Raw genomic sequence first — 114,057 nt, 5'->3', positions numbered from 1 at the left:
CCCTGCAGGCCGGCACCGTGGACGCCGCCCTGGGCAACCAGTCCGTGCTGCTCTACTCGCTCAAGGACGACGCGCGCTTCGAGGTGGTCGAGTCGCTGCCCACGGGTGAGCAGCTCGGCATGGCGGTCGGCCCGCATAAGGCGCAGCTGGGCTCCGCCGTGAACCGCGCGCTGCAGGGGCTGCGCAACGACGGCACCGTGGCCGAGCTCCAGGAGCGCTGGTTCGGTCAGGCACAGGAGGACTACCGATGAGCACGCAGGCCCCCGTCTCGCCCGCCCCGGCCATGAAGCCCGGTCGCGCGCGCCGCCGTCGTCGGCTGTCCCTGATCATCCAGGCGGCCGTCTTCGTCCTCGCCCTCGTCGTCCTGGCCGTCCTCATCGACTGGGGCGCGCTCGCCGAGAACGTCCTGAACTTCCCCGCCGTGGCCCCGATGTTCCCCAACGTGATCCTCGTGGGCCTGGGCAACACGCTGTTCTACACGGTCACCTCGTTCGTCGTCGGCCTCCTGGGCGGCATCGTGCTCGCGCTCATGCGCCTGAGCTCGTTCGCGCCGTACCGGTGGCTGGCCACCGCCTACGTCGAGTTCTTCCGCGGCGTCCCGGCGCTGCTCGTGTTCCTCGCCTTCGGCTACGGCGTGCCCTTCGCGTTCGGGGTGTCCTGGCCGATCCCCGTCGTCGTGATGGCGGCCCTGGGCATGGTCTCGGCCGCGTACATCGCCGAGACCCTGCGTGCCGGCCTGCAGGCCGTGCCCCGCGGCCAGATGGAGGCGGCCCGGTCCCTCGGCATGCCGGCGTGGCGGGCCATGGTCACCATCGTGATCCCCCAGGCCTTCCGCATCGTGCTGCCGCCGCTCACCAACGAGGTCATCCTCCTGACCAAGGACTCCTCGTTGGTCTACGTGCTCGGCCTGGCCGCGCACGAGTACGAGCTCACCAAGTTCGGCCGCGACGGCATCTCCGCGCTCGACGCCGGCATGACGCCGATCCTCGTGGCCGGCCTGTTCTACCTCGTGATCACCGTGCCGCTGTCCCTGCTGGCCCGTCGGTTCGAGACCCGTTCGACCAAGAAGGGGCACTGACATGGCCCAGCAGAACCCCATCACCGGATCCTTGGGCGCAGTGGCCTCCGCGGACGCCGCCGGCGTGCGCGTGGCCGGCCTCAACAAGTCCTTCGGCGCCAACCACGTGTTGCGCGGGATCGACCTCGAGGTGGGCCCGGGCGAGGTGGTGTGCCTCATCGGCCCCTCGGGCTCGGGCAAGTCCACCCTGCTGCGCTGCGTCAACCTGCTCGAGACACCGGACTCGGGCACGGTGACGGTCGGCGAGTTCGACGTCACGGACCCGGACGTGGACCTGGACGTCCTGCGCCGCCATGTGGGCATGGTGTTCCAGCAGTTCAACCTCTTCCCCCACCTCTCCGTGCTGGAGAACTGCACCGTGGCCCAGGTCAAGGTCCTCAAGCGGAACAGGGCCGAGGCCGAGGCCGTGGCGCGCCGCCAGCTCGCGCGCGTGGGCCTGGCGGAGCTCGAGGCCCGCTACCCGGACCAGCTCTCCGGCGGCCAGCAGCAGCGCGTGGCGATCGCCCGGGCCCTGGCCATGGACCCGCAGCTCATGCTCTTCGACGAGCCCACCTCCGCGCTGGACCCGGAGACCGTGGGCGAGGTCCTGGCGATCATGCGCCAGCTCGCCCGCGAGGGCATGACCATGCTCGTGGTGACCCATGAGATGGGCTTCGCCCGCGAGGTCGCGGACCGGGTGGTGTTCATGGACGGCGGCGTCGTGGTGGAGTCCGGGCCCGCCTCCGCCGTGATCGCCGACCCGCAGCAGCCGCGCACCCAGGACTTCCTGCGTCGCGTGCTGCACCCCACCGAGATCGACCTCTGACGATGAGGGGCCGCTGAGGCACCGGGCACGGCGACGAGGGCCCCGGGCCCGGACCAGACGGTCCGGGCCCGGGGCCCTCGTTCTCGGCGTGCGGGAAGGATCAGGCCTTCTTGCGCAGCTTCTTCAGCTCCTCGCGGGCGTCGCGCAGCGCGGCGGTCTGCTCGTCGCGCGCGGCGAAGATGGCGGCCACCTTCTCGTCCTTGGCCTCGCGGATGGCCTGGACCTTGGCGTCACGGGCGGACTCGATGCGCGTCGCCCGCTTCTTGGCGGCCTTGCGGCGCTTGCCGGGGCGGTTGGCCACGGAGTCCGACATGATGGCGAGGCCGGAGCCCACCAGGAACACGTCCTTGGCCACGGAGGTGCCCTCCTGCGAGGGGCGGACGCCGTCGTCCTCGGTCATCTCCGGGGTGTTCAGGTACATGGACATCAGGCCGCCGGAGAAGGCGGTCAGCGCGGCGCCGGCGAGCCAGCCCGGGACGAGGGGCAGCAGCAGCGCGCCGCCCACGCCGACCTCGGAGGCCACGATGAAGTTCTTGAACTGGGCCGGGGAGAGCTGGGCCAGCGCGGGCACGCCCTTGGCGCCCATGTCACGGATGTAGGCGGCCTGCTCGTCGGAGAGCTGGCGCTTGCCGAGGCCGGAGTTGAGGATGAACGCGCCGGAGGCCAGGCGCAGCGGAATCTGGACGATGCTCATGGAGTCTTCCTTCCAGTGGGGCCCGCGGCACAGGGATGGGAATGTGGCGCGAACAGTCGAATAGAGCGGTCAGCACGCTCACCCTACCAACCCCTCCCCCCGCCGTCCGGGTCCCCTCTCCCCGCCGATGGGGGAGAATGTCTCCCATGCTCTCCTCCCTCACCCCCGCGCTCCTGGCCGTCGCCCCCGCCGAGGGGGCCGTGGACTACGGATGGCTCGGCAACGTCGTGGTCGGCATCATGGAGGCCATCGGCCCGGTCGGCGTGGGCGTGGCCGTGCTGGCGGAGAACATCTTCCCGCCCATCCCCTCCGAGGTGATCCTGCCCCTGGCCGGCTTCACCGCCGCCGGAGGCGCCTTCAGCCCGCACGCCGCCCTCCTGTGGGCCACCCTCGGCTCCGTCGTCGGCGCGCTCGCCCTCTACGGGATCGGCGCGTGGCTCGGACGACGCCGCCTGTACCGGATCGCGAACTGGATGCCCCTGGTGGACATCGAGGACGTCGAGCGCACCGAGCGCTGGTTCGGCCGGTTCGGGTACTGGTCCGTGTTCCTCGGCCGCATGATCCCCGTGTTCCGCTCGCTCATCTCCATCCCGGCGGGCATCGAGCGCATGCACCTCGGCCTCTTCACCCTCTACACGGCCCTGGGCTCGCTGCTCTGGAACGCCCTGTTCATCTACGGGGGCTACGTCCTGGGCGCCCAGTACCACGTGATCTCCGACTACGCGGACCTGTTCTCCACCGTGGTGATGGCGCTCATCGTCCTCGCCCTGGTGGTCTGGGTCCTGCTGCGCGTGCGGCGCGACCTGCGCCGCCGCCGCGATCCGAACTTCCGGGCCCCGAGCCCGGACGAGGCCGCCGCCCGCATGGACGCCGCCCTCAGCTCCACCGACCACCGGAAGTGATCTGCATGACCCACTCCACTCCCCGCCTCGCCGCCCGACGCCGGGCCGGCCTCGGCCTCGCCGCCGCGGCCCTGCTCGCCCTCACCGCATGCGGCGGGAACGACCCCTACGGGGCTCCCGCCCCCACCGCCGCGAGCGCCTCCGAGCTGCCGCCCATGGACATGGCGCCCTTCACGCTGGACATCCCGGACCTGGACCTCGCGCTCGTGCCCGGCGCCTCCATGTCCGCGATCGAGGGGCAGAGCCCCGAGTTCCACGGCGCCTGGCTCGAGGTGCCCGGCGCCCGTTCCTGGACCGACGCCATGGCCGCAGACGTGCGCGCCCAGGTCGAGGCCTATCAGCGGGACACGGACCTCTCCGCCGACCCCTCCCTCGAGGTGCAGCCGCGCCTCGCGGTGGCGGGGCAGGACATCGCCGCCGTCCGCCTGCTCTCCACCGAGAAGCGCGGGACGGAGTCCGTGTCCTCCTCCCAGGCCAGCTGGTACTCCGCCCGCGAGGACCGCGTGCTGGCCACGTCGGACCTCTTCACGGCCGAGGGCTGGACCGCGTTCCGCGCCGAGGTGCGCGACCGCATGGCGAACGACCCGGACATCGTGCAGGAGCGGCTGACCTCCGCCGTCGAGGCCCCGGACCAGGCCGAGAACCGCCGCATCTGGGACGCGGTGGTGCTCCTGCCGGACGGCAGCGCCCTCCTCGAGGTCGACCAGGCGGCGCTCGCACCCGCCGCGGCAGGCGTGCTCACCGCCCGCATCCCCTCCGAGACGGTGCGGCCCTGGCTCTCCGAGCTGGGCCGCACGGCCCAGGACGCGGCTCGGACGCCCGCCGCCGTCCGCCTCCCGCAGGCCTCGTCCTCCCCGGCGGGCTCCTCGGAGGCGCCCTCCACCACGGCCGTGCCCGTGCCCCCGCCGCTTCCCGCCACGAGCGAGGCCCCCCGGCCGCCGGCGGAGACCTCGAGCGACCCCACGGAGACCGCGCCGACCCGGCCGGACCCCACCCCCGCGGACACCGACGAGCCGACCTCGGCGGCCCCTGCCCCCGACCCGTCGTCCACAGGAACACCCGGCACCGGCGCCACGAGCACGACGCCGAGCGGCTCCTCTGCGCCGACGACGCAGCCGGGCAGCTCCCCCGCGCCGAGCAGCGACGTGCCCTCGTCGCCCTCCGGCCCCACGCGCCCGACGTCGGCGCCCACACCGGGCACCACGAGCGCACCCGGCACCCCCGAGCCCTCGACGTCGAGCTCCTCGACGCCGTCGGACGCGCCCACGGACGCGCCGACGTCGGATCCCGGCACCCCCGAGCCGTCCGACTCCACGCTGCCGCCGGAGCCCACCTCCGACGTGACGCCGCTGCCCGAGCCGAGCGCGTCCGACGCGCCCGCGGACTCCGCCGCCCCGGCGACCGCCGAGACGTCGCCCACGATCGTGTCCACATCGTGACGTGAGGGAGGCCGGAGGCATCGCCCCCGGCCTGGCAGGATGGAGAGGTCGGCCGGGAGGCCGACCTCCCCTCGCGCTGAGCCCCGTCCTCGCGCGCTGATCCTCGAAGAGTGTGAGCCCGCCCATGACCTCGACGTCCCGCCCGCGCCTCTGCGCCGCCCTCCTCGCACTGACCCTGGCCCTCGGGGCGTGCGGCGGCCCCGACGGAGGCGACGCACCCGCTCCCCAGGCCGCCGCGGACTCCGCGGCCGCCACGAGCCCTGCGACCGACACCCCGAGCCCGGAGTCCGCGTCGTCGTCCCCGTCCGCGTCAGGCGGCAGCACGTCCTCCGCGATGACCAGCAGCGCACCGTCCACGTCCGCCGCCGCCCCTCAGTCGGACGACACCGGCGCGGGCCAGGAGTCGACGTCGGCCGCGACGCATGCCGAGGAGGCCGAGGACGCACGCGGTGCCGCCGAGTCCTCCTCCGCCGGGTCGGCCGAGGGCCAGGACGAGCGCGGCTCCTCCGCCGAGGGACGGCAGGACGCCTCCGCACCCGCCTCGTCGGCGTCGCCGACGCGCCCCGGTGCGGACGCCCGCACCCAGGACCGCCCGGCACCCGTCGTCGCGCAGGACCGCGTGGTCCCCGCCGCACAGGACCTCGGCGGTCCGAAGCCCGGCGTCGCTCCCGAGGACACGCCGGTCGCCGTGGCCACCCCGAAGCCCGTGATCCCCGTCGAGCGGATCGCACCGCAGGACGTGCGCCCCGCGCCCGTGCAGCAGCCCGCCTCCCCTCGCCCGGCCGCGCCGAGCGCGTCCGCCGGCACGAGTGCGACCGCCCCCGGCTCCTCGGCGCCGAGCGCCTCGGCCCCTGCGAGCTCCACCTCGGCGGCGCCGCAGCCCTCCACGGCCCCGGCGCCCGCCGGCCCCGTGCGCCAGGCCCCGGTGGACTGCGCGGTCACCCGGTGCATCGCCCTCACCTTCGACGACGGCCCGGGCCGGCACACCGGCCGCCTCCTGGACGTCCTCTCCGCCGAGCAGGTCCCGGCCACCTTCTACGTGGTGGGGCAGAGCGCGAAGCTCAACCCCGCGATGATCGCCCGCATGGCGGCGGAGGGCCACCAGGTGGGCAACCACAGCTACACCCACCCCAACCTCACGACGCTGACGGCCGGGCAGGTGCGCCAGGAGATCGCGGCCACGGACGCCGCCGTCCGCGCGGCCGGCGTCAGCCCGAGCACCGTGCGCGCCCCCTACGGGGCGCTGAACGAGTCGGTGCTGGCCACCCTCGGCGGGCTGCCCCGCGCGGGATCGGTCACCTGGAGCGTGGACACCCGGGACTGGGAGCACCGCAGCCCCGCACAGACCCTCGCCGCCGTGAAGGCGGGGGCCCGCCCGGGCGGGATCGTGCTGATGCATGACATCCACTCCACCACCGTGGACGCCGTCCCCGCCGTCATCGCGCACCTGCGCTCGGAGGGCTACACGTTCGTGACCGTGGACCGCATCACGGGGGGCGTGGCCGCCGGTCACACGACGGGCTCCGGCCTGCACCCCTGAGCGCCGCCGTGGGAGGATCGTGCGGATGACTGAGCACACCGCCCCCGACGCCGCCCCCGCCCCGTCCGCCGACGCGGCCCACCCGCACGACCACAACACCGCGAAGGACCCCGCGCTGCACCGCACGGAGCCGGTCTCCTTCGTCCGCCGCGGCGCCCGCCTCACCTCCGGCAAGCAGGCCGTGTGGGACCGCCTCGCGGACACCGTGCTCGTGGACGTCCCCCGCCACCGGGCGGCCACCTCCGTGTCCCCGGACGCCCACCTGGACTGGGGGGCCGTGTTCGGGCGGGAGGCCCCGCTGCTCGTGGACGTCGGCTCGGGCCTGGGCGAGTCCACCGCCCAGGGCGCGGCGGACCGGCCGGACTGGAACGTGCTCTCGGTGGAGGTGTACGTGCCGGGGCTCGCGGCGCTCATGGCGCAGGTGGAGCACCGCGGGCTCACCAACGTGCGGGCCGTGGAGGCCAACGCCCCCGAGCTGCTGGACCAGCTGCTCGAGCCCGGCTCCGTGGGGGAGGTGTGGGTGTTCTTCCCGGACCCGTGGCACAAGAAGCGCCACCACAAGCGCCGCCTCGTCTCCCCCGCCTTCGCGGACCGCGTGGCCCGCGTGCTCGCCCCCGGCGGCGTGCTGCGCCTGGCCACCGACTGGTCCGGGTACGCCGTGCAGATGCGCGAGGTCCTGGAGGCCCACCCCGAGTTCGAGAACCTCTTCCCGGGCCGCGCGTCCGGGGAGGACTCCCCGCTGACCCGCGTGCGCCGCGAGGGCCGCGAGCTCGAGGTGGGCGCGCAGCCGCTGCCCGCCGGATGGGAGGACGCGGCCGCCGAGGAGCGCCCCCTGCGCGCGGGACTCGGGGAGGCCGTGGCCGCGAGCGAGGCGGAGGACCCGGTGGACCACGAGGGCGGGTGGGCTCCGCGGTTCGAGGGCCGCCCCGTCACGAGCTTCGAGGCCAAGTCCCAGCGCGCCGGCCGGCTCGTCTTCGACCTCGCCTACCGGAGGCGCTGAAGGCCGAGCGGCTGGCCCGCGGTGACGCGGGCGGCGGCCGCGAGCGTCACGGAGCCCGGATCGCGGTAGCCCCGCGGCGCGTCGTCGCCGGCCGCGGGCGTCCAGCGCGAGGTGTCGTGGCCGCGCACGGCGGCCCCGTCCATCCCCGGGACGGGGTCCACGGGCAGGGCGACGGCGCCGGGCCAGGCCTGCCGCAGCCCGCCGAGCCGGCCGAGGACGGAGAGCACGTCTCCGGGCGCGCGGGCCTCGAACACCCGGCCGGTGGCCGCGCCGAGCGCACGGGCTCCCGAGAGGAGGGCGAGCGGCAGGCCCACCGCCCCGGACACCACCAGGGTCTCGACGGGGCGCTCCGCGCTGTGGGGCGTGGGATCGGTGGCCGCGGAGTCGGCCGGAAGGAGCCCCCGCTCGTCGAGCTCTCGCAGGGCGTGCCCCGCCACGAGGGAGCCGTACGAGTGGGCGTCCACGGCCCCGTGCACCGCGGTGCCGCGGGCGCGCAGCCCCGACGCGTGCAGGTGTGCCCACCACGCGGCGAGGTCGTCGGCGAGCTGCCGGCCGGCCTCCCGCGCGGGGCGGTCGAGGACCACGCGCCACGGCGCGGGTGCGGGGTAGCGCAGCCACGCGACGACGACGGGGCGGGGCGCCCCCGCCGCGTGCTGGGCCGCGGCCAGCTGAGCGGCCTCGTGCGCCGCGCCCCACAGGGCGGTGTCCGGGCGGATGCCCATGCCGGAGACCATCCAGGTCAGATGGGTGGCGGTGGCGGGGTCTCCGGCGCACACGGCCGCGGTCGGCCCACCGCGGCCCTCGAGGTCGTGGGCCAGCAGCTCTCGCGCCGGCAGGGCACGGTCCATGGAGTCCGGGGCGAGCGCGTGGGCGAGGCCCTCCAGCGCGGCGCGGCTCCGCGGGTCGAGCCGGTCCTTCCGGCCCAGGTCCTCCCGCAGCCGTTCCCGGCGGGCGGCGCGCTGCGGGGCCGTGAACGCCAGCGGCGTCAGCACTGCGGCGGGTTCCACGCGAGGATCCGGCGGGAACGGGCGGTGCCCGCGGGCAGGGCGCGCACGGCCGCACCGCGCCGCGCGGCGCCGGACGGGGTGCCCGGCTCCGCGGCTCCGGACGCGGGGGCGACGCCGTCCGGGCGGCCGGCGCCCGAGCGGCGGTCGGCGTAGCGCGCCGAGACGTCACCGGCGGCACCCACCGTGAACACGCGGGCCAGCCGCGAGACCTGGTGCAGTCGGTCCACCTGGGAGGCGAGCTCCACCACGGTGTCCTGCAGCTGCTCCACCTCGCGCTGCAGGGCGACGATCCGGCGGATCCCCTCGAGGGAGACGCCCTCGCGGCTCAGCGCCTGGATGGTCTGGAGGCGCTCGACGTCGGCGCGGGAGTAGCGGCGCTGCCGCCCGCCCTGGCGCTGGGGCACCACGAGGCCGAGGCGGTCGTACTGGCGCAGGGTCTGCGGGTGCATGTCCGTCATCGCCGCGGCGGTGGAGATGACGAACACGGGCGCGGTCCACTCGCCGCCGCGCTCCCGCGCGCCGCGGGCGGCCCGGTCGGCAGCCTCGGAGCGCCGGGGCCCGGCGCTCACCAGTCGGCCCTCCGGGCCAGCTCCCGCCTCGGATCGTCGCCGGCGGTGGCGGCAGCGAGGGCCTCGACGGCGGCGCGCGCCTCGTCGGTGAGCTCGGTGGGCACGGCCACCTGCAGCTCGACCAGGAGGTCCCCGGCGCCCTTCGAGGTCTCGACGCCGCGGCCCTTGAGGCGCAGGGTCCTGCCCGAGGCGGAGCCCGCCGGGACCTTGACCTTCACGGTCCTCTCGAGGGTGGGCACCTCGATGGTCGCGCCGAGCGCGGCCTCGGGGAAGGTGACGGGCACGGTGATGCGGAGGGTGTCGCCGTCGCGGTGGAAGAACTCGTGCTCGCGCACCTTCACGGTGACGATCAGGTCGCCGCGGCCCGCCGCGCCCGGCGAGCCCTTGCCGCGGGCACGGACCTTCTGGCCGTCCCGGATGCCCTTGGGCACCTTGACGTCCACGACCTCCCCGTCGGCCGCCCGCAGGGAGACCGTCGTGCCCTCGATCGAGCCCCGGAAGGAGATGGTGGTGGTGGCGGTGCGGTCCGCACCCTTGGCGGGCCGCTGCTGGCCGAAGCCGCCGCCGGCCGGCCCGAAGCCCGGCTGGCCGCCGAACCCGCCGAACATGTCTCCGAAGAGGTCGTTCAGGTCCGGGCCCGCCTGAGCGCCGCGGGGTCCGGCGCCGCCGCCGAACATCCCGCCGAAGACGTCCTCGAAGCCCCCGCCGGCCCCGCCGCCGGGGGCGGTGAAGCGGGCGCCGCCGCCCATCGCGCGGACGGCGTCGTACTCCTGGCGCTCCTTGGGGTCGCTGAGCACCGCGTAGGCCTCGGAGATCTCCTTGAACTTCTTCTCCGCGGCCTCATCGCCGGGGTTCTGGTCCGGGTGATGCGTGCGGGCCAGCTTGCGGTAGGCCTTCTTGACGTCGGCCTCGGAGGCGTCCTTGGACACCCCGAGGGACGCGTAGAAGTCCTTGTCCATCCAATCCTGCGAGGCCATGGCGCCTCCCTTCGTTCGTCGTGGTGCGGTGATCGGTGCGGTTCAGCCGTGGCTCACTCGTCCCCGGCGGACACCATCACCTGGGCGGCGCGCAGCACGCGGCCGTCCCGGACGTAGCCGTTGCGGAACACCTGCACCACGTGGTCGGCGGGGATCTCGGGGTGCGGCTGGCGCATGACGGCCTCGTGGAGCGCGGGGTCGAACTCGACGCCCGCCAGCTCCTCCTGGTCGTGGCGCTGCACGCCGAGGCCCGCGAGAGCGGAGTCGAGCTTCTCGGCGATCTTGGCGAAGGGGCCCTCGGCCAGGTCGCCGGCGGACCGCGCCGCGTCGAGGTCGTCCAGCACGGGGATCAGCGCCAGAACGGCCTTCAGGACGCCCTGGTCCTTCGCGAGGTCGCGGTCGCGGTCCACGCGGCGCTTGTAGTTCACGTACTCGGCCTGCAGGCGGCGCAGGTCCGTCTCCAGCTCGGCCTCGCGGGAGGACCCGGACGGCGCCGCGCCGGCCTCGGCTCCGGCATCGTCGAGGATGCGCGCGGCCTGGGCCAAGGCGTCGCCCTCGTCCTGGGCCGGCGCGTCCTGCGGCTCGGCGTCGGGGGCGGCCTCGCCGCGCGGGCGGCCGGTCTCCGGGTCGATCCGGCGTCGATCCTGGAACGTGAAGGCCTGCTCCTCGAAGCCCTGCTCGCCCGGGGTCCGGTCGTCGTCCGGGCGGTCGGCGGTGTTCTCGCTCATGGTGGGTCCTTTCGCTGCGTCGGCGCGCCGTGCGCGCCGGAAGTCTGGGGTGAGAGGCCGGTGGGCCGGTCACGGACGTGCGATCGCCGTGACCGGCCCACCGGTGCTGTCGCGGGCCCCGTCGGGCCGGCGGGCCGCAGGGCTCGCCGGCGCCGACGACGGCGCGGGTGCGTCAGTTCTTCTTCTCGTCGTCCTCGTCGACGACCTCGGCGTCGACGATGTCCTCGTCCTCGGCCTGGGGGGCCTCGGCGCCGGCGTCGGCCTGCTGCTCGGAGCCCTGCTGGGCGTAGAGCGCCTCGCCGATCTTCACCTGGGAGGCCTGGAGCTTCTCGAACGCGGCCTTGACCTCGTCGTCGTTGTCCTGCTTCTCCAGGGCGGCCTTGAGGGCGTCGACGTCGGCCTGGACCTCGGTCTTGACGTCCTCGGGCAGCTTGTCCGTGTTGTCGGCCAGGAGCTTGTCCACGGAGTACGCGGACTGCTCGGCCTGGTTGCGGCGCTCGGCGGCCTCGCGGCGCTTCTTGTCGTCGTCCGCGTGGGCCTCGGCGTCCTTGACCATGCGGTCGATGTCCTCCTTGGACAGCGAGGAGCCGCCCGTGATGGTCATCGACTGCTCGGTGCCGGTGCCCTTGTCCTTCGCGGAGACGTGCACGATGCCGTTCGCGTCGATGTCGAAGGTGACCTCGATCTGGGGCATGCCGCGGGGGGCCGGGGCGATGCCGGTCAGCTCGAAGGTGCCCAGGGCCTTGTTGTCCCGGGTGAACTCGCGCTCGCCCTGGAAGACCTGGATGGACACGGAGGGCTGGTTGTCCTCGGCCGTGGTGAAGGTCTCCGAGCGCTTCGTGGGGATGGCCGTGTTGCGCTCGATGAGCTTGGCCATCACGCCGCCCTTGGTCTCGATGCCCAGCGAGAGGGGGGTCACGTCGATCAGGAGGACGTCCTTGCGCTCGCCGGCGAGCACGCCGGCCTGCACGGAGGCGCCGATCGCGACGACCTCGTCCGGGTTCACGCTCTTGTTCGGCTCCTTGCCGCCCGTGAGCTCCTTCACGAGCTCGGAGACGGCCGGCATGCGGGTGGAGCCGCCCACGAGGACCACGTGGTCAATGTCGGACACCTTGACGCCGGCCTCCTTGATCACGTCGTTGAAGGGCTTGCGGGTGCGCTCGAGCAGGTCCTTGGTGAGGTCCTGGAACTTGGCGCGGGAGAGGTGCTCGTCCAGGTGCACCGGGCCCTCGGGGGTCACGGAGAGGTACTGGAGCGAGATGTTGGTGGAGGTGGCCGAGGAGAGCTCCTTCTTGGCCTGCTCCGCCGCCTCCTTCAGGCGCTGCAGGGCGATCTTGTCCTTGGACAGGTCCGCGCCCTTGGACTTGGCCTGCTGGAGCAGCCAGTCCACGATCCGCTGGTCCCAGTCGTCGCCGCCGAGGCGGTTGTCGCCCGAGGTGGCGCGCACCTGGATGGTGGCGAAGTCGTCCTCGTCCTTGGCGACCTCGAGCAGGGACACGTCGAAGGTGCCGCCGCCCAGGTCGAAGACGAGGATGAGCTCGTCCTCCTTGCCCTTCTCGAGGCCGTAGGCCAGGGCCGCCGCGGTGGGCTCGTTGATGATGCGCTTGACGTTCAGGCCCGCGATCTCGCCGGCCTCCTTGGTGGCCTGGCGCTCGGCGTCGTTGAAGTACGCCGGGACGGTGATCACCGCGTCGGTGACCTTCTCGCCCAGGTACTCCTCGGCGTCGTGCTTGAGCTTCATCAGCGTGCGGGCCGAGATCTCCTGCGGGGTGTACTTCTTGCCGTCCACCTCGGTGGTCCAGTCGGTGCCCATGTGGCGCTTGACGGACGCGTAGGTGCGCTCGGGGTTGTTGACGGCCTGGCGCTTGGCGACCTCGCCGACCAGGACGTCGCCGCCCTTGGAGAACGCGACGACGGAGGGGGTGGTGCGGGCGCCCTCGGCGTTCGCGATGACGACGGGGTCGCCGCCCTCGAGGACGGCGACGACGGAGTTGGTGGTGCCCAGATCGATTCCGACTGCACGGGACATGGGGTGGTCCTTTCCTGTCTGCGAATGAGGCGGCCGCGTCGCCCTGGGCCGGACCCGGGGGTCCGAACCGGCCGACGTGAGCCTTCCTGACTCAGGTTGCCACCGTCGGCGACGGCGTGTCAAGGGACGTGAGTCATCCTCACTCATGTTTTGCGGATGTCCGGTTCAACGCGCTCCACGAAGGATTCATTCCCGGGGAGGTCGGACGGGGCTCCTCGCCCTGCCGCGGGCGATCAGGGCTGGCGCCGCCCCCGCGCGGAGTGGTTGATTCAGGCGACGATGCGGCGCCCTCCGGCGCCGCCCGATCGAGACGAAGGAGCACCATCGTGGCCAACGCCAAGAAGAACGACGACGCCGCCTACACCGTTCCCGGCCTGCGCGTGGAGGACGGCCACCGCGTGGCCGAGGTCCTGCAGGGCCGGCTGCACGCCCTCAACGACCTCCAGCTCACCCTGAAGCACGCGCACTGGAACGTGGTGGGCCCGGGCTTCATCGGCGTCCACGAGATGCTCGACCCGCAGATCGAGAAGGTCCGCGCCATGGTGGACGTCGTCGCCGAGCGCATCGCGACCCTGGGCGTCTCCCCCGCCGGCACCCCCGGCGTCCTCGTGGCGGACCGCACGTGGGACGACTACTCGCTGGGCCGCGCGAGCACCCTCGAGCACCTGGCCGCGCTCGACCTGGTGTACGACGGCGTCGTGACGGACCACCGCGCCGCGATCGACGCCACCGAGGACCTCGACCCGGTCACGCAGGACATCCTCATCGACCAGGTGGCCCAGCTCGAGCTGTTCCAGTGGTTCATGCGCTCCTTCCTGACCACGGACGACGGCCGCCTGAGCAGCGCGGGTGCGGCCACGGAGGCCGCCGCCGCGGGCCGGGTGAAGGACGACCAGGCCGCGCCCGCCCCGCAGGGCGCGCGCACGAAGAAGTCGGGTGCCAAGAAGGCCACGGCCTCGAACGCGAAGAAGTCCAAGAAGAAGTGACCGCGCGCCCCTGACGCGCCCCCGTGCCCGGAGGGCCCGACCGCACCGCCGGTCGGGCCCTCTGTCGCCGTCCGGGCTCAGGCGGCCCGCGCCGGCCACCAGACACGCGGGCCGATGTCCCGGACGAGCGCGGGGATCAGCAGGGAGCGCACGATCAGCGTATCGAGCAGCACGCCGAACGCGACGATGAATGCCAACTGCACCATGAACATCAGCGGGATCACCGCGAGCGCGGCGAAGGTGGCCGCCAGCGCTACGACGGTGGAGGTGGCCACACCGCCCGTCACGTCTCCTCTTGACATCCACCACACAGGGAACAATAGTGTTCTGTGTCACTTATTCAAGGGGCAGGCGGCCACGCTACCTGCCCCCAGTAAGGAGACCCCATGTCGACCTGGAAGACCACTTTCGTATCGACGCTCACCGGCCTGGCCGTGGTGACCACGACCCTCGCCGCACCGAGCTTGGCCTCGGCGCAGTTCCGAGATGACCAGGTGACCCACCCCCAAGGACAACCCTCGACTGACAAGGTCGACGACGCTATGCGGCTCGTTCGTCAAGCTGAGATGGAGGACCCGGCAGGCTTCGCCCGACGGGTCGCAATTCTGGAACAGCTCGGGGACACATTCCGCCTGCCCCATGAGTCGACTCTTGGCTCCACCGACATGGATCGACTGGCGTTTGCAGCAACCGTGCAGGACCCCCTTGTCCTGCAGGGGCTTGTCGAGATGGTCTCTCGCGGAGACATTGAGATCATCGAAGGTACACATGGCGCCCCAGTCTGGATAAGCCATCTCGACCCGGAAGACCTGACGGCCTCCAAGGAACCCACCACCCAGGATCTTCCCGCGTGCCCCTCCGCATGGGCAGCTGCACTGGCATGGATCGGCGCAAACGCGCTCATGTGCACACCGCTCGTTTCTGTTCCGCCGGCGGCCGTCGGCTGCGCCCTCACGTTCGGAATCGGGGGGTTCATCATCGACGTAAATCAGGGGTGCTGACCTCCGGCGAGGTTGATGACCCCTCCCGTTCTCAGGAATGAGGAGATCATGGAAGTTTGGCGAATTCTCACCGCCGTGTTCCTTGGAGCAACTCTGGCCTCCGCCGGGGCCCTTGGAACCGCCCATGGGATCTGGGTGATCCTGCCTGCCCTGTGCGTTGTCGCGTTCCTCACCCTGGACTGGCGGGATCGCGATCGCCCTCGCCTGTCCACGCCACGCATGGCAGCCCTGCTCCTGGCCATCGCTGTCGGCTTGATGGTGCTCCCGCGCGTCGATTGGAGCCCGTACCCGATCATCCTGATCGCCTTCGCGGTGGCATCGGGCACCTTCACGTGGTGGGCGTTGGAGGACGTCGGGGCCCGCAGCCTCGATGTGACGACGGCATCCCCGGGTGAAAGCCACGCGCACACCTGAGGTGCGGCGTGCAACCACGAACCCACAGCCTGCGGCCCCGACGACACGTCGTCGGGGCCGCAGGCTATGCACCATGTGCCGAAGCGGAGGACCGCCCTCAGTCGACCTTCGCCGGCCACCACACCTTCGGGCCGATGTCCCGCACGAGCGCCGGGATCAGCAGGGAGCGCACGATCAGCGTATCGAGCAGCACGCCGAACGCGACGATGAATGCCAACTGCACCATGAACATCAGCGGGATCACCGCGAGCGCGGCGAACGTGGCCGCCAGGACGACGCCGGCCGAGGTGATCACGCCTCCCGTCACGGTGAGCGCGCGCAGCACGCCCGCCCGGGTGCCGACGCGCGGCGTCTCCTCGCGGGCGCGGGTCATGAGGAAGATCGTGTAGTCGATCCCCAGCGCCACGAGGAACACGAACCCGTAGAGCGGCACCGTGGGGTCGGCGTCGCCGAAGCCCATCAGGTGCTGGAACACGAGGGTGGAGACGCCCAGCGCCGAGCCGAAGCTGAGCGTCGTGGCGAGCACCAGCAGCACGGGCGCCACCACGGATCGCAGCAGCGCCATCAGGATCACCAGCACCACAAGCAGCACGAGCGGGATGACGAGGCGGAGGTCCCGCTGGGCGGTCTCGTTGGCGTCGAGGGCCTGCGCGGCCGTCCCGCCCACGAGCACCTCGCCCTCGACGTCGGCCAGGCTCTCCCGCAGGGCGCCCACGGTGCGCTCGGCCTCGAGGGAGTCGGCCGGGTCCGCGAGCGTCGCCGAGACGAGGACGCGGCCGTCGACGACCTTCGGCTCCGCGGGGGCGTCGGGCTGTCCCGCACCGGCGGGCGGACCGGCAGGGGTGCCCGCCGGGGGTCCGGCGGACTGCTCGGCCTCCAGCTCCGCCGAGGCGGCGCCCGTGGTCCCGCGCACGATCTCCAGCACGCGGTCCCGCTGCGCCTCAGGCGCGACGATCTCCGCGGGCGAGCCGGAGCCTGCCTCGAAGTGGCGGGAGAGCAGGCCCTGCGCGTCACGCGCGTCGGACTGCCCGAGCAGCACGTCGGTCTGGGCCACGCCCGAGGCCTGCAGCTGCGTGACGCCGGCGGCGAGCGCGAGGAGGACGGCCGCCGTCGCGATCCAGACGGTGCGCGCGTTCCGGGCGACGAGCGCGGCCACCCGGGTCCACACGCCGTGGTCCTCCTCGAGGCCGGCGATCGGCGCGCCGTCGCGGTCCTCGGGCTGGACGAACCCGCGGCCGCGGGCGGCCCGCTTCTCCCGACGGCGGCGGGCGCTCTCGGGAGAGGGGACGGTGGGCCAGAACGCCGCGCGGCCCATGAGCTGCAGCAGGGCCGGGAGCAGGGTCAGCGCCGCGAGCCACGCGAAGACGATGCCGGACGCGGCGATCGGGCCGAGCGATCGGTTCGAGTTGAGGTCGGAGACCAGCAGGATGAGCAGCGCCGCGGCGACGGTGGCCGCCGAGGCGGTGATCGCCCCGAACGAGCCGCGCACGGCGGCCATCAGGGCTGGCGCGATGCCGTCCCTCCGCAGCAGCTCCTCCCGATGGCGGGCCACGAGGAGCAGGCAGTAGTCCGTCGTCGCGCCGATGACGAGGATGGACAGGATGCCCTGGGACTGCCCGTTGAGCTGGATCCAGTCCGCGCGCGCCATCCAGTACACCGCGAGGATCGCGGCGCACAGCGCACCCATCGAGGTGAGCAGCACCAGGATCGGCAGGACCACGGAGCGGTAGACGGCCACCAGGATCACGAACACCACGACGAGGGCCACGAGCAGCAGCAGCCCGTCGATCCCGGCGAACGCACCGCCGAGCTCGGAGGCGAGCCCCGCGGGGCCGCCCACGTGCAAGGTCGCGTCCGCGGCCGGCGTGCCGGCCACGGCGGGTACGCCGCCCGGGTCCGCGAGCACGGCCTCGAGGTCCTCGACGACGTCGGCGGCCTCCCGCGGCGCCTCCTGGCCCGTGCCGATCAGTGCGAGGAACTGCACGGCCTGGCCGTCCTCGCTGGGGATCGGCCCGACGACGCGCTCGACGCCCTCGACCTCGCCGAGCCGTTCCCCGAGCGCCGCGAGGGCGGGGAAGGCCACGGCCGGATCTGACGTGGAGGCCTCCCCCACGATGATCGCGGGGACCGCCGAGCCGTCCCGGAAGCCGGCGGCCGCCTCGGAGGCCAGCGTCGACTCGGCGGTGGCGGGCAGGAACGTGGACTGGTCGTTCGAGGAGACCTCGGAGATCTTCCCGAAGGTCGGGCCGCCGAGGCCCATCGCGGCGAACCACACGAGCGCCAGCGCCACCGCGAGGCCGATCCGCAGGAGCCGGGACGGACGGGCGGCCCGCTCGTCACGGGCGCCGGGGGCGGCGGCAGGGGCGTCCGCGGCGCGCGACGGCTCGGGGCCGGGAGCGTCGGGGGCCGCTGCGGCGGGGGTCCGGTAGGGAGAGAGGTCGGGGAGGCTGCTCACGCGGGACAGCCTAGCAAGATGGTTTGATCATCGAACGATTCGACCCCGCCGGTAGGATCCGGGGGGTGACCACCCCCGCGGCCGACCGCCCTGAGCAGCCCCTCGCCCTCCTGGCGAGCCTGCGCGCCTTCTCCGAGGTGGCCGACCGGGCCGCCGACCAGGCGAGCCGCGCCCTCGGCCTGCACCGCACGGACCTGCGCGCCCTCTCGATCCTCATGCGCCGCACGAGCCGCGGCCTCGCGACCACCCCCACGGACCTCGGGCACGGACTGCACCTCACCCGTGCTGCCACGACCTCCGTGATCGACCGTCTCGTCGCCTCGGGGCACGCCCGCCGGGCCCGCTCGGCCACGGACGGACGCCGGGTCATCGTGGAGCCCACGCCCGCGGCCTCGGCGGACGGCTCGGCGGCGTTCGGCCCGATGGCCCGCCGCATCGCCGCCGCGCTCGAGGGCTTCGACGACGCCGAGCTCGCCACCGCCCTGCGCGTGGTGGACGCGGCCACCCGGAGCATCGCCCCGCTCGCCGAGGACGGACCGTGACCTCCCCCGCACCACCGGCGGGCCCCGTGCTCGTCGGCGTGGACGGCCGCTCCGGCGCCGGCAAGACCACCCTCGCGGCCGCCCTCGCGGCGCATCTGTCCCCGTACGCCCGCGTGGCGGTGCTGCACGTGGAGTCCTTCTACGCGGGATGGGACGGCCTGGAGGCGGTGCTCGACCCCGCAGGGCCGTACGTGACGGCGCTGCGGGACCTCGGCGCGGGCCGTGCTGCGCGGTGGCGGGCCTGGGACTGGCACCACGCCCGCCCGGGGGCCGGCCAGCGGCTCGAGCCGGCCGACGTCGTGGTGTGCGAGGGCGTGGGCGCCACGAGCGCCGCAGCCCGGCCCCACCTCACGCTGAGCGTCTGGCTCGAGCTGGACGAGCGGAGGCGCCGCGAGCGCGCCCTGGCCCGCGACGGCGGCGCGTACGCGCCGCACTGGGAGCGCTGGGCCGCGCAGGAGGAGCGCTACCTCGCGGCGCAGGACCCGGCCGGGGCGGCCGACGTGCGGACCTCGATCGGCCCCTGAACCGTGGACCGGGCCCACCGGACCGGCCCCTCGGCGTCACGCGTGGAGCCGCTCCTGCGCCACGAGCTCCACGAGCGCGGCGATCCACTCCTCGGTGATCGGCTCGGCGAACAGCACGCGCATGATCAGCTGCGCCCCCACGGTCTCGGCCAGCATCTCCCGGTCCACGCCCTCCGCGAGCACCGCGGTGCGGAACCGCTCGTGGAGGCTGTGCCGCAGCGGGGCCACGAGCACGCCGTGGATCTGCTGGCTCTGGCTGTCGGCCGTGGCGATCGCGCCCACCAGGGCCTGGGAGAGGTGAGTGGCGCCGCCGCCGTCGATCTCCACCGCCATCGCGCGCAGCCACGTGGCGAGGTCCGCGCGCAGGTCCCCGGTGTCCGGCGGCAGGGGCAGGGGGATGTCCAGGTACCCGGCGCCGACGGCCTCCACGAGCACGTCCACCTTCGTCCTCCACCAGCGGTAGACCGTCTGCTTGCTCACCCCCGCACGGGCCGCGATGCCCTCCATGGTGAGCTTCGCCTGGCCCGCGGGCTCCATGAGCTCGGCGGCGGCGCGCAGCACCGCCTCCCGGGACGCCTGGCTGCGGGGGCGGCCACGTCGGCGCGCGGCCGGGACCGTGGGGTCGTCAGACGTCTCCTGTGCTGCCGCGGCGGTGCCCGCCACGTCGCTGCTCTCCTCCATCCGAACGAGTGTAGTGACGGGTTCACGGGAACGCGGCGTCCTGTTGCGGACGTGCGAGGTCAGGCCGCCGGAGGAGAGCAATCGCACAGTCCCTCGATCACGATGAACGGAGCACGGCGCTCCGCTTACCTGTACGCTGAGCGCAACGCGGCGGCCCTCTGCCCCGCCTCCTCACGCCCCCTCTCGCTCCCTGGAGATCCCCGCCCCATGGCAAAGCTGCTCTACCGGCTCGGCCTCGGCGCCGCTCGCCGACCCATGATCGTGATCCTCGCCTGGGCCCTCGCCCTGGCCCTCGCCGTGGGCGGCTTCCTCGCCTTCGGCGGCACCCTCTCCTCCGCCGTCACCATCCCGGGCACCCCCACGGCCCAGGTCACGGACCGCCTCAAGGAGGAGTTCCCCGACGCCTCGCGCGGCACCGGCCAGGTGGTCTTCGCCACCGAGGACGGCTCCGCGTTCACCCCGGACCAGCGCGATCGGATCGAGCAGCTCCTGAGCACGGTCCGCGACCAGCAGGCCGTGGCCGACGTCGTGGACCCCTTCGACGTGCAGAGGCAGCAGGAGGACGCCCGCACCGCTCTCGAGGACGGTCGGCAGCAGATCGCCGACGGCGAGCAGGGGCTCGCGGACGGCCGCAGCCAGGTCGACGGCGGCCGGGCACGGATCGCCGAGGCGAAGGAGCAGGCCGAGGACGGGCAGGCGAAGCTCGAGGAGTCGGCCCGGCAGCTCGAGGAGGGGCAGGCGACGCTGGACGCCGCGCGCACCGACTTCCAGGAGCGAGGCCTGGCCGCCCTGCCGGAGGACGCCACCGCGCCCCTGCGCGAGGCCGAGCAGAAGCTCGAGGACGGCCGCGCCCGGCTCGAGCAGGGCCGGGCCCAGATCGAGGAGCAGGCGCCGAAGGTGGAGGCCGGCCAGGCCGAGGTCGACGCGAACCGCGAGAAGCTCGACGCCGGCCGTCAGCAGCTGGGCGAGGGCTGGGCCCAGTACGAGGAGGGCAAGGCCGAGCTCGAGGAGCAGCGGGCGCAGCTCGAGGCCGGCCAGGCCCGGCTGGACGCCGCCCGCGAGCAGGCCCTCGCGCAGGGCGAGGCCGCCGGCGTCCCTGCCGAGCAGGTCACTGGGCAGTTCGCCGCGCAGCAGGCCGAGCTGGACGCCGGCGCGGCCCGGATCGAGCGGGCCCAGGCCGAGCTCGACGCCGCCAACGCCGAGCTGAAGGCCCGCGAGGCGGAGGTCCAGTCCGGCCTCGAGCAGCTGAGCGCGGCACAGGCGCAGGTCGACGCCGGCCGCGAGCAGCTCGCCGAGGGCCGCGCCCGGCTGCAGGCGTCCGAGAAGGAGCTCGCCGAGGGTCAGGCCCAGCTCGAGGCCGGCCGCGAGCAGGCCCGCGAGGCCGCCCGCGCCGAGTTCGAGAAGCAGCAGGCCACGATCGACGAGGGCCGCGAGAAGCTCGCGCAGGGCAGGGCCGACCTCGAGTCCGGCCGCGAGGAGATCGCGGCCAACGAGCGGAAGCTGGACCAGGCCGAGGAGGATCTCGCCACGGGCCGTCAGGACCTCGTCGACGCCCGCACCCAGGCCGAGCGCGGCCAGCGCACCGTGGACCTCATGGAGGGCTACCGCGCCGTCTCCGAGGACGGCTCGGCCGCCGTCGGGATCGTCTCCTTCGACCAGCCGTCCATGGACGTGCCCGCGGAGGACAAGAAGGCCATCACGGGCGTCCTGACCGCGGCGGACATCGACGGGGTGCGGGTCCTGCCCTCCCAGCAGCTCAGCCAGACCGTCCCGCAGATCGTGGGGCCGGGCGAGATCGTGGGCCTCGTGATCGCCGCGATCGTGCTCGTGCTCATGCTCGGCACCTTCGTGGGCGCGGGTCTGCCGCTCGTGAACGCCCTCGTGGGCGTGGGGGTGGGCGCCGCCGGCGCGCTCGCCTTCTCCGGCGTCGTGGAGATGATGTCCGTGACCCCCGTGCTGGGGCTCATGCTCGGCCTGGCGGTCGGGATCGACTACGCGCTGTTCATCGTCAACCGCCACCGGCAGGAGCTGCGCCGCGGCACCCCGCTGCGCGAGTCCATCGCCCTGGCCAACGGCACGTCCGGCAACGCCGTGGTGTTCGCCGGCCTCACCGTGATCATCGCGCTCGTGGCGCTCAACGTCACCGGCATCCCGTTCCTCGGCCTGATGGGCACCGTCGGCGCCGCGTGCGTGCTCGTGGCCGTGCTCGTGGCCGTCACCCTGACGCCCGCGCTGCTCTCGCTGGCCGGCACGCGCGTGCTCTCCCGCAAGGAGCGCACCCGCCTGGAGGCCCTCACCCCGTCGGGCGAGGGCTCCCACACGGCCCCCCTCACCGGTGCTGACCCCGCCGAGGCCGCCCATGCCGTGCGAGGCGCGCACCGCTCGCCGCGGATGTCCACCCCCGCCGCGGTGGCCACGACCCTGGGCGCGATCGCCCTGCTCGTGGCGGTCTCCATCCCCTTCTTCTCGATGCGCCTGGGCCTGCCGGACGGCGCGTCCGAGCCGGTCGGCTCCGACGCCCAGGTCTCCTACGAGATCATGGCCGACAAGTTCGGCGAGGGCTACAACGGCCCCCTCGTGGTGACCACGGACCTGCCCGAGGGGCTCTCGGAGGAGCAGGCGACGGACGCCCAGCTCGCCGTCGGCGAGCAGCTCTCGGCACTGGACCACGTCGGCGCGGTGGTGCCGGCGGGCTTCAACGAGGACCGCACCCTGGGCATGCTGCAGCTGCTGCCCGAGGAGGGGCCCAACGCGGTCTCCACCGAGGAGCTGGTGCACGAGCTGCGCACGGTGGAGCCCGCGGGCGAGGCCTCGAACCTGGCGGTGGCGGGCATGACCTCCGGGGCGATCGACGTCTCGGAGAAGCTCGCCTCGGCCCTGCCGCTCTACCTCGGCGTGGTGGTGGGGCTGTCCCTGCTCATCATGATCCTGGTGTTCCGCTCCATCCTGGTCCCGCTGATCGCCACCGGCGGCTTCGTCCTCTCGGTGTTCGCGGCCATGGGCGGCGTGGTGGCCATCTACCAGTGGGGCTGGCTGGGCTCGGTGTTCAACGTGCACCATGCGGGCCCGGTCCTGAGCTTCCTGCCGACGATCATGATCGGCGTGCTGTTCGGCCTGGCCATGGACTACCAGCTGTTCATCGCGTCCGGCATGCGTGAGGCCTACGCCCACGGCCAGCCGGCCCGCAGCGCCGTGATGAGCGGCCTGCGCGCCGGCCGGTCCGTGGTGATCGCCGCCGCGATCATCATGATCTCCGTCTTCGGCGGCTTCGTGTTCTCCCACGACGCGATGATCCGGCCCATCGGCTTCGGCCTCGCCTTCGGCGTGCTGCTGGACGCCTTCGTGGTGCGCCTGCTGCTGATGCCCGCGCTGATGCACCTGCTGGGCGAGTCCGCCTGGTGGCTGCCGAGGTGGCTCGAGCGCATCATGCCGGACGTGGACGTGGAGGGTGCCCAGCTCGAGCGCCACGGCAGCTCCCACAGTCCCGCCGACGCCGCCGCGGAGGGCCTCCCTGCTGCGACCGGGGCCGGATCCGAGTCGGGCGGCCCGCACCGCGCCTGAGCCTGCGGGACCGGCACTATCCTGGGGCCATGCCCGCCGACTCGCCCTTCGTCCCTGCCGCCCACGAGCCCGTGCTCGTCCTGCTCGAGCAGGATGCGCACGGGCTCGTCCGTCCCCGGGTCGCGGACCCGGACGTGCCGCACCTGCGCGTCACGGACCAGGGCGTCACGCGGGGCGACGGCCTGTTCGAGACCGCGCTCGCCGTCGCGGACGAGGCCGGGACACTGCGGATGCGCAAGCTGCGCGCCCACCTCGGCCGGCTCGCCTCCTCTGCCACGGCGCTGCGCCTGCCCGCGCCGGACGCCGCCGCGTGGGAGGCCGCCGTCGACGCCGGCCTGCGCGCCGTCGAGGCGGCGAGCCGCCCCGCGCCCGGCGCGCGGCTCTCCGTCCGGCTCACCGCGACGCGCGGCCCCGAGGCGACGCCGGGCACGGCGCCGCACCCGACCGCGTGGGTGCTCCTGACCCCGGTGCCCGCCCCCGACGAGGCCGAGCGCCGCGCGGGCGTCCGCGTCCTCCTGCTGGACCGCGGCATCGACTCCACCGCCCCCGAGCACGCCCCCTGGCTGCTCACGGGCGCGAAGACCCTCAGCTACGCCGTGAACATGGCCGCCCTGCGCCACGCGCGCGCCCACGGGGCGGACGACGTGATCTTCACGAGCTCGGACGGCTTCCTCCTCGAAGGTCCCACCTCCACCGTGCTGATCGCGCGGCACGATCCGGACGGCCGGCGCCGCCTCCTCACCCCCCTGCGGCAGAAGGGCATCCTGGCGGGCACCTCCCAGGCGGTGGTCTTCGCGGCCGCGCACGCCGCGGGCTGGCGCCTCGGCTACGGCCCCCTCGTCCCGGCGGACCTCGAGGACGTGGACGGGATCTGGCTCGCCTCCTCCGTGCGGGGCGTGCTCCCCGTGCGCGCGGTGGACGGGCGCGAGACGCCCGTGGACCCCACCCTGACGGCCCGGCTCCAGGCCTGGCTGGACGCCGACGGCGATCCGGGACACCACGTCAGCGGGGACCCGGTCACCTCGGACGCCTGATCCCCCCGCGCTAGGCTGACTCCCGGACCGGTCCCACCCCACGGAAGGCGCACCATGAACACCATCGCCCAGAAGATCCTCTCCACCGGCATCACCCTGGCCGGCGGAGTCATCGGCTCCCGCCTCGTGGCCGGGGGCTGGAAGCTCGCCACCGGGCACGACGCACCGGACGACGCCGCGGACGAGACGCTGCCCCTCGTGGAGGCGCTCTCCTTCGCCTTCATCTCCGCCGGCGTGGCCGCGCTCATCAAGGTGGCCGGACAGCGCGGCGCGGGCACCGCGATCCGCAAGGCCTCCGAGAAGACCGCCCGCCGCGGCGCCAACGAGGTCTGAGACCCCGCGCGACGGGCTCAGCCCGTCGGGCTCCCACCGCGGTCCGGGCCGTGCGGCGCGTCCTCGCCGCGCTGCGCCGCGGACGGGCGGCGGGGGCGACGCCGCGGGGCGCCGCCGTCGGCGGCCTCCACGCGGCGGGCCGCCGCGGCCAGGTCGTCGCGGTGCAGCAGCCCGTGCTGGGCGTGCTTGGTGCGGTAGCCCGTGCGCCCCACCAGGTGGGAGGCCACGGGGGCCGTCACCATCTGGGCGACCCACGCCAGCAGCAGGATGGGCGCCCACGCCCACGAGCGCCAGAGCACCGCGAGCCCCAGGAGCATGAGCAGCAGGCCCAGCACCTGGGGTTTGGCGGCCGCGTGCATGCGGGAGAGCAGGTCGGGCAGCACGAACAGGCCCACGCCGGCCACCAGGGAGAAGAAGGCGCCGGCCACGATCAGCAGGGCGGCCAGCCAGTCCAGCAGCAGCAGCGGGTCCGTCATCGGTCTCCCCCCTCGGCGGGCGCGTCTTCCGAGCCCGGGGTGTCGGTGGTGCCGGGCACGAGGGAGATCTCCTCCCGCATGTGCTCCGGGCGGCGGTCCTCCACGAAGCGGGCCACGGTCACCGAGCCCACGAAGCCCACCGTGGCGGCCAGCACCACGAGGACGATGTCATGGGTGTGGCGGTGCACGGCCATCTCCAGGACCAGGGCCGAGGAGAGCACCACGAGCAGCACGTCGATGGCGATCGCCCGGTCCAGCAGGGACGGGCCCCGCACGATCCGGTGCAGCGCGGCCACGGCGCCCACGAAGAGCATCGCGCCGCCCCCGTAGGCGGCCACGGTCATCGGGTCGATCATGCGCGCTCCTCCTCCGCCGCGGGCCCGTAGGCGGGATGCCGCCGGTTGCCCGCGATCTCGGCCCGCGGGGGCGCCGAGTCGGGGAAGCGGCGCAGCAGCTCCAGGTCCGTGCGCGAGCCGACCGCCTGGATGATCCCGGCCTCCACGCGCAGGGCCTTGGCGCGGACCGCGGCGATCTCCTCGTCCGTCGTCACGTTCAGGCAGTGCAGGTACAGGGTGGCGTCGGCGCGGTCCACGTCCAGCACGATCGAGCCGGGCACCAGGGCCAGGGCGTGGCTGACGAGGGTGATCAGGAGGTCGTCGTGGCTGCGCAGCCGAACGCCCACGATCGAGCTGTGCACCCGCCTGCCCCGCGTGAGCACGACGGCGGACACCGAGAGCGAGGAGCGCACCACGTCCGCGAGGAAGCGGCCGGTGAACACGAGCGCGTGCCAGGGGCTGAACCGGCGGCTGAACGGGATCGCGGGCATGGGGAACACCACGATCACCAGCGCGGCGAAGAGGAGTCCCGGCAGCAGCACGTGCAGGCCGAAGTCCTGCCACAGTGCTCCCCACACCAGGGTGAGGACGAGGGCGAGGGGCCACTGGCCCAGCACGGCACGGAGACTGCCGGGCCGGGGCGCCGCGCGGGCGGAGCCCAGGCCCGCGGGAACGGCCGGGTCCGCGGGGACGGCCGGGTCCGCGGTCTCCTCCCGGTCCCGCGACGGCGCCGTGCGCGGTGCCGGCGGGCGAGGGTCAGCGGTGGGCATCGTGCACCTCCGTCGGGTCGTTGCGCAGGCTCTCCGCGGCGCGCTCCGCGGCGTCCTCGCCCAGCACGGCGCCGATGTAGGGCGTGCGCTCCAGCATATCCGTGGCGGCGCGGTCCGCGAGGCCGTAGAGGGGTCCCGCGAGCACGGTGAACGCGACGCTGAGGGCCACGATCGCCGCGGTGGGGACGACGAGGCCGGCGCTGAGGCGCTTGGGCCGCTCCCCCCGCTCGAGGACGCGCTGGTACGCGGCCACGAGCTGGGCCGGCGGATGCTCCACGTCCTCCACCCTGCGCCAGAACGCGCGGGTCCACACGCGCACCATGACCAGCAGCGTGAGGAGCGAGGCGAGGACGGAGACGATCACGAGCGTGTACGCGAGCGGTGCGCCCTGCTCCACGCCGCCGCGCAGCAGGCCCACCTTGCCGAGGAACCCGGAGAACGGCGGGATGCCGCCCAGGTTGAGGGCGGGGATGAGGAAGAGCAGGCCCACGAGCGGGGAGACGCGGGCGAGGGAGCCGAGGCGGTCGATGTTGGCCGTGCCGGCCCGGTTCTCAATGAGCCCGGTGACGAGGAACAGCGCGCTCTGCACCGTGATGTGGTGCGCCACGTAGAACACGGTCGCCGCCAGGCCCAGCTGGGTGGCCAGCCCGAGGCCGAAGATCATGTAGCCGATGTGGGAGACCAGGATGAAGGAGAGGATGCGCTTGATGTCTGTCTGCGCGAGGGCCCCGAGGATGCCCACGATCATGGTGAGCCCCGCGACCACCAGCAGGAGATCGTTCACGTGCTCCCCGGGGAACAGGAGGGTCTCCGTGCGGATCATGGCGTACACGCCGACCTTGGTGAGCAGTCCCGCGAACACGGCGGTGACCGGTGCCGGAGCCGTGGGGTAGGAGTCCGGCAGCCAGAAGGAGAGGGGGAACACGGCGGCCTTGATCGCGAAGCCCACGAGGAGCATCACGTGGAGCACCATCTGCATGTCGCTCGGCAGCTCGCCGAGCTTCACCGCCAGGTCCGCCATGTTCACCGTCCCCGTGGCCGCGTAGATCATGGCGATCGCGATGAGGAACAGCACGGAGGAGACGACGGAGACCACCACGTAGGTGACGCCCGCGCGCATCCGCTGCGCCGTGCCGCCGAGCGTGAGCAGCACGTAGGACGCGGTCAGGAGGATCTCGAAGCCCACGTAGAGGTTGAAGAGGTCGCCGGCGAGGAACGCGTTGGACACGCCGGCCACGAGGATCAGGTACGTGGGGTGGAAGATCGAGACGGGCCCGCCCTCGTCGCGGCTGATGAGGCCCTGCGCCGAGGCGTACAGGAGCACCGCGAGGGTGATGATCGTGGAGACGAGGAGCATCAGCGCGGAGAGCCGGTCCACCACGAGCACGACGCCGAGCGGTGCGGGCCACCCGGCCAGCTCCACCACCGCCACGCCCGCCTCCCACACCGCGGCGAGCAGGGCCGCGTTCAGCACGAGCGTGAGGAAGAGCGCGAGGACGGTGACGCTCACCTGGGCCCGGGGCCGGCCCACGAGGGTGAACGTGACGGCGGCCCCGAGCACCGGCAGCATGACGGCCAGCGGGGCGAGGTCGGTGAGGGGCACGGAGCCGATCGTCATGGGCGCTCGCCCTCCTGGTCCTGGGGCCGGCCGCGACGCTTCCGTGCCGACGGGGCGGTGCGTGCCGCCGCGGCCGGGCGGACGGACCGCCGCTCCGGTGCGCGGGGCGCGTCCGGGGTCGCGTGCTCGTAGTGCGCGTTCGGGTCCGCGGCGTCGTCGATGAACTCGGAGGACTCCTCCACGAGCACCGAGTCGTCCTCGACGTCCCACGCGGGCTGGCTGGCGATCTTGACGTCCTCCGCGTCCACCTGGATCAGGTCCTCGCGGCTGATGAGCCAGGAGCGGTAGATCATGGCGGTGAGGAAGGCGCTCGTGGCGAAGCCGATGACGATCGCGGTGAGGATGAGGGCCTGCGGGAGGGTGTCCGCGTAGGCCCGGGGGTCCGTGCCCTCGATCCGCAGGGGCGCCTGCCCCACTCCGCCCGCGCTCGCGAAGAGCAGGAGGATCGCGGCGTTGTTGATGAGCATGATGCCCAGCAGGATGCGGGTGAGGTTGCGCTCCAGCACGAGGTAGATCCCGCACGTGAACATCACGCCCATCGCGGCCAGCAGGGCCAGGTCCACGGTCGTCATCGGGCGGCCTCCTGGCCGGTCGGAGTGGACGGAGTGGGCAGGCGGGGGTGCCGGCGGCGCTCCGCGGCGCGGCGGCGGGCCCGGCGGGCCGCCTCTCCGCGCCGGTCCACCTCGCCGCCGAGGGAGCGCAGCACGTCCATGACCAGGCCCACCACCACGAGGTAGACGCCCACGTCGAACGCGGTGGCCGAGACGAACTTGAGGTGGTCCCCGAACAGGGGCAGGCCGTGGAGCTCGAGGGCGTAGGACTGCAGGATCTGGCCGCCGAAGAAGACGGGGGCGATGCCGACGAGCGTGGCCAGGCCCAGGCCGAGGCCGAGCATCGCGCCGGCGGGGATCAGCGAGGCCTCCTGGAGCTCGAACCGCCCCCCCGCGAGGTACCGCAGGGTCAGCGCCAGCCCGGCCAGGAGGGCGCCGGCGAAGCCGCCGCCCGGGGTGTTGTGCCCCGCCAGGAGGAGGTAGAGGGACATGAGCATCATGATCGGGAACATGAAGCGCGTGACCACCTCGAGGATGATCGAGCGCCGCTCGGGCGCCATGGTGCGCCCCGCCACGAGCCACTGGTTGTTCGTGTCGTCCACCGCGAAGGCGCGGACCACGGTGAGCTCCCGGACGCCGAGAGCGGAGTCGGCGCCGAAGTCGCCCACGCTCCCGGAGCGGACGTCGGCGATGTCCTTGCCGGGGCCGTCGCGGTGCTGCAGGAAGACGAGGGAGGCCACGCCCGTGGCGGCCGCGGCGAGCACGGTGATCTCCCCCCACGTGTCCCACGCGCGGATGTCCACCAGCGTCACGTTGACGGCGTTGGTGCCGTAGCCGAACTCGTAGGCGAGGTCCGGCATGGGCACGGAGATCCGCTCCGCGGTGCGGGCGGCCAGGGACGTGGCCGCGACCCACACCATGACCGCGGAGAAGGACAGGGCCAGCAGCAGGCGGGTCAGCCTGCGGTTGCCCTCGCGTCGGGCGAGCCACTCCGGCGGGAGGACGCGCAGGCCGAAGATGAGGGTGACGAGGACGACCGACTCCACGAGCACCTGCGTGATGGCCAGGTCCGGGGCGCCGCGCATGGCGAAGAGGGCGGCCGCCCCGTAGCCCGTGACGGACACGAGCATGACCGCCATGAAGCGGCGGTGGGCGCGGACGGTCGCCACGGCCGCCACGCACAGCAGGACCGCCACGCCCAGCTGGGCCGGCGACTCCGCGAGGACGATCCGGGCGTCGAGGAACGAGGTGGCCAGGACGCGATCGGAGTCCCCCACCGGCAGGAGCAGGAACCCCAGGGGCAGGACGGACGCGCACGCGAACATGATGGCCAGGTAGCGGCGCAGCGAGCCGGTCTGGGTGCGGCCGGTGACCCACACGGCGACCTCGTCGAGGACGCCGATGAGCCGGCCGTAGGTCCGGGCGGCGTCCACGGGGGACTGCAGGCGGGCCTGGAGGGCCTGGACGGGGCGGCGGGTCCACGCCAGCAGGGCGCCCAGAGCCCAGATGCCCGCCGAGACCGCCAGGATCGGGGTGAAGCCGTGCCACAGTGCGAGGTGCGCGGGCTTCTCACCGGGCGACGCCGGCGCCAGTCCGTGCGTGGCCGCCTCCACGAGCGGCGCCACGCTGCCCGGCACGAGCCCGAGGACCAGGCACGCCACCGCGAGCACGGCGGCGGGTCCGAGCTGCAGCGCCGTGACGGGCGAGTGGAACTCGGTGACGGGGCGGGGCCCGCCGACGCCGGGCTCCTTCGCGTCCCGTGGGTCGCGCCGCCCGAACGCGCCCCACACGAACCGCCACGTGTACGCGAACGTGAGCACGGAGCCGACCGCCATGAGCACGAACGGGGCCCAGGCCCAGGCCCCGGCCCCGTGCTCCCCGTGGGCGGCCAGGGTCTCCAGCACGGACTCCTTGGCCACGAAGCCGAACAGCGGCGGCAGGCCGGCCATGGAGGCCGCCGCCAGCACGGCGACGCCGGCCAGCACGGGGTGGCGGCGGCCGATGCCGGAGAGCTCGCGCAGGTCGCGGGTGCCGGCTTCGTGGTCGATCACGCCCACCACCATGAACAGCGGGGCCTTGAAGATCGCGTGGGCCAGGAGCATCGCCAGGCCCGCCATCGCGGCGTCGCGGGTGCCCAGGCCGTTGGCCACCATGAGGAAGCCGAGCTGCGAGACGGTGCCGTAGGCCAGGATGAGCTTGATGTCGTCCTGGCGCATCGCCCGCCAGCCGCCCAGGAGGAGGGTGGCCAGGCCCACGCCGAGCACGAGCGTCTGCCAGGAGACGAGGGTGGCGAAGGCGGGTGCCAGGCGGGCCACGAGGAAGACGCCGGCCTTCACCATGGCGGCCGCGTGCAGGTACGCGGACACGGGGGTCGGGGCGGCCATGGCGGCCGGCAGCCAGAAGTGGAACGGCGCCTGGGCCGACTTGGTGAGGGCACCGAGCAGCACGAGCGCGACGGCGGCCTCCAGCATCCCGCGCACCGCGGCGTCCGCCACGAGGGCCGGCGCCGCGGCCAGCACGCCGGAGACCCGCCACGAGCCGGAGAGGTGGGCGAGCATGACGAGGCCCACCAGCATGGCCAGGCCGCCGAAGGTGGTGACGATCAGGGCCTGGATGGCGGAGCGGCGGGCGAAGATCCGGTGGCCCGAGTAGCCGATCAGCAGGAAGGACAGGACGGAGGTGATCTCCCAGAAGGTGTAGAGCACCATGAGGTCGTCCGTGGTGACGAGGCCGAACATCGCGCCCGCGAACGCGAGCAGCTGCCCGCCGAAGACGCCGCTGCGCCGCTCGTCGGGAGCGAAGTAGCGGGCGCAGTACGCGAGCACGAGGGCGCCCACGCCCAGCACGATGAGCGACATGAAGGCGGCGAGCGCGTCCAGGCGGAAGGCCAGGTCGATGTCCAGGTAGGGCACCCACGGCACCGTGCGCTCCAGGTGCGCCGCCTCGGCGGGCGCGGGGGCGCCGGCGTCGAGGGCCTCCTGCAGGGCGAGCACGTGCGGCAGCTGCGCGAGGACCCAGAGGAATCCCGCGGCCGGGACCGCGGCGAGGAGGTAGAAGCCCTGCCGGCCCGTCCACCGGAAGATCGCGGGAGCACAGAGCGCAACGGCGAACAGGGCGATGAGGGTCAGCAGCATGGGATCCCCGGGGCAGACGGGCGGTGGAGGGCTGTGGCCACTTTACGGGATCGGGCCGCGTCGGGCGGGACGGGCTCAGTCGGCGGCGGGGGCCGCGGCGCCCGACTCGGCCGCGCCCGGCTCTGCGACCCCGGCGAACAGGGCGGCGCCCGCCACGAGCACGATCCCGATCACGGGGATCACGGCGCGGTTGTCCGGCTGGACGGCGAGGGCCACGGAGACGAGCGCCGGGGTGATGAACCCGACGGCGCGGCCCGTCGTCGCGTAGAGGCCGAACACCTCCCCCGCCGTGCGCGGGGTGGTCACGCGGCCGAGGAACGCGCGCGAGGCGGACTGGACCGGGCCGACGAAGAGGCACAGCACGAGGCCGCCGATCCAGAACGCCGTGGTCCCCGAGGCGAGGAACAGCGCCGCCGCCGTGAGGACCATGGCGAGGAGGGAGCCCAGGATCACGCGGCGCGGGCCGATGCGGTCGTCGAGCCGCCCGCCCGCGAAGGCGCCGAGCGCGGCCACCACGTTCGCCACGATCGCGAACACGATGACGTCCGCGGGGTCGAGCCCGTACACCGTGGTGCCCAGGATCGCGCCGTACACGAACACGGCGCCCACGCCGTCGCGGAACACCGCGGAGGCCACGAGGAACCGCAGCGTGTTGCGGTCCTCGCGCCACATGCGGGCCAGGGTGCGGCCCAGCCCGGCGTACGAGCCGAGGATCGTCTCCCGGCGCGGACGTCCGTCCGCGGCACGGGCCGGCGGCGGGTCCGGGACGACGACGAGCACCGGGACCGCGAAGACGAGGAACCACGCCGCGGCGACGAGCGCGACCACGCGGATGTTGAGCGCCTCGTCCTCGCCCACGCCGAACCAGTGGGCGTCCCCGGAGACGAAGCCGAGGTAGACGATCAGCAGCAGCACGATCCCGCCGAGGTAGCCCGCGCCCCAGCCGATGCCGGAGACCCGTCCGATCGTGGCGGGCGTGGAGATCTGCACGAGGATCGCGTTGATCTGCACCTCGGCGAACTCGAAGAACACGGTGCCCAGCGCGATCAGGGTGACGCCCAGCAGCAGGGAGGACTCGTGCGGGGTGACGAAGAAGCAGGCCGCGGTGCACGCGATCACCGCGGCGGTGGTGAGCCCCAGCCACAGGCGACGGCGGCCGGCGCCGTCCGCCTGCCGGCCCAGCACGGGCGCGGTGAGGGCGATCAGCACGCCCGCGAGCGCCATCGCGGCGGAGAGCCACGCCGTGCCCCGCTCGTCCGCCCCGAACGCGTCCGAGGCCAGGTACGTGCCGAACACGAAGGTGACCATGACGGCGTTGAAGGAGGCCGAGCCCCAGTCCCACGCCGCCCACGCGAGGACCTGGCCGCGCCGGGCGACGGGGGCGGGGGCCGGCGTCGTGGCCATCTCAGCGCTCGATGCGGGTGATGTGGAAGTTCTGGAAGGAGCGGGAGGCCGTGGGGCCGCGCTGTCCCTGGTACCGGTTCTGGTAGGCGCCCGCACCGTACGGCGTCTGCGCCGGGGAGCTCATGCGGAAGAAGCACAGCTGGCCGATCTTCATGCCCGGCCACAGCGTGATGGGCAGGGTGGCCACGTTGGAGAGCTCGAGCGTGACGTGGCCCGTGAAGCCGGGGTCGATGAACCCGGCGGTCGAATGGGTCAGCAGGCCCAGCCGCCCGAGCGAGGACTTGCCCTCGAGGCGCGCGGCGACGTCGTCGGGGAGCGTGACCTGCTCATAGGTGGCACCGAGCACGAACTCGCCCGGGTGCAGGATGAAGGGCTCGTCCGGGGCCGTCTCCACGAGGCGGGTCAGCTCGTCCTGCTCCTGCGCGGGGTCGATGTGCGCGTAGCGGTGGTTGTCGAAGAGGCGGAAGAAGCGGTCCAGGCGGACGTCCACGGACGCAGGCTGGACCATCGAGGGGTCCAGCGGGTCCAGGCCGACCCGGCCGGCCTCGAGCTCGGCGCGGATGTCGCGGTCGGAGAGCAGCACGGCGCCAGTGTATCCGGCGCTACAGTGTGCGCCATGAGCATGCACGAGACCGCCCTGCCGGGCATCGGCGTCCGCCGCGAGCTCGACCTCGCGGACGGCCGGCGGATCGGCGTCGTGATCCACCGCGACGGCACCACCGACCTCTTCCTCGCCGACGCGGACGACCCGGACGCGTGCGCCGCGGCCGTCGCCCTCTCCTCGAGCGAGGCAGCGAGCCTCGGCGGGCTCCTGGCCGGGCCGCAGCTCGTCTCCCAGTTGGAGGGCGAGCACGCGGACCTGCCCGGCATCACCACGCGCCAGCTCATCCTCCCGGCTGACTCCCCCTACGCGGACGCCGAGCTCGGCGCCACGAAGATGCGCACCCGCACGGGCGTGTCCATCGTCGCCGTCGTGCGGGCCGGGCAGACCCACCCCTCCCCCGGCCCCGACTTCCTGCTCGAGGGCGGGGACCTGCTGATCGTCGTGGGGACGAGCGAGGGCACCCGGACGGCCGAACGCCTGCTCGACGCCTGACCCGCCCCGCCGGACGAGCCCCCGAACGGGGCCCGCCCCGCGCACGCCGACCCCGGAGAGGAGCGCCCATGGACACCACCGTCCTCGCGCTCATCGAGCTCGGCGCGGTCCTGCTGCTGCTGGGCATGCTCGGGCGCCTGGCCGGGCGGATCGGCATGTCCCCCGTGCCGCTCTACCTGCTCGGCGGGCTGCTCATCGGCGTCGCCGGGCTGCTGTTCCCCACCGCGGACGAGGCCGGGGTGGTGCACGGCCCCATGGAGCCGATCGCCGAGTTCAGCCACCTGGCCAGCGAGATCGGCGTGGTGCTCCTCCTGCTCATGCTGGGCCTGGAGTACTCCGCCCGCGAGCTCGTGGGGGGGCTGCGCGGCTCCTGGAAGGCCGGCCTGCTCGACGTGGTCCTCAACGTCACCCCCGGCGCGCTCGCCGGCCTCCTGCTCGGCTGGGGTGCCGTGGGCGCGGTGGTGCTGGGCGGCATCACGTTCATCTCCTCCTCCGGCATCATCGCGAAGGTGCTCGGCGACCTGGGGCGTGTGGGCAACCGCGAGACCCCCGTGATGCTCTCCATCCTCGTGTTCGAGGACCTCGCCATGGCCGTCTACCTGCCGCTCATGACGGCCCTCGTGGCCGGCAGCCCCCTCATGGCCGGGCTCACGGCGGTGGGCGTCGCCCTGGTGGTGGTCACCGTGGTCCTGCTCGCCGCCCTGCGGTTCGGCCCGCAGATCTCCCGGCTCGTCCAGTCCCCGGACCAGGAGACGTTCCTGCTCAAGCTCCTCGGTCTCGCCCTGCTCGTGGCCGGCCTCGCGGGGGCGCTCCAGGTGTCCGCCGGCGTGGGCGCGTTCCTGTTGGGCATCGCGATCTCCGGGGCCGCGGCCAAGCAGGCCCGCTCCGTGCTCGAGCCGCTGCGGGACCTCTTCGCCGCCCTCTTCTTCGTGCTCTTCGGGATGAACACGGACCCGCGCGCCCTGCCGCCCGTGCTGCTGGGCGCGCTCGCCCTCGCCGTCGTCACGGCCGCCACGAAGGTGGCCACGGGCTACCTCGCGGCGCGCGCGGCGGGCATCGGCGTCGCCGGCCGCTGGCGGGCGGGCGCCACGCTGACCATCCGCGGCGAGTTCTCCATCGTCATCGCGGGCCTGGCCGTGGCCTCCGGGTCCATGGCGCCCGAGGTCTCGGCGTTCGCCACGGCCTACGTGCTCCTCCTCGCCGTGGCAGGGCCCGTGCTGGCCCGCTACGCGGACGGCTTCGGCCGCTCCCGCGCGAAGCGGGCGAGGGAGCGGGCCGCCGCTGCCGGCCGGGGGCACGCGACGGCCTGAGGGCGGGCGCTGGTGTAGGGTGGTGTCCGCGCCGCAGGCGAGAGCCGAGCGGTTGCGCGGGCGTAGCTCAATGGTAGAGCGCTTGCTTCCCAAGCAAGATACGCGGGTTCGATTCCCGTCGCCCGCTCCACCGAAGGGGCCGGATCCACCAGGATCCGGCCCCTTCCTCGTGCGCACGGCCCCTCACAACGCCGGCACCCGTCTCGAGCGCCCCGCCCGGGGTACCCTGTGCGGGCCGTGTGCGCGCGGCCCGCCGCGAGGCCCCGGCAGCCCCGGCGCGAGCCCTGGTCTCATGACACCGTCCCCCGCGACTCCCCGGAAGGAGGCCCGACGTGCAGCAGGTCCTCTCCGGCTTCGCCGTGGTGTGGGTGATCATCGCCGTCGGCTTCCTCGTGGGGCGCACGGGCGTGCTCGGCGAGGACGCCCGCACGGTGCTCTCGCGCACCGCGTTCTTCGTGGGCAACCCCGCCCTGCTCTTCGTCACCCTCTCCCGCGCGGACGTCGCCGCCGTGCTGGGCCCCCAGCTGTGGGTGGCCGCGATCTCCGCGCTCGCCGCCGCGGGCGTGTACCTGGCCGTCACGGTGCCCCTGCTCCAGGGCCGGCCGCCCTCGGAGCGCGTCATGGCCGCCCTGAGCTCGTCCCTCGTCAACTCGGCCAATCTGGGCATCCCGATCGCCACGTACGTGCTCGGCGACGCGGCCCTCGCCGCGCCGGCGCTCATCTTCCAGCTGGCGGTCTACACGCCGCTGTACGTGGCCGCCATGGACGCCACGACGGCACGGGAGGCCGAGGAGCGGGCCACCGGCCGGCGGGCGGTGCGCCGCTCCCCCGGACGGGCGGCGCTCGCCCAGCTCGGCCAGACCGCCCGCAACCCCATGGTCGTGGGCGCGATGCTCGGCCTGCTCTTCTCCGTCACCGGCTGGGCGCTTCCGGGGCCGCTCATGCAGTCCGTCGAGCTGATCGGCGGGCTGTCCATCCCGGCCATGCTCCTCGCGTTCGGCATGTCGCTCGTGGGCTCGCGTCCGCTCGCACGGGCCGGCGGCCGTCGGGCGGACGTGCTGATCGCCTCGGCCGTGAAGCTGCTCGTCCACCCGCTGCTGGCCTGGGTGCTGGCCCAGTTCGTGTTCGGGCTCGACGCCCGGCACGTGTTCGTCGCCGTCGTGCTGGCCTCCCTGCCCACGGCGCAGAACGTGTACGTCTCCGCCGTGCGCTACGACGCCGGCCTGCGCGTCTCGAAGGACACCATCCTGGTGACCACGGTCGTCGCGATCCCGGCGATGATCGGTGTGGCGCTCGTGCTGGCCTGACCGTGCCGAGCCCGCCCGCCGGCGGCGCACGTGCCACGGCCGGGGTGCGCCCTAGGATGAGCCGCATGAGCGAGAACACCGCGGGCGACGGCCTGCTCGAGTCCATCCGCCAGGGCTACACCTTCGAGGACCCCACACTCACGCTGGGGGCCGCCGTCGTGGACGGCGAGGTGCACCCCGAGGTGCCCGTGCGCCTGCCGCTGCGCATGATGAACCGCCACGGCCTCGTGGCCGGCGCCACCGGCACGGGCAAGACGAAGACGCTGCAGATGATGGCCGAGCAGCTCTCGAAGGCCGGCGTCCCCGTGTTCCTCGCGGACGTGAAGGGCGACCTCTCCGGCCTGGCCACCGCGGGGACGGCCTCGGACAAGCTCTCCGAGCGCACCGCCGCCACCGGCATGCCGTGGGAGCCGCGCGCCTACCCGGTCGAGTTCCTCGCCCTGGGCGGCGACGGCGTCGGGGTGCCGGTGCGCGCCACCGTGGACGCCTTCGGCCCTCTGCTGCTCTCCCGCGTGATGGACCTCAACGAGACCCAGGAGTCCTGCCTGCAGCTCATGGTCCACTGGGCGAACGAGCGTGACCTGCCGCTGGACGACCTCACGGACCTCAAGGCCGTAGTCACCCACCTGACCAGCGACGAGGGCAAGGACGACCTCAAGGGCCTGGGCGGCGTCGCGAAGGCCACCGCCAACGTGATCCTGCGCGAGGTCACGGGCCTGGAGGCCGCGGGCATGGACCGCTTCTTCGGCGTGCCCGAGTTCGAGACCGCCGAGCTGCTGCGCGTGGCCCCGGACGGCCGCGGCGTGATCTCGGCCCTCGAGCTGCCCACCCTGGCCACCAAGCCGCAGCTGTTCTCCACCTTCATGATCTGGCTGCTGGCCGACCTCTTCGCCGAGCTCCCCGAGGCGGGCGACCTGGACAAGCCCAAGCTCGTGTTCTTCCTCGATGAGGCGCACCTGATCTTCAAGGGCGCCTCGGACGCGTTCCTGGACTCCATCACGACCACCGTGCGGCTCATCCGCTCGAAGGGCGTGGGCCTGTTCTTCGTCACCCAGACGCCGCAGGACGTGCCCGCCGAGGTGCTCGGCCAGCTGGCCAACCGCGTCCAGCACGCGCTGCGCGCCTTCACCCCGCAGGACGCCAAGGCGCTCAAGCAGACCGTCCAGACCTTCCCGACGACGGACTACGACCTCGCCGAGGTCCTCACCTCCGCGAAGGTCGGCGAGGCCGTGGTCACGGTGATGGATCCGGACGGGGCCCCGACGCCCGTGGCGCTGACCCGCATGTGGTCCCCCGAGTCGGCCATGGAGCCCGCCGCGGCCGAGGCCATGCAGGCGATCGTGGCGGCCTCCCCGCTCATGGCGGAGTACGGCACGGCCGTGGACCGGGAGTCCGCGGCGGAGAAGCTGGCGGCCGAGGCCGCGTCCACGGAGGCGCCCGCCACCGGCGGCAGCGCCCGCGGGGAGGACGCCCGCCTGGCGGACGGGCGCGCCGACGGCGGCACGGTGGTCTCCGGGGTCGACCTCGGCGACCTCGAGAAGATGCGCCGCGAGGAGGAGAAGGCCGCCGAGCGCGCGCGGCGGGAGGCCGAGAAGCCCAGCGAGTTCGAGAGGGCCATGGGCAACTTCGTGAAGTCGGCCGGCACACAGCTGGGCCGCGAGGTGGTGCGCGGCGTGTTCGGCACGCGCAGCCGCCGCGGCGGCGGGCTGCTGGGCGGGCTGTTCGGCCGCTGACCCGCGCCGGGGACGACGTCGGCCCGCCCCATCCTTCAGGAGGGTGCGGGCCGACGTCGTCGGTGGAGGCGCGGGGTCAGCGCACGCCGTGGTGCGTGAGGGACTTGGCCCAGCGCTCGATGGCGTCCCAGTCGCGGAAGTCGCCGTAGTGCTCGTTCTTGGAGACCTTCAGCTTCATGCGCTCGATCCAGCTGAGCCGCTCCTCCACGAGGGCCCCGCGGAAGTAGGCCACGTCCCGGGCACCGTAGGTCTCGAGCTGCGCGGCGACCTTGGGCAGCGGCTCCGGGGCGCCGCCGGAGGCCAGGATGACCAGCGGGCGCAGGGACAGCTCGGCGCGGCGAGAGTCCAGGAAGTGCTTGGCCTCCGCGTCGAGGGAGCCGGTGTACACGGGCGCGGCGACGATGACGGCGTCCGCGGTGTCCAGCCAGGCGGCGGCGCCGGCGGGATCCTCCACGACGGTCTCCACGGACTGGCTGGTCCGCAGCACCTCGGCGACGCGCTCGGCGATCTCGCGGGTGGAGCCGTGGTGGGACGAGGCGACGATGAGCGTGGTCATGGGACTGCGCACCCTTCGGGTCGGCGGTGGGACGTCGGGCTCAGTGTATCCCGCGCAGGTCCAGGTCCAGGCGGGACTCCGCACCCTCCGGGGCCTGCCCGGGGGCGTGCACGCTCACGGGGATCCCCCAGTCCTGCTGGTACAGGTGGCAGGCCGCGTGGTCCGGGATCGGCTGGCCCTTCTCGCCGTCGCACGCCGCGGCGCGCGCGGTGATGTGCAGGACGCCCTCGGGGACGTCCGGGTTCAGGCGCAGCGTGCGGCTCAGCCCCGTGGACGTGCCCGCGCCCTCGAGGAGCAGCTCCTCCGGCGAGGAGGAGACCTTGAGCTGCGTGGGGTCGCCCCAGCGGTCGTCGAGCTTCTGCCCGGAGGGCGCCGCGAAGCCGATCCCCAGCGTCACCTCGCCCGCCACCATCGGCGTGCGGGGCCGCTGCGTCTGGCGCGCGCCCTCGTCCACGCTCAGGTACTCCTCGGGCACGCCGATCCGCACGAGCCGGTGCGCGTTGGTCTCCACGACGACGATCGCGCTCGCGTTCCCCTCCGCGTCCTCCTCCACGAGCACGTCGGAGGGCTCCTGGAGACCCCGCGCCAGGGTGGAGACCACGGCCGGCGTCGGGCGGCCGGCGGCGTCCTCGCCGGCGGGCGCGTACCGGCGGATCGCCCCGTTGTACGTGTCCGCCACGAGCACGGAGCCGTCCGGCAGCGCGGTCACCCCGAGCGGGTGCTGGAGCCGGGCCTGGGCGGCCTCGCCGTCCACGAAGCCGAAGTCGAACAGGCCCGTCCCGACGGCGGTGCCCACCGTGCGCTCCCCGTCCGCCTCGCGCACCCAGCGGATCGCGGAGGTCTCGGAGTCGGCGGCCCACAGGGTGGCGTCCGGGCCGTAGGAGAGGCCGGAGGTCTGCGCGAACCACGCGGTGGCGGCGGCGCCGTCGGTGAGACCCTCGAGGCCGGTGCCCGCGAAGACCGCGAGGCGGCGCGCCTCGGGGTCGAAGGAGAAGAGCTGGTGCGTGCCGGCCATCGCCACGACCACGCGCCCGGCCGCGCCGTCCCACGCGAGGTCCCACGGCGAGGAGAGGGAGACGGTCAGCGGGTCCGCCTCGATCACGCCCAGGTCGACGGCGGGGCCGTCCGCGGGGTCCGCCCCGTCGGCGCCGGCCGCGGCCTTGGCCCGCTCGGAGTCGATCAGGCGCTGCACGCCGTTGCCGGCCAGGGTGGTGACCTCGCCCGTGGTGAGCGAGAGACCGCGCAGGCGGTGGTTCACGGTGTCGGCCACCAGCACGTCGCACCCGAGCCGGGCCGCCACGTCCTCGGGCAGCACGAGCAGGCCGTTGGGCTCGTTGAAGAGGGCGGTCTCCGGGCCGCCGTCGCGGTGCCCGCGCGTGCCCGGCGTCGGGAGGGCGAGCCCGGCCGCCTCCGCCGAGGCCTGCGCCGGGTCCCCGCCGCCCCACGCGCGCAGCACGGTGGTGAGGTCCTCGGCGACCTCGACGATCCGGTGGTGTCCCGTGTCCGCCACGAGGAACGCGCCCGGCTGCGAGCCGCGCCCGCCGAGCGAGACGGCCTTGCCGGGGAACTTCAGGTCCCGCGCCACCGGGGCCGGCGGCACGTACGGCCCGCTGTCCCGGTGCAGGGTGCCCTTGGCCTCGTGCTCCGCCACGAGCTCCTGCACGAGGGAGTGCAGGCCCGCCACGTGGCCCTCACCGGAGAGGGTGGCGGCGATGCACCCCTCGGGGTCCACCACCACGAGGGTGGGCCACGCGCGCGCCGAGTAGGCCTGCCACGTGGTCAGCTCGGGGTCGTCCAGCACGGGGTGGGCGATCGCGTAGCGCTCGACGGCGGCCGCGAGCGCCGCCGGGTCCGCCTCGTGCTCGAACTTGGGCGAGTGCACGCCCACGGTCACCACCACGTCCGAGAACTCCTCCTCCAGGGGGCGCAGCTCGTCCAGCACGTGGAGGCAGTTGATGCAGCAGAACGTCCAGAAGTCGAGGATCACGATCTTGCCGCGCAGGTCCGCGAGGGTGACGGTCTCCCCGCCGGTGTTGAGCCAGCCGCGGCCCACGAGCTCGGAGGCCCGCACGCGGGCGCTCGTGCGCGGCATGGAGAGGGTGGGCGAGGAGGCATTCTGCGACGTCATGGCGTCCATTGTGGTCCCCCGCCCCGCGGGTCACGACATGCCGCGTCGCAAAGCCGGGGCCGCGGGCCGCGGCGGCTCCGGCCACCGCGGCCGCCCGGCCGGCCGCACCTCGCTGCCCGAGAGCGCGGCGGTCAGCCCGCGCGCAGCGCCGCGGCCAGGATCTCCTCGGCCATCAGGGTGAACTGCCGCTCCCCGGCCTGGTCCTGCCCCGAGAAGGACACCATCACCACGTGGTCGCCGGCGACGGCGGTGAGCACCTGCGCGGTCAGCTGCGGGGACTCCTCCGAGGCCAGCGAGCGCTGCCACACGAGGCCGGACTGGGCAGGCGAGCCGTCCGAGAGCTCGGCGGGCCGGGTGAGGAGTCGGTAGTCCTCGGTGCCGCCGCCCTCGCGCACCGTCATGTCCATCTGCCGGCAGTCGGCCAGCAGGCTGTTCGCGGTCTGCAGATGCTGCTCCACCTGCTGGCGCCCCGGGCCGTCGAGCGTGGCCACCTCCACCGTTCCGGTGCCGGAGAAGGAGTCCGCGCCCACGTCCACGCGCGTCACCTCCTCCTGGTCGAGCAGGATCGGCGAGAAGTCGAGAGCCGCGAGGGGCGGCTTGCAGGAGGCGGGCTCCACCGTGGTGCGGCCGCCGTCGGCCTGCCGCTGGCGGCTGTCCTCGCGCGCCGCGGCGATCTCCTGCTCCGAGGCGGCCTGCTGCCGGATGAAGCCGAAGGTCGCGGCCCGCAGCGCGGCGGCCTCGGCCATGCGCTGGTCCGGCCGGTCCCCCAGGTCCAGCCCGGCGGCGGCGGAGCTGGCCTCGGCAGCGGGCACGGACGCGCCGGGGGACGGACCGGCGCCCGCGTCGCCCCCGTCGCCGGCGTCGTCGGCGCCGCAGCCCGCGAGGACGAGCGCGGACGCCGCCGCGATCCCGGCGAGGCCGCGGCGCCGCGGGGCCCGGGACGAGGGACGGTGGGGACGCGGGTCAGCGGCCATGCTGGGGCTCCTGGAGGTGGTCGGCGGGGCTCGCCGCGCCGGCGCTCTCGGCGGCGGGGGTCTCGGCGGCGGACGCGCGGACGGGCGGGGCTCCCACGGAGGGAGACCCGTCCGCCGGGGCCGGCGCGTGGTTCAGGTTCGCGTACATGGCGTTCCACGCGTTCAGCTCGGCGTCGCCGTCCCGGTCGGCCTTGCGGTCCAGGCGCACGGCGTTCTTCGTGTCGCTGCGGTACCAGAGCACCGCCACGGTCACGGCCATGGCCACGGTGGGGAACTCGCCGATGCCCCACATGATGCCGCCGCCGATGCGCTGGTCCTCGAGGGCGGGCGGACCCCAGTCCCGGCCGAGGTTGCCGAACCACGAGGCCTGGAGCAGGCCCGTGGAGGAGGTCATGGCCACGCCGATGAACGCGTGGAACACCATGGTGGCCAGCAGCAGCACGAGGCGCAGCGGGTACGCCGGGCGGTCGGGCAGCGGGTCCGAGCCCACCATGACCAGGGCGAAGATGAACCCGGTGAGAAGGAAGTGCACGTTCATGAACTCGTGCCCCACGTGCTCCTCGAGGGCGAACCGGAAGAAGTCCGTGTAGTAGAAGACGAGGATCGACCCGGCGAAGTTCACCCCCGCCACAATCGGGTTCGTGATGAACCGGCCCCACGGCGAGTGCACGATCCACAGGATCCACTCGCGCGGCCCGCGCGTGCCGTCCGTGCGCGAGGGCAGGGCGCGCAGCGCGAGCGTGATGGGGGCGCCCATCACGAGGAACAGGGGCACGATCATGGTCAGCGTCATGTGGCCCACCATGTGCGCGCTGAACAGCACCATGCCGTACACCGCGGGAGCGCCGGACGTCGCCCACAGGAGCACGGCGAGGCCCGTGAGCCAGGAGAGGGTGCGCAGCACGGGCCAGCGGTCGCCGCGCCGGTGCAGCTGGAGGGTGGAGCGGACGTACCACACGGCCAGGAACGCGATGATGGCCACCCACAGCCAGTCGAAGCGCCACAGGGTGAACCAGCGCTCGGGCGTGAGCTCGGGGGGCATCTCGTACCCGGTGAGGATGCGGGCGGGGGTGGCGTCCGGGGCCAGCTCCTCCGGCTTGGGCGGCGCGGTGCGGGCGAGGACGGCGGAGACGCCCATGACGGCCGCCATGATCACCGCCTCCACCGCGATCAGCTGCCACAGCAGTCGGCGGGCCGCGGCCGGGCTCTCCGCCTCCCCGTCCGCGCCCAAGCGGGGGATGATGCTGCGCCGGTGCACGAGCCCGATGGCGCCGAGCACCACGGCGGCCACGGCCTTGGCGACGACGACGAGGCCGTACGGGCTGGCCAGCTGGGAGAGGTGCTCCATGCGCAGCGCGGCGTTCACGATGCCGGACAGCACCACGGTCACCAGGCCCAGCCCGGCGAGAAGGGAGTAGCGGGAGACCACGGTGTGCAGCAGGGGCGCGGGGCCCTGGCGGCGGGTGCTCGCGCCGTGGCCCTGCGCCCCGTTCGGCCCGGTCAGCGTGCTCGAGATCGCGGCGAGTGCGAGCAGGCCGCCCACCCACGTGACGACGCCGATCAGGTGCAGGCCGATCGAGTTCACGGCGCCGTAGTGGTCGTCGCCGCCGGCCGCGTGGCCGATCAGCGCGAGCGGGACGATCGCCAGCATCGCGAGGATGCCGGTCCAGAACAGCCCGGAGTGGGAGCGCACCGCGATCACGAGGGTGGTCACCACGGCGGCGATCACCGTGACCCAGAACCACGCGCGGCCCACGGAGATGGAGGCCGCGTAGGCCAGGAGCCCGTCCGTGAACCCCTGCCCCGCGGTCACCGGGATGCCGGCCAGGTCCGAGTAGGAGAGGATCCCGACGGCGAGCGCCGCCACCGTCCACGTCCCCGCCGCCCACGCGGCCACCTGCATCACCCCCGCGAAGGCCGGGTGCTCCGGCAGCGGCCCCGCGGCGGCGTCGGCACGGCGCTGGGCGCCCGAGCGGTGCCGCCGTTCCGCGCCGGCCGCGTGCGGGGGAAGGATCCCGGCCGCCAGGATGGTCGCACCGATGGTGAGGGCCATGGCGGTGTGGGAGACCGCCGTCGCGAGCGGCACGCCCCACCGCGTGATCGGGCCGGGGTCCGAGAGCGCGCGGGCCGCGGAGACGCCGGTCAACCACGCGGTCAGCACGAGCGCGAGCACGCCGGCGGCCGCGGCCACGGGCCACACCCACGCGGGCACGCCGACGCGGCCGACGGTCCTGGGATCCGTGGAGCGCGGTGCGGCCGACGCGGGCGCGTCGGCGGGGGAAGCGGGAGCGGAGGGCATGGGATCCATTCAATCAGCAGGGGCGGAGGATCAGGCGAACAGGACGTCGCCCACGAAGCCGCCCTCGGCGCAGCCGGGCGGGATCGCGAACACGGCGGAGCCGACCGGGCGCGTCCAGATGTTGAGCCGGTCGGACTCGGCGAGCCGCCGCTGCACCGGGACGAACTGCCGCTCCACGTCCGCCTGGTAGGCGGCGAAGAGGAGTCCGGCACCGGTCGGGCCGTCGTCGTAGTTGTAGCCGCGCCGGAGCATCCCGTACTCGGGGACGTCCATCCGGGCGCGGGCCAGGTGGGAGTCCTCCGGGATGACGGGGAACCCGGCCGGGCCGAGCGCCGCGAAGTCCGGCGCATCCCCCTCCGCCTCCCCGGTGAGCGGGGCGCCCGTGCCGAGGGTGCGGCCGATCGTCTTCTCCTTCGCCGGGCGGTCCAGCTCGTCCCACGTGTCCATGAGCATGTCGATCCGCCGCAGCACCAGGGACGTGCCGTCCGTGATCCACGGGCTGATGCCCACCTGCTCGGCCCCGACGCCCCAGACCACGCGGTCGAGGTGCGGCGTCTCGGCGGCGGGGTTCGCCGTCCCGTCCACCTGGCCGAAGAGGTTGCGCATCGTGGTGCCGGTGGGGTGCGCGCCGCGGGCGGAGCGGAACCCCTCCTGCGACCAGCGCAGTCCCGCGAACGGTCGCGCGACCTTGAGGAGCATCCGGCGGGCGTGCGCCACCGAGATGCGGTCGTCGCCGCAGATCTGCAGCAGCAGGTCACCGCCGCTGAAGCGTGCCTCGAGCCGATCGATCTCGGGGAAGGCCGGCAGCGGCCCCAGCCACTCCGGGACGGCCGCGGGCTTCACCCGCCGCACCAGCTCCGGCCCGAAGCCGAACGTCACCGTCAGCCGTGCGGGCGCGGCGGCGAGCTCGGGCTCGGTGTCGGCCAGGGTTGCCCGCCCCTGTGTGAGGCGGGCGGCGTCATCGCTCAGCAGGCGCAGCAGTCGGCCGATCCGCTCACGGTCCGTCCCCGGCTCGAGGTCGAGCGCGAGGAACAGGGCATGCGTCTGGGCGGGGGTGTCGACGCCGGCCTGGCGCGGTCCGTGGAACGGCACGGTGTCCGTGCCCACAGGCGAGCTGACCGCGACGCGCTCGGCCTCGCCGCCCGGCTCGGCCCAGCCGGAGCCGGGCTCGGCGCCCTCGAGGCCGGTGTCGCCCATGACGTCGGAGGGCGAGGCGGACGGGGTCCCCGGAGCGGGGGCCGCCGACCCGGGGGCGCCGGCCGCGTGGCCGGCGCCGAACCCCAGGGCGGATCCGAGCATGCCCCCGCCGAGCGCTCCGGCGCCGAAGAGGAGCCCGCGTCGGGTGGGGTCAGTGGTCTCCATGGCCGGCCGATCCCGGCGCCGCGGCGGACGAGGTGCCGTGCTCCATCCCCGAGTGGTCCAGGGAGGAGGGGGCCGCCGCCCCCGCCTCACCGCCGTGGTAGGACTCGTTCGCCCCCGTGAACGGGCGGGCGAGAGACCGCACGTCGAGCGTGGAGCCGTCCTCGAGGGCCAGCGTGTAGGCGACCTCCTCGCCCGGCTCCACGGGGTCCGTGAGGCCCATGAGCATGACGTGACGGCCACCGGGCACGAGCTCCAGCGAGCCCCCGGCCGGCACGGTGAGGCCGTCCTCGGTCTCGCGCATGACCTTCTGGCCGTTCGGGCCGTCGGCCATCTCGTGCAGCTCCGCGCGGGGAGCGGACGGCGAGGTCACGGAGACGATGTGGAGCGGGGCGTCGGACGCGTTCTCGAGCGTGCCGAACGAGCCGGTCATGGCGCCGTCGACGGCCTTGGTCCACGGGTCCACGACGCGCAGGGACGCGGCCTGGGCGCCCTCGGAGGCGGCGGTGCCGGAGCCGGACGCGGCCGACGACGACGACGCGGCACCGGGGGCGGAGGAGGCGGAGACCGTGGCCGCCGAGCCGGCCGCAGCGCTGGACGTCGGAGCGGGCTCGGCGCCGCCGGTGCACGCGCTCAGGGTGAGGGCCGAGGCGGCGAGGACGGCGGCGAGGCCGAGGCGGGAGGAGGGACGGGAGGAGGGATGGGTGGTGTTCGAGGGCATGTCGGTGTCCTTCAGAAGGAAGGGCGCGAGGACGCGCCGGAGATGCGGGGACGACGTCGCGGCCGCGCGCCCCGGGTGTCCGGGGGCGGCTGGCGTCGGTGAGGCGGTGGGAGAGCGCTCAGCGGTCGGCGTCGAGGTGGCCGAGCGCCGTGGCCTTGCGGTGCAGCGCGAGCGCGCCGAGGCCCAGCACCAGCAGGCCGCCGATGCCGAGAGGCCACACCCAGCCGGGCAGCCCCTCGTCCTCGGCCGAGGCCGGTGCGTTCGCGGCCGCGGCGGACGACGCCGCCGGGTCGGACGCGGTGGAGCCGGCTGTGGTGGACTCGGACGGCGCCGAGGACTCCCCGGCGGCCGGAGACGTCGATGCGGGGGTGGAGGTGCCGGCGGCGGCCACGCCGCAGCCCTCGGGCGCGGTGCCCTCGGCCGGGGCGGCGGGGTCCTCCACGGTGAACGCGTAGGTCTGCTCCTCGGAGTGGCCGTCCGAGTAGACCACGCGGTAGGCGACGTCGTACGCGCCGTTCGGCAGGCCCTCGCACAGGGGCACGCTCAGGGTGGGCCCGTCGACGGTGCCGGGGCCGGCCTGCCACTGACTGCCGTGCGCGTCGCGCACCTGCGCCAGGTTCTTGATGCCCTGGCCGTCGATCAGGTCGCCGCTGAAGGTCAGCGAGACCTCGGACGGCGCGTCGGTTGCGGACGCCCCCTGCGCGGGGACGGCCTTGACCAGCTCGTCGTGCGCGGCGGCCGGCGTCGCCCCGGCCAGGGCCAGGGCGGGGAGCAGCGCGAGCCCGGCGGCGGCGCGCAGGGCGGGACGCGGGGCGATGCGGGAGGGGCGGGGGATGGAGACGGGGGTCGAGTCGGGGCTTGAGACGGGGGTGTGGGGGTGCATGGTGTCCTCCCCGGCCCTCGGGAGCGCGGACGTGCCGCGGCCGGGGCCGAGATGCAGAGCGGGTGGGGGCGCGTGCGGCCCGCGCCCACGGGGCGCCATCAGGCCGCGAGGGCGAAGGGCGGCCCGCGCAGACCCGGCGTGCTGAGGACGAGGAGGGACTCCACGGGGCCCGCGGCGCGCGGGGCCGGGCGGCCCGCGGGGCGGGCCGGGGCGGGGGCGGGGGCGCTGGCCCACAGGATCAGGGTGGTCTCCAGGACGCGCTCCGCGAGCGCCACGACGGCGCGCTCGCCCCAGCGCAGCACCGCCACGGTGAGGACGGCGGCGACGAGGTGCGCCGCGAGCATGGCCGCCCCGGCGTCCGTCGGCGCCCCGGCCGACGCCGGTCCGGGCACCACCGCGAGCAGCGGCGCTCCCCCGGCCGTGGCGCGGCCGAGGTGGCCGGCGTGCTCGGCGGAGGCGGCGGCCACAGAGTGCCCGCCGTGGGAGAGGCCGTACAGCGCGTGGAAGAGGCCCTGCGCCCCGATCACGGCCGTCACGGTGCGCCACAGGCTCAGCGCGCGGCCGGCGAGGGCGGTGCACAGCGGGGCGGCGAGGACGGTGCTCGCGAGCAGCAGGCCCGGCCCCGGAGCGCCGTGGCCCGGGGAGGCGGCCGCGTGGAACAGGGCGGCGAGCAGGGTCATCGCGGAGGCGCCGGCCCAGCCTCGCAGCAGGCGGGCGGGGCCGCGGACGACACGCGGGGACGCGTGTTCCATGGCGGGCTCCTCCCCCCTACGTCGCGGGACCGGCGGTGCCCTCGATTCTACGCCTCGTGGACGCGGACGCAGTCCGGAGATCGCCCGTCGAGACGACGACGGGCGCCCCGCGCGTGCGGGGCGCCCGTCTGGGCCGTGCCGGCCGCCTCGTCACGAGGCGCTCAGGCACCGGGACCGATCACTCGGAGGCGGCGGCCTTGAGCTTGGAGCCGGCGGTGACCTTCACGGAGTGACCGGCCGGGATGGTGATCTCCTCGCCGGTGCGGGGGTTGCGGCCGGTGCGCTCCTTGCGCTCGGTGCGCTCGACGGCGAGCCAGCCGGGGATCGAGACCTTCTCGCCCTTCTTCACCTGAGCGGAGAGCACCTCGAAGAGCGCATCCACGGTGTCGCTGACGGCGGACTGGGTGGTGCCGGCGCGCTCAGCGACGGCGGCGACGAGATCCTTGCGGTTCATGGCCATGGGGTCCTCCCTGTGGGACGTTGATGTCGGACCCGGGTCGATCGACCCGAGCTGCCAGTTGCGAACGTACCACCTGCGTCCGGCCTCCGCCCCATCTGAGCGGCGTGATTCCGCGAATTCCGGGCCGGAACGCCCTCAGGTGCACGAACGCCGACGGCGGTGGGGCCATCGCAGGGATGGCGCCCACCGCCGTCGGCGGGGTGGCGACGGCCGTCGAGGGCCGGTCTCCGACGCACCGGGCCGAGGGGCCCGGCGCCTCAGGTCACCAGGAGGACTTGGTCACGCCGGGCAGCTCGCCACGGTGCGCCATGTCGCGGAAGCGCACGCGGGAGATGCCGAAGCGCTGGAAGGTGCCACGGGGGCGGCCGTCGATGACGTCGCGGTTGCGCACGCGCACCGGCGAGGCGTCGCGGGGCATCTTCTGCAGGCCGATGCGGGCGGCCTCGCGGGCCTCGTCCGAGGCGTCGGGGTCGACCAGGGTCTTGCGCATCTCGGCGCGCTTCTCGGCCCAGCGGGCGACGATGGCCTTGCGCTGCTCGTTCTTGGCGATCATGGACTTCTTGGCCATCTCAGCGCTCCTCTCGGAAGTCGACGTGCTTGCGGACCACCGGGTCGTACTTCTTCAGGGTGATGCGATCCGGGTTGTTGCGGCGGTTCTTGCGCGTCACGTAGGTGTAGCCCGTGCCGGCGGTGGACTTCAGCTTGATGATCGGACGAACGTCCTTGTCCTTGGCCATGTCAGAACTTCACTCCCTTCGCGATGAGATCCGCGATGACGGCGTCGATGCCGCGCACGTCGATGGTCTTGATGCCCTTGGCCGACAGCGTCAGCGTGACGTTGCGGCGCAGGGACGGGACCCAGTAGGTCTTCTTCTGGATGTTCGGGTCGAACCGACGCTTGTTGCGGCGATGCGAGTGGGAGATGCTGTGGCCGAATCCCGGCCCAGCCCCGGTTACCTGGCAGTGTGCTGCCATGATCACTCCTCGTGGCAAGTAGTAGTAAAAGGACGGGCGGAACCCGCAGTGCGCTGCGCCCCGGACTCGTCGTCCAGGGACAACCTGTGAGCCCCGCCCCGGGTGTGGACACCGCACTCTTACTGCGACTTCTCGAAAAGGTGGACCAGGCTGGGTGAGAGCCAACCGAAGTGCCTTATGGGATCGCTGGTGTGAACGGTGAGCCCCGGCTCGCCCCACGGGAGGGGACGTCACCGGGATCCGGTCTGCGGGAGCGCGTTGCTTTTCCGACCCAGCCCCCACGCCCGAGGGCAGGGAGAATGAGAACAACGCGGCGTGCGCCGTCCCATCTTACGGGGAGCACCCCATGCGGACCAAACTCGGTCCGAAGGCGCGCGGCGACGTGCCGGAGCACGGATCAGGAGCCGGCGCGCGGACCCGGCCCGGCGGACCTGCGCGCGTCGGCGTCGGCGGACGCCTCGGACGCGAGCGGGAGGATCCAGTGGTCCTCACGCAGGCCCGCGAGGACCTTCGCGGACACCCGCGCGGCGTCACGGACGTCCGTCTCGTCCAGGTGCTGCACCCATATCTCACCCACCAGGCGGGTGTAGACCGCCGAGCACCGCACGGCACGCTCGAGGCCCTCGGACGTGAGGCGCACCAGGGTGACGCGGGCGTCGGTGGCGGAGGGGCGGCTGGCCAGCCAGCCGCGCGCGTCGAGCCGGCGCACCACGTGTGACAGACGGGAGAGGGAGGAGCTCACGCGGGTGGCCGCCACGCTCACGGCCACCTCGCCGGACTCGGGATCGCCGTCCTCGCCGAGGAGCACCATCAGGAGGTGGTACTCGACGGGCGTGACGCCGCACTCCCGGTGCAGGGAGGCCTCGAGCCTGGACTGGGCGGCCAGCATCGCGGCCACCGTCACGCCCCACGCGAGTCGTTCGTCCCGGCTGGTCTCACTCGTCTGGAGCGGATCCTCCAGAAGGCGGGCCAGGCCGGCCCGCTCCTCCTCCGAGGCGGGCTGGGGGGGCCGGGGACGACGATGCCATGCAGAAGACTCTCCCCTGTCAGACCTCCGTGGCAGCCCCGACGCGCGGCGGCGGAACGTCACGTCCACGCCGGGACACTCCTCCGGCACCGTCGGATGACTGGCCAGATTGTTGAACAACATGTACCGTCACCTTCGCGCCACGTGACAGGAATCACCCCTGCCGGGACCCCCGCGCGCTCCCCACTCCTCCGGAAGGCCCCCCATGGCACATCCCGCTCCCGCCCCGCAGGGGACGACGCAGAGCACGCCCGCCCAGGGCTCCACCGCCCTCTCCTCCCCCCAGCGCCGCACGGCCCTGCTCGGCGCCATGTTCCTCATGGCCACGAGCGCGATCGGCCCCGGGTTCATCACCCAGACCTCCACGTTCACGGTGCAGCTCGGCGCCGCGTTCGCCCTGGCGATCCTGGTCTCGATCCTCATCGACATCGCCGTTCAGATGAACGTGTGGCGCGTCATCGGCGTCGCCGGCCTGCGTGCGCAGGAGCTGGCCAACCGCGTGCTCCCCGGCCTCGGCTGGCTGCTCTCCGCCCTCGTGTTCATCGGCGGCATGGTCTTCAACATCGGCAACATCGCCGGCACCGGCCTCGGCCTCAACGCCATGCTCGGCGCGGACGCCCTGATCGGCGGCGCCGTCTCCGCCCTGATCGCCATCGCGATCTTCCTCTCGAAGCGCGCCGGCGCCGCACTGGACCGCATCGTCGTCATCCTGGGCGCCCTCATGATCGCCCTGATGCTCTACGTGGCGATCGTCTCGAACCCGCCGGTCGGGGAGGCGCTGACCCAGTCCGTGAACGTCGGCAACCTGGACCAGGGCATGTTCCTCGCGCTGGCCACCCTCGTCGGCGGCACCGTGGGCGGCTACATCACGTACGCCGGCGCGCACCGCATGATCGACTCGGGCGTCTCCGGCGTGGACAGCGTCAAGTCCATCACCAACAGCTCCGTGCTCTCGATCATCATCACCGGCCTGATGCGCGTGCTGCTCTTCCTCGCCGTCCTCGGCGTGGTGGCCTCCGGCGCGGACCTGGGCACCACGAACCAGGCCGCCCACGCCTTCCAGGCCGCCGCCGGCGAGGTCGGCCTGCGCATGTTCGGCGTGATCTTCTGGGCCGCCGCCCTCACCTCGGTGATCGGTGCCTCCTACACCTCGGTCTCCTTCATCACGAAGTCCACCACCTCGGACCGGACGCGCAACCTGCTGACGGTGGGGTTCATCGTGGTGTGCGCGGTGCTGTACCTGGTGCTGCGCCAGGCGCCCACCACGCTGCTGGTGTTCGCCGGCGCGTTCAACGCCCTGATCCTGCCGGTGGGCTTCGCCGTGCTGCTCATCGTCGCCGCCTTCCGCCGCGACCTCATGGGCGGATACCGCTACCCGGTGTGGCTCATCGCGGTGGGCGTGCTCGCGTGGCTGCTCTCGGTGTTCATCGCCGTGCGCGCCTTCCAGCCCATGCTCCAGCTCTTCGCGGGCTGACCGCTCGCACCCCGCGCGAACGACGAGACGCCCTCCCGGTCCACAGCGGACCGGGAGGGCGTCTCGTCGTCCGTGGGCCGTCAGCCGCTGGCGGGGAGCTGCGGGCCCGGCCGTCCGCCGCGGGAGCCGAGGTGCTCGAGCACCGTGTGCTCGGCCTCGTCGAGGTAGGGGCCCAGGATCTCGGCCGCGGACTCGAGCTCCCCGTCCGCGATGAGCTCGGCCAGCCGGCGGTTGCGCGCGGCGAAGCGCGGGTGGAGGTCGGTCAGGACGTCCATCGGCTGGAACGCGAGGCGCAGGCGGGCGAGGACGCCGTCCATGACGGCCTCGAGGTCGCGGGAGTCCAGCAGCCGGACGATCGCCGCGTGGAGCCGGTGGTTCACGTCGCCGAGCAGGCGGGGCTCCCGGTCCGCGTCGGCGGCCAGGCGGGCGATCTCGGCCAGCTCCTCCACGGCGATGCGATCCGGGCTGCCCCAGCGGAGCGCGCTCAGCTCGATCACGCGGCGGGTGCGGAAGATCTCCGAGACGTCGGCCTCCGTGGGGTGAGCCACGAACACGCCGCGGTGCGGGATGCGCACCAGCAGGCGCTCTGCGGCGAGCGCCGCGAAGGCCTCTCGGAGGCTGTTGCGGCTCACGCCCAGCTCCGCGGCGAGGGCCACCTCCCCCAGCCGCGTGCCCGGGGCCAGCTGCGCGGCGGCGATGCGCTCGCGCACGCGCCGGGCGGCCCCGACGGCGGCGGGCTCCAGGGAGGGCGGGCTCCCGGCGCCATCGGGACGCCGGGGACCGCGGCTGCCGAGCCTCATCCGCCCACGACGCCCAGCCGCTGGCCTCGGGTGAGGGCGGTGCCGGGCTCGAGCGACTCGCGGCGGAAGACGCCGGCGGACGGAGCCTTCACGGTGGTCTCCATCTTCATGGCCTCCATCACAGCCACGACGTCGCCCGCGGCGACCTGCGCGCCGTCGTCGGCCTTCCACGCCACGAGCGAGCCGGTGATGGGGGCCGTGACGGCACCGGCGTCCTCCGCCGCGGGGGCGGCGGCGAGCGCCGCGCGGCCCCGGGAGCCGCCCCCGCCCAGGAGCGCGGCGTGGACGGCGGACGGCAGCCCCAGGCGGACGGCCCGGCCGTCGATGTCCACGGTCATCTGAGTGCGCGTGTTCTCCGGCGCGGCGGCGCCGAGGTACGGCGAGGACTCGAGCTCGGCGGCGAAGGCCGACTCGATCCACGTGGTGTACACGCCCATCCGGTCCGCGCGGGTGAAGTCCTCGTCGTCCAGGACGGCGCGGTGGAACGGCAGCACGGAGGGCAGGCCCTCGATGCGCAGCTCGGCGAGGGCGTCCTTCGCGCGGGCGATGGCCTGGGGGCGGTCCGCACCCCACACGATGAGCTTGGCCATGAGCGAGTCGTAGTGCCCGGGCACCACGGAGCCGGAGCGCACGCCCGAGTCCACGCGGATGCCGGGTCCGGTCGGGGACTCGAACACCTCCACCGGGCCGGGCGAGGGCAGGAAGCCCATGGCCGGGTCCTCGGCGTTGAGCCGGAACTCGAGGGCGTGGCCGCGCGGCCTCGGGTCCTCGGTGAGGGAGAGCCGCTCCCCCGCCGCGATGCGGAACTGCTCGCCCACGAGGTCCACGCCGGTGGTCTCCTCGGTGACGGGGTGCTCCACCTGCAGGCGGGTGTTCACCTCGAGGAAGCTGATGAGCCCGTCCGGGGCGACGAGGTACTCCACGGTGCCGGCGCCGGTGTAGCCGGCCTCGGCGCAGATGCGGCGGGCGGACTCGTGGATGCGGGTGCGCTGCTCGTCCGTGAGGAACGGGGCGGGGGCCTCCTCCACGAGCTTCTGGTTGCGGCGCTGCAGGGAGCAGTCACGCGTGCCCACCACCACGACGGTGCCGTGCGTGTCCGCCAGGACCTGGGCCTCCACGTGGCGCGGCCGGTCCAGGAAGCGCTCCACGAAGCACTCGCCGCGGCCGAAGGCCGTCACGGCCTCGCGCGTGGCGGAGGCGAAGGCGTCCTCCACGTCGTCGAGCTCGCGGACCACCTTGATGCCGCGGCCGCCGCCGCCGAAGGCCGCCTTGATGGCGATCGGCAGGCCGTGCTCCTCCGCGAAGGCGCGCGCCTCGGCGGGGGACTCCACAGGGCCGTCGGAGCCGGGCACGAGCGGGGCGCCGGCACGCTGGGCGATCGCGCGGGCGGTGATCTTGTCGCCCAGGTCGCAGATCGCCTGCGGGGTGGGGCCGATCCAGGTCAGGCCGGCGTCCATGACCTTCTGGGCGAAGTCCGCGTTCTCGGAGAGGAAGCCGTAGCCCGGGTGCACGCCATCGGCGCCCGCGCGGCGGGCGACGTCGATGAGCGCATCCATGTCCAGGTACGTCTCGGCGGAGGAGGTGCCGGGCAGGTGGAAGGCCTCGTCGGCGACGGCCACGTGCAGGGCGTCCGCGTCCGGGTCCGAGTACACGGCGACGGAGGCCAGGCCGTGGTCACGGCAGGCGCGCGCGACGCGCACGGCGATCTCGCCTCGGTTGGCGATCAGGATCTTGGTGAGCTGCGGCATGGCTCAGGCCTCCTCGGCGGGGTCGGTGACAGCGGGGTCGACGGGCGCGGGGTCCGTCACGGAGATGGGGGTGAGGCGCACGCGGGCGCCCGGGGGGAGCTGGGCTGCGGCGCCGAGGTCCTCGGGGGCGACGACGGCGATCACCGGATAGCCGCCCGTCACCGGGTGGTCGGCCAGGAACAGGACGGGCTGCCCCGAGGGCGGCACCTGCAGCGAGCCCGTGAACACGCCCTCGCTCGCGAGCTCGCCCTCGCGGGAGCGCACGAGCGGGGCGCCGTCCTCGGGGGCGGCCAGGCGCACGCCGATCCGGTTGGACTCGGCGGTGACGAGCCACTCCTGCGTGGTGAGGCGATCGATCGAGGCGGCGTCGAACCAGTCGTCGCGGGGGCCCAGCACGATGCGCAGCTCCGTGACGGAGCCGGCGGTCGGGGTGACGCGCACGGGCGGCTCGGGATCGCCCACGAGGGCGTGGCCCGGGTCCAGACGGCGGTCGACGCGGGTGCCCGCGGCCAGCGGCTTCGGGCCGATCCCGGACATCACGTCCGTGGCGCGACTGCCGAGCACGAGCGGCACGTCGATCCCGCCGCGCAGGCCCACATAGGTGCGCAGGCCCGCGGCCGGCTCCTCGAGGGTGAGGGTCTCGCCGTCCAGGAGGGCGAACGGGACGCCCACGGGGGCGGGGCGCGTCGCGGGGCCGAGGTCGGCGGGCACGGCGGTGATGGCGCCGCGCGCCTCCGCGCCGGTCAGCGCGAGCACCTGCGTCCCGCGGGCCGTGAGGGTGAGCCCGCCCAGGAGCGTCTCGATGACGGCCTCGCCGGAGGTGTTGCCGACGATCCGGTTGGCCTGGCGCGCCGCCGTGCGGTCGGCGGCGCCGGACGGCGTGACGCCGAGATCGCCCCAGCCGTGGCGGGCGAGGTCCTGGATGAGCGACTGCATGCCGGGCTCCACCACCGTCAGGCCGGGGCGGTCGGCGGCGGGCGCCCCGTCGTCGGCCTGGGCCGGAGCGGGGGCGGGGGCCGCGGTGAGCGTGGCGAGCTCGCGGACGGCGCGGTAGCGCACACGGTCGCCGGGGCGGATCAGGGCCGGCTCGGCGCGCTCGAGGTCCCAGAGGACGGCGTCGGTGCGGCCGAGGAGCTGCCAGCCGCCGGGCGAGACGCGCGGGTACACGGCGGAGAACTCCCCGGCCACGGCCACGGAGCCGGCCGGCACCGCGGTCCGCGGGCTCGTGCGGCGGGGGACCTCGAACGGGGCGGGGTCCGCGGCGCAGTAGGTGAAGCCGGGGGCGAAGCCGCCGAAGGCGCCGAACCAGTCGGCGCTCGTGTGCGCCGCGATCACGGCGTCCACGCTCATCCCGGTGAGCTCGGCGACGTCGGCGAGGTCCTCGCCGTCGTAGAGGACGTCGACGGTGACGGTGCGCGCCTCGTCGGCCACATGGTCGTCCGGGACGATGCCCATGACCTCTCGGGAGGCGTCCAGGGCCTCGCCGCGCGTGCGGAAGACGAGGAGGACGGTCTCGGCCGCGGCGATCGCCTCGCGCTGGCCCTGGAAGGGGTGAGCGGTGACGTGCGCATGCAGGCGCATCACGTCGCCCAGGTTCGCGCACTCGAGCAGCAGCGCGGTGGGTCCTGCCCAGCGCAGGGTCGGCGCGCGGAACGCGGGGCGGCTCACGCGAAGGGCCGGATCTCGACGCCCGCGGACTCCAGGCCCGCCCGGACGGCGGCGGCCATCGCGACGGCGCCGGGGGTGTCCCCGTGGAGGCAGATGCTCTCCGCCTCGACGCGGACGTCCGTGCCGTCCACGGCGCGGAGGACGCCGTCGGTGGCCAGGCGCACCATGCGCTCGGCCACCTCGGCCTCGTCGTGGAGGACTGCACCGGGCTCGCGGCGCGAGACGAGCGTGCCGTCGGGGGTGTAGCCGCGGTCGGCGAACGCCTCGGCGACGCCGCGCAGGCCGGCCCTCGCGGCCTTGTCCAGGGCGATCGAGCCGGGCAGGAGCAGCAGCGGGAGGTCACCGCCGAAGGCCTTGACGGCGTCGACGACGGCCTGGGCGTGCGCCTGGTGGTGGACGATCGTGTTGTAGAGGGCGCCGTGCGGCTTCACGTAGCGGATGATGCCGCCGGCGGAGCGGGCCAGGGCCTCGAGGGCGCCCAGCTGGTAGAGCACGTCGTCGGCGAGCTCGGTGGGCGAGCAGTCCAGGAAGCGGCGGCCGAAGCCGGCGAGGTCGCGGTAGCCCACGTGGGCGCCGATCGTGATGCCCGCGGCGACGGCGTCGCGGCAGGTCTGCACGATGCCCGAGGGGTCGCCGGCGTGGAAGCCGCAGGCCACGTTCGCGGAGGAGACGCTCTGGAAGACGGCGGCGTCGTCGCCCATGGTCCAGTTGCCGAACGACTCGCCGACGTCGCTGTTCAGGTCGATGTGCATGGAAGGGTCCTCTCGCGCGGTGTCGCCCAGATCACTCCATGATGGACCAGCGGGGCGGATTGTTCAACAATCCCTCGGGGTGGGCGACGCCGTGGAGTGGAGACGCGCGCGGAGGTCGGTGCTCCCGACGCAGGGCCTCGTCCGTCTCCGGGTCCTTGGCCTGCGGGGCGCCGGACTCGTCCTCCCCCTCACCCATGGACCCGGTGTGCGAGCGGCCGCGGGGGCCGGGGAAGCCCCGGCCGGCCTCAGCAGAGTCCGGCTCTCACCCCAGCTCCGGTCCTGCCGCGAGCCGGATCGGCCCGCGCGCGGCGCGCGGGTCCTCCACCCGCTCGCCCTTCTGCCGCACCTCCGCGACGCCGTCCGCGTGCAGCTCGGCAGCCACCTCGCGCGCGGCGTCCATCAGGTCACGCCAGTCCTCGCCTCCGGCCACGCGCGCGGCGTCGGAGGGACAGATGGTCGTGCCCTGGCCACGGGCGCGCAGCAGGGTGCGCATCGCCGCGGCCAGCCTCGTCCGCGTCCCCTCCGGCGTGGGCTCCCACCACGGCTCGCCCCGCTCCCCCAGCGCCACCTTCGCGTCCTGCACGCGGGGGCGCGCCCTCGTCGGGTCCGTCGTCACGAGCCGACGCGCGGCCATGAGCCCCTTCACGAGCTCGGCCCCGAGGGCCTCGGGGATGTGCGGGTCCTGCGCTCGCCACGTCCGCCCGTCCACGACGATGTGGTGCCCGTCGGGGGTCCGTTCCGGCCCTGTTCGTCCGGGCACCGTGCGCGTCGGCCCGGTCATGCCGCCACCACCCCGGTCACACCACGTTCGTGCCGAGCCACGCGCCCACGGCGAACGTGAGCGCGAGGGCGAGCGCGCCGCCGAGGACCACGCGCAGCATCGCGGGGATCGGCCGGGCGCCGCCGAGCCACGCGCCCACGGCGCCGGTCACGGCGAGCGCGAGCAGCGTCGTCGCGAAGGTGAGCGGCACGCGGATGTCCACGGGCGCCAGGATGATGGTGAGGAACGGGAGCAGCGCACCCAGCAGGAACGCGATGAAGGAGGCGCCCGCCGCGGCCCACGGGCTGACGACGTCGTCCTCGCGCATCCCGAGCTCCATGCGCAGGTGCGCGGTGAGGGCGTCCTTCTCCGTGAGCTCGCGGGCCACGGACTCCGCGGTCGGCCGGCTCAGCCCCTCGGCCTCGTAGAGCTCCACGAGCTCCTCGAACTCCCCCTCCGGGTCCGCCGCGAGCTCGCGGCGCTCCTTCTGGATCAGCGCCTTCTGCGAGTCCGAGGAGGAGGAGACGGACACGTACTCCCCGAGCGCCATGGACACCGCCCCGCCGACGACGGCGGCCCCGCCCGCGAGCATGACGGGAGCCACCGCGGTGGTCGCCCCGGCCACGCCGACGACGGTCGCGGCGACGGAGACGATGCCGTCGTTCGCGCCGAGGACGCCCGCGCGCAGCCAGTTCAGTCGCTGCTGCAGGCCGTTCTGCGCGTGGGGCTCGGCGGCGTCGTGGGCGGCGGAGACGGAGGGGAGGTCGGTGCTCATGCGAGCATCCTCGTCCCGGATCGGGGCGCCCGCCACGCAGGGAAGGCGATCCTGACCCCGCCCCTCAGCGCAGCGGCGTGTGCTCCGGGTCCACGGCCTCGCCCTCGCGGACGGGCCCGGGCGCGGTGCCGTCGCCGAAGGGGCGGCCGCCCAGCTCCTCACGGCGGTGCGCGCTCATCCAGCCGGTCAGGTCCGGGCCCTTCGGCACGATCCCGGTGGGGTTCACGTCCCGGTGCACCTCGTAGTAGTGGTGCTTGATCTGGTCGAAGTCGATCGTGTCGCCGAAGCCGGGCGTCTGGAAGAGGTCCCGCGCGTAGGCCCACAGCGCGGGCATCTCGGCGAGCCTCTGCCGGTTCGCCTTGAAGTGGCCGTGGTAGACGGGGTCGAAGCGGGCGAGCGTGGTGAACAGGCGCACGTCCGCCTCGGTGATGGTCGCGCCCATGAGGAACCGGCGCGTGGTGAGGCGCTCCTCGAGCCAGTCCATCGCGGTCCAGAGCCGGTCGTAGGCCTCGCCGTAGGACTCCTGCTCCCCCGCGAAGCCGCAGCGGTACACCCCGTTGTTGACCTCGGTGAACACGCGCTCGATGACCTCGAACATCTCGTCGCGCTCGGGTCCGGCGTCGGGGATCAGCTGCGGGGCGCCGTCGCGGTGGAACGCGGTCCACTCGGTGCTGAAGTCCAGGGTGATCTGCGGGTAGTCGTTGGTCACCACGCCGCCGGTGGGCACGTCCACGAGGGCGGGCACCGTGATGCCGCGCGGGTAGTCCGGGAAGCGCTCGACGTAGTTCTCCTGGAGCCAGTGCGTGCCGAGCACGGGGTCCGTGCCGCCCTCGTCGAGGTCGAACGTCCACGAGCGCTCGTCGTGGACGGGTCCCGGCATCCCGAGCGAGATCGCGTCCTCGAGCCCCAGCAGGCGCCGGACGATGATGGCGCGGTTGGCCCACGGGCAGGCCCGCGCCGCCACGAGGCGGTAGCGGCCGGCCTCCACGGGCCAGGCCTCCGCGCCCTCGGCGAGGCCGCCGCCCACGCGCCCCACCCGCGCGGGCTCCTCCGTGGGCCGCGCCCGGACGGCGCCCGGGTCGGCGACGATGCGGTCGCCGATGTAGTTCGTGTCGCGGTCGTAGCCGCCCTCCTCGATGTAGCCCTTCGGCGAGGCGGCGGCGTCCGATCCCTGTCCGGTCGAGTCCTTGTCCATACACTCGACCCTATGACCGAGGCCGTCGAAACTCCCGGGCTGACGCCCGCCCCCTCCGTGCGCTGCGTGACCGCGCACAACCCCTCTCCCATGACCCTCGCGGGCACCAACACGTACGTCGTGGGCGCGCCGGAGGCGAGCGCCGTCGTCGTGGTGGACCCGGGGCCGGAGGAGGGCGCGCACGAGCATCTCGACGCGGTCCTGGGGGCGGCCGGGGGACGGCCGATCGGCCTGATCCTGGTGACGCACCGCCACGCGGACCACACGGGCGGCACGGACGTGTTCCACGAGGCCACCGGCGCGCCCGTGCGCGCCGCGCTCCCGGAGCACTGCCGGGGCGGGGGCGAGCCGCTCCTCGACGGCGAGCGTCTCGCCGACGACGGCGGCGCCCTCGCCGGGGTGGAGATCCTCGCGTGGCACACGCCGGGGCACACCTCGGACTCGTGCTGCTTCGTGCTCCCGGGTGCGGGCGAGGCGGGTGCCGTGCTCACGGGCGACACGATCCTGGGCGCGGGCACCACGATGCTCGACCACCCGGACGGCACCCTGGCCGACTACCTGGACAGCCTGCGCCGCCTCGAGGCCGCGGGCCCCCTGACGGTCCTGCCGGCGCACGGCCCCGTCCCCGCCCCGCTGGACGTCGTGGCGAGGGACTACCGCCACCATCGGGAGGGCCGCCTCGCGCAGATCGAGGCCGCGCTCGAGGAGCTGGAGGAGGACGTGCTCGCCCGGATCACCCCCGAGGAGCTGACCCCGATGATCTACCCGGGCGTCGGAGGCACGGTCGGCCGCGTCGCCGAGCAGACCGTGGCCGCGCACCTGGAGTACCTGCGCCACCACGCCGTGGGGCGCTGAACCGCCCTGTCCCCCACCCCGCGAACCAAGGAGAGCCCCATGACCATCCTCATCGGCTACAAGCCCAGCGACTCGGGCGACGCCGCCCTCGACAAGGCCCTCGACATCGCCCGCTCCACCCGCGAGCGCGTCGTCGTGGTCAACGCGGGCCCGGGCGGAGAGCACCGCACCGACTCCCTCGTCACGGAGGCGCAGCAGCGGGGCGTGCAGGCCCGCCTCGACGCCTCGGGCGTGGACGCCGAGTTCCGCCAGTACGCGCGCGGCCGCTCCACGGTGCAGGAGATGAAGGACGTGGCGGCCGAGCTGGACGCCTCCCTCGTGGTGATCGGCCTGCGCCGCCGCGGCGGGTTCGGCCGCTTCGTGATGGGCTCGGTCTCAGACGAGCTCCTCCAGCAGCTCGACCAGCCCGTGCTGTGCGTGAAGGCCTCGGCGGGCACCACGCCGGACGCCCCGAGCCACGTGGCCGAGACGGACCCGGACTTCCAGCGCAGCCTGCCCCGCTCCGAGCCGCTGCGCGAGCAGCACCCGTTCGCGCCGGACGCGCACGGGGAGGGCGCGGGTCAGGCCTTCTCGGAGGAGCCGCCGGCCTCGTCGGGGTCCAGCGTCCGCTGATCCGGGCGGGCGGCGTGGGCTCCGGCCTGGCCCCCGCCGTCCGCCTCGCGCTGCGCGTCGCGCTGGGCCCGGCGTTCGGCGAACGCGTCCTCGCCGGGCCCGGCCATCTCCGCATTGCGCTGCACCGCGGTGATCGATCCCGTGTACAGGGCCGAATGCTCGTCCACGCGGGTGAGCGGCGCGGTGGTGGGCCGCACGGCGGGGATCCGCATCGTCTGGGCGGCCGGCTCCCGGCCACGTCCCGGCGACGCGGGCGCCGGAGCGCTCCCGTGGGCCGCGCCGGGGGCCGCGTCCTGGGGGGCGGCGGGCTCGTGCGCGGCGAGCTGCGGGGCCGACTGCCCCTCCGCGTGCCGCTGCGTGAGGATGCCCTCCGGGTGCTCCTGACGCAGGAAGGCCACGAGGTCCTCGCGGACGAGGCAGCGCAGGTCCCACAGCTCGCCGGAGTTCTTGGCGGAGACCACCGCGCGGATCCGCACCATGCCGCCCACGGCGTCCGTGACCTGCATGGCGTTCTCCTTGCCGTCCCAGAGCTCGGTGGACTCGAGCAGGGCGGCGAGCCGCGCCCGCAGGTCCTCCATCGGCACGCGCCAGTCCACGTCCAGCTCGACGACGCCGGCCACCGCCGAGCCCACGCGCGTCCAGTTCTCGAAGGGCTCGGTGGTGAAGTGGGAGGACGGGTAGACCATCCGCCGACCGTCCCAGATCTTCACGACCACGTTGGAGAGCGTGATCTCCTCGACCGTGCCGAACACGCCGTCCATGGTCACCACGTCCCCCACACGGATGGAGTCGGTGAAGGCCAGCTGCACGCCCGCGAACACGTTGGTCAGCGTGGACTGCACGGCAAGGCCGGCGATCACGGAGATCAGGCCGGCGGACGCCAGGAGGCCGGCGCCGAGCGAGCGGACCTCCGGGATGGAGATGAGCACCGCGGCGATCGCGATCACCACGATCACGACACTGAGGATGCGCCGGATCAGCATGGTCTGCGTGCGGATGCGCCGCTCGCGGCGGTCGTTGACCCCGACCTCGCGGTAGCGCCAGAGGATGCGCTTCTCCACGAGGTCCACGATCCGCCACGCCGCCCACGCCAGCGCGGCCACGAGCACCACCATGAGCACGAACGCGGCGCCGCGGTACCAGGTCTCCGCGCGCGCCGTGACGCCGAGCGCCAGGCGGGCGGCGAGGGAGGCGCCGGCGAGGGAGAGCGGCAGGCTCAGCGGGGCCATCTGGCGGCGCAGCTCGGCGCGGCGGAGCATGAGCAGCCGCACCGCCTGGAACGCGAGCCACACCCCCACCCAGCCGAGCACGAACGCGATGGCCGCCGTGAACAGGGCGCCGCCGGTCACCCCGAGGGCCTCGGCCGCGGCGTCCGAGGTGCCCCGGACGCCGTCCTGCACCTCGTCGGGGACCTCGGCGGCGGCAGCCAGGCGCACGAGGCCGGGGAACAGGGCGGAGGAGGCGAGGCTGAGCATGGCGCCAGTCTGGCATCCGCGGCCGAACGCCGCCCGGATCGGAGCACAATGGAGCCTGACCGCCCGCCCGCCCCGTGGCCGAGCGCTCCCTCCGGAGCGGCGCCGCCCACCTGCACCCCCTGGAGGATCCCCGTGCTCTCCGTGACCGATCTCCGCGCCGTGGACACCGCCACGGCGGACCTGTCCAGCATCATCCCCCGCGCGGACGTGGACGTGGCCTCGATGGTCCCCGCGATCACGCCGATCATCGACGAGGTCCGCGAGCGCGGTGCCGCCGCCCTGCTGGACCTGGCCGAGCGCTTCGACGGCGTCCGCCCGGCGTCCCTGCGCGTGCCCGTCGAGGCGCTCGCGGAGGCGCTCGCGACGCTGGACCCCCGGGTCCGCGCCGCACTCGAGGAGTCGATCCGCCGCGCCCGTCTCGTCCACGCCGCGCAGGTGCCCGCCGGATCCAGGGTGGAGCTGGGCGAGGGCGCCGTCGTCGAGAACCGCTGGGTGCCCGTGGGCCGCGTGGGCCTCTACGTGCCCGGCGGGCGCGCGGTGTACCCCTCCTCCGTGGTGATGAACGTGGTGCCCGCGCAGGCGGCCGGTGTGGGCGCGCTCGCCGTGACCTCGCCCCCGCAGCGGGAGCACGGCGGCCTGCCCCACCCCACGGTGCTCGCGGCCTGCGCACTGCTGGGGGTGGACGAGGTCTACGCGGCGGGCGGCGCCCAGGCCGTGGCCATGCTCGCGCTCGGCGTCCGGGACGACGACGGCGGCTGGCTGTGCGCGCCCGTGGACCTGGTGACCGGGCCGGGCAACGTGTACGTGGCCGCGGCGAAGCGCGCCCTGCAGGGGACCATCGGCGTGGACGCCGAGGCCGGCCCCTCCGAGATCGCCGTGATCGCGGACGGCACGGCCCGCGCCGACTTCGTGGCCGCGGACCTCGTCAGCCAGTCCGAGCACGACCCCCTGGCCGCCTCCGTGCTCATCACGGACTCCGAGGACCTCGCGCGGGACGTGCTCGCCGCGATCGAGGCACAGGTGCCCGGCACGCTGCACGAGGAGCAGGTCCGCGTCGCGCTGACCGGGCCGCAGTCCGGCGTGCTGCTCGTGCGGGACATGGACCAGGCCGTGGAGGTCTCGGACCGCTACGCCACCGAGCACCTCGAGATCCAGACGCGCGACCCCGACGCCGTCGCGGCCCGGGTGCGCAACGCCGGCGCCGTGTTCGTGGGGCCGCACTCCCCCGTGCCGCTCGGGGACTACTCCGCCGGGTCCAACCACGTGCTGCCCACCTCCGGCACCGCGCGGCACTCCTCCGGGCTGAACACCGTGACGTTCCTGCGCTCCCAGCAGGTGATCCGCTACACGGCCGAGGGGCTGGCCGGGGTGGCCGAGGGCATCGAGGCGCTCGCGGCCGACGAGGGCCTGCCCGCGCACGGCGCCGCCATCGCCCTGCGCTCCGAGTGAGCGGGGCGGCGGAATGAGCGGGCCTGCAGGCGGGGGGACCGTCCGGATCGACGCGTGGCTCTGGGCCGTGCGCCTCTACAAGACCCGCTCCGCCGCGACGGCGGCCGTGCGGGCCGGCCACGTCCGCGTGGACGGCGAGCCGGTGAAGGCGGCGGCGTCCGTCGTCGTCGGGAACCGGATCCGGGTGCGGCAGGACGGCCGCGAGCGGATCCTCGAGGTGACCGGCCTGATCTCCAAGCGCGTGGGCGCGCCGGTGGCGGTCAAGCAGTACGTGGACCACTCGCCGCCGCCCGTGCCGCACGAGCTGCTGTCCGTCCCCTACCGCGAGCGCGGCGCGGGTCGGCCCACCAAGCGGGACCGCCGGCAGCTGGACGCGCTGCGCGGGCGGGACGGGGCCGGGCGGGGCTGACCGCGGGGGCCCGGGCGCTCCCTCAGTCGTCCTTCCCCACGGCCTGGACGTGGGCGGAGGTGACCGGACGGGGTCCCTCCCTCTCGCTCGCGCAGGCCGACACCGTCAGGGCAGCGACGGCGAGGACCGCGTCGAGCGTGTTCGAGCGGGTGCAGGGGAGTGAGAGCGGAGGTGTGGAGATGGTGCGGGGTATGGAACGCTCCTCTGTCGATGCGATCGGGGTCAGTCCTCGCCGACGCGGACGGCCCGGTCGACGGCTGCGTGGACTAGAGGGTCGTGGCTGGCCACGAGTACAGCGGCCCCGGCCGCGGCGTGCTCGCGCAGCAGCGCGATGGCCTCGCGGGCCGCAGAGCCGTCGAGGTGGCCGGTGGGCTCGTCGGCCACGATCAGGTGCGGCCGCTTGGAGAGGGCCCTGACCAGCGCCACCCGCTGGGCTTCGCCCCCGGACAGCCGGGAGGCGGGCGCGCCGAGCCGGTGCCCCAGTCCGAGTCGCTCGAGCTGGCCCCGGACCGTCTGCTGTGCCTCGGGCACAGACCCCGCGAGGCGCCCGCCGTGGATCCACACACCCGCGTTGTCGAGCGCGGAGAGCTCGCCGATGAGCTCGCAGGACTGGTCCACGTAGCCCAGGTGCACCCGCCGGTACCGCGCGAGATCCCCGGCCGAGAGGTCCGCGACCTCCCCGGCCAGCGATCCGTCGGGGCTGCGGTAGATGATCCGTCCGGACAGCGGGCGGGACAGCCCGGCCAGGTGGCGGATCAGGGAGGACTTCCCCGTGCCGGAGCGGCCCCAGAGTCCGACGACGTCGCCGGGGGCAAGGGTCAAGTCCAGGGACTCGACGAGCACGCGGGTGCCGCCGTCGGGATGGCGGTAGCCGACCTGGACGCGGTCGAGGGTGAGCACGGGCGCGATCACACTCATGCGGGCTGCCCCTTCCAGGCGCGGGCGAGCTGGGCTCGCCGGGTGAGCAGGGTGATAACGAGGGTGAGGAGCAGGGCGACGCCGGCCGCTCCCGCCACGAGGGGAAGGTCCGGGCGGGGGGTGAGCAGCGCCAGGACGACGCCGGCCACCACCGCGACCGCGATTGCTTCCACGGCCAGGGCGGGCACGTGGCGTCCCAGCAGCCGGGAACGGGTCCAGCCGGCGAGCAGGAGCACGGTGGCCTCCCCCCGGACGTCCGGGCCCTCCACCCGGTGCAGCTGCACCAGGAGGACCATCCCCACGACGGCGGCCAGCGCACCCAGCACCAGGCGGAACGGCAGGTCCTGGGCCACGGCGGCGCTGGCCAGCACGGAGACGCCGGCCTCGCGGCGGGCCTGCAGGACGACGGCCACGAGCAGGCCGGCACCGGCTGCCACGGCCGCTCGGTATGCCGCGCCGGTGAGCAGCCGCGGCCACGTGCGCGCGGTCCACCGGGTCAGCAGCGCCGCCGGGGTGCGGGCCGGTCGGGCCGTGCCGACGCTCCCCTCCCGACCTGCCGACGCGGCGGGGCGGGCCGCGAGCACCGCCGCAAGCACCACGGCCCCGGCCAGCCCCGCCGTCGCCCCGAGGCCCACGGCCACCAACGGGGGCGCCACGCCGAGGCTCCTGGACATCGTGCCGACGACGGCGAGTGCGGCTGCCGCACCGACGAGCACCGTCAGTGTGGCGGCGTCCTCGCGGAGGTGGCGGGTCACGGTGGCGCTGCGTGTCCACCCATGGACCGCCAGCACACCCGCCCGGTGGCGCCGTGGCTGCAGCGCGGCGGCCACGCACAGCCCCGCCAGGGCGGTCAGCAGGACGACCACCGTCACCGTCTGCGAGGTCCCCGCGGTCCCGACGGCCGCGGAGACCCGCTGAGACGCGGCGAGCTCCGGGCCGAGCTGGCGCACGGTGCCGAGCGGCCCCGTCCGGGGATCACCCTCCGTGGAGTCGAACCGGTAGGACACCACCTGCATCTCGCGGGGCGCCAGGCTGGAGGCGGCCACGGTGACCGCTGCGAACCCGGCGGCCTCGAGGCGCTGGGCGACGGCGTCGATCGTCGCGAGGTTCTCCGGCGTCAGGTCCTCCCCCACACCGGCCACCCGGACGCGGACGGTGCTGAAGGGCCGCTCCAGTCCGAGTGCCCCCGCGGAGGCGGCGTCGACGTAGGCGGCGGGCATCTGGTTGGCGAGACCGAACCCGGTGGAGGCGGGCCGCAGCCGGACGTCCCGCGGAGTTCCGTCGGGGTCCGCTACCAGGGTGGTGGGCAGCTCGACATCCGTGAGCAGCGGGGCGATCCCCGCGAGTGCGGCGTCCGGCTCCGGCGTAAGGGTACCCACGCTGACCAGCAGGGGCGCGTCCCCGGTTCCGAACCGTCGGCCATCGTCAGTGGCCGTGTAGTACGCGGACTCCCGGGACGTGGAGGCCGGCAGCGCCCGGGTGACCGCGACGTCGGGCCGGCCGGGGAGCGTGCCGGAGGCGGTCTCCACGGAGGCGGCCTCGGCCAGGGGCTCGTCCGCAGACGCCGGCCGGGTCAGGGTCCGCGTCTCCTGCACCAGGGACAGGCGGGGCGAGTCGTAGCTCAGGACCGGGTCCCGGCCCGTGGTCAACCCCGGCACGGGGACCACGGTGACCCCGAGCCCCAGGCCGCCGAACCGGCCTGAGACGTCGGAGGTGGAGACCTCGTCCTGCGTCGCTGTCCCGCCGGCGGGCAGCGCCCACACGGGCATCCCCACGATGCCGCGGGGCGCGGTGGGGTCCCGCGGATCCACCGGCGCCTGCTCGATGTCGAGCCGGGTGACCGGCTCCCGGTACGGGGCCGCGCGCACCTCGAGGGTCAGGGGCGCAGACCCGACGCTCGTGGCGAGCAGCGGGACGGCGGTGAGTGAGTCCACCGGCCGTCCGGCCGCATCCGCCAGGCTCTGGAGGTAGGCAGGGAGCCGATCCTTCGCCCTGACGAGCGCCTCAGCCTCCTCGGTTGCGGCGCCGGAGAGCCTGTCGACGACAGCCGGGAGGAAGCCGGCGGGCGAGGACTGCGCTAGCACGCGGAACGCGTCGGCGGCGGCGGGGTGCCCGCCGAGGGACAACAGCTGCGCCTCAGCCGCGGCGTCCACCACGATCATCCGATTGCCCTGCGGGTCGGGGTCCGCCCACGGGGCGGCCCAGTACGTGCCGGCCGGGACCTCACGCTGGGCGGGCGGAGGCGTCTGACCGCGGGGACCGACGGCAAGGGTGGGGAGCTCGACGTCCGTGCAGGGGCCTGGCTCGGGAGGGGCCGGATCGCAGAGGGCGGGATCGTCCAGCAGCGGACGGGCGTCCGCGATCGGCCCGTCGGAGAAGGAGCCGATCAGTGTGGCGTCCATGCCGAGCACGGGGCGCGGGCCGAGTCCGTCGTCCGTGCTCACCCGCGCGTCCAGGTCGAACGCGTGGGGACCCTCCACGCTGCCGTCCGCGGGGTAGCCGATCATGACGGCGTCCTGGTTGGCCACGCTGCGCACGCCGACGTCGCCGAGCGGGGCGGCCACCTCGACACCGGGCACCGCCCGGATGCGGTCGAGATCGGCCGGGCTGAGGCGCTCGGCTGAGCTCGTCCAGGCGGCCGTGTCCAGCGGGGCCATGAGGGCTGCCGCGCTCTGTGCGGCCGCGGGTGCGGACACGATCAGGTCATAGGACCCGCGCCAGCTGCTGTCGACGAGGGCCTTGAGCCGCTGTGTGGCCTGGGCCTGGACACCAAGGCCCAGGACCAGGGCCACAGCGAGCGCCCCGGCCACCAAGCGCAGCAACCGCACGGCGGGGAAGGAGGGCCAGGCTGGTCCTACACGGCGAGAACCCTCACCAGTGCTCGTCTGGACTCGCGAGCTCTGGGGCGGTCGGGACGTCATTCGGAGGGAACCGTCAACGCCACCCGGTAGGGCTCGTCATTGTCCACGGTGACCGTGAAGGTCACTGGCCCGGCCTGTTCTATGGGAGGCGTCGCTGCGGACCACCCGCCGCACAGGGCCTCCGATCCGGCCATCCACGTTTTCTCATCGCCATCGCCACTCGAGACGTGGATGTCCGTCTTGCCAGTCGCATCGGAGGGGCAGAGCAGGACGACCCGAAGGACCGCGCCCTTCTGGGCATCCACCGTGATCTCCTGGGTGCCCCGACCGACCCTCTCCTCCAGGACGGACTCCTGCTCCACATCGATGGAGTCGGAGTCCGGATTCTGACGTGCGAACTCCTCAAGGGTCATGCCCCCCTCCTCGAACAGAGCCGCGGGGAGAGCCTCTGCCGCGTTCGGGGCCTGGGCCCCGGCATCGGACGAGCCGCTCGTGGCGGCTGACTCCGAAGGGGTCGCACTGGCGACAGCCGTGGAAGTGCCCGAGGGGGTCGGAGTGTCGGACTGAGAGGCGGAGCACCCGGAGATCGTCGTGCCGACGAGCACAGCGGCGGCGAGGGCGGCCAAGCGACGTGAAGGAGACAAAGGGAACATGACATGCCTGTCCGTAGGGGGGGGGAATAGGGGGGGTGCAGCGTCCGGCGCCCGGCGCCCGACGCTGCACCGCTCACCGCATCAGAGCTTGAAGTGCTGGAAGTAGAACTGCTGCCACGGGGTGTAGAACGAGCCGCTGCGCAGCGTGACCACGTCGCAGCTGCGGTTCAGCATCTGACGCTTCCATGTTCCCTGTGCCTGCTTGGCGCCGATGGCGAGCTTTCCACCGTTCGTGTAGGTGCTGGGCACGGTCCAAGCACCGCTGAAGGTATTCGTAGACGAGTAGCTGACTCCCACACGGGTCCCGACCTTGGCGGAGACGCCAGCGACAATGGCGCTCACATCGCCAGAGAGTTCGCCTGTGATGTCGCCACTGACACCGAACGTGCGCCCGGTGGCGATAGTGAGCCTGACTCCGGGAGCCCCGGACACTGACGAGTAGGCGGAGTACGACTGCTTGAACGTGTTCGATGTCACGGCGGTGCTTGTCCAGTACTCCTCGGCACATTACGCGTCCGGGGTAGCAGTCTCCCCTCCCACGGGCGCGGTCGCAGCCCCCGCCACGGGAGCCACCGCTAGCGACGCCGCCATCACCGCACCGGTGGACGCCGCCATGATCCTCTTCTTCATGTCCATCCGCATGATCCGATTCCTTCCAAAGAACCGCCTGCGGGGGCCGCGGGTCGCGGTCTCGAGCTCCCCCCCCCTCTCGAATGACTGAATCCTGACTGCGGCCAGGAGCATGTGTCAAGCATCACATTTCTATGCTTCGCTCCACCCCAGCTCAGGTCGCGAACAAGCTTCTCTGCGCCGCCCCCTCAGCCTCCCGGCGATCGACGCACCCTCCGTGACCCCGCGCGTCGCCCGCCCCCCGGGCCGCTTTGACCATCCCTCGGACCCCTCCGTAGGCTGATCCCCAGAATCACGAGTCCCCGTCATCACGGCCCTGGCCGGCGGGGCGGCAACCCTCTCACGCAGTAGTGGGGTGCTCCAGGTGAGGATTCGGCCCGGCGGAGGACCCCGACGGGCAAGTACTCGCGTCTCCGCGGATCACGCCGATCCGCTCAGGTGAACCGCCCTTCGCGGAGCCGCGTCCGTCACGAAGAGGACCCGCGCCATGACCTTGACCCTGACCGACCACCACGCCCCTTGCCGGCCTGCCGGCGCCCACCCCGCCTGGCAGGCCGACGTCTCCCGCGATCGCCTGCGCCCCGGCCTGGCGGCGTTCCCGACCGGCGTCGTCGCCGTCGCCGGCCTCGTGGACGGGCACCCCGAGGTGATGGTCTCCTCCTCCTTCAGCGTGGGCGTCTCGTGGGAGCCGGCGCTCGTCTCCTTCTCCGCACAGCTGACCTCGCGCACGTGGCCCCGACTGCGCCGGGCCGAGTCGATCGGCGTGTCGCTGCTCGCGGAGGACCAGGCGCACCTGTGCGGGCAGCTGGCCTCCCGTACCGGGGACCGCCTCGCGGGGATCGACGTGCACGTCAGCCCGAACGGCGCGCTCCTGCTCGAGGGGTCCTCCCTGTGGCTCGAGACGAGCCTGCACACCGAGGTGCCCGCCGGGGATCACGTCGTCGCCCTGCTGGAGGTCTCCGGCTTCGCGGACCACACGGACGCCCGCCCGCCCGCGGCGCTGCATCGCAACCTCTTCCACGGGCTCACCGCGCTCTGAGGAGCGCCCCGGAGCCGGGATCCGCACGGACTGGAACGGCCCCAGATTGCGCTCACAGGCGAACATCCGATGAACATCGACCCCGTGGTCGCCAGGCGGTCGAATCCGTGGCAGTATGAACCTTGAAGTTGATCCAAGCTGTATCCCGTAACATCACTGCTTGTCAGTCCCGGCCCCGGTCGGAACGATGAGTGTGGGCACGCGGTTCAGTTCTGCCGCTTCACCCGGAGGCCACAGTGGCCACCGGTTCCCACATCGCCCCTCCGGGGGCACATCGAAAGGACACCATCATGGCTGTCGGTACCGTCAAGTGGTTCAACGCTGAAAAGGGCTTCGGCTTCATCGCTCCCGAGGATCAGTCCGCGGACGTCTTCGTGCACTTCTCCGCCATCACCGGCTCGGGCTTCAAGGAGCTCCAGGAGAACGACCGCGTCGAGTTCGAGACCCAGCAGGGCCCCAAGGGCCTGCAGGCCGCGAACGTGACCAAGATCTGATCTTCCTCCTCTGAGGATTCCGTCCCCGGCGCCTGAGGCGCTGACGGACGATCACCGAAGGCCCCGATCCCCACGGATCGGGGCCTTCGTCGTGCGCCGCGGCTCACGCGCCGGACCGGCCCCGATCCACACGGCGCCGCAGCAGCCACGTGACCCCGAGTCCCAGCAGGTACGCCCCGCCCACCGCGAGCAGGCCGAGGCGGAAGTCCCCGGTGTGGTCGCGGAGCAGGCCCATCACGAGCGGTCCGCACGCGAAGCCGGCATACATGCCCATGGCGTTCGTCCCCGAGGCATCGCCGAGCTGCCCGGCCGGGACGCCGTCCATGATCCCGGCGTTGATCACCACGTTCGCACCCAGCACGGTGAGCCCGTGCAGCACGGCGGCCGCCCACAGGAGGGCCGGCGCGTGGCTCACGTCGGCGGCCAGGAGGGCGGCCACCACCAGCAGCGAGCCGGCGCAGATCGCCGCGAGCAGGGTGGTGGGCCGATGCCCGGCGGCCATGCGGCGGCCCCACCAGATGCGGGAGAAGACCCCGATCACCCCGGAGACGGCGGCGGCCGCCCCGCCGACGACGAGGGACTGGCCGAGCGTCTCCACCGCGAACAGCGGCAGGTACGCGTTCACGGCCTGCATGCCAAGGCCCGTGAGGAACGCGATCGCCGCGAAGAACCACACGCTCGCCGGCAGCCGCCCGCGCCCACCGCGTCGGCCGGTCGTCGGCGCTCCGGCACCCGCGGGACCCTCAGCGGCCCGCGGCGCGCCGTCGTCGTGCCGGATGTGCGCCGCGGCCGCGGAAGAGCCCGCCGGGAGCGGCGGCACCGTGGCCCACGCGACGACGCCCAGCACGCCCGCCACGAGCGCCGCCCCCAGCGCGGCGCCCGTCCAGCCGAGGGCCAGTGCCGCGGCGGGGAAGAACAGGCCGCCGAAGAGCTGCGCGAGCTGCACGCCGGACTGCTTCACCCCGATCCACCCGATGCGCCGCTCAGGCGGGGCGACCTCGCGGATGATGCGGTTCGTCGTCGGGTTCGAGATCGCCTGGGTGACCCCGGCGAGCGCCGCCGCCGCGTAGAGCGCGAAGAGCGTGGTGGAGAACGCGCCCACCACGAGCGCCAGGGCCGCACCGCCGAAGATGATGCCCATCTGTGCGCGCGAGGAGAGGCTGTCCGCGAGGCGTCCCAGCCACACGGACGTGACCGCGGCGGCGCCGAACACCACGGTGAGCACGGTGCCGAGCTGGCCGGAGGTGACGCCCAGGCGCTCGATCACCAGCGCGGAGGAGCTGGCCACCCCGTAGTTGAACAGCGGGCCGGCGGCCATGGCGGCGAGCAGCACCGTCAGCAGCAGGACGTCCCCGGGGCGGCCGGGCTGGCGGGCGGGTACGGAGGGCGGGGTCACGGCCCCAGGGTATGCCCCCTCCTGCGACGAGCCCTGCGCTGCTGCTCCTGTCCGGGGCGGACAGGGGCAGCAGTGCAGGGCTCGTCGAGGGGGACGGCGGGTCGGGTCAGACGACGCGGCCCTCGCCGCGCGGCTCCTCCTCGACGCGACCGGTGGTGTCGCCGTCGGAGGCCTCTTCGCCGTCCTGGCGCTCGGGGCGTGCCCCGGCCTCGGGCGGCAGCTCGCTCGCGTCGTCCGCATGGCCGCGGCGCGGGGACTGGTCGGACCAGTCGGCGTCGGTCTTGGCGGCCGCCGCCGAGTCCCCGGACGGGCCCGGGACGGGGCTGGCGGAGGCGTCGTCGTCCTTGCCGAGGCCCACGGCCTGGGCCAGGCGGCCCACCGTGCGCCCGTAGAGGGTCTCGCCCTCCTTGAGGGAGGCGACGCTCGGCATGGGGGAGGTGCTCAGCGAGACCCCGTTCGCATCCCGCGGCTCGACGGCGATCCGGTCCTTCGTGGCGAGGGAGGAGCCGGCGCGGGACAGGGCCGAGGGCGCCTGGCCCTGCTCGCCGTCGCGGCCCGGGGCGGCCAGCTCGGAGCGCCACTCGGGGTTGCGGTCCGTGAGGTAGTCGATCCGGGCGTGCTCACCGAAGTGGTCGGCGTCCGCCTCCTCCCAGTCGAGGTCCCAGCCGGCTGGCGGGTCGTTGAGCAGCTCGTCCGTGCGCAGCCAGTGGTAGATGGACGCGTAGGAACGGGTGCTCAGGTGGTCCACGCGGCGGCGCATCATGCGGGTGTTCAGCTGAGACGGGTGGGAGACGCCCATGGACGCCATGATCTGCACCGCCTCGCGGACGGTGAGGCGGTGGTAGTTGAACACGCGGTTCGACTTGTCCTCCACGTCGACGGCGCGGGCCAGGCGCGGGTCCTGCGTGGCCACGCCCACCGGGCACTCGTTCGTGTGGCACTTCTGCGCCTGGATGCAGCCGGTGGCCATCATCATGGCGCGCGCGGACATGGTGAAGTCGGCGCCCTGGATCAGGCGCTTGACGATGTCCGAGCCGGTGGCCACCTTGCCGGCGGCGCCGAGCTTGATCATGTGGCGCAGGCCGGTGCCCACCAGGGCGTTGTGCACGAGCATGAGCCCCTCGGTGAGCGGGGTGCCCACGCGGTCCGAGTACTCCAGCGGGGCGGCGCCGGTTCCTCCCTCGGAGCCGTCCACGATGATGAAGTCCGGAGCGATGCGCTCCTCCCACATGGCCTTGCACATGGCGAGCACGTCCACGCGGGAGCCCACGCAGAACTTGATGCCGATCGGCTTGCCGCCCGAGAGCTCGCGCAGCCGCCCGATGAAGCGGACCATCTCGCGGGGGGTGCGGAACGCGGAGTGCGAGGCCGGGGACAGGCAGTCGCGGTCCATGGGGATCTCGCGGGCCTCGGCGATCTCCTTGGAGATCTTCTCCTTGGGCAGCATGCCGCCCAGACCGGGCTTGGCGCCCTGCGAGAGCTTGACGGTGATGCCCTTGACCTCGGGGAGCACGGCCTTGGCGGCGAAGCGCTCAGCGCTGAACGTGCCGTCCTCGTTGCGGCAGCCGAAGTAGCCGGAGCCGATCTCCCAGAACAGGTCCGCGCCGTTGCCGCGGTGGTACTTGGTGAGGCCGCCCTCGCCGGTCTCGTGGATGAAGCCGCCCATGCCGGCGCCCTTGTTCATGGCCACCACCGCGTTGGCGGAGAGCGAGCCGAAGGACATCGAGGAGATGTTCATCAGCGAGATGTCCGCGGGCTGCGTGCAGTCCGGGCCGCCGATGCGCACCGTGGGGGGCTCCTCCGGCGCGTTCACGGGCGCGGAGGAGTGGAGGAGGAACTCGTAGCCGATCTCCGAGGTGTCCCGCTCGGTGCCGAACGCCTTGTGCGCGTCCAGGCCCTTGGCGCGGGCGTACACGAGGGAGCGGGTGTCGCGGTCGAAGGGCTTGCCGTCGAAGTTGCGCTCGATGAAGTACTGCTGGATCTCGGGTCGGATGGACTCGAGCAGGTACCGCATCCGCCCGATGACCGGGTAGTTGCGGAGGATGGCGTGGCGCTTCTGCGTCACGTCGTGGATGGCCAGGATCAGGAGCGCGATCATGATCGCGGCCAACACCCACCAGGCGCCACTGCCGATGACTGCGACCAGGACCAGGACCGCGGCGCCGAGCGAGAGTGCGGCGACGATCAGAAGTCTGTTGTTCACCCGACCAATGGTGCCCCACATCCCACGGTTCCGACACCCGCCCCGCCGGGATCCGACGCGGTGTCCCGGGCCCCTGCCGGACCTCGGCCCCGCCCCTCACCGGGACGGGGCCGACGCCGAGCCGTCAGAGCACCTCGTCCGTGAGGTGATCGGGGGTGCCGAAGCGGTGCGCGGTGACGGAGACGGCCTGCTCGTGGAGGAAGGGCAGCAGCTCCACCTCGCCCGCCGAGACCACGGGACCGGCGTAGACCGCCACGTCCGGGGAGTCACCGAGCGCCTCGTTCAGCGCGGCGCGGGCGGCGACGGCGCCGTCGCGGTCGCCCGTCCAGTCCGCGACGAGGCGGATGCGGGCGTCCCCGCCGCCCTCCGCGGTGGCCGGCACCTCGGCCATCCGCCGAGCGCGCTCGTGGAACGCGGCGGCGTCCTCCACGACGACGGCCACGGGCGTGACGCCGCCTTCGGCGTGGTCCTTGCGGACCGAGCGGGCGAGCTCCTCCACCTGGCCGCGGACGGCGGCGGCCGAGAGGTCGGCGGCGCTGCCGGGCTCGGTGGAGGGCACGTGGTTCAGGCTCACGGTCAGCGGCGCTCCGGCCCGCAGGCCCGCCGACACCACGCGGAGGAGGTGCTCCGCCGGGCCGGATGCCCAGCGCACCAGCACGGGGGTGGGCACATGGCGCAGCACGTTGCGCTCGGCGACGAGGGCGGAGATGTCCCGGTCGGCGCCGAACACGGTGGTCCAGGCCTTCTCGTCCAGCTTCCGCGCGGTCTGCAGCCACGAGGGGTCCACGCCGCCCGCGGTGCCCTCGGCGGTCTCCGTCGAGGAGGACTCGGGGCTCGTGAGCCACGTGGGCACGTCCTCCCAGTCCACCAGGCCGCGCAGGTAGTGCGGGCCGCCCGCCTTGGTGGTGGGCCCGACGACGGAGCGCTTCCAGCCGCCGAACGGCTGGCGGCGCACGATGGCGCCGGTGATGCCGCGGTTGACGTAGAGGTTGCCCGCCTGGATGTGCGTGAGCCAGTAGTCGATCTCCTCCGGGTCCAGCGAGTGCAGGCCGGAGGTGAGGCCGAAGTCCACCGCGTTGGCGAGCTCGACGGCCTCCTCGAGGGTGGCGGCCGTCATCACGGAGAGCACGGGGCCGAAGTACTCGGTGAGGTGCGCGTCCGCGCCGGGGCGCACGTTCGCGCGCACGCCGGGGCTGAAGAGCCGGCCCGTGTCGTCGAGGGAGCGCGGCTCGAGCGCCCAGGACTCCCCCTCGCCGAGCTCGGTGAGGCCGCGGCGCAGCTTCTCGCCGGGCTCCTCGATCACGGGGCCCATCTGCGCGCGGGGGTCGTCCGGGTGCGCCACGTGGATGGACGAGGCGGCGTCCAGCAGCTGGCGGCGGAACCGCTCGGATGAGCCCACGGAGCCCACCAGGATCACGAGCGAGGCGGCGGAGCACTTCTGCCCGGCGTGGCCGAACGCGGAGGTGACCACGTCGCGGGTGGCGAGGTCCAGGTCCGCGGAGGGCGTGACGATCAGCGCGTTCTTGCCGGAGGTCTCGGCCAGCAGGTGCAGGTCCGGGCGCATGCCCTTGAACAGCGTGGCGGTCTCGTAGCCGCCGGTGAGGATGAGGCGCTCGACGGCGGGGTCCGTCACCAGCGCGGTGCCCACCTCCTCCTCGTCCTCGTCGGCCATCGTCACGAGCCGCACCAGGTCGGCCGGGTCGACGCCGGCGAGCGCGCCGTCGCCCTCGAACAGGCCGGAGTCCCGCAGGCCCTGCACGATGAGCTCCCACGCCACGGCGCCCGTGCGCTCGGACTGCGGGGCGGGCTTGAACACCACGGGCGAGCCGGCGCCGAGCGCCGCGAGGACGCCGCCCACGGGGATGGCCACGGGGAAGTTCCACGGCGGGATCACGAGCGTCAGGCGCACGGGCACGGCGCGCGCGCCCTCCACCTCGTCCAGGCCGCGGGCCAGGCGTGCGTAGTAGTGGGCGAAGTCCACAGCCTCGGAGACCTCGGGGTCGCCCTGGTCCAGGGTCTTGCCGGTCTCGGACGCGGCCACCTCGAGCAGGCGGGCGCGGCCGGCGTGCAGGGCCCGCCCGACGGCGTCGAGGGCGTCCGCGCGCTGGTGGCCGGTCAGTGCGCCCCAGCGGGCGCCGGGCTCCTCGGTCGCGGCGATCGCAGCGCGGGCCTGCTCGGCGCTCGTGGCGGCGTGCTCCCGGGCCGTGTCCGTGCCCAGGGTGGAGCGCGGGATCGCCTCGAGGATCTGCCGGGCCCACGCGCGGTTGCCGGGCAGCGAGGGGTCGGTGTCCGGGGTGTTGGCGAAGCCGTCCACGGGGGCAGGGGTCTCCCCGTCCACGCCGCGCGAGCGGTCCTGGCCGCGGGCCGGGCGGGGCACGGCGGTGTCCAGCCGGCGCAGGGAGGCGAGGAAGCGCTCGCGCTCCCGGTCGAAGAGCGCCGGGTCCGCGTCCAGGTCGAAGACGGCGGACATGAAGTTCTCGTGGGAGGCCCCCTCTTCGAGACGGCGCACCAGGTAGGAGATCGCCACGTCGAACTCGGAGGGCTTCACCACGGGGGTGTAGAGCAGCAGCGAGCCGACGCTCCTCTTCACGGCGGCGGCCTGGCCGGTGGCCATGCCGAGCAGCATCTCGAACTCCACCGCGTCCTTCGGCAGCCCGCGGCGCTCCATGAGGCGGTGGGCCAGCGCGACGTCGAAGAGGTTGTGGCCTGCCACGCCGATGCGCACGTTCGCGAGGTGCTCGGGGGTGAACGCGAAGTTGAGCACGCGCTTGTAGTTGGTGTCCGCCTCCTGCTTGGAGGCGACGGTGGCCAGCGGCCAGCCCATGAGGGAGGCCTGCATCTGCTCCATGGGCAGGTTCGCGCCCTTGACCACGCGCACCTTGATCGGCGCCCCGCCGCTGGCGACGCGACGCGCGGACCACTCCTGCAGGCGGATCATGGCGCCCAGGGCGTCCGGCAGGTAGGCCTGCAGCACGATCCCCGCCTCGTAGTCGCGCAGCTGCGGCTTCTCCAGGAGGCCCATGAACACGTCGAGCGTCAGGTCGAGGTCGTGGTACTCCTCCATGTCCAGGTTGACGAAGGTGCGCTTCTCGCGCGCCAGCTCGTAGAGCGGCGTGAGGCGGGCGGTGATGTCCTCCACGGCCTCGTCGTACGCGTAGGGCGCGTGCGGGGCGGTGGCCGCGGAGACCTTCACGGACACGTAGTCCACGTCGTCGCGGCGGATGAGCTCGGCGATGCCCTCGAGCCGGCGGTCGGCCTCGCCCTTGCCGAGGATGGCCTCGCCGAGGAGGTTGATGTTCAGGCGCGTGTCCTCGTCGCGCAGCGTCTCGAGGGCCTTGCCCAGCTGCTTGTCACGGGCGTCCACGATCAGGTGGGAGACCATCTGGCGCAGCACGCGGCGTGCCACCGGCACGGCGATGCGCGGCACCAGCGGGGCGGCGCGGCCGCCGACGTCGAAGACGGCGCGCAGGGCCGGCGGCAGGAAGCCCGGGCGCTGCTGGGCGAGCTCGCGCAGCGCGCGGGCCGCGATGGCGGGGTCCTCGGGGCGGATCACGTGGTCCACGAAGCGCACGATGAAGTCCAGGCCGCCCGGCTCCTTGAGCGCGGCGGCCAGCTGCTGGGCGGCGAAGTCGGCCTCGTGGCCGCGCGCGTCCTCGAGCCAGGCGCGCACCTGCTCGACCGCCTCGTCGGCGAGGCCCTGCAGGTCGGCGGGGTCGGGGATGCCGCCCGTCGCCTTGAGGAGTGCATCGGTCTCGTGCGCGGCGGCGGCGCGGCTCTCTTCCATGCCTCCACCCTGTCTGTCCGGGGGGCTCCGGCGCAAACGCGGGGACGCCGGGTGACCCGGGCCCCGGAGGCGGGCCCGAGGCGGCAGGCGCGGCCGCGGGCTCAGCGGTGGTCCGCGCCGGCCCGCCAGGCGTGGGGCAGGGGGGTGCGCGCGGAGGGCAGCGCGACGTCGGCACGCCAGCCGTGGAGCCACTCGGGAACCGTGGGCTCGGCGCTCAGGTCGTGGCCCGCCTCGGCGAGGGCGGCGCGGACGACGTCGTTGGTCACCGGCGTGCCGTCCTTCGCGCGCAGGCGCGTGCAGATGAAGGCGCGCACCGCCACGTCCCCGTCCACGACGACGCGCTGCTCGAACCACACGGCCCGCTCGTCCAGGCCGATGCACTTCGTCTCGATGCTGAAGGCCTGGCCCAGCGTCACGGAGCGGCGGAAGGCGACCTGCTCGGCCTGGACCACGGGCGTCCATCCCCGGCGCTGGAATGCGCTCATGACGCCGGCGCGGGCCATGAGGTCGAAGCGGCCGAGGTCGAAGAGGCCGAAGTACTGGCCGTTGTTGATGTGCCACGCGATGTCCACGTCCGTGGGCAGGGCGCGCAGGGGCAGCGAGGCCGCGTCCCACACGCCGAGGCGGGGGCGGCGGCGGGCCCGGGCGAGGACCCAGAGGGTGCGCAGGAGCAGGTGCATGGGCACACCCTATGCTCGGTGGGGACCGCACCCCACCCCCAGGAGACGCCCCGGCATGGCCCAGCACCCCGACGCCCTCGATCGGCCGGAGCGCGTCTGGCTCGCCCTGCCGCCCCGCCACCCCTCGGCCGCGCTGCTGGAGGAGACCCGCGACGCGATCGCCGGGCTCGCGGAGACCCTCACCGAGGCGGCCGACGTCGCCGTCCTCGTGGACCCCGAGGACCGTGCGGCGGCCGCGCGCCTGCTCCCCGGCGCGGTCGAGCAGCTCCCGGTCCCCCTCGACACCCCCCTGGTCGGCCGCACCGGCCCCACGTTCCTGCCCGCCGGCGAGGCCGTGCACTGGCGCCTGGACCCGCGCTCCCGGCACCCCGACGTCGGCGTGCACCGCGACGCCGCGGTGGGCGGTGCGATCGCCCGCGCCGCCGGGCTCCCCGTGCGCACCCCGCTGCTGGCCGCCTCCCGCGACTCGTGGGTGACGGACGGGGCGGGCACCGCCGTGGTCGACGCCGGCGCCGTGCTGGCCCCGGAGGTCAACCCGGGCTGGAGCGCCGCCCAGGCGGAGGCCGAGCTCGCGGGCCTGCTGGGCGTCACGCGCGTGGTCTGGACCGCCCTGCCCCGGCGTCCGGGGAGCGGGCCTTTCGGCGGACCGGGCCACCTCGGCGGCTGGATGCGCTTCGTCGAGCCGGGGCGGCTGGCGGTGCACTGGCGTGCCGACCGGTTCCACCCCGAGCACGCGGTCGGCGCGGCCGCGCTGCGCGGACTCGAGGGCACGCCGGACGCGGCAGGCCGTGCGCTGCGCGTGCGCACCGTGCCCGGGGGCGCGCTGCCCGAGGCCTACGACCCCGCCGAGCAGGGGGTGCGCTCGCTCGTGGACGCCGTCCCGATGGGCGGGCACGTGCTGCGGCCGGCGTTCGAGGACGCGCAGACGGAGGAGGCGGCCACGGCGCTCACGGCCGAGCTGCACCCGGGACGGCGTCAGCTGCGCTTCCCGGCGCCTCCCCTGCTGCGCCTGGCCGGCTCCCTCACCGACCTGGTGCTGGTGCAGCCCCGTTTGCAAGACCGGCCACGGGATCCGGGGCCGGACTCAGCGGCGGCCCCGCATCCTCCGGCCGCTCCCCCACGCCGCTGACCCCGGCGGGGGGCTGCCCCCGCTTGGCGCGCCGGGCCTCCGCGGGGCTCAGGCCCACGCTCACCCCGCGCGCCTCCTTGCGCGTGTGGCTGCCCTCCTCCGCGGAGGAGCCGCCGCGCAGCCGGGCCAGAAGGGTGGACTGCCTCCGCTCCATGCCCTTCAGGTCCGAGGCGATCAGCGAGTTGATCCACCGTGCGTTCGGATCGGCGTCGATCAGGATGGCCTTGGCCAGCAGGGTGCAGGGGAGCGCGAGGATCGCACCGAGCGGGCCGAGGACCCACGCCCAGAACAGCAGGGAGAGGAAGCTGACGGTGGGGATCACGCCGACCGCGTCCCCGGCCACCTTGGGCTGGATGATGGACTGCAGCACGAAGTTGAGCACCGAGTAGCTGATGACGACGCCGAGGAAGGCGGGCCAGCCGCCCTCCGCAAGGCCCAGGATGGCCGGCGGGATCAGGCCGATGATGAAGCCGATGTTGGGCACGTAGTTGGTGAGGAAGCTCAGCACGCCCCACACGAGGGCCATCGGCACGCCGATCACCAGGAGCGCCACGACGTCCAGGACGGCCACGATCAGCCCGAACACGGTGGTCACCACCCAGTACCGGCGCACGCCGCCCGCGAAGTCCATGAGCGCCTGGCCGAACTCCCGGCGGGCCGAGCTCAGCAGCTGGACGCGGCGCTCCACGGCCATGGAGTCCATGGCCAGGAAGAACATCCCCATGACCACGGTGATCAGCAGGCCCACCACCGCGTAGACGTTGGACGCGATGGCGGTCAGGGCGGTGACGGCGGCGCCCGTGACCTGCTTGATGTCCACGGCCTGCAGCTGCGCGTTCACCATGTCCGGGGTGAGCCCCTGGGAGGACAGCCACGCCGAGACGTCCTGCATGATCGCCTGGAACCGCCCCGCGTACTCGGGCAGGGAGCTCACCAGCTCGAGCCCGGACCAGAAGATCAGCCCCACGAACACGGCCAGCACGGTGACCACGAGGAGCACCGTGGCCGTGGCCCCGAGGACGGGGTGCACGCCGCGCTCGATCAGCCAGCGCTGCAGGGGGTAGGCCACGATCACGAGGTTCAGCCCGAGGAAGACGGGCGCGATGATGGAGGAGATGCCCTGCAGGAACTGCACGAGCACCACGAGGCCCGCGAGCGTCAGCACGATCACGAGCATGCGCGGCCACATCCGGTGCGGCCTGCGGATGTCCCAGTCGGAGGCCGGCGTCGCCGGGGCGACCTGGGGGGCGGGGGCGGGTCCGGCCGGCGCGGCCTCGTCGGGGGTGCTCACGCGTGCAGTCTAAGGTCGGCGCGGACGCGATAGGCTGGCTCCAGTCCACATCGACAGGGGAGCGCCGCAGCGGCGCTGAGAGTGCGGTCCGCCGCAGACCCTCGAACCTGCTCCGGCTCGCACCGGCGAAGGAAGTCGAGACCCTTTCCCGGGGCGTCCGCATGCCGCGGGCCCGCCCCCGGCCCCTCCCGCCGCGCAGGAGGAGACCCGCATGACCCGCACCGCCACCGAGCACGCCCGCCGCCCGCGCACCGCCGCGCTGGCGGCCCTCTCCGTCGCCGCCCTCGCCCTCACGGGCTGCTCGCTCTCCGGCCAGGGGGGCTCCGGCTCCTCCTCCGCGGCGGGCTCCGCGGACGCCGCAGCCGCGGCCACCACGTCCGGCTCCGCCGCCTCCGGCTCCGACTCCGCGGGCGGTGGCAAGACCGTCACGATCATGACCCATGACTCCTTCGCGCTGCCCGAGGAGCTCATCGCCCGGTTCGAGCAGGAGTCGGGCCACCAGCTCTCCACCACCGCCCCGGGCGACGCCGGCTCCGTGGTCAACCAGCTGCTGCTCGCCAAGGACCACCCCACGGTGGACGGCGTGTACGGCATCGAGGACCACTCCACGCACCGGCTCATCGACGAGGGCGTGGTGGCCGAGTACACCCCCGCGAACCTGCCCGAGTCCGCGAAGGACCGCGTGGTCGAGGGCCGGATGATCCCCGTGGACCAGGGCCAGGTGTGCCTCAACGTGGACACCCCGTGGTTCGAGGCGGAGGGGATGGAGGTCCCCGACTCCCTCGAGGACGTCACCGACCCCCAGTACGCGTCGCTGACGGTGCTCACCAGCCCCGTGACCTCCTCCCCCGGCCTCGCCCTCCTGGCCGCCACCAAGGAGGAGTTCGGCGACGACTGGAGGGGCTGGTGGGAGAAGGCCCTCGACGGCGGCGCCAAGGTGGACGCCTCGTGGTCGGACGCGTACTACACCGACTTCTCCGGCGGCGAGGGCAAGGGCGAGTACCCGATCGTGCTCTCCTACTCCTCCTCCCCCGCGTTCGCCCCGGCCACGGACGTCCTGGAGGCCTCCTGCACCCCGCAGACGGAGTACGCCGGCGTCGTCGAGGGCGCGAAGAACCCCGAGGGCGCGCAGGCGTTCATCGACTTCCTCCTCTCCGAGGACGTGCAGAAGGCGCTGCCGGAGTCCATGTACATGTACCCGATCGACGAGTCCGTGGAGCTGCCCGCCGAGTGGGCCGAGAACGCCCCCCTCGCCGAGGACCCCATCTCCCCGGATCCGAAGGCCGTGGACGCCGAGCGCGAGGAGCTGCTCAAGGAGTGGACCGCGCTGCACGAGGAGCACGCCGGGAAGTGACCTCTCAGGTCCCCGGCCCGCCCGCGCTCGCCGAGCCCGTCCTCGCGCCCCCGGGTCGCCCCGCGGGCGGACGGCGACGGCGCCGCACGCGGGCCGGCGGGGACGGGATCGGCGCGTGGTGGCTGCTCGCCGCCGTCGTGCCGCTCGCGTTCCTGGCGGTGTTCTTCGCGTGGCCCGTGGCGGCCATGCTGTGGCGCGGCGTGTCCGCGGACGGCGCACTGGACCTCACCGCGTTCGGCGAGGTCCTCGCCCGCGAGCGCACATGGCGGATCCTCGGGCAGACCCTGGGGATGGCGGCGGCCGGCACGGTGGCCGCCCTCCTGCTCGGGCTGCCGGCCGCACTCGTGCTGCACCGCCGGGCGTTCCCGGGCCGCGCGCTGCTGCGCGCGGTGGTGACGGTCCCGTTCGTGCTGCCCACCGTCGTCGTGGGCGTGGCGTTCCGCGCCGTGCTGGCCCCCGGCGGGCCGCTGGGGTGGACGGGCCTGGACCAGTCCACCGCCGCCGTCGTGCTGGCCCTCGTGTTCTTCAACGTCTCCGTGGTGGTGCGCCAGGTGGGCGCGCTGTGGGCGTCGCTGGACCCGCGGCAGGAGGAGGCCGCGCGCACCCTCGGGGCCTCGCCCTGGCGCGCGTTCCGCACCGTGACCCTCCCGCAGCTGGCGCCCGCCGTGGCCAGCTCGGCCGCACTCGTGTTCCTCTTCTGCTCCTCGGCGTTCGGGATCGTCCAGACCCTGGGCCGGCCGGGCTACGGCACCGTCGAGTCCGAGATCTGGGTGCAGACCTCGGTGTACCTGGACCTGCGGGTGGCCGCGGTGTTCTCCACGCTGCAGTTCCTGGTGGTCATGGCCGCCGTCGGGATCTCCGGGGCCACCGCGGCGCGGAGCGTGCGCGCCCTGCGCCTGCGGGACGCCCCGCTGCGCCGCCTCACCCGCGCGGACGCGCTGCCCGTGGCCGCCACGCTGGCCACCGCGGCGCTCGTGCTGCTGCCGCTGGGCACCCTCGTGCTCCGCTCCTTCCACTCGAGCCAGGGGTGGGGGCTGCGCAACTACACCCTGCTGGCCACGAGCTCGGGGGCCGGCTTCGCCGGCGGCACCACGCCCCTGGAGGCGCTGGACCACTCGTGGCGCACCGCCGTGGACGCCACGCTCCTCACCCTGCTCGCCGGCGTGCCGCTCGCGCTCCTGCTCACGCGGCCCGTGCGCTCGGCGCTCGCCCGGCGGGCCCAGCGCTGGCTCGACGGCGCCGTCCTGCTGCCCCTCGGCGTCTCCGCCGTGACGGTGGGCTTCGGGTTCGTCGTCTCCCTGCGGGCGCAGGCCCCGGACCTGGCCGCCTCGGGACTGCTCGTGCCGCTCGCGCAGGCGGTGGTGGCGCTGCCCCTCGTGGTGCGCTCGCTCGTGCCCGTGCTGGCCTCCGTCGACCCGCGGCTGCGGGAGGCCGCCCGCACACTCGGGGCGGGGCCGCTGCGCGTGCTGGCCACGGTGGACGGGCCGTTCCTGGCGCGTGGGCTGGGGCTGGCGGCGGGGTTCGCGTTCGCGGTGTCCCTCGGTGAGTTCGGGGCCACGAGCTTCCTCGCCAGCCCGGACCGACCCACGCTGCCCGTGCTGATCGTGCGGCTGCTCGGCCGGCCGGGCGCGGACAACTACGGGATGGCGCTCGCCGCGGCCACGGTGCTGGCCGTGCTGAGCGCCGCGATCATGCTGGTGTGCGAGAGGCTGCGTCCCCGGGGCGCGGCGGGAGCGGGAGGCGCGTGGTGAGCACGGCGGAGGGGCGCACGCCCCACCCAGGGAAAGCCAGCGGTGCGGCGGTCTGCCACGACGGCGACGGCACGCCAGGCGCGCCCGCCGGGGCGGGGGTGCGCGTGAGCGGCCTGAGCGTGGCCTACCCCGACGGTGCGGTGCCGGTGCGCGGCGTGGACCTCACGCTCGCGCCCGGCGAGATCGTGGCCCTCGTGGGCGCCTCCGGCTCGGGCAAGTCCACGGTGCTGCGCGGCATCGCGGGCCTGGAGGACGTGGTGGCCGGGTCCGTGGAGATCGGGGGGCAGGACGTGACCTCCGTGCCCACCCACCGGCGCGGCGTGGGCATGGTGTTCCAGGACGGACAGCTCTTCCCCCACCGCACCGTGGCCCGCAACGTGGGCTACGGGCTCGAGGCAGCCGGGTGGGACCGGGCGCACCGGCGCGCCCGGGTGGCGGAGCTGCTGGCACTCGTCGGGCTCGCGGAACTGGCGGACCGGCCGGTGCAGAGCCTCTCCGGCGGCCAGGCTCAGCGCGTGGCCCTGGCCCGCTCGCTGGCCCCCTCCCCCCGCGTCCTCCTTCTGGACGAGCCGCTCTCCGCCCTGGACGCGGACCTGCGCGAACGCCTCGCCGTGCAGATCCGCGAGGTGCTGCGGGCGGCCGGGGTGACCGCCGTCGTGGTGACCCACGACCTCTCGGAGGCCGCCGTCATGGCCGACCGCACCGTGCGCCTGGGGGTGTCCGGGACCCACGACGACGGGCGCCCCGGCACGGGTCCGGGGTAGCCTCGGGCGCATGACCCCGCCCCCTGCCGCCGCCTCCGCCCGGGGCCGGCTGACCGCCGAGGACGTGGTGGACGCCGCCGTCGGCATCCTGCAGGACTTCGGCATGGGCGACCTCTCCATGCGCCGTGTGGCCGCCGTGCTCGGCGTGCAGGCCTCCGCCCTGTACTGGCACGTGCCGGACAAGCAGACCCTGCTCGCCCGGGTCGCGGACCGGATCGTCGCCGAGATCGGTGACACGGTGCGCGCCCGGCGGATCGGCGACGTCGCCGGGCGGGCCGCCGTGGCGGAGCAGGTGCTGCTGCGCCACCGGGACGGCACGGACGTGGTGCTCTCCGCGCTTGCGCTCGGCCTCGGCGGCGGGGCACTGCACACGCTCCTGACCGAGGCGGCCGACTCCCCGGAGGAGGGCGAGCGGGCCCTCGCGCTGCTGCTCGGCACGGTCTCGCTGCGCCAGCAGCGCTCCCAGGCGCAGGCCCTCGGCGTGGTCACGGGACCGGACTTCCAGGGGCTTCGCCGCACCGTCCTCTGAGGCCCGGAGGGGTGCCGTGCAGGGAAGGTCGACCCCCGGCATTCGGCGGGCTCTGCGACATCGATCAGGGGGCTCCAGATCTCCACGGGGCGCGGAATCCCTCCGCCCTGACGGAACGCAACGTTCCGCAGACCTCCCCAGCACCGGATCTGCTCCCTACAGTGGAGGGTGACAGATGACGAGCTACGCCCTCGGCGTCGGCTCACAGCTCCACCCGACGCGCTCGCCGAGTCCGGCATGAATTCTCGGTGAGACCCCTTCGACCCGCCGGATTGCCACTCATGGGAGCCAGGAAGAACCACCCGCGCGAGGCCATGCACCGCCCCGTGCACATCGACGCAGACGCCGCGAGCCCCGCGGCGCTGCTCGATGTGTCCTGGGCGTTCCACGGCCCCGCGGCCCACCGCGCCGGCGCGCCGGTCCGGGACGGGGCCTTCCTGCGGGTGAGCCCGGTCGGCTCGGGCAGTTCGACCGCGAGGAGGTCGGACCACGCCGGGCCGGTCAAGCCGAACACCTCCGCGCATGCCCGCTCCTCCGCGCCGCGGGGCCGACTGCGTCCCCTCCACCTCGTCCCGGCCAGCCGCCCCCGCCCCCCGCGGCCGGCGCCGCCCCGCGTCCGCGTCCGTCAGGACGGGGTGCGCGTCGTGGCCCATCCGCTGGCCATGCTCCCCGGCGTCACCCACGGGCCCTCCCTGCGCCTGGACCTGCATCCCGTGCCGGACGGGATCGTGTACGTCATCCGCACCCTGGAGCTGCGCGAGCTCGGCGACGACGACAAGGGGCCCGTGCAGACCGGACTGATCACCGCGCCACGGCTCAACCGCTTCTGGGACACCGTGCTGCACGACCTCCCCGCGGGCCGCCCGGTGATCGTGCGCCTCCGCTCGGATCGGGAGGCCGACCTCCTGACGCTGCTGCGCATGCTCGCCCCCACGGACGTGCCGGTCGTCTCCTACCGCCTGGACGAGTCCCCCGTGGGCTCGCAGCGCTCCAGCTACCTGCTGCCGGACGTGGACGCGGACCGCGTGATGCAGCTCGGGGCGGAGCGGATCGCCCTCGAGGACCTGCGCGCCCAGGAGGCCGAGGATTCCGCGGGGCGCCGCTCGGGGCAGGTGTTCCTCTCCCGGCGCCGCGCGGACCGCTTCATCCGGCGCACCCTGCCGCGCCTGCACCACAGCCTCGCGTTCACGGATCCCGCCGACCTCACGGACGTGTACGTGGACGGGTCCCTGCTGCGCGGCACCCACACGGGAGGGGCGGCCGCCGTCGCCCGCGACCGGATGTGGGCCGCCCATCCGCTGCAGGGGGCCACCCTGCCGCTCGAGGTGGAGCTCGAGGGCCTCGTGCTGGGACACCTGATGGCGGCCTGGGGCGCCCCTCCGGGGGGCGAGGTGACCATCCACTCGGACTCCCGGGCGGCCCTGGCGCTGCTGCGCGAGGCCCACCGCGAGCGCCTGACCCTGGGCGGCGCGCGCGGCGAGCGCATCCGCCGCTCCCTGCGCCGGCTCCTGGCGGCCGTGGACCTCAGCCAGGCCGCCGGCGTCCACGTGAACACCACGTGGGTGAAGGGCCACGCCGGCCTCGAGGGCAACGAGTTCGCCGACGCCCTGGCCCGCTCGGCCGCGCGCAACACGGCCGCCGGCGTCTCCGAGGGGGACCTGCACCGCCGCCTGGAGCACATCGTGCGGCTGCGCTACGCGATGTACGCGGAGACCTGGAACAGCGACTGCGCCTGAGCGCGGCGGGCCGTGCCCGCTCAGCGCAGCACGTAGCCTGGGCGCATGGATCAGATCACCGAGGCCATCGCCGCCTTCAACAACGTCTACTGGTATGTCGTGATGGCGCTGCTGGCCGTGGCAGGCGTGTGGTTCACCATCCGGACGGTCGGCGTGCAGGTGCGCATGCTCCCGGAGATGCTGCGCTCGGTCACGGCGGGATCCTCCACGGGGCCCGGCGACGACGGCGTGTCCCCGTTCCGGGCCTTCACCATCTCCGCGGCCTCCCGCGTGGGCACCGGCAACGTGGCGGGCGTGGCCATCGCGATCGTGCTCGGCGGCCCCGGCGCCGTGTTCTGGATGTGGCTGCTGGCGCTCCTCGGCGGCGCCACCGCGTTCGTCGAGTCCACGCTGGCCCAGCTCTACAAGCAGAAGGGCTCGGAGGGGTTCTTCGGCGGGCCCGCCTACTACATCCGTGACGGCCTGCGCTCGAAGTGGCTCGCCATGGTGTTCGCCGTGGCGATCACGTTCACCTACGGGTTCGTGTTCAACGCCGTGCAGTCCAACTCGATCTCCGAGTCCGTGCAGGCCAACTGGGGCCAGTCCATCACCACGGCGTGGATCGTGGGCGTGGGGCTGGCCGTCCTCACCGGCCTCGTGATCTTCGGCGGCGTGCGCCGCCTCTCCACGGTCACCAACGTGGTGGTCCCCATCATGGCCGTCTTCTACATCATCCTGGCGATCATCGTGATCATCGTGAACATCACGGAGGTCCCGGCGATGTTCCTGCACATCGTGCGCCACGCGTTCGGCATGGAGCAGGTGGCGGGCGCCGCCGTCGGCATGGCGATGATCCTGCACGGCGTGCGCCGCGGCATGTTCTCGAACGAGGCGGGCATGGGCTCGGCCCCGAACGCCGCCGCCACCGCGGCGGTCTCCCACCCGGCGAAGCAGGGCTTCGTGCAGTCCCTCGGCGTCTACTTCGACACCCTGATCGTCTGCACGGCCACCGCGTTCATCATCCTGCTCTCCAACCCGACGTACGGGGACAAGGACGCGCTCGGCATGGTGGTCACCCAGGGGGCGCTCCAGCAGGCCGTGGGCCAGTGGGCGGGCCCCGCGCTGACCGTCATCATCTTCTTCCTGGCCTGGTCCTCCGTGCTGGGCAACACCTACTACGGCGAGGCGAACATCCGCTTCCTGGCCGGCCGCCATGCGGGCGGCGCCATCACCGTGTTCCGCTTCCTCGTGCTGCTGTGCGTGATCGGCGGCGCGCTCGCCAAGGTGGCCCTCGTGTGGGACCTCGCGGACACCTTCGCGGCGATCATGGCCACCATCAACCTCATCGCGATCCTGCCCCTGGGACACCTGGCCGTGAAGCTCCTCAAGGACTACGAGCGCAAGCTCAAGGCCGGGCAGGACCCGCACTTCCACATCTCGGACCTCCCCGAGGCCCGCGGCGTGGCCCTGTGGGGCGCCGAGGACGGCACGGACGTCGCCGGCCGCGATCAGCTGCGCGGCGCCGGCGGGGACCCGCTCTCCGCGGGCAGCCACCGCGCCTGAACCGGCACGCCCGCGAGCACTGGACGCGTCCGGGGGGCGTCGGCCTAGGTTGGGCTCAACAGATCGGCCGCGCTCCCGTGGCCGGCACGACGTCCCAGGAGGACATCACCATGGGCATCCTCTCCAGCCTCACCGGTTCGCTCGGCGGCACGCAGCAGCGTGGCCGCGGCCGCTCCACCCGTTCGTCCTTCGGCCGCCCCGGCCTGGGCCAGTCCGGTGTCGGCCGCACCAACGGCCGGTCGGGTGCGTCCCACGGCATGCTGACCGCGCTGGGCGGCCTGGCCCTGAGCCAGCTGGCGCGCCGCGCCGGCGGCGCGGCCGGTCGCCGCGGCTACGCCCCCACGACGCGTCGGGGCACCCCGCGCGGCGGCGGCCTGCTGGGCTCGCTGCTCGGCGGCACCACCGGTCGACGCACCACGCGCCGGGGCCCGCTGGGCTTCTGAGCGGTTCCTCCCACCGCCCGCAGGAAGGGGCGGTCCCCTCGGACGGGGTGACCGCCCCTTCCTGCGTGCGGGGTCCGGACGGGTCGGGCCACCCAGGCCCTCGGCGGGTGGGGCGTCCCCGGGCCTGTCTCAGGCGTTCCGGCGCCGGTGGTTCGCCATGGCGAACACCGCGAGGAGAGCCGCCACGGCGAGGAACGGGATGCCGCCGATCCAGACCTCGGGCTCCACCTGCGTGGCGAGCAGCAGACAGGAGGCGACGCCGAGGACCGGCAGGAACGCCGGCACGCGGTAGTGGCGGTGCGCCACGGGGTCCTTGCGCAGCACCAGCACGGCCACGTTCACGGCCACGAACACCACGAGCAGCAGGAGCACCATGATGCCCGCGAGCAGCTCGAGGGTGCCGGTGAGCGCGAGGACGAGCGAGATCGCGGTGGTCACGATGACCGCCACCCACGGGGTCTGCCGGCCCGGGAGGACCTTGCCGAGGAAGGAGGGCAGCAGGCCGTCGCGGGCCATGCCGTAGGTGAGGCGGGAGCTCATGATGCCGGTGAGGAGGGCGCCGTTGGCCACCGCCACGAGCGCGATCACGCTGAACACCTCGGGCGGGACGATCCCCGCCGCCTGCACCACCTGCAGGAGCGGGGCCGAGGAGGAGGCGAGCTCCGCCGTCGGGACGGCGGCGGAGGCCACGACGCCGACGGCCGCGTAGAGCAGGCCCGCCACCGTGAGCGCGCCGAAGAGGGCGCGGGGGTAGGAGCGCGCGGGGTCACGGGTCTCCTCGGCCACGTTCACGCTGGTCTCGAAGCCGGCGTAGGAGTAGAAGGCGAGCACGGTGCCGGCCAGGACGGCCGCGAACGGGCCGTTCTCCGGGGTGCCGAGCTGCGTGAGTCGAGAGAGGTCCCCGCCGCCGCGGGCGAGCAGGATGGCACCCAGGACCACCACGAGCACCAGGCCGCCGACCTCGATGACGGTGGCCACGCGGTTCACGCCGAGCGACTCGGCGATGCCGCGGATGTTCAGGGCGGCCAGCAGCGCGAGGAACACGACGACGACGATCGCCGTCGGCCAGTTCACGAACGCGCCGAGATAGTCGCCGGCGAAGCCGAGGGCGAGCGCGCCCACCGAGACGATGCCGGCCGCGAGCATGCAGAAGCCCACGAGGAACCCGACGAACGGGCCGAACGCGCGGGTGGCGTAGTGCGAGGAGCCGCCGGCCCGCGGGTACTTCGTGGCCAGCTCGGCGTAGGAGCCGGCCGTGAGCAGCGCGAGGAGGAGGGCGGCCACGAGCGGCACCCACACCGCGCCGCCGGAGAGCTTGGCCACGGAGCCGGCGAGGACGTAGACGCCCGCACCGAGGACGTCGCCCAGGATGAACAGGAAGAGGCTCCACGTGCCGACCTTGCGGGCCAGTGGGCTGCCGGTGGCGGGGTCGACGTCGGCGGAGTGAGCGCCGGCGGAGTGCGAAGAGGTCACGGCTCTGCTCTCGTACGGAGGGGACGCGGGGGTGCCGGCTCACGGTAAGCGGTGGGGAGGGTGTCTGCCCAGGTCATAGGGGCGGGACGCGGGATCAGGCGGATCACCCTTGATTGTTGGATTTCCTAGCGTTAGCGTGACGCCCACCACAGGCCGCCCAGAGATCGGACTCCTCATGACTGAGGCCCACATCGTCGACGCCGTCCGCACCCCGGTGGGCCGCCAGGACCTCGACTCGGCCGCGGCCGCCGAGGTGCTCCTCGACGGCGTCGACCAGCCGGGGCCGCAGGCCATGCACACCGCGCGCCACGCCTGGCGTGCCGCAGGGCTGTCCGAGGATGTCCCGGGGACGACGGTCGAACGGCTCTGAGCCCCCTCCCTGCCCCTTCCGCTCCACCCCCTGGAGGACACCATGTCGCAGACGACCCCTGACACCCACGCCCGCGGCCCGGCACCCGAGGACACCATCGGCCGCCTCTTCGCCCGTGCCGTCGCCCGCTCCCCCCGCGCCGTGGCCCTGCGGTTCGAGGACCGGGACTGGACCTACGCGCAGCTGCGCGACGGCGTGCACCGCGTGGCCCGCCGGCTGCTCGCCACCGGGATGCCGCAGGGCTCCCGCGTCGCCGCCTACGCGATGAACTCGGACGCCTACGCGGTGCTCTTCCTCGCGTGCGCCACGGCCGGCTACGTGCACGTGCCCGTGAACTTCGCCCTCAAGGGCGGAGAGCTCGCCCATGCCCTCGAGGACTCCGGCGCGGAGCTGCTCGTCACGGACGCCGCGATGCTCGAGCGCGTGGACCAGGTCCGCGCGGAGGGCCGCGTCCCCGCGCTGGGCCGGGTCTGGCCCCTGCTCGCCGCCGAGGACGGCGGGGAGCCCGCCGTCCTGGAGACCGCCCGGGACGAGTCGGCGGACGCGTCCGCGCCCGACGTCGACGTGCAGGCCACCGACCTCGCGCAGCTGCTCTACACCTCGGGGACCACGTCCGCCCCGAAGGGGGCGATGATGTCCCACCGCGCGCTCGTGGCCGAGTACCTCTCCTCCGTCATCGCGCTCGACTACACGGCGGAGGACCGTCCGCTCGTGGCCATGCCGCTCTACCACTCGGCCGCGATGCACGTGATCCTGCTGCCCTACCTGTCCCTGGGCGCCACCGTGCGGATCCTGCCCTCCCCGGACATCCCGCGCATGCTGGAGGTCGTGGAGGCCGAGCACATCGGCTCCCTCTTCCTCGCGCCCACGGTGTGGGTGCCGCTGAGCAACCACCCGGACCTCGCCACGCGGGACCTCTCCTCGCTGCGGAAGGCCCAGTACGGCGCCTCGATCATGCCCGTCACCGTGCTGCAGCGCCTGCGGCAGGCCCAGCCCTGCATCGGCTTCTACAACTGCTTCGGCCAGTCCGAGCTCGGCCCCCTCTGCACCGTGCTGCGTCCCGAGGAGCACGATGCCCGCCCCGCCTCGTGCGGACGCCCCGTGTTCCACGTGGAGGCCCGCGTCATGACGGCGGACGGCGCCCCGGCCAAGCCGGGTGAGCCGGGCGAGATCCAGTACCGCTCCCCGCAGCTGCTCAACGGGTACTGGAACCGCCCCGAGGCCACCGCGGACGCGTTCACCGACGACGGCTGGTTCCGCTCCGGCGACCAGGTCACCCAGGACGCCGCGGGCTACATCCAGGTGGTGGACCGCATCAAGGACGTCATCAACACCGGCGGCGTCCTCGTGGCGCCCCGCGAGGTGGAGGACGCCATCTACGAGCTGGACGAGGTGGCGGAGGTCGCCGTCGTCGGGCTGCCGGACGAACGGTGGATCGAGGCGGTGACCGCCGTCGTGGTGCTCAAGGAGGGCGCCGAGCTGACCGCGGAGACCGTGCGGGCCCACGTGAAGGAGCGCCTCGCCGCGTTCAAGGTCCCCAAGCGCGTCGACTTCGTGGCCGAGCTGCCGCGCAACCAGTCCGGCAAGCTGCTCAAGCGCGCCCTGCGCGCCGAACGGACGGCGGGCCAGGGGTGATGCGGCCGACCTATGACGTGACCACCCCCCTGGACGTGGACTACCTGGAGGCCTTCGCAGAGGCCACGGACGAGGACCGCGAACACTGGGACCGGGCCCGCGCCTACGGCCGGGAGGTGCTCGAGCGGATCGACGGGCACTGGGACCGCGCGGAGTACCCGCTGGACCTCGTGGCGCGGGCCGGGGAGCTGGACCTGCTCACCGACGGCCTGGACGTGCCCGGGCACGCGGTGATGTCCCCGCTGGCCGCCGGGCTGGTGTCCATGGAGATCTCCCGCGCGGACGGCTCCATGGCGGCGGCGGCCGCGGTGCAGGGCGGGCTCGTGCTGCGGGCCCTGGTGCACTGCGCCTCGGAGGCGCAGAAGGAGCGGTGCCTCGAGCCGGTGGCCAGCGGTCGCCTGCCAGGAGGGTTCGCGCTCACCGAGCCGCTGCACGGCTCGGACTCCGTGTCCCTGGAGACCTCCGCCCGTCCCGACGGCGCCGGCGGCTGGGTGCTGAACGGCGCCAAGAAGTGGATCGGCAACGGCGCCTCCGGCGGCATCACGCTGGTGTGGGCGCGCGACACGGAGGACGGCCAGGTCAAGGGCTTCATCGTGGAGCAGTCCACGCCCGGGTACGAGGCCGAGGTCATCACCGGCAAGGGCGCCCTGCGGGCGATCCACCAGGCGGAGATCTCCCTGACGGACGTGCGGGTGGACGACGACGCACGCCTGCCCCACGTCGCCACGTTCAAGGACGCGGCCCGCGTGCTCGTGGCCACCCGCGTGAACGTGGGGTGGTCCGCGCTGGGCCACGCCTCCAGCATGTTCGAGTCCGCGCTGGCCTACGCGACGCAGCGGGAGCAGTTCGGGAAGCCGCTCGGCGCGCACCAGATGGTGCAGGAGCGGCTCGCGCAGATGCTGGACGAGGTCACGGGGATGCAGGCCCGCTGTGCGGCGGTCGCGCGGCTGCAGGCGGCCGGGACCCTGCGGGACCAGCAGGCGTCCCTGCTCAAGTACAGCTGCACGCGGGGCGCGCGCCGCGTGGCGCAGATCGCCCGGGACATGCTCGGCGGCAACGGCATCCTGCTGGAGAACCAGGTGATCCGCCACATGACGGACGTCGAGGCGCTGCACACCTATGAGGGAACGGAGTCCGTGCAGGCGTTGATCCTGGGCCGGGACCTGACCGGGATGAGCGCATTCGCGTGAGCCCCGGCCGGCCGCTCCCGTGGCCGACACCCACACACCCCACCTTCCGATCCCTAGGAGCTGACATGACCACCGCACCCACCCCTTCTTCCTCCGACGACGCCCCCGCCGTCCTCGTCGAGACGCGGCCCGGCGTCGTGCGGCTGACGCTGAACCGGCCCGCGAAGGGCAACGCGCTCGGGCTGACGATGGCGCGCGAGGTGCTCGCGGCGATCGCCGCGGCCGAGGCGGACGAGTCCGTTCACGTGCTCACGCTGACCGGCGCGGGGCGGATCTTCTGCGGCGGCGGGGACGTCCAGGCCATGGCCGCCTCCCCCGCCGGGCCGGAGCGGCGCGCGATGATCCAGGAGCTCGGCGAGGCGGCGGGCGAGGTCACGGTGGCGCTGACGGGCTCTCGCCTGCTGGTGCTGGCCGGCGTCAACGGGACGGCCGCCGGGGCGGGGCTCGGGATCATGCTGGGCGGCGACGTCGTGCTGGTGCGCGAGGACGCGCAGCTGGTGACGGCGTTCTCCGCGCTCGGGATGACCCCGGACACGGGCGTGTCCTACTGGCTGCCTCGGGTGCTCGGGCCGGTGCGCGCGACGCAGCTGCTGCTCGGCGGGCGGCGCCTGAACGGGGCCGAGGCCGTCGGGTGGGGCCTGGCGACCGAGGCGGTGGCCGGCGACGCGTTCGCGGCACGTCTGACGGAGCTCGAGGACGAACTGGTGGCCGGCCCGGCGCACACCTACGGGCCCACGAAGGCGCTGACCCGCGGGGCCGACGTCGAGGCGCTGCGCGCGCATGTGCGGCAGGAGGCGGCGTCGATCGCGGCGGCGTCCGAGCACCCGGAGGCCGTGCGGCGGGTGGAGGCGTTCGCGGGCCGGTGAGGGGCGGGCGGCAGCCCAGGCCGGCGGGGGCGGCGGCAGCCCAGGCCGGCGGCACGCCCCGACCGGGCCGCCCCGGTCAGGTCCGCGAGGGCGTGGAGATCACTTGAACATCTTCAGGACGTCGCCCAGGCCGACCGTGGTGCGCCGGTAGACGGCGTTGTAGGCGGCGCGCTTCGGATCGCGCAGCCAGCCCATCCCCTTGCGGCCGTAGCCGGGGATGACCGTGCGCTTGATCGCACGCTTGGCGCGGCCCGTGGTGCGGGCCTTGATGGACTTCTTCAGGCTGGGCTTGCGGAGACCGATCTTCATGGGGCGAGCGTACTGGGTGGGGTGGACGGGGTGAGGGGGTCAGCGCCTCGCCAGGACCTGCCCCTGGCAGGGCTGTCAGGCACTTCTGTCGTCCTCCTGGACGGTGTGCAGGAACCACTCCAGCGCGTCGCGGAACGCCTCCTGCGCCGCGGCCGGCTGAAGGGTCTGCGGCTTGATGCTCGGGCGCCGGCGGAGGGACTCAGGGCCGAATTCCACCTCGGGGATGAGATTCAGACGTCCCCGGAATTCGTCGAGAAGCGTCTCGTCCGTGAAGGGAGCCCACTTCGCCAGATGATAGAAGACGACCTCGACGCCGTACGTCGGGTACAGGATCACCGGCCAGATGGCGCGTGCTGACGTGCGCGGGACGACCAGGAAACAACCGCCGGCGGCATTGTCCGCGAATTCCGCCCGGCCACCGCGCTCGACCCATCCTCGTTGGACCTCGATCAGTGCGCGGGCCGATTCGGGATCGTTGTGGTCGTGAAGTCGGTCGACCCAGCGGTCCCGCAGCGCAGGGTCGTTGCCCGGGGCGGCGAGTGACCGGGGATCGGTCAGGTCGACGTCGACGTCGATGAGCTCGGCGAGCTGCTCCGCCAGCAGCCGCTGGCCGCCGTCGGCCCGTCCGTCCTCGGAGAAGCGCACGCCTTCGGCTGCGAGGACGTCATGCGGATCGTCCGTGCGGTGGACGTCGGTCCACCGGAAGGACGGAGAGACGGTGCCACCGGCCTGGAGCACACGATGAGCGTGCGGCAGCGCCGTCCGTGCGAGGTAGGTCCCCACGGGGACCGGATGGCTTCCGATCAGCCGTGCGAGTTCGCCGTAGGAGGTCCAGAACCCGGCGGGAATGGCCTCGACGGCATCCGTCAGCGTCTGCCAGGCCGTGTGGGCGACTCCGGAGGCGGCCTCGGCTGAGGGCCCCGGCCAGATACCGACGATCCGGTCCGCCAGCCGCTCGGCGCGAGCACGGATCTGGGTGGGACCCCATACCGGCTCAGCGGAGATCTCCTGGTTCATGCGGATGCCACTCTTGGCTAGCTCCGCACGCTTGACCTCGAAGGGCCCGTTGCTCAGCTCGCTGTTGTACCCGCTGAGGGTGAGGTTGCCCAAGGTGTGGAGGAGTTCGGTGTGCACCTCTCGAAGGTCCTGGTGCGCCTCGAGCTGGCCGGCCAGAGCGCGCTCCCACTCCTCCGTGAGGGTCTGCGGCATGACGTGCTCGATGGTCGCGCTGTCGAGGTCTACCGGCTCCTTGCTGCCGTAGGACTCCTCGATCCACCGGAGGATCAGCTTCCGGTGGGCCGCCCGGCCCGTCGTATAGAAGGGTGCCGTCATCACGGCCTGGCGGATCTGATCGTCGGAGGCGAAGTGCTTCCGCCCGCTGGAGAGGAAGCGCTGCAGGGCATCCGCCGGATCGTCCTGGCCCTGAATGTCGGCCGTGGCCGCGAGCAAGGTGGTGTTGAGACCGTCGGAGTAGCGGCCGAAGACGAGGCGCCGGACCAGGTACGACTCGAGGTAGAGGAGTGCACGGGCCAGTTCGTCCGAGTCGATGTCCCCCAACGACCGGCGCTCCATCAGGTGCAGTGTGATCGGGAACGTCGTCGTCGTGCGCCAGGCGCGCAGGCGTGCCAAGCGGAACCGCACTGCGGCGTCCTTCTCCTTCTCCGGGCGGAGCATCACGTCGTAGAGACGCCCCAACGCCAGGAACCGCTCGACTTCCGCCCTGACCTGCGACTCGTCCTGCAGGCCACGCATGCGTCGCTGCTGGCCCTCGTAGATCTCCGTTTGGCGGACCTTGGGATCCTGTTGCACCAGGTCAAGCCAGAACAGGGTCTCCAGTTCCTCATTGGAGAGCAGGTTCTGCAACGGGAGCCACAGGGTGGTGTAGACCTCATCCGCCCGTGTGGGCAGCTGCATGAACAGGTAGTTCCTGAGCAGGTCGCCCTGGGTGAGCTTGAGACCGGTGTTGTTCAGCGACTCGAAGATGCGGTGGGCGTTGTCGTTCTCCCCGGTGGTCACGGACACGATCGACAGGCCGGCGACGACGGCGGACTCGACCTCCGCCAAGGTCAGCGGCTCCTCTTCACCGTCGGCGGGCGGTTGACTCAACCCGAGCAGCTTGGTCAGGAAGAACTGGTGGGCTTCGCTGATCCTGGAGCCTTCGGCAGCATCCGGGGCGTGCTCGATCCGTCCGCGGTAGGCGCCGCGGTCGGCCTGGGTGGGCAGGACCTTGTAGCGGAGATCGCCGTCCTCCCACTTGTTGACCAGGTACTTCTCATTGACCCGATCGGCGTGCATGGGGCCTTCGTGCTCAGCCCGGTGGTCGCGGACAGCGGCGAGGAGGAGCGTCAGCGTCGTCAGCCGCTGCTGCCCGTCCACCACGAGCCACCGCTGGAGGCCGCCGGGCCCGTTGTCCCGGAAGCCGGCGAGAACGAGGGAGCCGATGAAGTGAGTCGCCGAAGGGTTGTCCCGCCGGTGGTCGGCGATGTCCACGACGTCCTCCCACAGTCGCTGCCACTGCGGACGTCCCCAGGAGTACGTCCGCTGATAGAGCGGGACCGTGTACTGGTAGGAGCCCCCGAGGAGTTCCTGAAGGGTGACTTCACGCGCGGCGACCATGTGACGAGCTTAACGGGGGGGCCTCTGGGGCCAGATCGTCCAGGGGTGTCAGGGCAGGACAAGTCCCTGCCGGGAAGGCACGTGACCTTGTGGTCGCGGCCACGGACAAGTTGCGCCCGACCTGCGCGGAGCCCCCGATCTGACGCAGTTCGACCACGGTCTCTGGCTCTACCAACGGCACCGCTGAACGCAAGTCACTCGAAGAAGTCCTCGTCGATCTGCAGTACGTGAAGGGTCCTCTTCACCTGCGCGCCGACGCGGTACTTGAGCATGAGTTGAGTGAGCTTCACGCCGTCGATCAGCACGATCCTGTTGGGCACAGCGTCCGCATATGACTGGGCATGCTTGCTGAAGGAACTTGTGGTGATGAAGACGCCCTTGGTCGCGCCATGCAGGTGCAGCGCTCCGACGAACGCCTGGATCGGCTCCCGGCCGACGGTGTTCGCATCGGCATAGCGCTTTGCCTGAACGTAGACACGGTCGAGGCCGAGGGCATCGCCGTCGATGACCCCATCGATGCCGCCGTCATGGGACTTGCCGGTCACGGCCGCCTTTCCCTGGGTCCCGCCGTAGCCCATGGCCATGAGCAACTGGACCACGGCTTCCTCGAAGAAGGCCGGCGTGGAGTTCTGCAGCCGCTCGAGCAGTTCCACACGGACGGTCTCATTGAGACTGGTGACGGCATCCTGAGCCTGTTCTTCAGGGTCCACGATCGGGTCAGCCGCAACAGCGGGCTGAGCCTCAGTGTGGGCATGGGCCTGGACCGGCTTCTTGGCGGTGTCCTTAGGCCAGAACGGATCGAAGAATGCGCTGGCGCTGGCGAAGTCGTTGAAGCCTTCCGGACAGTCCTTCAGCCAGGCCCGCCCAGCCTCTGTCAGCACGTAGATGCCGCGCGCGGGCCGCTCGATGAGTCCAGCTTTGGAGGAGTGCGTCAGTGCCCAGCCGCCGCGCCCGCGGTACCGCACTTCTCCGGACTCGACCGTCTCTGCCCTGGCTTCTTCGCTGAGCCCAAGCCTGTCGGCTGCCGCCTCGATCACGTCGCGGCGCTTCATGCTCTCGTGCTCTGCGAGCACCTCAAGGGCAGGGCGGACGAAGCGAGGCCAGATGGGGACGGTGTTCATGCCGGTGATCCTGTCATGAGCCGTTCCCCGCTGTTCACCCCAGCGACAGCACCCCGGACCGGATGCGGTCCAGCAGCGCCACCTGCGCGGCAGGCGTGTACTTCACGTTCACGAAGGTCTCCCCGTCGCGCTCGCCCTCGTACCCGACGATCCCGACCGCGGCTCCCTCGTCCGTTGGCTCCCAGCCCCGCTCGCCCTTGCGGATCAACCCGGCTGTGGCGAGCGCCTTGTTGAGCTTGACGGCGGACAGTTTCAGGCCGTCCGGGAGCTCACCACTGTCGTCCCAGGCAGCGATCATGGCCCGAGCCACGACGGCGTCTCCCGACTTCGGGGCAGAGGCCTCCGGGACACTCGACGCGGCCACCGGTTCCGGCGCGGAGATCTGCTCGGCCGCCGCGACCTCCACCGGGGCTGCGCCCTGCCCGTCGTCGTGGGTCACCGCGGGTTGCCCTGCCGGGGCGTCCTTCACGGCCATCCGGCGGACCAGGCGGAACACGGGGCCGCCGTCGTTCCAGCGGGTTTTCGCGCCGAACACGATGAACAGGTCCTTGGCACGGGAGACGGCCACGTTCATCAGCTCGAGGGTGTTGTCGATGAAGCTCGCCTGCCCGGAGTTGTCCCCGTACACGGAGGAGAACAGCACGATGCTGCGCTCGGCGCCCTGGAGGGTGTGCGCGGTGCCGACCGTCACGAGCTTGGCACGATCCGGGCCGAGCACCCGCCCGAGCGTCTGCTGGATCACGCGGGCCTGCGCGGCGAACGGCGTGACCACGCCGAACACGCCCTTCTCCTTTTCGGGGTCACCGGCGGCTCCGTAGGCCTCGCAGAAGCGGTCCCAATGCTCGTCGAGCCACGCGGCGATCGCCTCGGCCTCGGTCGGGTTGACACGACTGGAGCCCTGCCGACGGTCCTCGGAGCCGGGCACCTCGCGGAAGAGGAACGGGTGCTCCACGAGTCCCTCGAGCCGGTACCCGGCGGACGGCCGCGACGGCACGAGCTGGCCCTTGTAGAGCAGCTCGTTGCAGTACTCGATGATCTCGGAGCGGCAGCGGAAGTGCTCGGCGAGGAAGAGCCCCTCGTCGTCGTCCTTGCCGTAGGACCAGCGAGAGGCGCCCGCGGCGGCCATCATCACGGACGAGTGGTCCGAGGCCGTCAGGCCGCGGCGCTCCAGAGTGTCCCATTCCGGCCCGAAGCCGAAGGACTCGCCCATCACGCGGTCGCTCTCCGGGTCGATGCCCCACACGGGGGCGAGCTGCTGCACGTCGCCGACCACGAGCGCGCGCTTGGCGAGGGCGAACGCGGCGGCACCGAGGGAGGCGTCCACCTGCCCGGCCTCGTCCACGATCAGCAGATCGGCCCGTTCGAGGTCGTAGGCGGATTTCTCGCCGGCCTTGGCCCACAGTTTGAAGTACTTGGGCAGCTGGTAGGCGGTCATCACGAAGCACGGGGTGAGGGCGGCGGCCTGCGGCCAGTACCGGTCCATGTAGCGCAGGGTGGTGCGGTTGCGTTCGGGCTGCGGGATCAGGTCCTCCCCCGTGCACACCGTCAGCCACTGCGCCTCGTACCGGTGCACGGCGAGCCAGAACGCGGCGTGGCGGACGGTGACATCGAGGGCCCGGTCCAGGGCGAGGAGGTCCTCGGCGGTGCGCAGCCGATCCACCTGCTCCTCGGTGAGCAGGCACAGGCGCGCGAGGTCCTTGAGCGGCTCGGTGACCGCCTGACCGTAGGCGAGGGTGGCCTGGTGCGCGACGCCGGCCCGCGCGGCCTGGTCCCGCTCAGCCCGTTCCAGCGTGCCCGCCAGCTCCACGAGGCGGTTCTGGTAGAAGGCACGGAACTCGTCGACGGAGTCGAAGGCCGGGGCGGGCTCCGAGTCGTCATGGTTGAACTCGGCGTCCATGGCGTCGGTGGGGCCGGCGGCGGCCACGGACGTCCAGAACCGCAGGCGGTCCTCGTGGACAGCCATCTCGACGCGCAGGGCTGCCACGTCCGCGCCGGGGCCGGCCGGAGCGGGGACGGCCGCGTCCGCGGCGTGGCGGGCGGTGAGCAGCTCGCGGCGGCGCTGGTCCACGCGCTTGAGCGCCTTGGCGAGGAACGCCTCGGCCTTGGCCAGGTCGGTGGGCGCCCCTAAGCGCGCGGCTGTCATGTAGCCGCCGAGGTCCGCGAGGAAGCGGGCGGTGGCCGCCTTCACGTACTCGGGGGCGGAGTACTGCGTGTACACGCCCGCCTTGCGGTTGTTCTCCAGCAGGTAGCCCTTGGCCTGGGCCTCCTTCGCCTTGGCACCGGACGGGGCGTAGGCGGCAAGTCCGCGCAGGGGCGTGTCCGCCGCGCCGTCCTCGGTGGCGGCGGGCAGCCACCGGCGGGCGAGGGGGCCGGCGTCGTCCTTCGCCACGGAGCTGAAGGAGTCGATGATGTTCGTGACGGCCTGGTTGTTGGTGGAGGTGCCCATGATCAGGGGCGCCGGGCGGTCTTGGAGGCAGTGGGTGACGATCATCGAGGCGACCACGGACTGGAGCATGGTGGTCTTGCCGGTGCCGGGCGGACCGGAGACGGCGGTGACGTCCCCGTGGCCGTCCAGGAGGAAGGCGTGCACGGCGCGGCGCTGGGAGGCGGTGAGCGGGAAGCCGTCGGACATGCTGCCGGTGGCGCGGGTGGCGGTCTCCAAGAGGAGGTCACGGTCCTCGTCGATGCCGTCCTCGGAGCTGCGGTCCTGGCCGTCGAGAGCGACGAACTGCTCGTAGAGGGCCGGGGACGGGTCGTCCTCGACGAGGTGGCGGTACAGGTCCAGGATCGCGCCGTTCGCCTCGATCACGGTCCCCGGGGTGAGCCAGCAGGTGTGCGGCACCGCACCGGGTCGGTGGAGTTCGGCCTGCCGTTCCCCCTCGAGGCCGTCGGCGATCAGCTTGGCGTCGAAAACGGCGTCCACCATGGCCTCGGTGTAGGCGATGACGTCCGCGAAGTCCTCCGCCTGGGAGGCACGCTCCTCGCCCTCCGTGAGGCGCCAGCGCCAGAAGCCGGCGAGCGTTCCCACCATGAGCTGGCGGTCCTTGACGCCGGAGCTGCGCAGGCGGCTCGCCGGGATCCAGGGGGCCTGCGAGCCGAGGTCCGCCGTGAGCCGACCGTCGGCGTCCAGCTGCGCGGCGATGAGGGCGAGCCCCTCGGCCTGGGCGCCGTCCTGGAGGGTGGCGAGAGAGATGGTCACGTCCAGCGGCCTGTCCCGGCGGGCCTTGGCCAGTGTGAACAGCTCGTTCGTGACCGCCTCGTCCAGCCGCCCCGCGGTGATGTCCGCAGAGGAGACCGTGGCGAACGGCGTGCGTGAGGTGAACCGGCAGTCCTGCAGGTTCGCCTGCGTCTGAATGGCGCGATAGTACCTGGTGAGCTGCTGCGAGGTGGCGTCCATGGCTCCCGTTTCCTTGGTGACCGGGCACAGCACAGTGCTATGTGACTGCTGTCACCACCCTAGCGATTGGTCGCGACGTATACCGAACAAGGACTACGGGTGCTGACTGCACTCGGCGTGGGCCGACACACCGCGCCTGAACGACGCCCCTTCCCCCTCGTACTGCGCTTCTCCGGGTCCTCCGGCAACGTCCACCGGCCCAGTCCCCTCGCTCCGCACCTTCCAGTACAGGTACTCCCCGATGGCAGCGACGATCATCTTGGACGGGTCCCCGCCCCTGCCCACGATGTCCGTCATCTTCACGAAGGCGTCCTCGTTCGCGTACACGGCGCCCATCGCCGACCGTTCCAGGTTCGGGCTCGAGAGGAACTGCTCCAGCGAGTTTGCTCCGGCCTGCCCCAGCAGCTTCTCGTCCTCCATGAGGGGCGCCACGAGGGCACTGACCCACGCCTCCTGCTGGGACGGGGAGGCATCCACGCCTTCGCCGGCGAAGATCTCGTTGATCTTCTCGATCACTTCCTCCAACGGCCCGCGCTGCTTCTCACGCGCCTGCCCGCCTCCCACAGCGGTGGTCCCCTTCAGCGCGGCCCCGCCGGTCAGCCCGATGTCCCCCGAGGACGTCTCCTTCTGCCGGATGCTCACCAGCTGCACATCGCTCAGGTCGATCAGCTCCTCACCGCCGGGCTGATCGCCCACGAGCTGCACCAGGTGCCGCAGGAACAGCGCCCGCTTGTAGTGCTCGGTGTCCTCGAACTCGTAGATCTGGGAGAGGAAGTCGTAGAGGCTGACGAAGGACCGCATGTCCTTGCGCACCAGCACGAGTTCGTTCACGCGCGTCTCGTCCTGGTTCATCCGCGCATGCGCCAGCTCCTTGCGGAACCGGTATGCCACGGGCTCCAGCGCGGCCTGCAGGCCCTCCTGCCCGCTCCCCGGCTTCCATGCCACCCACACGTCGGCGAACGCGTCGACCTCGTCCCAGTCGTACACGCCCGCGGCGTCGAGCTTCGTCCCCAGATCATGGATCAGGTTCGGGTCCGTCACCGTCTCCAGCTTCGCTCCGGCGTAGTACGGCTCGAAGGCGGCCTGGATGTCGTCTTCGGAGTTCACGAAGTCCAGCACGTAGGTGGTGTCCTTGCCGGGCGCCGCACGGTTCAGCCGGGAGAGCGTCTGCACGGCGAGCACGCCGGAGAGCTTCTTGTCCACGTACAGAGCGCAGAGCTTCGGCTGGTCGAAGCCGGTCTGGTACTTGTTGGCCACGATCATCACCTGGTAGCCGTCCCCGTCGAACGCCTTCGCCAGGTTGCCGGTCACGGACGGGTTCATGGACCGCTCGGTGACCTTCTCGAGCCCGAAGTCGTCGTCGGTGATCTCGCCGGAGAAGGCCACCAGGGTGCCCACGTCCGTGTACCCCATGTCCTGGATGTACTGGTCCATCTGGCGCTTGTACCGGACGGCGGCGGCGCGGGAGTCGGTGACCACCATGGCCTTGGCCTGCCCGTCGAGCAGTCCGGCCACGTTGGCGCGGAAATGCTCCACGATGATCTTGACCTTCTGGGCGATGTTCGTGGGGTGCAGCTTGACCCACCGCATGAGCTTCTTGCTCGCCTCGGTCTGGTCCACTTCGCTGGTCGGCTTCCCGACGGCGGCCCGGTCGCCTTCCGGACGGAACTCGCCCTGCTGTCCGGCCAGGGCCAGTTTGAAGGCGGTGCCGTAGTTGGTGAAGTTCTTCAGCACGTCGAGGATGAACTCCTCCTCGATGGCCTGCTGCATGGTGTACCGGTGGAAGGAGGCCGGGATCTCCTGGCCCTTCTCGTCATACTCGCCGCAGGGGCGGCCGAACATCTGCAGGGTCTTGTCCTTCGGGGTGGCGGTGAAGGCGAAGAAGCTGATGTTCTCTGGGCGTCCGGTGGCGGCGACCTCGGCGGCGAGGATGGACTCGGTGTCCGCCTCGCCCCCATCTTCGAGGTCGGCCTGCTCGTCCGGGGTGAGCACGCGCTTGAGCTTGGCTGCGGCGGAGCCGGTCTGGGAGGAGTGCGCCTCGTCTGCGATCACCGCGTAGGTGCGGCCCGCGAGCGTCGAGTCACCTTTGAGGAGTTCGAGCACGGCGGGGAAGGTCTGCAGCGTCACCACGATGATCCGGTTGCCCTGCAGCAGCGTCTGCTTCACCAGGGCGGACTTGCTGGTGGCCTCTCCCCCGAGGTTCTTGCGGTCCACGGCCACCACGGTGCCGGAGGTCCGCTCGATCTGCCGGACGGCCTCCTGGAGCTGGTCGTCCAGCACGGTGCGGTCGGTGACCACGATGACCGAGTCGAACACCCGCTGCTCGTCCGCCCCGTAGGTGGAGAGCAGGCGGTGGGCGGTCCAGGCGATGGTGTTGGTCTTGCCGGAGCCCGCGGAGTGCTCGATCAGGTAGGACTTGCCGGCGCCCTCCTCACGGACGGCGGCGAGCATTTGCGTGACGGCCTCCCACTGGTGGAAGCGCGGGAAGATCAGCGTGGACTTCCGGCGCGAGCGGCCGTGCTCGTCCTCCACGGTCTCCTTCGTGAGGAAGACGAACTTCTGGAGGATCTCGAGCCAGGTGTCCCGCTGGAGAATCCGTTCCCACAGATAGGCCGTGGAGGAACCGCCGTGTGGGTTGATCGGGTTGCCGGCGTGGCCGTCGTCGCCTTGGTTGAAGGGCAGGAAGAAGGTGTCCTTCCCGGCCAGCTTGGTGGTCATCCAGACCTCGCGGTTGGAGACGGCGAAGTGGACCACGGCGCGGGTGCCGAACCCGAACAGCGGTGTGGCCTTCGGGTTGCGCTCGCGGTACTGCTTCTTCGCGTGGCCGATGGACTGGGTGGAGTCGGTCTTCAGCTCGATCGTCGCCACGGGCAGGCCGTTGACGAACAGCACCAGGTCCACGGACTGGTTGGTGGCCGGGTTGAAATGCACCTGACGCATCACGCGCAGCCGCATGCGCTCGTAGGAGGCAACGGCGGCCGGGTTCAGGTTCGTGGCCGGCCGCGGCTCGGCCATGCGCAGGGTGGCGGAGGTGCCGACCTTGAAGCCCTTGCGAAGCACGTTGAGAGTGCCGCCGACACCGGTGTCCTGCGGCTTGTTCAGCACGTCGATCAGGCGGGTGGTGATCTGGTCCCGCTGTGCCTGCTGGGCAGAGGCCGGGGCGTCAGCCTTGACGATGCGCCCGTAGTCCTCCGGCTGGTTCTCGGACAGCCAGGCGTGGACGTCCTCGGGGAAGATCGCGTTCTTGCGGTCGTAGCCGTCATCGTTGGGCGAGTAGAGCCAGCCGTGCCTCTCCAGGTACTCGCAGATGTAGGTCTCGAGCTCGCTCTCGTTGTGGATGGCCATGGCGGTCAGTCCTCCGTGGGGATCTCGATCTGGCCGGTGACGGCGGCGGTGATCAGCGCAGCCCGGCGCTCCTGGGCGAGCTCGATGAACCGCTCCGCCTTGGCGATGAGCGCGTCGATCTTGGCGGTCTCAGCGTCGAGGTAGTCAGCGATCTCGCGCTGTTCTTTCAGGGACGGCTTGGGCAACGCGAGCACGGAGATGATGCGCTGGTTGAGTCCCGCCACTGTTGATCCAACGCTGAGTCGTTCAAGTTCGCTGTGACAGCTGGGCGATTGGAGCCACCACCAGAGGTACCTCGGATCAGCACATTCCCCGTTAACTCGCAGAAGCATGGAGTCGGATCCGAGCAGCATTCGTGGATGGCCAGGTGAAACGAGGGCCGACTTGTCGACTTCGCCCTTGCGGCCCAGGACGATGTCCCCCGCAACAAGGTCATGCCTCGATAGAGCGTCTGCCTTCTCAGCTGTGACGCTCACTGCGGCATTCGGGGCGATGGTGCTGCCCACGATGTGCGTGGGGTTGATAACCGGGACACCGCCTTCTATGTACTCCGAAGCCGACAGCTGAGTTCCGAACGGGCCGGTTTGGCAAAGCTGCAATACGTTGCTCAGACGCGTGTCTGCTCCTGGGGGAAAGCACGAGTCGATCGCAGTGCGTCGACGTTCGAGGAGGAGAGTCTTCATCTGGCCCTGTTTCTCGATCAGGGCGTCGATCGTGGCGGTTTCGCGGTCGAGGTAGTCTGCGACTTGTCGCTGCTGCTCGCGGCCGATCAACGGGAACTGCAGGCTTCCGAGAGTTCCACTGGTCATACTCGGCAGAGCGGTGTTGGTTGAGTACAGGTCGAATGGGATCGTCGTTGCCCAGTAGTAGAGAAATCGCGGTTCAACCCGAGGCCCCGGCACTGTGTAGTACATGGTGTCCACAGTCCAGAATCGGCCGTTAACGTAGAGCGGACGATCGACCGTCCCCTTGCGGCCAAACAAAACTGACTCCCCGTCGTGCAGATATGCCGTCGAGCGGGCGAATTCTCCACCTGAGCCATACACCGGGTAAGGCCCGTCAGCAGCTTCGACAGACTTGCAGTCGGAACCGTTGCCGAATCTGACCAGGTGCCGCAGGGACGTCGTCCCCATCACCGCTCGACCTCCTGCAACAGCTCGATGATCTCGGCGGTGAGCCGCTTGAGCTCGGCGTCGATCTCCTCGAGTGGGCGCGGCGGCACGTACGTGTAGAAGAGCCGGGTGAAGGGGATCTCGTAGCCGATCTTCGTCTTGGACTCGTCGATCCAGGCGCCGGGCACATGTGGGGCCACCTCGGACTCGAAGTACTCGTGGATGTCCCGGCCGAAGGGCACCAGTTCGGTGTCGCGCAGCGAGGTGTCCGGCTCCGGCTCGCCCTTCGTGTTCGTCACCACCTCCGCCTCGGGGTCGTGCACGCCGATGGCCCCGCTCAGGGCCTTCACCAGTGGAGCGCCGGCGGTCACGCCGTGCTCCTTCAACGCCTTCTTCAGTTCCAGCACGAAGGTGGGCTGGTGGTCCCAGACCCGGCCACGCAGGGAGGCGAGGGCCGCCTCGAGAGCTGAGCGACCGTCGTCGGGAAGCTTGTCCACGGGCTTGGTGGCCAGCGCCGCCGCGATGGTGGCGTCCTCCACCTCGAAGCGCAGCTGCAGCGGGCGCTCCACGGTGATCTCCCGGTAGCCGAAGTCCTGCGCGGTGAGGACCTTGGAGAACTCGGCGTTGTCCTCGGACTGGGCGTCGAAGTCTCGGTAGATGTCCAGCACGCGCTGGCGGTCCGCCTTGGACAACTCCTTGTTCTTCGAGCCCACGTTGCGCCGCAGCTTGGTGAAGAACGTGCGGGCGTCGATCAGCTGCACCGTGCCGCGGCGGTCTGCCGACTTGTTGTTGTCCAGCACCCACACATAGGTGGCGATGCCGGTGTTGTAGAACATGTCCGTGGGCAGCGCGACGATCGCGTCCACCAGGTCCGACTCCAGCAGCCAACGGCGGATCTCGGACGGGCCCGAGCCCGCCCCACCCGTGAACAGCGGGGAGCCGTTCAGGACGATGCCGGCCCGACCACCGCCCTCCGAGACCGGGCGGAGCTTCGAGGCCACGAGCTGGAGGAACAGCATCTGCCCATCGCTGATGGCGGGGGTGCCGCCCGGGAAGCGGTTCGTGGCGCCGCCGGCAGCGATCTCCTTCTCCACTGCGGCCCGGGAGGCCTTCCAGTCGCCGCCGTAGGGCGGGTTGGAGAGGACGTAGTCGAAGCGCTCGGTCAGGTGGGCGTCGTTCTTCAGGGTGTCCCCGCGAGCGATGCCGTCCGCGTCCTGGCCCTTGCCCAGCAGCTCGGACTTGCAGATCGCGTAGGACTGATCGTTGAGCTCCTGCCCGAACAGGCGGACCTCCGCGTTCGGGTTCATGCGGCGCAGGCGCTCGTCCAGCAGGGACAGCATGCCGCCGGTGCCCGCCGTGGGGTCATAGACGGTGCGGACCGGGTAGCCGGTGAGGACGTGGTCGTCGTTGGCGGTGAGCAGGTCCACGAGGAGCTTCACCGCGTCGCGCGGGGTGAAGTGCTCGCCCGCGGTCTCGTTGGAGGCGGCAGCGAAGCGGCGGATCAGGTCCTCGAAGAGGGTGCCCATCTCCGCGTTGGAGACGATCTCCGGGGAGAGGTCGATGGAGGCGAACTGCTGCAGGACCAGGAAGAGGCGGTCGTGCTCGTCCAGCTTGGCGACCGTCTTGTCGAACTCGTAATAGGTGAACAGGTCCGCCACGTTCTGGGAGAACCCGTCCACGTAGGCCAGCAGGTTGGTGCGGAGCAGGTCCGGCTCCTGCAGGATGCGGTCCAGGGTGAAGGGGCTGAGGTTGTAGAACGTCAGGCCCGTGCGGGACTCCACCAGGTTGTCCAGGACGAAGTCCGGACGACCCTTGGCCGCCAGCTCCGCGAAGAACTCCCGGTGCGGGGCCATGACCGCCTCCATGCGGCGGAGGATGGTGAGCGGAAGGACGAGCGTGCCGTACTGGTTCGGCTTGAACACGCCCCGCAGCTGATCCGCGATCCCCCACACGAAGTTCGAGAGGTTCCGGGGAGAGCGGTGGGGCGCCGAGGCAGCGCCGCGCGTGGCGGGGGTGGTCATGGGGTCCTTCGAATGGTGGGGGCGGGCCGCTGGACGGGACCCATTCCGACCCCGCAGCGACCCGACAGGGCGACGGATCATACACAACCACACTTGCCTATACTCTGCGCGCTCGAGTACGCTCGCGTGTGGTAGCTAGGGCTGAGACAGTGCCCCGAGCACCAATTCGAGAGGCCCGCGCTTGCGTGGGCCTCTGCGCTTGTCTGCAGTGTCCGCTGTGCCCTGCACAATGGTCAGATGCTGCTGGCGTACATCGACGAGATCGGCGAGCCGGGCGCCTACGTCGGCCCGGACCATCCTCGCTTCCGGACAAGCCCAGCCTTCGGTTATGCCGGATTCGTCATGCCGGAGTCTGCCGCACGAGGCTTTGGAGCGAAGTTCACCGCACTGAAGCGTCAGCTGTTCGCCTCGGAGATCGACCGAGCGAAACACCCCGGACGGTGGGAGTTCAAGGGGGCCAATCTGTTCCGGCCGGATACCCCCGCGCGCTTTCCGCAGCAGCTCCGCGTGTTCGATGCGCTCGTGCGGTCCGTCGTCGTCGACCACGGCGGCAAGCTGTTCTACTACGCCGACGAGAAGCAGCGTGGGACGCCCAAGCAGATCGGCCTCGACGTCGAGAAACGCGAAGCCGACGCCATGCGAGAGACTCTGAACCGTCTGGCCCGCCATGCCCACCATCACGGACATAACCTCATGGTGATCATCGATCAAATCAATGAGAAGACGCGAGTCGAACGCGTTGCATCGATGTATGCCCACATCTTCAGCCGAGCCGGCGACTTTCCGGAGATGCGGTGCATCGTGGAACCGCCCATGCACGTGGACAGTTCCCTGAGCTCCAACGTGCAGTTCGCCGACTGGGTCGCCGCCGCCGTCACACGCGCTGTCGATCACCAGCTCAACGACTCGTCCAAGTACGCCTGGGTCACCGACCCCCAGCGGCTGGCATCCATGAGGGGCAGCTTCACCTACGAATCCAAACTGCACCTGTGGAACCGCGGCGTGCAGGACATCAACCACTCTGAGCTGTTCCACCGCGAACGGCGACTTGCCCCGACCCCGCATGGACAGCTTCTGGGGGCCTCGGTGGACCCCGCGGCGGCGGAGAGGATGGCGAAGATCTGGCGCTCGGGACGCTAAGACCTGGCGCCGCTGCTAGAGATCACCCCGGCCCTGCGTCAGGCGGCACACAGCCCCGCATATTCTGGTCCTCCGCGGGCTGCAGAGGACCAGAATATGCGGGCGGCGGGTGGACCACCTGGCGACACCGTTGCCGACGCGTTCATTCAACGCGCCGGGCATGGCCGGGCGTCACTGGGACAGGTTGTCGATCGCGTACTGCGCCTGGTCGGGCGTGAACTCCTCGCCGTACTCGGAGACCAGTTGGTCGTAGATCGCAGACGGCGACATGTCCATCATTTCGCGGTAGCTCTGAGCCTTGGCCAACGCATTGGCGTTCCAGTCGACATCCGTCATGTTGTCGATCGCGTACTGTGCCGCCTCCGGCGAGAACTGCTCACCGTACTCCGAGACGAGCTGTCCGTAGATGCCCTTCTTGGACATATCCATGGCCTCCTCGTAGCTGTATGCCTTACGAAGCGCCGACTGGTACTCCATCGGTACACCCCCAGCCTCGGGCTCGGCTGCCGCTTCCGTCTCCTCTTCATTCTCCTCCGACGGAGTCGGATCAGGGGTCGGCGTGGGCTCCGGAGTGGGGGTGGGCTCCGGGGTCGGTGTCGGCTCCAGGGTAGGGGTAGGGGTCGGGATCGGGGTGGAGACCGTGCTCGACGTCGCCCCTGCGGACTCACCGTCGACTTCTAGCGCCGCATACTCGGGGATGCGGTTCATGATGGGCGTCATGTTCTCGACGAACCTGTCGAGCTCATCACCGGGCTGGTAGCAGTCGGTGGCTGCACCGGTCACAGACTGAACGATGTCCTGCATTGGCATCGTGTACGTGCCACCGCCCGACTTCACAATGCGCTGGATCTCCTCAGGCTCGGCCATCAGACGGTCCAAGGTGTCGTGATACTTGGGATGGGCGACCGCGCGCAGCTGATCGCCCTGCTCCACCAACCCCGCCACGCGACGATCCCTATCGCTCATGACGAGGTCTTCCATGTAGAAGTCCACGCTGAAGTCCAGGACGTCTAACGCCAGACCACCGCGGTTGCCTGCCAGCTGTTCGCACGTCTCGGTGGCCGTCAGCTGCATGGGGCTCTCCGAGGCGGCGGGCGTCGGCGACACCGCCGAAGAAGACGAGGACGATGAGGATTGGGAGCTAGACGGCCCCGGTCCCTCCTGACCGGAACAGCCGTTGGCCACGAGCAGGAGGGGCAGGAAGAGGAGGAGTCGCTGAGCGCGCATGAGAAAACTCTCCGTGACTGATGTGCGAGCCTCGAACCAAGCGCTCTTGCGGCTGAAATGGGTGCCAGTGAGAGTCTGTCGAGGAAGGGTGAGAAGGCCCTCAACTGCATATTGTGCCCAGCAACGCACCCATTGAGCGACACACCGAGGACATGTGAGAGTCGAGCAGGAATGCTCATGTCGCGTTTCCGCATCGGAAGGGTGAACGGCCACTTCACCTGCCACAGCCGCACTTCACAGCCCGCGGCTGGAGGGATACTGCTCGCAGCCCTGCGAAGGGGGTCATCTCGTGATTTCTCGCACCCCCACCCCGGACGATATCGAGTCAGTGCTCGCCACCGTCGAGACCACCCCGCCAAGCCTGTTCGATCACTACGAGGGATCCCGCTAGAACGAGCCGGTGCGGGTTCATGACCGCCTCCATGCGGCGCAGGATGGTGAGCGGAAGGACGAGGGTGCCGTATTGGTTCGGCTTGAACACGCCCCGCAGCTGATCCGCGATCCCCCACACGAAGTTCGAGAGGTTCTGGGGAGAGGGCATGGTGGCAGAGCCTTTCGGAGCACGGCGATGTGGCAGTCGGCCTCATTCTGGCACTGAAAAGTCGCACGCCTGATGCCTGAGAGCCAGGTTCCGAAGAATTCTTCGGATGAGGAGGCCGGCACCTCTTCAACCGACCCCCGGAGGCTCGAATCCGAAGTTTTCTTCGGCTTCCCGTGTCGACACGCCACCGCAGCAGTCGAACATCACCGATTCCGAAAAACCCTTCGGATTTCAGCTGCTCATCTGCCACGATAGAGCCGTGGCCACCACACGCGCAGTCTCCTCCGCCTCGGCGCTGATGAAGATCAGCGACCGCGTCCGCGCCATGCGCAAAGAGCTCCTGCTGACCCAGCAGCAGCTCGCAGACCTGGCGGGAGTCTCGGATGCGACCGTCCGCCAGATCGAGCGCGGCACCGGCAAGAGCACCCTGAAGTCAGTGCTCTCCGTCATGGAGGTACTCGGCCTCGAGCTCGAGGTCACCGGTTGACGACTCCTGCACTCGAAGACCTGAAGCGCGTCACCACCGCGGACGTCTACAAGGGCGGCGTCCCAGCGGGGACACTCACCCGCGATGAACAGGGAACCATCACCTTCCGCTACCTCGAGGGGTACGCCGGCGACCCTGTGGCCTCCACGCTGCCGGTCGCCCAGGACCCCGTCACCGCCGCCGGAGGCGGGCTCCCACCGTTCTTCTCAGGGCTCCTGCCCGAGGGGCACCGCCTCACCGTTCTGCGCACGGCGGCCAAGACCTCGGCCGACGACGAGCTCACCCTGCTCCTGGCCGTCGGCACGGACGCGCCCGGCGATGTGCAGGTCGTCCCTGCCGGCGACCGACTGCGCACGGAGGCCCCCGTCGCCACGGACGATCCGCAGAACCTGGACTTCGCCGTCCTCGCGGGAGTGCCTGACCGTAACGCCCTCCCCGGCGTCCAGGCGAAGGCTTCGGCCTCCATGGTGAACGTGCCCGTGCACCTTCAGGAGCACAGCGCCCTGCTGAAGTTGGATCCACCGGACCACCCCCACCTCGTGGTCAACGAAGCACTCCATCTGCGTCATGCCGCGGCCCTCGGCATCCCCGTGTCCGAGCACTCGGTGGTCCACGACCGTCACGGACGGGCAGGTCTTCTCGTCGGCCGATTCGACCGCACTGCAGACCGCTCCGGCGAAAGGGCGCGCCTCGCACTCGAAGACGCCGGACAGGCCCTCGGCATCTACCCGGCACAGAAGTACAACGTCACCACGGAGGAGGTCATCGACGTCCTGGCCGGCCTCACTCCGCATCGACTCACCGCCACGCGCAACCTGTACCTGCAGTTCCTCTACGCGTGGTTGACGGGCAACGGTGACCTCCACGCGAAGAACGTCTCGGTGCTGCAGTCTTCGAGCGGCCGCTGGAGCATCGCCCCGGTGTACGACGTGCCCTGCACCGCCCTCTACGAGGACATGACCATGGCGCTGCCCGTGGACGGGCGCACGAGGGCCCTGCGTCGGCGCCATTGGGATGCCCTGGCTGCGACCATCGGCCTGCCCCAGCGCGCCGCCCGTTCCGCCATGACGGTGGCCATGACAGCAGCTGCGAAGGTGGACCTGTCGGCCCTGCCCTTCACCGGTTCGCCGCTGAAAGGCGTCGAGCGGGAACTGCGCCACCGCCGTTACGAGCTCGAAGGCTGACCAGCGTCGTGGACGGAACATGCCCGTTCCACGTCTCCACCGATGACCTCGTCGCCGCTCGCATTCACGACGTCCGCGATCTGACCCACGGACTCCAGCTGGTGCCAGCCCTGCCCGAGAACTGCCGCACATGCTCCCGCCACAACGTGGACACCGGCTGCGACGTCTCCATCAGCTCCGCCCCCTCCCGCGGCGGCATGACCGTCACGTCTGGATGGACGTCGCCCACGGTTTCCACGGGTCGGAGGTCTGACTCCGGCCCCTCACCGTTCGTATCCAGACCCCTCCACAGCGCCCTCACCGTCAGCTCAAGCCGAGCCGGCCGGAGAACAGCCCCCCTCTCGGCGGAATCCAGCTGGCCGCACCAAAGGCCGCCCCTCCGGCCTCACTCACCCCGGCACGACTCAACGACGACACGCCCTCCTACACCTACCCTCGGGAATCGTCTGCACATCTGACCCTTCTGACCCGGCCACGGCCGCCGAGAAAGGTCAGATGCGCAGAAGGTCTCTGGCACACGCCCCCACCGCCCCGCGTTCGACAAATACATAACACTTGCCGGTCAAGCCCCTTGTGGTGGTGTAGCGGTTGGATCCTTCGTTGGGGTTGTCAGGTGCTGAGCTCGAGGGCAGTGTCGGTGTCGGTGCCCACCTCGCTTCCGGTGTCCTCGACGGGGGTGAGGCGGCA

Annotated in this window: 98 protein-coding genes, 1 tRNA gene and 2 riboswitches (1 of these 101 only partly in view); of the genes, 42 read left to right on the top strand and 57 right to left on the bottom strand. The window is 72.9% G+C overall.

Annotation, left to right across the window (positions count from 1 at the left end):
- The 3 genes in view from KZX60_RS05785 to KZX60_RS05775 are tightly spaced (at most 1 nt apart) and all read left to right on the top strand, a layout consistent with a single transcriptional unit that may run on beyond the window.
- Positions 1–251: the 3' end of an ABC transporter substrate-binding protein gene (locus KZX60_RS05785; RefSeq protein ID WP_248116352.1), read on the top strand. The gene continues 571 nt to the left of window position 1, outside the view; the window shows 251 of its 822 coding nt (coding positions 572–822); its start codon lies off the left edge, out of view; it ends in the stop codon at positions 249–251.
- Entirely contained in the window at positions 248–1,078 is an 831-nt protein-coding gene (locus tag KZX60_RS05780) for an amino acid ABC transporter permease (protein ID WP_248116350.1), read from the top strand. Before KZX60_RS05785 ends, KZX60_RS05780 begins: the two co-directional genes overlap by 4 nt.
- A 1-nt stretch (position 1,079) precedes the next feature.
- Entirely contained in the window at positions 1,080–1,883 is an 804-nt protein-coding gene (locus tag KZX60_RS05775) for an amino acid ABC transporter ATP-binding protein (RefSeq protein WP_248116348.1), read from the top strand.
- 100 nt (positions 1,884–1,983) lie between these two features.
- Here KZX60_RS05775 and KZX60_RS05770 read toward each other — a convergent pair whose 3' ends face one another.
- The gene (locus KZX60_RS05770; protein ID WP_248116346.1) at positions 1,984–2,577 is read right to left on the bottom strand and encodes a hypothetical protein; all 594 of its coding nucleotides are present in this window, start codon (positions 2,575–2,577) and stop codon (positions 1,984–1,986) included.
- A gap of 137 nt (positions 2,578–2,714) precedes the next feature.
- Here KZX60_RS05770 and KZX60_RS05765 point away from each other — a divergent pair, with 137 nt between their 5' ends.
- The 4 genes from KZX60_RS05765 to trmB all read left to right on the top strand — a co-directional run bounded on the left by KZX60_RS05765 (position 2,715) and on the right by trmB (position 7,458).
- The gene (locus tag KZX60_RS05765) at positions 2,715–3,479 is read left to right on the top strand and encodes a DedA family protein (protein WP_248116344.1); all 765 of its coding nucleotides are present in this window, start codon (positions 2,715–2,717) and stop codon (positions 3,477–3,479) included.
- A 5-nt stretch (positions 3,480–3,484) separates the two neighbouring features.
- A complete protein-coding gene (locus KZX60_RS05760) occupies positions 3,485–4,918 on the top strand; it encodes a hypothetical protein (RefSeq protein WP_248116342.1) in 1,434 nt (477 codons plus the stop codon).
- 124 nt (positions 4,919–5,042) lie between these two features.
- Complete coding sequence (locus tag KZX60_RS05755; RefSeq protein ID WP_248116340.1) at positions 5,043–6,458, top strand: polysaccharide deacetylase family protein; 1,416 nt, start codon at positions 5,043–5,045, stop codon at positions 6,456–6,458.
- A 25-nt stretch (positions 6,459–6,483) separates the two neighbouring features.
- Positions 6,484–7,458: a tRNA (guanosine(46)-N7)-methyltransferase TrmB gene (trmB, locus tag KZX60_RS05750; protein ID WP_248116338.1), complete on the top strand. Its 975-nt coding sequence runs from the start codon at positions 6,484–6,486 to the stop codon at positions 7,456–7,458.
- On the opposite strand, the gene KZX60_RS05745 is transcribed toward trmB, so the two are convergent.
- The 5 genes from KZX60_RS05745 to dnaK all read right to left on the bottom strand — a co-directional run bounded on the left by KZX60_RS05745 (position 7,443) and on the right by dnaK (position 12,768).
- A complete protein-coding gene (locus tag KZX60_RS05745) occupies positions 7,443–8,465 on the bottom strand; it encodes an alpha/beta hydrolase (protein ID WP_248116336.1) in 1,023 nt (340 codons plus the stop codon). The two genes, trmB and KZX60_RS05745, sit on opposite strands and share 16 nt — an antisense overlap.
- Entirely contained in the window at positions 8,444–9,034 is a 591-nt protein-coding gene (locus KZX60_RS05740; RefSeq protein ID WP_248116334.1) for a MerR family transcriptional regulator, read from the bottom strand. Before KZX60_RS05740 ends, KZX60_RS05745 begins: the two co-directional genes overlap by 22 nt.
- Positions 9,031–10,011, bottom strand: a complete 981-nt coding sequence (locus KZX60_RS05735) for a DnaJ C-terminal domain-containing protein (protein ID WP_248116332.1) — start codon at positions 10,009–10,011, stop codon at positions 9,031–9,033. The genes KZX60_RS05740 and KZX60_RS05735 overlap by 4 nt, the downstream gene beginning before the upstream one ends.
- 53 nt (positions 10,012–10,064) lie before the next feature.
- Positions 10,065–10,739: a nucleotide exchange factor GrpE gene (locus KZX60_RS05730; protein WP_248116330.1), complete on the bottom strand. Its 675-nt coding sequence runs from the start codon at positions 10,737–10,739 to the stop codon at positions 10,065–10,067.
- Between the two features lie 172 nt (positions 10,740–10,911).
- A complete protein-coding gene (dnaK, locus tag KZX60_RS05725; RefSeq protein WP_248116328.1) occupies positions 10,912–12,768 on the bottom strand; it encodes a molecular chaperone DnaK in 1,857 nt (618 codons plus the stop codon).
- A 326-nt stretch (positions 12,769–13,094) separates the two neighbouring features.
- Between dnaK and KZX60_RS05720 the strand changes: the two genes are divergently transcribed.
- Positions 13,095–13,754: a DNA starvation/stationary phase protection protein gene (locus KZX60_RS05720; protein ID WP_248116326.1), complete on the top strand. Its 660-nt coding sequence runs from the start codon at positions 13,095–13,097 to the stop codon at positions 13,752–13,754.
- Between the two features lie 77 nt (positions 13,755–13,831).
- Here the strand turns inward: KZX60_RS05720 and KZX60_RS05715 are convergent, their stop codons facing one another.
- Entirely contained in the window at positions 13,832–14,029 is a 198-nt protein-coding gene (locus tag KZX60_RS05715) for an MMPL family transporter (RefSeq protein WP_231936606.1), read from the bottom strand.
- 111 nt (positions 14,030–14,140) lie between these two features.
- Between KZX60_RS05715 and KZX60_RS05710 the strand changes: the two genes are divergently transcribed.
- The gene (locus KZX60_RS05710) at positions 14,141–14,755 is read left to right on the top strand and encodes a hypothetical protein (RefSeq protein ID WP_248116324.1); all 615 of its coding nucleotides are present in this window, start codon (positions 14,141–14,143) and stop codon (positions 14,753–14,755) included.
- A 48-nt stretch (positions 14,756–14,803) separates the two neighbouring features.
- Positions 14,804–15,169, top strand: a complete 366-nt coding sequence (locus tag KZX60_RS05705) for a hypothetical protein (RefSeq protein WP_010080226.1) — start codon at positions 14,804–14,806, stop codon at positions 15,167–15,169.
- A 97-nt stretch (positions 15,170–15,266) separates the two neighbouring features.
- Here the strand turns inward: KZX60_RS05705 and KZX60_RS05700 are convergent, their stop codons facing one another.
- Positions 15,267–17,429, bottom strand: coding sequence for an MMPL family transporter (locus KZX60_RS05700; RefSeq protein WP_248116402.1), 2,163 nt, complete (start codon positions 17,427–17,429; stop codon positions 15,267–15,269).
- A gap of 260 nt (positions 17,430–17,689) precedes the next feature.
- Between KZX60_RS05700 and KZX60_RS05695 the strand changes: the two genes are divergently transcribed.
- Positions 17,690–18,166 carry a MarR family transcriptional regulator gene (locus KZX60_RS05695; RefSeq protein ID WP_248116322.1) on the top strand — a complete coding sequence of 159 codons (477 nt, stop codon included), beginning with the start codon at positions 17,690–17,692 and terminating at the stop codon, positions 18,164–18,166.
- Entirely contained in the window at positions 18,163–18,690 is a 528-nt protein-coding gene (locus tag KZX60_RS05690; RefSeq protein ID WP_248116320.1) for a hypothetical protein, read from the top strand. The genes KZX60_RS05695 and KZX60_RS05690 overlap by 4 nt, the downstream gene beginning before the upstream one ends.
- Positions 18,691–18,726: 36 nt before the next feature.
- On the opposite strand, the gene KZX60_RS05685 is transcribed toward KZX60_RS05690, so the two are convergent.
- Positions 18,727–19,371, bottom strand: a complete 645-nt coding sequence (locus KZX60_RS05685; RefSeq protein ID WP_248116318.1) for a TetR/AcrR family transcriptional regulator — start codon at positions 19,369–19,371, stop codon at positions 18,727–18,729.
- A gap of 207 nt (positions 19,372–19,578) precedes the next feature.
- Here KZX60_RS05685 and KZX60_RS05680 point away from each other — a divergent pair, with 207 nt between their 5' ends.
- From KZX60_RS05680 to KZX60_RS05670, 3 genes are read left to right on the top strand one after another with little or no spacing between them, the layout of a single operon-like run.
- Entirely contained in the window at positions 19,579–22,932 is a 3,354-nt protein-coding gene (locus KZX60_RS05680; RefSeq protein ID WP_248116316.1) for an MMPL family transporter, read from the top strand.
- 29 nt (positions 22,933–22,961) lie between these two features.
- A complete protein-coding gene (locus tag KZX60_RS05675; protein ID WP_248116313.1) occupies positions 22,962–23,966 on the top strand; it encodes an aminotransferase class IV in 1,005 nt (334 codons plus the stop codon).
- Between the two features lie 54 nt (positions 23,967–24,020).
- The gene (locus KZX60_RS05670; protein ID WP_248116311.1) at positions 24,021–24,299 is read left to right on the top strand and encodes a DUF4235 domain-containing protein; all 279 of its coding nucleotides are present in this window, start codon (positions 24,021–24,023) and stop codon (positions 24,297–24,299) included.
- Positions 24,300–24,316: 17 nt separating this feature from the next.
- Here the strand turns inward: KZX60_RS05670 and mnhG are convergent, their stop codons facing one another.
- The 8 genes from mnhG to dcd all read right to left on the bottom strand — a co-directional run bounded on the left by mnhG (position 24,317) and on the right by dcd (position 33,170).
- Positions 24,317–24,775 (bottom strand): monovalent cation/H(+) antiporter subunit G, encoded by a 459-nt coding sequence (gene mnhG, locus KZX60_RS05665; protein ID WP_248116310.1) that lies wholly within the window; start codon positions 24,773–24,775, stop codon positions 24,317–24,319.
- A complete protein-coding gene (locus KZX60_RS05660; RefSeq protein ID WP_248116308.1) occupies positions 24,772–25,131 on the bottom strand; it encodes a monovalent cation/H+ antiporter complex subunit F in 360 nt (119 codons plus the stop codon). The genes mnhG and KZX60_RS05660 overlap by 4 nt, the downstream gene beginning before the upstream one ends.
- Positions 25,128–25,880 carry a Na+/H+ antiporter subunit E gene (locus KZX60_RS05655; protein WP_248116306.1) on the bottom strand — a complete coding sequence of 251 codons (753 nt, stop codon included), beginning with the start codon at positions 25,878–25,880 and terminating at the stop codon, positions 25,128–25,130. The genes KZX60_RS05660 and KZX60_RS05655 overlap by 4 nt, the downstream gene beginning before the upstream one ends.
- Positions 25,867–27,498, bottom strand: a complete 1,632-nt coding sequence (locus KZX60_RS05650; protein ID WP_248116304.1) for a Na+/H+ antiporter subunit D — start codon at positions 27,496–27,498, stop codon at positions 25,867–25,869. Before KZX60_RS05650 ends, KZX60_RS05655 begins: the two co-directional genes overlap by 14 nt.
- Positions 27,495–28,070 (bottom strand): NADH-quinone oxidoreductase subunit K, encoded by a 576-nt coding sequence (locus KZX60_RS05645; RefSeq protein ID WP_248116302.1) that lies wholly within the window; start codon positions 28,068–28,070, stop codon positions 27,495–27,497. The genes KZX60_RS05650 and KZX60_RS05645 overlap by 4 nt, the downstream gene beginning before the upstream one ends.
- Complete coding sequence (locus tag KZX60_RS05640; RefSeq protein ID WP_248116301.1) at positions 28,067–31,183, bottom strand: Na+/H+ antiporter subunit A; 3,117 nt, start codon at positions 31,181–31,183, stop codon at positions 28,067–28,069. The genes KZX60_RS05645 and KZX60_RS05640 overlap by 4 nt, the downstream gene beginning before the upstream one ends.
- A 75-nt stretch (positions 31,184–31,258) precedes the next feature.
- The gene (locus tag KZX60_RS05635; RefSeq protein WP_248116299.1) at positions 31,259–32,587 is read right to left on the bottom strand and encodes an MFS transporter; all 1,329 of its coding nucleotides are present in this window, start codon (positions 32,585–32,587) and stop codon (positions 31,259–31,261) included.
- Position 32,588: 1 nt separating this feature from the next.
- Positions 32,589–33,170 carry a dCTP deaminase gene (gene dcd / locus KZX60_RS05630; RefSeq protein ID WP_248116297.1) on the bottom strand — a complete coding sequence of 194 codons (582 nt, stop codon included), beginning with the start codon at positions 33,168–33,170 and terminating at the stop codon, positions 32,589–32,591.
- Positions 33,171–33,203: 33 nt separating this feature from the next.
- On the opposite strand from dcd, the gene KZX60_RS05625 reads away from it, so the two are divergent.
- The 5 genes from KZX60_RS05625 to KZX60_RS05605 all read left to right on the top strand — a co-directional run bounded on the left by KZX60_RS05625 (position 33,204) and on the right by KZX60_RS05605 (position 38,033).
- Entirely contained in the window at positions 33,204–33,683 is a 480-nt protein-coding gene (locus KZX60_RS05625) for a TrkA C-terminal domain-containing protein (protein ID WP_248116295.1), read from the top strand.
- Between the two features lie 68 nt (positions 33,684–33,751).
- Positions 33,752–34,993, top strand: a complete 1,242-nt coding sequence (locus tag KZX60_RS05620) for a cation:proton antiporter (protein WP_248116293.1) — start codon at positions 33,752–33,754, stop codon at positions 34,991–34,993.
- Positions 34,994–35,049: 56 nt separating this feature from the next.
- A tRNA-Gly gene (locus tag KZX60_RS05615) sits at positions 35,050–35,123 on the top strand.
- A 202-nt stretch (positions 35,124–35,325) separates the two neighbouring features.
- On the top strand, positions 35,326–36,300 hold the full coding sequence (locus tag KZX60_RS05610; RefSeq protein WP_248116291.1) for an AEC family transporter: 975 nt from the start codon (positions 35,326–35,328) through the stop codon (positions 36,298–36,300).
- Positions 36,301–36,365: 65 nt separating this feature from the next.
- On the top strand, positions 36,366–38,033 hold the full coding sequence (locus KZX60_RS05605) for a helicase HerA-like domain-containing protein (RefSeq protein ID WP_248116289.1): 1,668 nt from the start codon (positions 36,366–36,368) through the stop codon (positions 38,031–38,033).
- Between the two features lie 76 nt (positions 38,034–38,109).
- Here the strand turns inward: KZX60_RS05605 and KZX60_RS05600 are convergent, their stop codons facing one another.
- From KZX60_RS05600 to KZX60_RS05540, 13 genes are all read right to left on the bottom strand, one after another.
- On the bottom strand, positions 38,110–38,589 hold the full coding sequence (locus KZX60_RS05600) for a flavodoxin domain-containing protein (protein WP_248116287.1): 480 nt from the start codon (positions 38,587–38,589) through the stop codon (positions 38,110–38,112).
- A gap of 40 nt (positions 38,590–38,629) precedes the next feature.
- On the bottom strand, positions 38,630–40,717 hold the full coding sequence (locus tag KZX60_RS05595) for an NHL domain-containing thioredoxin family protein (protein WP_248116285.1): 2,088 nt from the start codon (positions 40,715–40,717) through the stop codon (positions 38,630–38,632).
- Positions 40,718–40,848: 131 nt separating this feature from the next.
- Positions 40,849–41,691: a hypothetical protein gene (locus tag KZX60_RS05590; protein ID WP_248116283.1), complete on the bottom strand. Its 843-nt coding sequence runs from the start codon at positions 41,689–41,691 to the stop codon at positions 40,849–40,851.
- Entirely contained in the window at positions 41,681–43,990 is a 2,310-nt protein-coding gene (locus KZX60_RS05585; protein WP_248116281.1) for a cytochrome c oxidase assembly protein, read from the bottom strand. The genes KZX60_RS05590 and KZX60_RS05585 overlap by 11 nt, the downstream gene beginning before the upstream one ends.
- Before the next feature lie 30 nt (positions 43,991–44,020).
- Positions 44,021–45,352 carry a Dyp-type peroxidase gene (locus KZX60_RS05580; RefSeq protein ID WP_248116279.1) on the bottom strand — a complete coding sequence of 444 codons (1,332 nt, stop codon included), beginning with the start codon at positions 45,350–45,352 and terminating at the stop codon, positions 44,021–44,023.
- Positions 45,339–46,070 (bottom strand): copper chaperone PCu(A)C, encoded by a 732-nt coding sequence (locus KZX60_RS05575; RefSeq protein WP_248116277.1) that lies wholly within the window; start codon positions 46,068–46,070, stop codon positions 45,339–45,341. The genes KZX60_RS05580 and KZX60_RS05575 overlap by 14 nt, the downstream gene beginning before the upstream one ends.
- A gap of 118 nt (positions 46,071–46,188) precedes the next feature.
- Positions 46,189–46,953, bottom strand: coding sequence for a copper resistance CopC family protein (locus tag KZX60_RS11975; protein ID WP_282442628.1), 765 nt, complete (start codon positions 46,951–46,953; stop codon positions 46,189–46,191).
- Between the two features lie 98 nt (positions 46,954–47,051).
- Positions 47,052–47,705 carry a hypothetical protein gene (locus KZX60_RS05565; protein ID WP_248116275.1) on the bottom strand — a complete coding sequence of 218 codons (654 nt, stop codon included), beginning with the start codon at positions 47,703–47,705 and terminating at the stop codon, positions 47,052–47,054.
- 178 nt (positions 47,706–47,883) lie between these two features.
- Positions 47,884–48,165, bottom strand: coding sequence for an HU family DNA-binding protein (locus tag KZX60_RS05560; RefSeq protein WP_248116273.1), 282 nt, complete (start codon positions 48,163–48,165; stop codon positions 47,884–47,886).
- Between the two features lie 262 nt (positions 48,166–48,427).
- Positions 48,428–48,733, bottom strand: a complete 306-nt coding sequence (rpsN, locus tag KZX60_RS05555; protein ID WP_248116271.1) for a 30S ribosomal protein S14 — start codon at positions 48,731–48,733, stop codon at positions 48,428–48,430.
- A 1-nt stretch (position 48,734) separates the two neighbouring features.
- Positions 48,735–48,902: a 50S ribosomal protein L33 gene (rpmG, locus tag KZX60_RS05550; RefSeq protein WP_017488899.1), complete on the bottom strand. Its 168-nt coding sequence runs from the start codon at positions 48,900–48,902 to the stop codon at positions 48,735–48,737.
- Between the two features lies 1 nt (position 48,903).
- Positions 48,904–49,140 (bottom strand): 50S ribosomal protein L28, encoded by a 237-nt coding sequence (rpmB, locus tag KZX60_RS05545; protein ID WP_248116269.1) that lies wholly within the window; start codon positions 49,138–49,140, stop codon positions 48,904–48,906.
- 397 nt (positions 49,141–49,537) lie between these two features.
- Positions 49,538–50,029: a MarR family winged helix-turn-helix transcriptional regulator gene (locus KZX60_RS05540; protein ID WP_248116267.1), complete on the bottom strand. Its 492-nt coding sequence runs from the start codon at positions 50,027–50,029 to the stop codon at positions 49,538–49,540.
- A 343-nt stretch (positions 50,030–50,372) separates the two neighbouring features.
- Here KZX60_RS05540 and KZX60_RS05535 point away from each other — a divergent pair, with 343 nt between their 5' ends.
- Positions 50,373–51,641 (top strand): NRAMP family divalent metal transporter, encoded by a 1,269-nt coding sequence (locus tag KZX60_RS05535; protein ID WP_248116265.1) that lies wholly within the window; start codon positions 50,373–50,375, stop codon positions 51,639–51,641.
- An 80-nt stretch (positions 51,642–51,721) separates the two neighbouring features.
- On the opposite strand, the gene KZX60_RS05530 is transcribed toward KZX60_RS05535, so the two are convergent.
- The 8 genes from KZX60_RS05530 to KZX60_RS05495 form a co-directional block, all read right to left on the bottom strand.
- The gene (locus KZX60_RS05530) at positions 51,722–52,351 is read right to left on the bottom strand and encodes a GntR family transcriptional regulator (RefSeq protein WP_248116263.1); all 630 of its coding nucleotides are present in this window, start codon (positions 52,349–52,351) and stop codon (positions 51,722–51,724) included.
- A gap of 86 nt (positions 52,352–52,437) precedes the next feature.
- On the bottom strand, positions 52,438–54,189 hold the full coding sequence (locus KZX60_RS05525) for a biotin carboxylase N-terminal domain-containing protein (RefSeq protein WP_248116261.1): 1,752 nt from the start codon (positions 54,187–54,189) through the stop codon (positions 52,438–52,440).
- Positions 54,190–54,192: 3 nt separating this feature from the next.
- Positions 54,193–55,857: a 5-oxoprolinase/urea amidolyase family protein gene (locus KZX60_RS05520; RefSeq protein WP_248116259.1), complete on the bottom strand. Its 1,665-nt coding sequence runs from the start codon at positions 55,855–55,857 to the stop codon at positions 54,193–54,195.
- A complete protein-coding gene (locus KZX60_RS05515) occupies positions 55,854–56,609 on the bottom strand; it encodes a 5-oxoprolinase subunit PxpA (RefSeq protein ID WP_248116257.1) in 756 nt (251 codons plus the stop codon). Before KZX60_RS05515 ends, KZX60_RS05520 begins: the two co-directional genes overlap by 4 nt.
- A gap of 31 nt (positions 56,610–56,640) precedes the next feature.
- Positions 56,641–56,805: a hypothetical protein gene (locus tag KZX60_RS05510; RefSeq protein ID WP_248116255.1), complete on the bottom strand. Its 165-nt coding sequence runs from the start codon at positions 56,803–56,805 to the stop codon at positions 56,641–56,643.
- A 66-nt stretch (positions 56,806–56,871) separates the two neighbouring features.
- Complete coding sequence (locus tag KZX60_RS05505; protein WP_248116253.1) at positions 56,872–57,390, bottom strand: DUF3253 domain-containing protein; 519 nt, start codon at positions 57,388–57,390, stop codon at positions 56,872–56,874.
- Between the two features lie 16 nt (positions 57,391–57,406).
- Positions 57,407–58,144 (bottom strand): VIT family protein, encoded by a 738-nt coding sequence (locus KZX60_RS05500; RefSeq protein ID WP_248116251.1) that lies wholly within the window; start codon positions 58,142–58,144, stop codon positions 57,407–57,409.
- Between the two features lie 64 nt (positions 58,145–58,208).
- A complete protein-coding gene (locus tag KZX60_RS05495; RefSeq protein ID WP_248116249.1) occupies positions 58,209–59,339 on the bottom strand; it encodes a glutathione S-transferase C-terminal domain-containing protein in 1,131 nt (376 codons plus the stop codon).
- A gap of 12 nt (positions 59,340–59,351) precedes the next feature.
- On the opposite strand from KZX60_RS05495, the gene KZX60_RS05490 reads away from it, so the two are divergent.
- Together KZX60_RS05490 and KZX60_RS05485 are read left to right on the top strand one after the other, a co-directional pair.
- Positions 59,352–60,194 (top strand): MBL fold metallo-hydrolase, encoded by an 843-nt coding sequence (locus tag KZX60_RS05490; protein ID WP_248116247.1) that lies wholly within the window; start codon positions 59,352–59,354, stop codon positions 60,192–60,194.
- A 39-nt stretch (positions 60,195–60,233) separates the two neighbouring features.
- Positions 60,234–60,806, top strand: coding sequence for a universal stress protein (locus tag KZX60_RS05485; RefSeq protein ID WP_248116245.1), 573 nt, complete (start codon positions 60,234–60,236; stop codon positions 60,804–60,806).
- On the opposite strand, the gene KZX60_RS05480 is transcribed toward KZX60_RS05485, so the two are convergent.
- Positions 60,755–62,281, bottom strand: coding sequence for a mechanosensitive ion channel domain-containing protein (locus KZX60_RS05480; RefSeq protein WP_248116244.1), 1,527 nt, complete (start codon positions 62,279–62,281; stop codon positions 60,755–60,757). The two genes, KZX60_RS05485 and KZX60_RS05480, sit on opposite strands and share 52 nt — an antisense overlap.
- 132 nt (positions 62,282–62,413) lie before the next feature.
- On the opposite strand from KZX60_RS05480, the gene hisD reads away from it, so the two are divergent.
- Together hisD and KZX60_RS05470 are read left to right on the top strand one after the other, a co-directional pair.
- A complete protein-coding gene (hisD, locus tag KZX60_RS05475; protein ID WP_248116241.1) occupies positions 62,414–63,730 on the top strand; it encodes a histidinol dehydrogenase in 1,317 nt (438 codons plus the stop codon).
- Between the two features lie 13 nt (positions 63,731–63,743).
- Positions 63,744–64,139, top strand: coding sequence for an RNA-binding S4 domain-containing protein (locus KZX60_RS05470; protein ID WP_248116239.1), 396 nt, complete (start codon positions 63,744–63,746; stop codon positions 64,137–64,139).
- A gap of 222 nt (positions 64,140–64,361) precedes the next feature.
- On the opposite strand, the gene KZX60_RS05465 is transcribed toward KZX60_RS05470, so the two are convergent.
- The 3 genes from KZX60_RS05465 to KZX60_RS05455 all read right to left on the bottom strand — a co-directional run bounded on the left by KZX60_RS05465 (position 64,362) and on the right by KZX60_RS05455 (position 68,331).
- Complete coding sequence (locus KZX60_RS05465; protein ID WP_248116237.1) at positions 64,362–65,057, bottom strand: ATP-binding cassette domain-containing protein; 696 nt, start codon at positions 65,055–65,057, stop codon at positions 64,362–64,364.
- Entirely contained in the window at positions 65,054–67,885 is a 2,832-nt protein-coding gene (locus KZX60_RS05460) for a hypothetical protein (protein WP_248116235.1), read from the bottom strand. Before KZX60_RS05460 ends, KZX60_RS05465 begins: the two co-directional genes overlap by 4 nt.
- An 89-nt stretch (positions 67,886–67,974) precedes the next feature.
- A complete protein-coding gene (locus KZX60_RS05455; protein WP_248116233.1) occupies positions 67,975–68,331 on the bottom strand; it encodes a hypothetical protein in 357 nt (118 codons plus the stop codon).
- Positions 68,332–69,491: 1,160 nt separating this feature from the next.
- A riboswitch (SAM riboswitch) is annotated at positions 69,492–69,611 on the top strand.
- 77 nt (positions 69,612–69,688) lie between these two features.
- Here KZX60_RS05455 and KZX60_RS05450 point away from each other — a divergent pair.
- Positions 69,689–70,240, top strand: coding sequence for a flavin reductase family protein (locus KZX60_RS05450; RefSeq protein ID WP_248116231.1), 552 nt, complete (start codon positions 69,689–69,691; stop codon positions 70,238–70,240).
- Between the two features lie 290 nt (positions 70,241–70,530).
- Positions 70,531–70,734 (top strand): cold-shock protein, encoded by a 204-nt coding sequence (locus tag KZX60_RS05445; RefSeq protein ID WP_248116229.1) that lies wholly within the window; start codon positions 70,531–70,533, stop codon positions 70,732–70,734.
- Positions 70,735–70,837: 103 nt separating this feature from the next.
- Here KZX60_RS05445 and KZX60_RS05440 read toward each other — a convergent pair whose 3' ends face one another.
- From KZX60_RS05440 to KZX60_RS05425, 4 genes are all read right to left on the bottom strand, one after another.
- Complete coding sequence (locus KZX60_RS05440) at positions 70,838–72,130, bottom strand: MFS transporter (protein ID WP_248116227.1); 1,293 nt, start codon at positions 72,128–72,130, stop codon at positions 70,838–70,840.
- 106 nt (positions 72,131–72,236) lie between these two features.
- Positions 72,237–74,354 carry an FMN-binding glutamate synthase family protein gene (locus KZX60_RS05435; RefSeq protein WP_248116225.1) on the bottom strand — a complete coding sequence of 706 codons (2,118 nt, stop codon included), beginning with the start codon at positions 74,352–74,354 and terminating at the stop codon, positions 72,237–72,239.
- Between the two features lie 103 nt (positions 74,355–74,457).
- The gene (locus KZX60_RS05430; protein ID WP_248116223.1) at positions 74,458–78,117 is read right to left on the bottom strand and encodes a bifunctional proline dehydrogenase/L-glutamate gamma-semialdehyde dehydrogenase; all 3,660 of its coding nucleotides are present in this window, start codon (positions 78,115–78,117) and stop codon (positions 74,458–74,460) included.
- Positions 78,118–78,218: 101 nt separating this feature from the next.
- Positions 78,219–78,797, bottom strand: a complete 579-nt coding sequence (locus KZX60_RS05425) for an acyl-CoA thioesterase (RefSeq protein WP_248116221.1) — start codon at positions 78,795–78,797, stop codon at positions 78,219–78,221.
- Positions 78,798–78,852: 55 nt separating this feature from the next.
- Between KZX60_RS05425 and KZX60_RS05420 the strand changes: the two genes are divergently transcribed.
- Positions 78,853–79,926, top strand: coding sequence for an agmatine deiminase family protein (locus KZX60_RS05420; protein WP_248116219.1), 1,074 nt, complete (start codon positions 78,853–78,855; stop codon positions 79,924–79,926).
- Here the strand turns inward: KZX60_RS05420 and KZX60_RS05415 are convergent.
- The gene (locus KZX60_RS05415) at positions 79,820–81,217 is read right to left on the bottom strand and encodes an AI-2E family transporter (protein WP_248116217.1); all 1,398 of its coding nucleotides are present in this window, start codon (positions 81,215–81,217) and stop codon (positions 79,820–79,822) included. The genes KZX60_RS05420 and KZX60_RS05415 overlap by 107 nt on opposite strands.
- Before the next feature lie 45 nt (positions 81,218–81,262).
- Positions 81,263–81,368: riboswitch (TPP riboswitch) on the top strand.
- A 60-nt stretch (positions 81,369–81,428) separates the two neighbouring features.
- Between KZX60_RS05415 and KZX60_RS05410 the strand changes: the two genes are divergently transcribed.
- The 7 genes from KZX60_RS05410 (at position 81,429) to KZX60_RS05380 (ending at position 89,336) form a co-directional block, all read left to right on the top strand.
- Entirely contained in the window at positions 81,429–82,571 is a 1,143-nt protein-coding gene (locus KZX60_RS05410) for a thiamine ABC transporter substrate-binding protein (protein ID WP_248116215.1), read from the top strand.
- A 107-nt stretch (positions 82,572–82,678) separates the two neighbouring features.
- Complete coding sequence (locus tag KZX60_RS05405) at positions 82,679–84,322, top strand: iron ABC transporter permease (RefSeq protein WP_248116399.1); 1,644 nt, start codon at positions 82,679–82,681, stop codon at positions 84,320–84,322.
- Between the two features lie 104 nt (positions 84,323–84,426).
- Positions 84,427–85,086 carry an ABC transporter ATP-binding protein gene (locus KZX60_RS05400; protein ID WP_248116213.1) on the top strand — a complete coding sequence of 220 codons (660 nt, stop codon included), beginning with the start codon at positions 84,427–84,429 and terminating at the stop codon, positions 85,084–85,086.
- Between the two features lie 10 nt (positions 85,087–85,096).
- Positions 85,097–85,615, top strand: coding sequence for a TetR family transcriptional regulator (locus tag KZX60_RS05395; protein WP_248116211.1), 519 nt, complete (start codon positions 85,097–85,099; stop codon positions 85,613–85,615).
- A gap of 281 nt (positions 85,616–85,896) precedes the next feature.
- A complete protein-coding gene (locus KZX60_RS05390) occupies positions 85,897–87,351 on the top strand; it encodes a ribonuclease H family protein (protein WP_248116209.1) in 1,455 nt (484 codons plus the stop codon).
- A gap of 45 nt (positions 87,352–87,396) precedes the next feature.
- Complete coding sequence (locus KZX60_RS05385) at positions 87,397–88,893, top strand: alanine/glycine:cation symporter family protein (RefSeq protein WP_248116207.1); 1,497 nt, start codon at positions 87,397–87,399, stop codon at positions 88,891–88,893.
- Between the two features lie 77 nt (positions 88,894–88,970).
- Entirely contained in the window at positions 88,971–89,336 is a 366-nt protein-coding gene (locus KZX60_RS05380; RefSeq protein ID WP_248116205.1) for a hypothetical protein, read from the top strand.
- Between the two features lie 129 nt (positions 89,337–89,465).
- Here KZX60_RS05380 and KZX60_RS05375 read toward each other — a convergent pair whose 3' ends face one another.
- Positions 89,466–90,746, bottom strand: a complete 1,281-nt coding sequence (locus KZX60_RS05375) for an APC family permease (protein WP_248116397.1) — start codon at positions 90,744–90,746, stop codon at positions 89,466–89,468.
- A gap of 238 nt (positions 90,747–90,984) precedes the next feature.
- On the opposite strand from KZX60_RS05375, the gene KZX60_RS05370 reads away from it, so the two are divergent.
- From KZX60_RS05370 to KZX60_RS05355, 4 genes are all read left to right on the top strand, one after another.
- Complete coding sequence (locus KZX60_RS05370; RefSeq protein WP_248116203.1) at positions 90,985–91,179, top strand: hypothetical protein; 195 nt, start codon at positions 90,985–90,987, stop codon at positions 91,177–91,179.
- Between the two features lie 42 nt (positions 91,180–91,221).
- Positions 91,222–92,814, top strand: coding sequence for a fatty acyl-CoA synthetase (locus KZX60_RS05365; protein WP_248116201.1), 1,593 nt, complete (start codon positions 91,222–91,224; stop codon positions 92,812–92,814).
- Entirely contained in the window at positions 92,814–94,004 is a 1,191-nt protein-coding gene (locus KZX60_RS05360) for an acyl-CoA dehydrogenase family protein (protein ID WP_248116199.1), read from the top strand. Before KZX60_RS05365 ends, KZX60_RS05360 begins: the two co-directional genes overlap by 1 nt.
- A gap of 65 nt (positions 94,005–94,069) precedes the next feature.
- Positions 94,070–94,870: an enoyl-CoA hydratase/isomerase family protein gene (locus KZX60_RS05355; protein ID WP_248116197.1), complete on the top strand. Its 801-nt coding sequence runs from the start codon at positions 94,070–94,072 to the stop codon at positions 94,868–94,870.
- A gap of 99 nt (positions 94,871–94,969) precedes the next feature.
- Here the strand turns inward: KZX60_RS05355 and KZX60_RS05350 are convergent, their stop codons facing one another.
- The 7 genes from KZX60_RS05350 to KZX60_RS05320 all read right to left on the bottom strand — a co-directional run bounded on the left by KZX60_RS05350 (position 94,970) and on the right by KZX60_RS05320 (position 108,791).
- Positions 94,970–95,179 (bottom strand): hypothetical protein, encoded by a 210-nt coding sequence (locus tag KZX60_RS05350; protein WP_248116196.1) that lies wholly within the window; start codon positions 95,177–95,179, stop codon positions 94,970–94,972.
- A gap of 75 nt (positions 95,180–95,254) precedes the next feature.
- Entirely contained in the window at positions 95,255–97,795 is a 2,541-nt protein-coding gene (locus KZX60_RS05345; protein WP_248116194.1) for a DUF262 domain-containing protein, read from the bottom strand.
- A 194-nt stretch (positions 97,796–97,989) separates the two neighbouring features.
- Positions 97,990–98,916, bottom strand: a complete 927-nt coding sequence (locus KZX60_RS05340; RefSeq protein WP_248116192.1) for a restriction endonuclease — start codon at positions 98,914–98,916, stop codon at positions 97,990–97,992.
- Between the two features lie 34 nt (positions 98,917–98,950).
- Positions 98,951–102,313: an AAA domain-containing protein gene (locus KZX60_RS05335; protein ID WP_248116190.1), complete on the bottom strand. Its 3,363-nt coding sequence runs from the start codon at positions 102,311–102,313 to the stop codon at positions 98,951–98,953.
- 93 nt (positions 102,314–102,406) lie between these two features.
- Entirely contained in the window at positions 102,407–105,658 is a 3,252-nt protein-coding gene (locus KZX60_RS05330; protein ID WP_248116188.1) for a type I restriction endonuclease, read from the bottom strand.
- 5 nt (positions 105,659–105,663) lie between these two features.
- Positions 105,664–106,791, bottom strand: a complete 1,128-nt coding sequence (locus tag KZX60_RS05325) for a restriction endonuclease subunit S (protein ID WP_248116395.1) — start codon at positions 106,789–106,791, stop codon at positions 105,664–105,666.
- On the bottom strand, positions 106,791–108,791 hold the full coding sequence (locus KZX60_RS05320; protein ID WP_248116186.1) for a class I SAM-dependent DNA methyltransferase: 2,001 nt from the start codon (positions 108,789–108,791) through the stop codon (positions 106,791–106,793). The genes KZX60_RS05325 and KZX60_RS05320 overlap by 1 nt, the downstream gene beginning before the upstream one ends.
- 237 nt (positions 108,792–109,028) lie before the next feature.
- On the opposite strand from KZX60_RS05320, the gene KZX60_RS05315 reads away from it, so the two are divergent.
- Positions 109,029–109,931, top strand: a complete 903-nt coding sequence (locus KZX60_RS05315; RefSeq protein ID WP_248116184.1) for a DUF3800 domain-containing protein — start codon at positions 109,029–109,031, stop codon at positions 109,929–109,931.
- A gap of 171 nt (positions 109,932–110,102) precedes the next feature.
- Here the strand turns inward: KZX60_RS05315 and KZX60_RS05310 are convergent, their stop codons facing one another.
- Positions 110,103–111,005, bottom strand: a complete 903-nt coding sequence (locus tag KZX60_RS05310) for an Ltp family lipoprotein (RefSeq protein ID WP_248116182.1) — start codon at positions 111,003–111,005, stop codon at positions 110,103–110,105.
- A 478-nt stretch (positions 111,006–111,483) separates the two neighbouring features.
- Positions 111,484–111,699 (bottom strand): type I restriction-modification system subunit M N-terminal domain-containing protein, encoded by a 216-nt coding sequence (locus KZX60_RS05305; RefSeq protein ID WP_248116180.1) that lies wholly within the window; start codon positions 111,697–111,699, stop codon positions 111,484–111,486.
- 259 nt (positions 111,700–111,958) lie between these two features.
- Between KZX60_RS05305 and KZX60_RS05300 the strand changes: the two genes are divergently transcribed.
- Positions 111,959–112,186 carry a helix-turn-helix domain-containing protein gene (locus KZX60_RS05300; RefSeq protein WP_248116178.1) on the top strand — a complete coding sequence of 76 codons (228 nt, stop codon included), beginning with the start codon at positions 111,959–111,961 and terminating at the stop codon, positions 112,184–112,186.
- Positions 112,183–113,370, top strand: a complete 1,188-nt coding sequence (locus KZX60_RS05295) for a HipA domain-containing protein (RefSeq protein WP_248116176.1) — start codon at positions 112,183–112,185, stop codon at positions 113,368–113,370. The genes KZX60_RS05300 and KZX60_RS05295 overlap by 4 nt, the downstream gene beginning before the upstream one ends.
- Positions 113,371–114,057 lie beyond the last annotated feature (687 nt).

The organism is Micrococcus sp. EYE_212, from assembly GCF_023147585.1.
In the GTDB taxonomy this organism is placed as follows: Bacteria; Actinomycetota; Actinomycetes; order Actinomycetales; family Micrococcaceae; genus Micrococcus.
This window is presented reverse-complemented; position numbering and strand designations above follow the sequence as displayed.

Coding starts and splice junctions, on each gene's coding strand:
- KZX60_RS05765 (WP_248116344.1), top strand. CDS start 2,715: ATGTCTCCCATGCTCTCCTCCCTCACCCCCGCGCTCCTGGCCGTCGCC.
- KZX60_RS05390 (WP_248116209.1), top strand. CDS start 85,897: ATGGGAGCCAGGAAGAACCACCCGCGCGAGGCCATGCACCGCCCCGTG.
- rpmG (WP_017488899.1), bottom strand. CDS start 48,902: ATGGCCAAGGACAAGGACGTTCGTCCGATCATCAAGCTGAAGTCCACC.
- KZX60_RS05445 (WP_248116229.1), top strand. CDS start 70,531: ATGGCTGTCGGTACCGTCAAGTGGTTCAACGCTGAAAAGGGCTTCGGC.
- KZX60_RS05340 (WP_248116192.1), bottom strand. CDS start 98,916: ATGAACACCGTCCCCATCTGGCCTCGCTTCGTCCGCCCTGCCCTTGAG.
- rpsN (WP_248116271.1), bottom strand. CDS start 48,733: ATGGCCAAGAAGTCCATGATCGCCAAGAACGAGCAGCGCAAGGCCATC.
- KZX60_RS05310 (WP_248116182.1), bottom strand. CDS start 111,005: ATGCAGCTGACGGCCACCGAGACGTGCGAACAGCTGGCAGGCAACCGC.
- KZX60_RS05320 (WP_248116186.1), bottom strand. CDS start 108,791: ATGACCACCCCCGCCACGCGCGGCGCTGCCTCGGCGCCCCACCGCTCT.
- KZX60_RS05510 (WP_248116255.1), bottom strand. CDS start 56,805: ATGGGTGAGGGGGAGGACGAGTCCGGCGCCCCGCAGGCCAAGGACCCG.
- KZX60_RS05780 (WP_248116350.1), top strand. CDS start 248: ATGAGCACGCAGGCCCCCGTCTCGCCCGCCCCGGCCATGAAGCCCGGT.
- KZX60_RS05775 (WP_248116348.1), top strand. CDS start 1,080: ATGGCCCAGCAGAACCCCATCACCGGATCCTTGGGCGCAGTGGCCTCC.
- KZX60_RS05395 (WP_248116211.1), top strand. CDS start 85,097: ATGACCCCGCCCCCTGCCGCCGCCTCCGCCCGGGGCCGGCTGACCGCC.
- KZX60_RS05515 (WP_248116257.1), bottom strand. CDS start 56,609: ATGCACATCGACCTGAACAGCGACGTCGGCGAGTCGTTCGGCAACTGG.
- KZX60_RS05425 (WP_248116221.1), bottom strand. CDS start 78,797: ATGCACCTGCTCCTGCGCACCCTCTGGGTCCTCGCCCGGGCCCGCCGC.
- KZX60_RS05315 (WP_248116184.1), top strand. CDS start 109,029: ATGCTGCTGGCGTACATCGACGAGATCGGCGAGCCGGGCGCCTACGTC.
- KZX60_RS05465 (WP_248116237.1), bottom strand. CDS start 65,057: ATGAGTGTGATCGCGCCCGTGCTCACCCTCGACCGCGTCCAGGTCGGC.
- rpmB (WP_248116269.1), bottom strand. CDS start 49,140: ATGGCAGCACACTGCCAGGTAACCGGGGCTGGGCCGGGATTCGGCCAC.
- KZX60_RS05625 (WP_248116295.1), top strand. CDS start 33,204: ATGAGCATGCACGAGACCGCCCTGCCGGGCATCGGCGTCCGCCGCGAG.
- KZX60_RS05490 (WP_248116247.1), top strand. CDS start 59,352: ATGACCGAGGCCGTCGAAACTCCCGGGCTGACGCCCGCCCCCTCCGTG.
- KZX60_RS05335 (WP_248116190.1), bottom strand. CDS start 102,313: ATGGACGCCACCTCGCAGCAGCTCACCAGGTACTATCGCGCCATTCAG.
- KZX60_RS05455 (WP_248116233.1), bottom strand. CDS start 68,331: ATGACCCTTGAGGAGTTCGCACGTCAGAATCCGGACTCCGACTCCATC.
- KZX60_RS05755 (WP_248116340.1), top strand. CDS start 5,043: ATGACCTCGACGTCCCGCCCGCGCCTCTGCGCCGCCCTCCTCGCACTG.
- KZX60_RS05420 (WP_248116219.1), top strand. CDS start 78,853: ATGGCCCAGCACCCCGACGCCCTCGATCGGCCGGAGCGCGTCTGGCTC.
- KZX60_RS05330 (WP_248116188.1), bottom strand. CDS start 105,658: ATGGCCATCCACAACGAGAGCGAGCTCGAGACCTACATCTGCGAGTAC.
- KZX60_RS05365 (WP_248116201.1), top strand. CDS start 91,222: ATGTCGCAGACGACCCCTGACACCCACGCCCGCGGCCCGGCACCCGAG.
- KZX60_RS05770 (WP_248116346.1), bottom strand. CDS start 2,577: ATGAGCATCGTCCAGATTCCGCTGCGCCTGGCCTCCGGCGCGTTCATC.
- KZX60_RS05470 (WP_248116239.1), top strand. CDS start 63,744: ATGAGCGGGCCTGCAGGCGGGGGGACCGTCCGGATCGACGCGTGGCTC.
- KZX60_RS05540 (WP_248116267.1), bottom strand. CDS start 50,029: ATGCTGGCCGCCCAGTCCAGGCTCGAGGCCTCCCTGCACCGGGAGTGC.
- KZX60_RS05685 (WP_248116318.1), bottom strand. CDS start 19,371: ATGGAGGAGAGCAGCGACGTGGCGGGCACCGCCGCGGCAGCACAGGAG.
- KZX60_RS05655 (WP_248116306.1), bottom strand. CDS start 25,880: ATGCCCACCGCTGACCCTCGCCCGCCGGCACCGCGCACGGCGCCGTCG.
- KZX60_RS05710 (WP_248116324.1), top strand. CDS start 14,141: ATGTCGACCTGGAAGACCACTTTCGTATCGACGCTCACCGGCCTGGCC.
- KZX60_RS05600 (WP_248116287.1), bottom strand. CDS start 38,589: ATGACCACGCTCATCGTCGCCTCGTCCCACCACGGCTCCACCCGCGAG.
- KZX60_RS05760 (WP_248116342.1), top strand. CDS start 3,485: ATGACCCACTCCACTCCCCGCCTCGCCGCCCGACGCCGGGCCGGCCTC.
- KZX60_RS05305 (WP_248116180.1), bottom strand. CDS start 111,699: ATGCCCTCTCCCCAGAACCTCTCGAACTTCGTGTGGGGGATCGCGGAT.
- KZX60_RS05635 (WP_248116299.1), bottom strand. CDS start 32,587: ATGGCCACGACGCCGGCCCCCGCCCCCGTCGCCCGGCGCGGCCAGGTC.
- KZX60_RS05700 (WP_248116402.1), bottom strand. CDS start 17,429: ATGGGCCTCGGCGGCCCGACCTTCGGGAAGATCTCCGAGGTCTCCTCG.
- KZX60_RS05535 (WP_248116265.1), top strand. CDS start 50,373: ATGGCACATCCCGCTCCCGCCCCGCAGGGGACGACGCAGAGCACGCCC.
- KZX60_RS05370 (WP_248116203.1), top strand. CDS start 90,985: ATGACTGAGGCCCACATCGTCGACGCCGTCCGCACCCCGGTGGGCCGC.
- trmB (WP_248116338.1), top strand. CDS start 6,484: ATGACTGAGCACACCGCCCCCGACGCCGCCCCCGCCCCGTCCGCCGAC.
- KZX60_RS05430 (WP_248116223.1), bottom strand. CDS start 78,117: ATGGAAGAGAGCCGCGCCGCCGCCGCGCACGAGACCGATGCACTCCTC.
- KZX60_RS05485 (WP_248116245.1), top strand. CDS start 60,234: ATGACCATCCTCATCGGCTACAAGCCCAGCGACTCGGGCGACGCCGCC.
- KZX60_RS05360 (WP_248116199.1), top strand. CDS start 92,814: ATGCGGCCGACCTATGACGTGACCACCCCCCTGGACGTGGACTACCTG.
- KZX60_RS11975 (WP_282442628.1), bottom strand. CDS start 46,953: ATGCACCCCCACACCCCCGTCTCAAGCCCCGACTCGACCCCCGTCTCC.
- KZX60_RS05670 (WP_248116311.1), top strand. CDS start 24,021: ATGAACACCATCGCCCAGAAGATCCTCTCCACCGGCATCACCCTGGCC.
- KZX60_RS05345 (WP_248116194.1), bottom strand. CDS start 97,795: ATGGTCGCCGCGCGTGAAGTCACCCTTCAGGAACTCCTCGGGGGCTCC.
- KZX60_RS05675 (WP_248116313.1), top strand. CDS start 22,962: ATGCCCGCCGACTCGCCCTTCGTCCCTGCCGCCCACGAGCCCGTGCTC.
- KZX60_RS05650 (WP_248116304.1), bottom strand. CDS start 27,498: ATGACGATCGGCTCCGTGCCCCTCACCGACCTCGCCCCGCTGGCCGTC.
- mnhG (WP_248116310.1), bottom strand. CDS start 24,775: ATGACGGACCCGCTGCTGCTGCTGGACTGGCTGGCCGCCCTGCTGATC.
- KZX60_RS05350 (WP_248116196.1), bottom strand. CDS start 95,179: ATGAAGATCGGTCTCCGCAAGCCCAGCCTGAAGAAGTCCATCAAGGCC.
- KZX60_RS05500 (WP_248116251.1), bottom strand. CDS start 58,144: ATGAGCACCGACCTCCCCTCCGTCTCCGCCGCCCACGACGCCGCCGAG.
- KZX60_RS05560 (WP_248116273.1), bottom strand. CDS start 48,165: ATGGCCATGAACCGCAAGGATCTCGTCGCCGCCGTCGCTGAGCGCGCC.
- KZX60_RS05595 (WP_248116285.1), bottom strand. CDS start 40,717: ATGACGTCGCAGAATGCCTCCTCGCCCACCCTCTCCATGCCGCGCACG.
- KZX60_RS05640 (WP_248116301.1), bottom strand. CDS start 31,183: ATGCTGCTGACCCTCATCGCCCTGTTCGCCGTTGCGCTCTGTGCTCCC.
- KZX60_RS05355 (WP_248116197.1), top strand. CDS start 94,070: ATGACCACCGCACCCACCCCTTCTTCCTCCGACGACGCCCCCGCCGTC.
- KZX60_RS05660 (WP_248116308.1), bottom strand. CDS start 25,131: ATGATCGACCCGATGACCGTGGCCGCCTACGGGGGCGGCGCGATGCTC.
- KZX60_RS05495 (WP_248116249.1), bottom strand. CDS start 59,339: ATGGACAAGGACTCGACCGGACAGGGATCGGACGCCGCCGCCTCGCCG.
- KZX60_RS05590 (WP_248116283.1), bottom strand. CDS start 41,691: ATGGCCGCTGACCCGCGTCCCCACCGTCCCTCGTCCCGGGCCCCGCGG.
- dnaK (WP_248116328.1), bottom strand. CDS start 12,768: ATGTCCCGTGCAGTCGGAATCGATCTGGGCACCACCAACTCCGTCGTC.
- KZX60_RS05735 (WP_248116332.1), bottom strand. CDS start 10,011: ATGGCCTCGCAGGATTGGATGGACAAGGACTTCTACGCGTCCCTCGGG.
- KZX60_RS05730 (WP_248116330.1), bottom strand. CDS start 10,739: ATGAGCGAGAACACCGCCGACCGCCCGGACGACGACCGGACCCCGGGC.
- KZX60_RS05575 (WP_248116277.1), bottom strand. CDS start 46,070: ATGCCCTCGAACACCACCCATCCCTCCTCCCGTCCCTCCTCCCGCCTC.
- KZX60_RS05325 (WP_248116395.1), bottom strand. CDS start 106,791: ATGGGGACGACGTCCCTGCGGCACCTGGTCAGATTCGGCAACGGTTCC.
- KZX60_RS05505 (WP_248116253.1), bottom strand. CDS start 57,390: ATGACCGGGCCGACGCGCACGGTGCCCGGACGAACAGGGCCGGAACGG.
- KZX60_RS05705 (WP_010080226.1), top strand. CDS start 14,804: ATGGAAGTTTGGCGAATTCTCACCGCCGTGTTCCTTGGAGCAACTCTG.
- KZX60_RS05385 (WP_248116207.1), top strand. CDS start 87,397: ATGGATCAGATCACCGAGGCCATCGCCGCCTTCAACAACGTCTACTGG.
- KZX60_RS05605 (WP_248116289.1), top strand. CDS start 36,366: ATGAGCGAGAACACCGCGGGCGACGGCCTGCTCGAGTCCATCCGCCAG.
- KZX60_RS05435 (WP_248116225.1), bottom strand. CDS start 74,354: ATGTGGGGCACCATTGGTCGGGTGAACAACAGACTTCTGATCGTCGCC.
- KZX60_RS05525 (WP_248116261.1), bottom strand. CDS start 54,189: ATGCCGCAGCTCACCAAGATCCTGATCGCCAACCGAGGCGAGATCGCC.
- KZX60_RS05450 (WP_248116231.1), top strand. CDS start 69,689: ATGACCTTGACCCTGACCGACCACCACGCCCCTTGCCGGCCTGCCGGC.
- KZX60_RS05410 (WP_248116215.1), top strand. CDS start 81,429: ATGACCCGCACCGCCACCGAGCACGCCCGCCGCCCGCGCACCGCCGCG.
- KZX60_RS05680 (WP_248116316.1), top strand. CDS start 19,579: ATGGCAAAGCTGCTCTACCGGCTCGGCCTCGGCGCCGCTCGCCGACCC.
- KZX60_RS05565 (WP_248116275.1), bottom strand. CDS start 47,705: ATGGAACACGCGTCCCCGCGTGTCGTCCGCGGCCCCGCCCGCCTGCTG.
- KZX60_RS05585 (WP_248116281.1), bottom strand. CDS start 43,990: ATGCCCTCCGCTCCCGCTTCCCCCGCCGACGCGCCCGCGTCGGCCGCA.
- KZX60_RS05480 (WP_248116244.1), bottom strand. CDS start 62,281: ATGCTCAGCCTCGCCTCCTCCGCCCTGTTCCCCGGCCTCGTGCGCCTG.
- KZX60_RS05580 (WP_248116279.1), bottom strand. CDS start 45,352: ATGGAGACCACTGACCCCACCCGACGCGGGCTCCTCTTCGGCGCCGGA.
- KZX60_RS05645 (WP_248116302.1), bottom strand. CDS start 28,070: ATGACGACCGTGGACCTGGCCCTGCTGGCCGCGATGGGCGTGATGTTC.
- KZX60_RS05620 (WP_248116293.1), top strand. CDS start 33,752: ATGGACACCACCGTCCTCGCGCTCATCGAGCTCGGCGCGGTCCTGCTG.